At 68.6% G+C, this 101512-nt stretch carries 101 protein-coding genes and 1 tRNA gene (1 of these 102 cut by a window edge); 45 read left to right on the top strand and 57 right to left on the bottom strand.

The features are described 5' to 3' along the window. The 4 genes from C0481_RS11125 to C0481_RS11110 all read right to left on the bottom strand — a co-directional run. On the bottom strand, positions 1 to 1500 hold a 1500-nt coding region (locus C0481_RS11125), incomplete at its 3' end, for an AAA family ATPase (protein ID WP_293403638.1). A 6-nt stretch (positions 1501 to 1506) separates the two neighbouring features. Then, positions 1507 to 1836, bottom strand: a complete 330-nt coding sequence (gene clpS, locus C0481_RS11120; RefSeq protein WP_056734830.1) for an ATP-dependent Clp protease adapter ClpS — start codon at positions 1834 to 1836, stop codon at positions 1507 to 1509. A 151-nt stretch (positions 1837 to 1987) separates the two neighbouring features. Continuing rightward, complete coding sequence (locus tag C0481_RS11115; RefSeq protein ID WP_293403633.1) at positions 1988 to 3256, bottom strand: DNA polymerase IV; 1269 nt, start codon at positions 3254 to 3256, stop codon at positions 1988 to 1990. Beyond that, a complete protein-coding gene (locus C0481_RS11110) occupies positions 3253 to 4146 on the bottom strand; it encodes an ROK family protein (RefSeq protein ID WP_293403631.1) in 894 nt (297 codons plus the stop codon). Before C0481_RS11110 ends, C0481_RS11115 begins: the two co-directional genes overlap by 4 nt. A 125-nt stretch (positions 4147 to 4271) precedes the next feature. Between C0481_RS11110 and C0481_RS11105 the strand changes: the two genes are divergently transcribed. Continuing rightward, a complete protein-coding gene (locus C0481_RS11105) occupies positions 4272 to 4979 on the top strand; it encodes a YceI family protein (RefSeq protein ID WP_293403629.1) in 708 nt (235 codons plus the stop codon). Here the strand turns inward: C0481_RS11105 and C0481_RS11100 are convergent. Further along, positions 4976 to 5644, bottom strand: a complete 669-nt coding sequence (locus tag C0481_RS11100) for a hypothetical protein (RefSeq protein ID WP_293403627.1) — start codon at positions 5642 to 5644, stop codon at positions 4976 to 4978. The two genes, C0481_RS11105 and C0481_RS11100, sit on opposite strands and share 4 nt — an antisense overlap. Positions 5645 to 5754: 110 nt before the next feature. Here C0481_RS11100 and C0481_RS11095 point away from each other — a divergent pair, with 110 nt between their 5' ends. The 3 genes from C0481_RS11095 to C0481_RS11085 are packed head-to-tail and all read left to right on the top strand — an operon-like array spanning position 5755 to position 7914. After that, positions 5755 to 6120, top strand: coding sequence for a response regulator (locus tag C0481_RS11095; RefSeq protein WP_293403625.1), 366 nt, complete (start codon positions 5755 to 5757; stop codon positions 6118 to 6120). Between the two features lie 7 nt (positions 6121 to 6127). Continuing rightward, positions 6128 to 7492, top strand: a complete 1365-nt coding sequence (locus C0481_RS11090; protein WP_293403623.1) for a PleD family two-component system response regulator — start codon at positions 6128 to 6130, stop codon at positions 7490 to 7492. A 50-nt stretch (positions 7493 to 7542) separates the two neighbouring features. Then, complete coding sequence (locus tag C0481_RS11085; RefSeq protein WP_293403621.1) at positions 7543 to 7914, top strand: hypothetical protein; 372 nt, start codon at positions 7543 to 7545, stop codon at positions 7912 to 7914. Here C0481_RS11085 and C0481_RS11080 read toward each other — a convergent pair. From C0481_RS11080 to C0481_RS11035, 10 genes are all read right to left on the bottom strand, one after another. Beyond that, a complete protein-coding gene (locus C0481_RS11080) occupies positions 7911 to 8282 on the bottom strand; it encodes a tRNA-binding protein (protein ID WP_293403619.1) in 372 nt (123 codons plus the stop codon). The two genes, C0481_RS11085 and C0481_RS11080, sit on opposite strands and share 4 nt — an antisense overlap. Further along, positions 8260 to 9219 carry a DMT family transporter gene (locus tag C0481_RS11075; protein WP_293403617.1) on the bottom strand — a complete coding sequence of 320 codons (960 nt, stop codon included), beginning with the start codon at positions 9217 to 9219 and terminating at the stop codon, positions 8260 to 8262. Before C0481_RS11075 ends, C0481_RS11080 begins: the two co-directional genes overlap by 23 nt. A gap of 44 nt (positions 9220 to 9263) precedes the next feature. Continuing rightward, the gene (locus tag C0481_RS11070) at positions 9264 to 10013 is read right to left on the bottom strand and encodes an AraC family transcriptional regulator (protein WP_293403615.1); all 750 of its coding nucleotides are present in this window, start codon (positions 10011 to 10013) and stop codon (positions 9264 to 9266) included. A gap of 122 nt (positions 10014 to 10135) precedes the next feature. Beyond that, a complete protein-coding gene (gene rpmG, locus C0481_RS11065; protein WP_056018215.1) occupies positions 10136 to 10303 on the bottom strand; it encodes a 50S ribosomal protein L33 in 168 nt (55 codons plus the stop codon). Between the two features lie 113 nt (positions 10304 to 10416). After that, positions 10417 to 11409: an FAD:protein FMN transferase gene (locus C0481_RS11060; protein WP_293403611.1), complete on the bottom strand. Its 993-nt coding sequence runs from the start codon at positions 11407 to 11409 to the stop codon at positions 10417 to 10419. Then, complete coding sequence (locus C0481_RS11055; RefSeq protein ID WP_293403609.1) at positions 11409 to 12227, bottom strand: DUF4198 domain-containing protein; 819 nt, start codon at positions 12225 to 12227, stop codon at positions 11409 to 11411. Before C0481_RS11055 ends, C0481_RS11060 begins: the two co-directional genes overlap by 1 nt. An 11-nt stretch (positions 12228 to 12238) precedes the next feature. Beyond that, positions 12239 to 12754, bottom strand: a complete 516-nt coding sequence (locus C0481_RS11050; RefSeq protein ID WP_293403607.1) for a DUF2271 domain-containing protein — start codon at positions 12752 to 12754, stop codon at positions 12239 to 12241. An 11-nt stretch (positions 12755 to 12765) separates the two neighbouring features. After that, the gene (locus tag C0481_RS11045) at positions 12766 to 13443 is read right to left on the bottom strand and encodes a PepSY-associated TM helix domain-containing protein (protein ID WP_293403605.1); all 678 of its coding nucleotides are present in this window, start codon (positions 13441 to 13443) and stop codon (positions 12766 to 12768) included. 102 nt (positions 13444 to 13545) lie between these two features. Then, entirely contained in the window at positions 13546 to 14262 is a 717-nt protein-coding gene (locus C0481_RS11040) for an NUDIX domain-containing protein (protein WP_293403603.1), read from the bottom strand. Between the two features lie 48 nt (positions 14263 to 14310). Beyond that, the gene (locus C0481_RS11035) at positions 14311 to 14739 is read right to left on the bottom strand and encodes an EamA family transporter (protein WP_293403601.1); all 429 of its coding nucleotides are present in this window, start codon (positions 14737 to 14739) and stop codon (positions 14311 to 14313) included. A gap of 25 nt (positions 14740 to 14764) precedes the next feature. On the opposite strand from C0481_RS11035, the gene C0481_RS11030 reads away from it, so the two are divergent. Together C0481_RS11030 and ybaL are read left to right on the top strand one after the other, a co-directional pair. Next, entirely contained in the window at positions 14765 to 15451 is a 687-nt protein-coding gene (locus tag C0481_RS11030; protein WP_293403599.1) for a phosphatase PAP2 family protein, read from the top strand. A 118-nt stretch (positions 15452 to 15569) separates the two neighbouring features. Further along, on the top strand, positions 15570 to 17543 hold the full coding sequence (ybaL, locus tag C0481_RS11025) for a YbaL family putative K(+) efflux transporter (protein ID WP_293403597.1): 1974 nt from the start codon (positions 15570 to 15572) through the stop codon (positions 17541 to 17543). On the opposite strand, the gene C0481_RS11020 is transcribed toward ybaL, so the two are convergent. Beyond that, positions 17540 to 19228 (bottom strand): acyl-CoA dehydrogenase family protein, encoded by a 1689-nt coding sequence (locus C0481_RS11020; RefSeq protein ID WP_293403595.1) that lies wholly within the window; start codon positions 19226 to 19228, stop codon positions 17540 to 17542. The genes ybaL and C0481_RS11020 overlap by 4 nt on opposite strands. Before the next feature lie 144 nt (positions 19229 to 19372). Here C0481_RS11020 and C0481_RS11015 point away from each other — a divergent pair, with 144 nt between their 5' ends. Beyond that, positions 19373 to 20776, top strand: coding sequence for a PAS domain-containing protein (locus tag C0481_RS11015; RefSeq protein ID WP_293403593.1), 1404 nt, complete (start codon positions 19373 to 19375; stop codon positions 20774 to 20776). A gap of 201 nt (positions 20777 to 20977) precedes the next feature. Then, on the top strand, positions 20978 to 21889 hold the full coding sequence (locus C0481_RS11010) for a type II toxin-antitoxin system prevent-host-death family antitoxin (RefSeq protein WP_293403591.1): 912 nt from the start codon (positions 20978 to 20980) through the stop codon (positions 21887 to 21889). On the opposite strand, the gene rnr is transcribed toward C0481_RS11010, so the two are convergent. From rnr to C0481_RS10975, 7 genes are all read right to left on the bottom strand, one after another. Continuing rightward, positions 21886 to 24159 carry a ribonuclease R gene (gene rnr / locus C0481_RS11005; protein WP_293403589.1) on the bottom strand — a complete coding sequence of 758 codons (2274 nt, stop codon included), beginning with the start codon at positions 24157 to 24159 and terminating at the stop codon, positions 21886 to 21888. The genes C0481_RS11010 and rnr overlap by 4 nt on opposite strands. 54 nt (positions 24160 to 24213) lie before the next feature. Continuing rightward, on the bottom strand, positions 24214 to 26877 hold the full coding sequence (gene topA / locus C0481_RS11000) for a type I DNA topoisomerase (protein ID WP_293403587.1): 2664 nt from the start codon (positions 26875 to 26877) through the stop codon (positions 24214 to 24216). A gap of 89 nt (positions 26878 to 26966) precedes the next feature. After that, a complete protein-coding gene (gene dprA / locus C0481_RS10995; RefSeq protein ID WP_293403585.1) occupies positions 26967 to 28058 on the bottom strand; it encodes a DNA-processing protein DprA in 1092 nt (363 codons plus the stop codon). Then, complete coding sequence (gene plsY / locus C0481_RS10990) at positions 28055 to 28693, bottom strand: glycerol-3-phosphate 1-O-acyltransferase PlsY (protein WP_293403583.1); 639 nt, start codon at positions 28691 to 28693, stop codon at positions 28055 to 28057. The genes dprA and plsY overlap by 4 nt, the downstream gene beginning before the upstream one ends. A gap of 143 nt (positions 28694 to 28836) precedes the next feature. Next, positions 28837 to 30123 (bottom strand): dihydroorotase, encoded by a 1287-nt coding sequence (gene pyrC / locus C0481_RS10985; protein WP_293403581.1) that lies wholly within the window; start codon positions 30121 to 30123, stop codon positions 28837 to 28839. Beyond that, positions 30120 to 30710, bottom strand: coding sequence for a TIGR00730 family Rossman fold protein (locus C0481_RS10980; RefSeq protein WP_293403579.1), 591 nt, complete (start codon positions 30708 to 30710; stop codon positions 30120 to 30122). Before C0481_RS10980 ends, pyrC begins: the two co-directional genes overlap by 4 nt. Next, positions 30710 to 31687: an aspartate carbamoyltransferase catalytic subunit gene (locus C0481_RS10975; RefSeq protein WP_293403577.1), complete on the bottom strand. Its 978-nt coding sequence runs from the start codon at positions 31685 to 31687 to the stop codon at positions 30710 to 30712. The genes C0481_RS10980 and C0481_RS10975 overlap by 1 nt, the downstream gene beginning before the upstream one ends. 115 nt (positions 31688 to 31802) lie before the next feature. Here C0481_RS10975 and C0481_RS10970 point away from each other — a divergent pair, with 115 nt between their 5' ends. After that, positions 31803 to 32174 carry a PilZ domain-containing protein gene (locus tag C0481_RS10970; RefSeq protein ID WP_293403575.1) on the top strand — a complete coding sequence of 124 codons (372 nt, stop codon included), beginning with the start codon at positions 31803 to 31805 and terminating at the stop codon, positions 32172 to 32174. Here the strand turns inward: C0481_RS10970 and ruvX are convergent. Continuing rightward, positions 32171 to 32644: a Holliday junction resolvase RuvX gene (gene ruvX, locus C0481_RS10965; RefSeq protein WP_293403573.1), complete on the bottom strand. Its 474-nt coding sequence runs from the start codon at positions 32642 to 32644 to the stop codon at positions 32171 to 32173. The genes C0481_RS10970 and ruvX overlap by 4 nt on opposite strands. Positions 32645 to 32722: 78 nt before the next feature. Here ruvX and gatC point away from each other — a divergent pair, with 78 nt between their 5' ends. Then, positions 32723 to 33010 carry an Asp-tRNA(Asn)/Glu-tRNA(Gln) amidotransferase subunit GatC gene (gene gatC, locus C0481_RS10960; protein WP_267231873.1) on the top strand — a complete coding sequence of 96 codons (288 nt, stop codon included), beginning with the start codon at positions 32723 to 32725 and terminating at the stop codon, positions 33008 to 33010. Further along, the gene (gene gatA, locus C0481_RS10955; protein ID WP_293403569.1) at positions 33010 to 34482 is read left to right on the top strand and encodes an Asp-tRNA(Asn)/Glu-tRNA(Gln) amidotransferase subunit GatA; all 1473 of its coding nucleotides are present in this window, start codon (positions 33010 to 33012) and stop codon (positions 34480 to 34482) included. The genes gatC and gatA overlap by 1 nt, the downstream gene beginning before the upstream one ends. Before the next feature lie 15 nt (positions 34483 to 34497). Here gatA and C0481_RS10950 read toward each other — a convergent pair whose 3' ends face one another. Both C0481_RS10950 and C0481_RS10945 read right to left on the bottom strand, forming a co-directional pair. Next, a complete protein-coding gene (locus tag C0481_RS10950) occupies positions 34498 to 35430 on the bottom strand; it encodes a slipin family protein (protein WP_293403567.1) in 933 nt (310 codons plus the stop codon). 169 nt (positions 35431 to 35599) lie between these two features. Further along, complete coding sequence (locus C0481_RS10945) at positions 35600 to 35914, bottom strand: hypothetical protein (protein WP_293403565.1); 315 nt, start codon at positions 35912 to 35914, stop codon at positions 35600 to 35602. Positions 35915 to 36038: 124 nt separating this feature from the next. Here C0481_RS10945 and gatB point away from each other — a divergent pair, with 124 nt between their 5' ends. Next, positions 36039 to 37535: an Asp-tRNA(Asn)/Glu-tRNA(Gln) amidotransferase subunit GatB gene (gene gatB, locus C0481_RS10940; RefSeq protein WP_293403563.1), complete on the top strand. Its 1497-nt coding sequence runs from the start codon at positions 36039 to 36041 to the stop codon at positions 37533 to 37535. A gap of 46 nt (positions 37536 to 37581) precedes the next feature. Here the strand turns inward: gatB and C0481_RS10935 are convergent, their stop codons facing one another. Continuing rightward, positions 37582 to 38094, bottom strand: coding sequence for an RcnB family protein (locus tag C0481_RS10935; RefSeq protein WP_293403561.1), 513 nt, complete (start codon positions 38092 to 38094; stop codon positions 37582 to 37584). Between the two features lie 381 nt (positions 38095 to 38475). On the opposite strand from C0481_RS10935, the gene C0481_RS10930 reads away from it, so the two are divergent. Next, positions 38476 to 38742 (top strand): sel1 repeat family protein, encoded by a 267-nt coding sequence (locus tag C0481_RS10930; protein ID WP_293403559.1) that lies wholly within the window; start codon positions 38476 to 38478, stop codon positions 38740 to 38742. 48 nt (positions 38743 to 38790) lie between these two features. Here the strand turns inward: C0481_RS10930 and C0481_RS10925 are convergent, their stop codons facing one another. Next, complete coding sequence (locus C0481_RS10925; RefSeq protein ID WP_293403557.1) at positions 38791 to 39414, bottom strand: glutathione S-transferase family protein; 624 nt, start codon at positions 39412 to 39414, stop codon at positions 38791 to 38793. 310 nt (positions 39415 to 39724) lie between these two features. Here C0481_RS10925 and C0481_RS10920 point away from each other — a divergent pair, with 310 nt between their 5' ends. Both C0481_RS10920 and C0481_RS21885 read left to right on the top strand, forming a co-directional pair. Next, complete coding sequence (locus C0481_RS10920; protein ID WP_293403555.1) at positions 39725 to 41230, top strand: pentapeptide repeat-containing protein; 1506 nt, start codon at positions 39725 to 39727, stop codon at positions 41228 to 41230. Positions 41231 to 41347: 117 nt separating this feature from the next. Next, positions 41348 to 41803 carry a GFA family protein gene (locus tag C0481_RS21885; protein ID WP_363223436.1) on the top strand — a complete coding sequence of 152 codons (456 nt, stop codon included), beginning with the start codon at positions 41348 to 41350 and terminating at the stop codon, positions 41801 to 41803. A gap of 144 nt (positions 41804 to 41947) precedes the next feature. On the opposite strand, the gene C0481_RS10915 is transcribed toward C0481_RS21885, so the two are convergent. After that, complete coding sequence (locus tag C0481_RS10915) at positions 41948 to 42457, bottom strand: hypothetical protein (protein WP_293403553.1); 510 nt, start codon at positions 42455 to 42457, stop codon at positions 41948 to 41950. Between the two features lie 525 nt (positions 42458 to 42982). Between C0481_RS10915 and C0481_RS10910 the strand changes: the two genes are divergently transcribed. From C0481_RS10910 to C0481_RS10880, 7 genes are all read left to right on the top strand, one after another. Beyond that, positions 42983 to 43342, top strand: coding sequence for a metalloregulator ArsR/SmtB family transcription factor (locus C0481_RS10910; protein ID WP_293403551.1), 360 nt, complete (start codon positions 42983 to 42985; stop codon positions 43340 to 43342). Further along, positions 43339 to 43842: an SRPBCC domain-containing protein gene (locus C0481_RS10905; protein WP_293403549.1), complete on the top strand. Its 504-nt coding sequence runs from the start codon at positions 43339 to 43341 to the stop codon at positions 43840 to 43842. Before C0481_RS10910 ends, C0481_RS10905 begins: the two co-directional genes overlap by 4 nt. 230 nt (positions 43843 to 44072) lie before the next feature. Further along, a complete protein-coding gene (locus C0481_RS10900) occupies positions 44073 to 44738 on the top strand; it encodes a class I SAM-dependent methyltransferase (RefSeq protein WP_293403547.1) in 666 nt (221 codons plus the stop codon). Between the two features lie 21 nt (positions 44739 to 44759). After that, positions 44760 to 45437 carry an HAD family hydrolase gene (locus C0481_RS10895; protein ID WP_293403545.1) on the top strand — a complete coding sequence of 226 codons (678 nt, stop codon included), beginning with the start codon at positions 44760 to 44762 and terminating at the stop codon, positions 45435 to 45437. Between the two features lie 141 nt (positions 45438 to 45578). Beyond that, the gene (locus C0481_RS10890; protein ID WP_293403543.1) at positions 45579 to 46523 is read left to right on the top strand and encodes a homocysteine S-methyltransferase family protein; all 945 of its coding nucleotides are present in this window, start codon (positions 45579 to 45581) and stop codon (positions 46521 to 46523) included. A gap of 105 nt (positions 46524 to 46628) precedes the next feature. After that, positions 46629 to 47981, top strand: coding sequence for a lipopolysaccharide biosynthesis protein (locus tag C0481_RS10885; protein WP_293403541.1), 1353 nt, complete (start codon positions 46629 to 46631; stop codon positions 47979 to 47981). Between the two features lie 150 nt (positions 47982 to 48131). After that, the gene (locus C0481_RS10880) at positions 48132 to 48833 is read left to right on the top strand and encodes a sugar kinase (protein WP_293403539.1); all 702 of its coding nucleotides are present in this window, start codon (positions 48132 to 48134) and stop codon (positions 48831 to 48833) included. A 141-nt stretch (positions 48834 to 48974) separates the two neighbouring features. Here C0481_RS10880 and C0481_RS10875 read toward each other — a convergent pair whose 3' ends face one another. Further along, positions 48975 to 50504 (bottom strand): exopolysaccharide biosynthesis polyprenyl glycosylphosphotransferase, encoded by a 1530-nt coding sequence (locus C0481_RS10875; RefSeq protein WP_293403537.1) that lies wholly within the window; start codon positions 50502 to 50504, stop codon positions 48975 to 48977. 233 nt (positions 50505 to 50737) lie between these two features. Continuing rightward, a complete protein-coding gene (locus C0481_RS10870; RefSeq protein ID WP_293403535.1) occupies positions 50738 to 51736 on the bottom strand; it encodes an alpha/beta hydrolase in 999 nt (332 codons plus the stop codon). Between the two features lie 102 nt (positions 51737 to 51838). Between C0481_RS10870 and C0481_RS10865 the strand changes: the two genes are divergently transcribed. After that, complete coding sequence (locus tag C0481_RS10865; protein WP_293403533.1) at positions 51839 to 52075, top strand: hypothetical protein; 237 nt, start codon at positions 51839 to 51841, stop codon at positions 52073 to 52075. A 158-nt stretch (positions 52076 to 52233) separates the two neighbouring features. Here the strand turns inward: C0481_RS10865 and C0481_RS10860 are convergent, their stop codons facing one another. Further along, positions 52234 to 52494 carry a hypothetical protein gene (locus C0481_RS10860; protein WP_293403531.1) on the bottom strand — a complete coding sequence of 87 codons (261 nt, stop codon included), beginning with the start codon at positions 52492 to 52494 and terminating at the stop codon, positions 52234 to 52236. A gap of 192 nt (positions 52495 to 52686) precedes the next feature. Here C0481_RS10860 and C0481_RS10855 point away from each other — a divergent pair. Both C0481_RS10855 and C0481_RS10850 read left to right on the top strand, forming a co-directional pair. Next, positions 52687 to 52776, top strand: a tRNA-Ser gene (locus C0481_RS10855). Positions 52777 to 53036: 260 nt separating this feature from the next. Continuing rightward, positions 53037 to 54173, top strand: coding sequence for an acyltransferase (locus tag C0481_RS10850; protein ID WP_293403529.1), 1137 nt, complete (start codon positions 53037 to 53039; stop codon positions 54171 to 54173). A 16-nt stretch (positions 54174 to 54189) separates the two neighbouring features. Here C0481_RS10850 and C0481_RS10845 read toward each other — a convergent pair whose 3' ends face one another. Continuing rightward, positions 54190 to 54567 carry a VOC family protein gene (locus tag C0481_RS10845; protein WP_293403527.1) on the bottom strand — a complete coding sequence of 126 codons (378 nt, stop codon included), beginning with the start codon at positions 54565 to 54567 and terminating at the stop codon, positions 54190 to 54192. A gap of 336 nt (positions 54568 to 54903) precedes the next feature. Here C0481_RS10845 and C0481_RS10840 point away from each other — a divergent pair, with 336 nt between their 5' ends. Beyond that, complete coding sequence (locus tag C0481_RS10840; protein ID WP_293403525.1) at positions 54904 to 55569, top strand: HAD family phosphatase; 666 nt, start codon at positions 54904 to 54906, stop codon at positions 55567 to 55569. Positions 55570 to 55765: 196 nt separating this feature from the next. Here the strand turns inward: C0481_RS10840 and C0481_RS10835 are convergent, their stop codons facing one another. The 5 genes from C0481_RS10835 to C0481_RS10815 all read right to left on the bottom strand — a co-directional run bounded on the left by C0481_RS10835 (position 55766) and on the right by C0481_RS10815 (position 61730). Beyond that, the gene (locus C0481_RS10835; RefSeq protein WP_293403523.1) at positions 55766 to 56530 is read right to left on the bottom strand and encodes a CatB-related O-acetyltransferase; all 765 of its coding nucleotides are present in this window, start codon (positions 56528 to 56530) and stop codon (positions 55766 to 55768) included. A 63-nt stretch (positions 56531 to 56593) separates the two neighbouring features. Then, entirely contained in the window at positions 56594 to 58522 is a 1929-nt protein-coding gene (locus C0481_RS10830) for an ATP-binding protein (RefSeq protein WP_293403521.1), read from the bottom strand. Then, a complete protein-coding gene (locus C0481_RS10825) occupies positions 58515 to 60011 on the bottom strand; it encodes a globin-coupled sensor protein (protein ID WP_293403639.1) in 1497 nt (498 codons plus the stop codon). The genes C0481_RS10830 and C0481_RS10825 overlap by 8 nt, the downstream gene beginning before the upstream one ends. A gap of 196 nt (positions 60012 to 60207) precedes the next feature. Further along, positions 60208 to 60819, bottom strand: a complete 612-nt coding sequence (locus tag C0481_RS10820) for a response regulator transcription factor (protein ID WP_293403519.1) — start codon at positions 60817 to 60819, stop codon at positions 60208 to 60210. Between the two features lie 179 nt (positions 60820 to 60998). Continuing rightward, positions 60999 to 61730, bottom strand: coding sequence for a hypothetical protein (locus C0481_RS10815; protein WP_293403517.1), 732 nt, complete (start codon positions 61728 to 61730; stop codon positions 60999 to 61001). Between the two features lie 141 nt (positions 61731 to 61871). Between C0481_RS10815 and C0481_RS10810 the strand changes: the two genes are divergently transcribed. Further along, complete coding sequence (locus C0481_RS10810; protein ID WP_293403515.1) at positions 61872 to 62492, top strand: hypothetical protein; 621 nt, start codon at positions 61872 to 61874, stop codon at positions 62490 to 62492. Positions 62493 to 62529: 37 nt separating this feature from the next. Here the strand turns inward: C0481_RS10810 and C0481_RS10805 are convergent, their stop codons facing one another. Beyond that, positions 62530 to 63801 carry a M20/M25/M40 family metallo-hydrolase gene (locus C0481_RS10805; RefSeq protein WP_293403514.1) on the bottom strand — a complete coding sequence of 424 codons (1272 nt, stop codon included), beginning with the start codon at positions 63799 to 63801 and terminating at the stop codon, positions 62530 to 62532. Positions 63802 to 64025: 224 nt separating this feature from the next. Continuing rightward, positions 64026 to 64562 (bottom strand): sigma-70 family RNA polymerase sigma factor, encoded by a 537-nt coding sequence (locus C0481_RS10800; RefSeq protein WP_293403513.1) that lies wholly within the window; start codon positions 64560 to 64562, stop codon positions 64026 to 64028. Positions 64563 to 64773: 211 nt separating this feature from the next. Here C0481_RS10800 and egtB point away from each other — a divergent pair, with 211 nt between their 5' ends. After that, positions 64774 to 66999, top strand: coding sequence for an ergothioneine biosynthesis protein EgtB (gene egtB, locus C0481_RS10795; RefSeq protein ID WP_293403512.1), 2226 nt, complete (start codon positions 64774 to 64776; stop codon positions 66997 to 66999). Between the two features lie 32 nt (positions 67000 to 67031). On the opposite strand, the gene C0481_RS10790 is transcribed toward egtB, so the two are convergent. The 5 genes from C0481_RS10790 to C0481_RS10770 form a co-directional block, all read right to left on the bottom strand. Next, positions 67032 to 67250: a general stress protein gene (locus C0481_RS10790; protein WP_056018305.1), complete on the bottom strand. Its 219-nt coding sequence runs from the start codon at positions 67248 to 67250 to the stop codon at positions 67032 to 67034. 227 nt (positions 67251 to 67477) lie between these two features. Next, on the bottom strand, positions 67478 to 68827 hold the full coding sequence (locus tag C0481_RS10785) for an ATP-binding protein (RefSeq protein ID WP_293403508.1): 1350 nt from the start codon (positions 68825 to 68827) through the stop codon (positions 67478 to 67480). Next, entirely contained in the window at positions 68824 to 69564 is a 741-nt protein-coding gene (locus C0481_RS10780) for a response regulator (RefSeq protein ID WP_293403506.1), read from the bottom strand. The genes C0481_RS10785 and C0481_RS10780 overlap by 4 nt, the downstream gene beginning before the upstream one ends. A 52-nt stretch (positions 69565 to 69616) precedes the next feature. Next, entirely contained in the window at positions 69617 to 70285 is a 669-nt protein-coding gene (locus C0481_RS10775; RefSeq protein ID WP_293403504.1) for an MBL fold metallo-hydrolase, read from the bottom strand. Positions 70286 to 70350: 65 nt separating this feature from the next. Further along, positions 70351 to 71898, bottom strand: coding sequence for an amino acid permease (locus tag C0481_RS10770; protein WP_293403502.1), 1548 nt, complete (start codon positions 71896 to 71898; stop codon positions 70351 to 70353). Between the two features lie 174 nt (positions 71899 to 72072). Between C0481_RS10770 and hrpB the strand changes: the two genes are divergently transcribed. Next, entirely contained in the window at positions 72073 to 74508 is a 2436-nt protein-coding gene (hrpB, locus tag C0481_RS10765) for an ATP-dependent helicase HrpB (protein ID WP_293403500.1), read from the top strand. A 65-nt stretch (positions 74509 to 74573) separates the two neighbouring features. Here the strand turns inward: hrpB and C0481_RS10760 are convergent, their stop codons facing one another. From C0481_RS10760 to C0481_RS10745, 4 genes are all read right to left on the bottom strand, one after another. Then, entirely contained in the window at positions 74574 to 75524 is a 951-nt protein-coding gene (locus tag C0481_RS10760) for a bifunctional helix-turn-helix transcriptional regulator/GNAT family N-acetyltransferase (protein ID WP_293403498.1), read from the bottom strand. A gap of 96 nt (positions 75525 to 75620) precedes the next feature. Then, positions 75621 to 76406, bottom strand: coding sequence for an RNA methyltransferase (locus C0481_RS10755; RefSeq protein WP_293403496.1), 786 nt, complete (start codon positions 76404 to 76406; stop codon positions 75621 to 75623). Then, complete coding sequence (locus tag C0481_RS10750) at positions 76403 to 77305, bottom strand: class I SAM-dependent methyltransferase (protein ID WP_293403494.1); 903 nt, start codon at positions 77303 to 77305, stop codon at positions 76403 to 76405. The genes C0481_RS10755 and C0481_RS10750 overlap by 4 nt, the downstream gene beginning before the upstream one ends. Before the next feature lie 49 nt (positions 77306 to 77354). Next, positions 77355 to 77576, bottom strand: a complete 222-nt coding sequence (locus tag C0481_RS10745) for a hypothetical protein (RefSeq protein WP_293403492.1) — start codon at positions 77574 to 77576, stop codon at positions 77355 to 77357. Between the two features lie 197 nt (positions 77577 to 77773). Between C0481_RS10745 and C0481_RS10740 the strand changes: the two genes are divergently transcribed. Both C0481_RS10740 and C0481_RS10735 read left to right on the top strand, forming a co-directional pair. Further along, the gene (locus tag C0481_RS10740) at positions 77774 to 78409 is read left to right on the top strand and encodes a TetR/AcrR family transcriptional regulator (RefSeq protein ID WP_293403490.1); all 636 of its coding nucleotides are present in this window, start codon (positions 77774 to 77776) and stop codon (positions 78407 to 78409) included. Between the two features lie 112 nt (positions 78410 to 78521). Next, positions 78522 to 79979, top strand: coding sequence for a DUF1254 domain-containing protein (locus C0481_RS10735; RefSeq protein ID WP_293403488.1), 1458 nt, complete (start codon positions 78522 to 78524; stop codon positions 79977 to 79979). A gap of 4 nt (positions 79980 to 79983) precedes the next feature. Here C0481_RS10735 and C0481_RS10730 read toward each other — a convergent pair whose 3' ends face one another. Then, on the bottom strand, positions 79984 to 80616 hold the full coding sequence (locus C0481_RS10730; RefSeq protein ID WP_293403486.1) for a TetR/AcrR family transcriptional regulator: 633 nt from the start codon (positions 80614 to 80616) through the stop codon (positions 79984 to 79986). Positions 80617 to 80727: 111 nt separating this feature from the next. On the opposite strand from C0481_RS10730, the gene C0481_RS10725 reads away from it, so the two are divergent. From C0481_RS10725 to C0481_RS10715, 3 genes are read left to right on the top strand one after another with little or no spacing between them, the layout of a single operon-like run. Continuing rightward, positions 80728 to 82140, top strand: coding sequence for an efflux transporter outer membrane subunit (locus tag C0481_RS10725; protein ID WP_293403484.1), 1413 nt, complete (start codon positions 80728 to 80730; stop codon positions 82138 to 82140). A gap of 38 nt (positions 82141 to 82178) precedes the next feature. Beyond that, entirely contained in the window at positions 82179 to 83330 is a 1152-nt protein-coding gene (locus C0481_RS10720) for an HlyD family efflux transporter periplasmic adaptor subunit (RefSeq protein ID WP_293403482.1), read from the top strand. 12 nt (positions 83331 to 83342) lie between these two features. Next, positions 83343 to 84881, top strand: coding sequence for a DHA2 family efflux MFS transporter permease subunit (locus C0481_RS10715; RefSeq protein WP_293403480.1), 1539 nt, complete (start codon positions 83343 to 83345; stop codon positions 84879 to 84881). A gap of 3 nt (positions 84882 to 84884) precedes the next feature. On the opposite strand, the gene C0481_RS10710 is transcribed toward C0481_RS10715, so the two are convergent. Next, the gene (locus C0481_RS10710; protein ID WP_293403478.1) at positions 84885 to 87056 is read right to left on the bottom strand and encodes a lytic transglycosylase domain-containing protein; all 2172 of its coding nucleotides are present in this window, start codon (positions 87054 to 87056) and stop codon (positions 84885 to 84887) included. A gap of 125 nt (positions 87057 to 87181) precedes the next feature. On the opposite strand from C0481_RS10710, the gene dapA reads away from it, so the two are divergent. The 3 genes from dapA to C0481_RS10695 are packed head-to-tail and all read left to right on the top strand — an operon-like array spanning position 87182 to position 89254. Next, positions 87182 to 88066 (top strand): 4-hydroxy-tetrahydrodipicolinate synthase, encoded by an 885-nt coding sequence (dapA, locus tag C0481_RS10705; RefSeq protein ID WP_293403476.1) that lies wholly within the window; start codon positions 87182 to 87184, stop codon positions 88064 to 88066. After that, a complete protein-coding gene (gene smpB, locus C0481_RS10700; protein WP_293403474.1) occupies positions 88066 to 88521 on the top strand; it encodes an SsrA-binding protein SmpB in 456 nt (151 codons plus the stop codon). The genes dapA and smpB overlap by 1 nt, the downstream gene beginning before the upstream one ends. After that, entirely contained in the window at positions 88514 to 89254 is a 741-nt protein-coding gene (locus C0481_RS10695; RefSeq protein WP_293403472.1) for a GNAT family N-acetyltransferase, read from the top strand. The genes smpB and C0481_RS10695 overlap by 8 nt, the downstream gene beginning before the upstream one ends. A gap of 6 nt (positions 89255 to 89260) precedes the next feature. On the opposite strand, the gene C0481_RS10690 is transcribed toward C0481_RS10695, so the two are convergent. The 3 genes from C0481_RS10690 to C0481_RS10680 form a co-directional block, all read right to left on the bottom strand. Beyond that, on the bottom strand, positions 89261 to 89977 hold the full coding sequence (locus C0481_RS10690) for a PEPxxWA-CTERM sorting domain-containing protein (RefSeq protein ID WP_293403470.1): 717 nt from the start codon (positions 89975 to 89977) through the stop codon (positions 89261 to 89263). A gap of 137 nt (positions 89978 to 90114) precedes the next feature. After that, a complete protein-coding gene (locus C0481_RS10685) occupies positions 90115 to 90777 on the bottom strand; it encodes a uracil-DNA glycosylase (RefSeq protein WP_293403468.1) in 663 nt (220 codons plus the stop codon). Further along, the gene (locus tag C0481_RS10680; RefSeq protein ID WP_056018351.1) at positions 90777 to 91373 is read right to left on the bottom strand and encodes an NYN domain-containing protein; all 597 of its coding nucleotides are present in this window, start codon (positions 91371 to 91373) and stop codon (positions 90777 to 90779) included. The genes C0481_RS10685 and C0481_RS10680 overlap by 1 nt, the downstream gene beginning before the upstream one ends. On the opposite strand from C0481_RS10680, the gene folK reads away from it, so the two are divergent. The 4 genes from folK (at position 91372) to C0481_RS10660 (ending at position 95338) form a co-directional block, all read left to right on the top strand. Then, positions 91372 to 91908: a 2-amino-4-hydroxy-6-hydroxymethyldihydropteridine diphosphokinase gene (gene folK, locus C0481_RS10675; RefSeq protein ID WP_363223420.1), complete on the top strand. Its 537-nt coding sequence runs from the start codon at positions 91372 to 91374 to the stop codon at positions 91906 to 91908. The two genes, C0481_RS10680 and folK, sit on opposite strands and share 2 nt — an antisense overlap. 83 nt (positions 91909 to 91991) lie before the next feature. Further along, complete coding sequence (locus C0481_RS10670; protein ID WP_293403463.1) at positions 91992 to 92630, top strand: HAD hydrolase-like protein; 639 nt, start codon at positions 91992 to 91994, stop codon at positions 92628 to 92630. A gap of 84 nt (positions 92631 to 92714) precedes the next feature. Further along, a complete protein-coding gene (gene rpoZ / locus C0481_RS10665) occupies positions 92715 to 93074 on the top strand; it encodes a DNA-directed RNA polymerase subunit omega (RefSeq protein ID WP_293403461.1) in 360 nt (119 codons plus the stop codon). A gap of 95 nt (positions 93075 to 93169) precedes the next feature. Continuing rightward, on the top strand, positions 93170 to 95338 hold the full coding sequence (locus C0481_RS10660) for a bifunctional (p)ppGpp synthetase/guanosine-3',5'-bis(diphosphate) 3'-pyrophosphohydrolase (RefSeq protein WP_293403459.1): 2169 nt from the start codon (positions 93170 to 93172) through the stop codon (positions 95336 to 95338). 39 nt (positions 95339 to 95377) lie between these two features. Here C0481_RS10660 and C0481_RS10655 read toward each other — a convergent pair whose 3' ends face one another. Further along, entirely contained in the window at positions 95378 to 95815 is a 438-nt protein-coding gene (locus C0481_RS10655) for a CBS domain-containing protein (RefSeq protein WP_293403457.1), read from the bottom strand. A 485-nt stretch (positions 95816 to 96300) separates the two neighbouring features. On the opposite strand from C0481_RS10655, the gene C0481_RS10650 reads away from it, so the two are divergent. Both C0481_RS10650 and C0481_RS10645 read left to right on the top strand, forming a co-directional pair. Further along, positions 96301 to 98028, top strand: coding sequence for a D-aminoacylase (locus C0481_RS10650; protein ID WP_293403455.1), 1728 nt, complete (start codon positions 96301 to 96303; stop codon positions 98026 to 98028). After that, positions 98022 to 99287: an amidase gene (locus C0481_RS10645; protein WP_293403453.1), complete on the top strand. Its 1266-nt coding sequence runs from the start codon at positions 98022 to 98024 to the stop codon at positions 99285 to 99287. Before C0481_RS10650 ends, C0481_RS10645 begins: the two co-directional genes overlap by 7 nt. Here the strand turns inward: C0481_RS10645 and C0481_RS10640 are convergent. Continuing rightward, positions 99284 to 99652: a hypothetical protein gene (locus tag C0481_RS10640; RefSeq protein WP_293403451.1), complete on the bottom strand. Its 369-nt coding sequence runs from the start codon at positions 99650 to 99652 to the stop codon at positions 99284 to 99286. The two genes, C0481_RS10645 and C0481_RS10640, sit on opposite strands and share 4 nt — an antisense overlap. Before the next feature lie 121 nt (positions 99653 to 99773). Next, a complete protein-coding gene (locus C0481_RS10635; protein ID WP_293403449.1) occupies positions 99774 to 100505 on the bottom strand; it encodes a glutathione S-transferase family protein in 732 nt (243 codons plus the stop codon). Positions 100506 to 100544: 39 nt separating this feature from the next. Here C0481_RS10635 and pyrE point away from each other — a divergent pair, with 39 nt between their 5' ends. Further along, positions 100545 to 101129 carry an orotate phosphoribosyltransferase gene (gene pyrE, locus C0481_RS10630; RefSeq protein WP_293403447.1) on the top strand — a complete coding sequence of 195 codons (585 nt, stop codon included), beginning with the start codon at positions 100545 to 100547 and terminating at the stop codon, positions 101127 to 101129. After that, positions 101126 to 101512, top strand: the 5' portion of a protein-coding gene (locus tag C0481_RS10625) for a pyridoxine 5'-phosphate synthase (protein WP_293403445.1). The gene runs 372 nt beyond the window's last position; 387 of the gene's 759 nt are visible here — the first part of the coding sequence; its start codon is at positions 101126 to 101128; its stop codon lies off the right edge, out of view. The genes pyrE and C0481_RS10625 overlap by 4 nt, the downstream gene beginning before the upstream one ends.

Below are 101512 nucleotides of genomic sequence, written 5' to 3'. Positions count from 1 at the left end.
GGGGCCCGAGAACAGGTAGCAGCCGATCGGCTTGTTCGCGTCGCGCAGGCCGGCCCGCGCCATCTTCATGGCGGCGGAGAGCTGCTCGATCGCGTTGTCCTGGCCGTAGACCGCGCGCTTCAGGTCGACTTCGAGTTCCTTCAGCGCCACCGTGTCGGACTTGGAGACCGACTTCGGCGGGATGCGGGCGATCTTAGCGACGACCGTCTCGATCTCCTTCACGCCGATGGTCTTCTTCCGCTTGCCTTCAGGCAGAAGCATCTGGCTGGCGCCGGCCTCGTCGATGATGTCGATCGCCTTGTCCGGCAGCTTGCGGTCGGTGATGTACTTGGCCGACAGCTCCACGGCCGACTTGATGGCGTCGCCCGTGTAGCGGAGCTTGTGGAACTCCTCGTAGTAGGTCTTCAGACCCTTGAGGATCTTGATCGTGTCCTCGATGGTCGGCTCGTTCACGTCGATCTTCTGGAAGCGTCGGACCAGGGCCCGATCTTTCTCGAAGTGCTGACGGAACTCCTTGTAGGTCGTCGAGCCCATGCACCGCAAGGTGCCGGAGGCCAGGGCCGGCTTCAGCAGGTTCGAAGCGTCCATCGCCCCGCCGCTGGTCGCGCCGGCGCCGATCACCGTGTGGATCTCGTCGATGAACAGGATCGCGTCGGGATGGTTTTCCAGTTCCTTGACGACCTGCTTCACGCGCTCTTCGAAGTCGCCGCGATAGCGGGTGCCGGCCAACAGCGAGCCCATGTCGAGCGAGAAGATGGTCGCGCCGGCGAGGACTTCCGGCACCTGGTTGTTGATGATCTTGCGGGCCAGGCCTTCGGCGATGGCGGTCTTGCCGACGCCCGGATCACCGACCAGCAGCGGGTTGTTCTTGGTCCGGCGGCAGAGGATCTGGATGCAGCGCTCGACCTCGGCGTGGCGACCGATCAGCGGATCGACCTTACCCTGCTTGGCCTTTTCGTTGAGGTTGACGCAGTAGGCCTCGAGGGCTTCGCCGCCGGTCTTCACCGCGGGCTTGTCCTCGTCCTCGGCGCCCTTGACCGTCTTGGGCTGGTCGGCCCCGGCCTTCTTGGCGATGCCATGAGCGATGTAGTTCACCGCGTCGTACCGCGTCATGTCCTGCTCCTGCAGGAAGTAGGCGGCATGGCTCTCGCGCTCGGAGAAGATGGCCACGAGCACGTTGGCTCCGGTCACTTCCTCGCGACCCGAGGATTGGACGTGGATCACCGCGCGCTGGATCACGCGCTGGAACGACGAGGTCGGCTTGGCGTCCTCGCCGTCGTCGACGACCAGGGAGCGGAGCTCGTTGTCCACGTAATTGGTGAGAGTGGTGCGCAGGGCGGCCAGGTCCACGTCGCACGCGCGCATCACACCAGCCGAGTCCTCATCGTCGATGAGGGCGAGCAGCAGGTGCTCTAGCGTCGCGTACTCGTGCTTACGCTGGTTTGCGAAAGCCACCGCGCGGTGGAGAGATTCTTCAAGCTGGCGCGAGAATGACGGCACTGGGCCTCAATCCTTTTCCATTGTGCATTGTAGCGGGTGTTGGTGCCGACGAGCGGTATCAACGACCTGGGCCACTTTCGTTTCCGCCACTTCGTATGTGAACACGCCACACACGCCGACACCATGTTGGTGTACGTGCAGCATGATCCGCGTCGCGTCTTCGCGCGACTTATTAAAGTATTGCTCAAGCACGTAGACGACGAATTCCATCGGCGTGTAGTCATCGTTCAGGATGAGCACGCGATACATCGACGGCTTCTGCGTCTTCGGCTTGGTCTGAGTGATGACCGTCGACCGGACGCCCGTATCTTGATCACCTTGCTTGCGCTCGGCCATCGAACAGGTCTCCTGAGGGCAGCCGCCCTCTCTACAATGGATTAGATATGGAAAAGGCTGCCGTATGGAAGGGTCGAAATGTCGCCCAAAGGCTACAACCCGTCTAACCGCGCGTTTTTGTCACCCCGAATGCGGGGGAACACGGCAACCCTCAATCATGGGAGGTGCGTTTCGCCCCCAAAGCCCGTCCGGATGTGACCGCGCCGGGGCCGAATCGCGCCCGTAGCTTATCCACGGCGCGTTCTTCGACCAGCGCCTTCTGCTCGGCGCCGGCGAAAAAATCATGCTCCACGGCGTCGGCGTCGATCAGTTCGGCCATGCCGATGCCGATCAGCCGCCAGGGCCGTCCGTCGACTTCCTTGGCCAGCAATTCGCGCCCGACGGCGAACAGGGTCTTGGCCGTCTGGGTCGGCACCGGCAGGGCCCGGCGGCGGGTGATGATCTTGAAGTCGGTCCGGCGCAGCTTCAGCGTGACGACCCGGCCAGCCACGCCGCCGGCCCGGGCCTGACGCGCCACCCGCTCGCACAGCGGGGCCAGCTTGTCCTCCAGGTCGGATCGCGTCGACAGATCCTCGTTGAAGGTGGTCTCGGCGCTGATGCCCTTGCGTTCCTCGTTCGGGTTGACGCTGCGGTTGTCGCGGCCGTGCGCCAAGTCATGCAGCCGCAGGCCCTGGGCGCCGAAGCGCTGGGCCAGAACCTTCAGGTCGGCGCGCGCCAGGTCGCCGACCTTGCTGAAGCCCGCGCCTTCCAGCGACTTGATCATCGCCGGGCCGACGCCGGGGATGATGCCGACCGGCTTGGGGGCCAGGAAGCTCTGGGCCTCGGCCGCGCCGATCACTGAAAAGCCGCGCGGCTTGTCCAGGTCCGAGGCGATCTTGGCGAGGAACTTGTTGGCGGCGAGCCCAATGGAGACGGTGATGCCGATCTCGGTCTCGATCTTCGCCTGCAGCCGCGAGAGGGTCTCGGCCGGCGAGGCGCCGTGCAGGCGCTCGGTGCCGGACAGGTCCATCCAGGCCTCGTCGAGCGACAGCGGTTGCACGAGCGGGGTCAGGTCGCGGACCATCTCCATGATCCGCCGGCTCTCGGTGCGGTACTTGGCGAAGTCGGGCTTGATGATCACCGCCTGGGGGCAGAGCTGGCGAGCCTTGAACATCGGCATGGCCGAGCGGACGCCGCTGATGCGGGCGATGTAGCAGCAGGTGGTCACCACCCCGCGCTTGCCGCCGCCGACGATCACAGCCTGGTCGCGCAGCGAGGGATCGTCGCGCTTCTCGACCGAGGCGTAGAAGGCGTCGCAGTCCATGTGCGCGATGGAGAGCGTCTCGAGCTCACTGTGCTTCACGATGCGCGGCGAGCCGCAGGCTGGGCAGCGGCGTTCGAACTCGCCGCGCTTGAAGCAGTCGCGGCAGAGCGCGCTCATGGCTGTAGCGGCCACAGCCAGGCCGCGCCCCGCACGCCGGAGGAGTCTCCGTGCATGGCGGGGCGAACTTCGGTTTCGAAGAGGTCTGAAAACACCAGCGGCGCGATGGCGCCGGGCAGGCGGTCGTAGAGTTCGCCGACGTTCGACATCCCGCCGCCGAGGACAATGACGTCGGGATCGAGCACGTCGCAGACCACCGCCAGGCCGCGGGCCAGGCGGTCGACATAGCGCTCGAGCGCGGCGGCCGCGGCGTGCTCGCCGTTGCGCGCCGCCCCGACGATCTGCTCGCTGGACAGGCCGCCGCCGTGGTCCTTGGAAAAGCCGGGCCCTGACACCCAAAGCTCCATGCAGCCGCGCCGTCCGCACCAGCACGAGGGACCCGGATGCTCGGCGGCAGTCGGCCAGGGCAGGGGCATGTGACCCCACTCGCCGGCGAACGCGTTGCGGCCTTCCAGGATCGAGCGCTCGACGGCCACGCCCGCGCCGCAGCCCGTTCCCAGGATCGCGGCGAAGACCACCCGATGCTCGGCGCCGGCGCCGTCGGTGGCTTCCGACAGCGCCAGGCAGTTGGCGTCGTTGGCGTACCGGACCGGGCGCTCGAGGACGCGAGCCAGGTCGGCCGGGAAGGGGTGGCCATTGAGTTCGGTGGAGTTGGCATTGCGCATCAGGCCGCTGGCCGGCGAGGGCGAGCCAGGTCCGCCGACGCCTATGCTGGCGCCCTTCACGCCGGCCTGGCGCTCAGCCTCGGCGACCAGCTCGCGCACGGCCTCGAGGCCGGCGGCGTAATCGCGCGGCGAGGCGCCACGCACGCGGGCTTGGAAGCGGCCGTGCGCGTCCAGCGCTGCGGCTTCGATCTTGGTGCCGCCGAAATCCACGCCGATCCGGATCATGGGATCATGGTTTGTTCCGTTTCGCGCCCAGGCGCAATGGGGGCGGCGAGGTGATTTCCGTTGCCGTGCTCGCGCGGCTGGTGCGACGCTCAGTTGTGGCCAGACACACTCGAAGGACCGGACTCATGAAGCGTGCCGCCTGGGCGTTCGCCGCCCTCACTGTCGCCGCCTGCTCGCAGCCGCAGGCCGAGAAGAAGGCGGCCGAGCCGCCCGCCCCCGCACCGACGGCCGTCGCGCCTGCGGTCAAGAACACCGCGCCGCCTGGCGAGTACAAGTTGGACAACACCCATGCCAGCGTCACCTTCCGGGTCAATCACCTGGGGCTCTCGCGCTATACGGCGCGTTTCACCGACATCGCCGGCAAGCTGAACTTCGATCCCGCCAATCCCGCGGCGATGACCGTGGAGGCGACTGTCGACCCGAAGTCGCTCGAGACCGATTTCCCGCTCGACGAGCCTGATTTCGACGCTGAGCTGGCTGGGCCGCAATGGCTGGACGCCGCTAAGTTCCCGACCATCACGTTCAAGTCGACCAAGGTCGAGCCGACCGGCGCCAACACCGCCAAGGTCACGGGCGACTTCACCCTGCACGGGGTGACGCGGCCCTTGACGCTGGATGTCACCTTCAACGGCGGCTACGCGGCCGGCGGCATGGACCCGAGCGGGGCGCGGATCGGCTTTTCCGCCAAGGGCGAGATCAAGCGTTCGGAGTTTGGGATCGCCTACGGCGTGCCCGCGCCGGGCACCAACTTCGGCGTCAGCGACGAGGTCGAGATCGTCATTGAGACGGAGTTCACCCAGCCGGGCCCGGCCGCCGCCAAGCCGGCGACTTAGAACACCGCCGCTTCGATCGCCTCGCGCAGCGCCCGCCAGTCGTCGATCCTGGTGTGGCGCTCGGGGGCGGTTGGCGCCAGCGGCTGCAGGCGCGGGTCGGCGACCATCTGGAAGCGGTTCACGCCCGGGGCGCTCTCAGCGACCGAGTCGAGATTGGAGATCAGGTCGTCGATGAATGCGGCTCGGGAACGGACCTGCCGCGCCATCAGCGCGGCGACTGGACCCTTGGGGCCGGTGTTGAGCACCAGCGGATAGTCCATGCCGTGCCGGCCGAGCCAGCGGGCCCGGGCCATGCGGGCCGGGCCCGGCGCGTTGGTCAGGATCACGACATTGGCCCGCTGCGAGAGCGCGCGCAGCGCTTCGGGACCCCCGGGGGCGGGTTCCATGTCGCCGCAGCCGAGGCGGAAGAAGTCGTCGAAGTGTGTTCGCCCTTCCTCAATCGGCAGGTGCTGGGTCTCGCCGGGGCGGTAGATGTTCTGGAACAGTGCGAAGCGGTCGACGCGAAACTCCAGCCCGCGGCCCTCCAGGAACCGCCCGAACCCCTGCATGAACAGGCCCAGCACCTCGTCCACGTCGACCAGCAGCAGCGGGCGGCTGGGATCGACGCCCAGTTCCAGCAGGTTGGGCGCCCGGGGTGGCGGCAGTTGAGGTGAAACGCTGGCCAAAGAGCCCTCCGGTGCGACTAACGCGAGTTTAAGGATATCCGTGGGATTAACGATCCAAAGGTGGGGGCTGCGGTCGATTCGCGAGCTCTCGAAGGATCATCGAGACGAAAATGGCCAAGAAGGTCCTCATCGTCGAGGATAACGAGCTGAACATGAAGCTGTTTCATGATCTGCTCGATGCCCAAGGCTACGAAACTCTGCAGACCCGCGAAGGGCTGCAGGCGCTTGCGTTGGCGCGCGAGCATCGTCCCGACTTGATTCTAATGGATATCCAGCTTCCGGAGATCTCCGGCTTGGAGGTCACCAAGTGGCTGAAGGAGGACGACGACCTCGCGACGATTCCGGTCGTGGCGGTGACGGCGTTCGCGATGAAGGGTGACGAAGAGCGGATTCGCGAGGGCGGCTGCGAGGCCTACTTGTCGAAACCTATTTCGGTGTCGCACTTTCTCGAAACCGTCCGGCGATTGTTGAGTTAGTTCGCCTATGTCCGCCCGTATCCTCGTCGTCGACGACATTGAAGCCAACGTGCGTCTGCTGGAAGCCAAGCTGACGGCGGAATACTACGATGTCCTGACGGCCAGCGACGGGCCGACGGCGTTGGCCATCGCCGCCAAGGAAAAGCCCGACATCGTCCTGCTGGACGTGATGATGCCCGGCATGGACGGCTTCCAGGTCTGCCGCCGGCTGAAGGATGATCCGGAAACGCGCCACGTGCCGGTGGTGCTGGTCACCGCGCTGGACGGCCGCGCCGACCGCATCGCCGGGCTGGAGTCTGGCGCCGACGAATTCCTGACTAAACCCATCGACGATGTCCTGCTGTTCGCCCGTGTGCGCAGTCTGACCCGGCTGAAGATGGTGATCGACGAATTGCGCGACCGCGAGGCGTCGGGCCGCCGTATGGGCGTCATCGCCGGCGCCGCCTCGCGCTTGGGCGGGACGGGCGGCCGGATCCTCATCGTCGACGATCATGAACGCCAGGCGCAGCGGGTCGCCACCGAGCTGGCGATCGAGCATCGCCCGGTGATCGAGGCCGATCCCGAGAAGGCGCTGATGACCGCCAAGGGGCCGGTCGATCTGATCATCGTCAACGCCACCGCGCGCGCCTTCGACGGCCTGCGTTTCGCTGCTCAGCTGCGCTCGGACGAGGCGACCCGTCACCTGCCTGTGCTGGCTGTAGTCGATTTCGACGAGCGGCCGCGGCTGGTGAAGGCTCTGGAGATCGGCGTCAACGACATCCTGCCCAAGCCGATCGACCCACAGGAGCTGGCCGCTCGCGCTCGCACCCAGATCCGCCGCAAGCGCTACACCGACTATCTGCGCGACAACCTCGATCACTCCCTGGAGCTGGCGGTCACCGATCAGCTTACTGGCCTGCACAACCGCCGCTACATGACCGGCCAGCTCGAGGCGCTGGTGCGCCGTGCGACGCATGGCGGCGACGCTGTGGCCTGCCTGCTGATCGACATCGACCACTTCAAGAAGATCAACGACGGCTATGGCCATGATGTCGGCGACGAGGTGCTGCGCGAGTTCGCCGTGCGGCTGGCCTCCAACGTCCGGGCCATTGATCTACCGTGCCGCTACGGCGGCGAAGAGTTCGTTGTGGTGATGCCCGACACCAAACTGGAGGACGCTGAGCGCATCGCCGAGCGGATCCGCCTGCACGTCGCCGGCTCGCCGTTTCGGGTGATGGGCGGCCGCGAACTGCTGACGGTGACCATATCGGTCGGTGTCGCCGCCACCCTCGGCGAGGGCGACCGCCCTGAAGCCCTGCTCAAGCGTGCTGACGAGGCCGTCTACGAGGCCAAGGCCCACGGCCGCAACAAGGTCGTCGCCCGCGCGGCGTGACCAAGCCCCGCATCTCCCCTAGGTTGTCCGTATGGGGTGAGGGGGCAGCGATGCTGAAGATTTCGGCGTGGTTGGCGATCGTGTTCGGATCGTCGCTGGCGGTGCTTGAAGCCGTCCGCAACTGGGGCGATTGGCAGTGGTGGCCCTTTTGGGTCGTCGACTATGTCGCCGCCGCTCTCCTAGTCGTAGGCGGGGTTCTGGCCCTTCGCCGTGGCGTGGAGCGCTGGTTGAGCGCGGGCTGGGGGTTCGCCTGCGCGATGTTCTGGATGTCGTTCTTCGGACACTACGGCGACATGCTCGAAGCCGGCGCCGCCACCAGCGTCCGCGAGCAGCGCCTGACCTTGATCATCGGGGCGATGTTCGCACTGACTGCGGCGGGGCTGTTGCTGGCGCTGGCGGGACGCGTCGCCAGGCGCGGCTAGGCGAGCCGCGCGCCGGTCGGCACGGCGCCAAGCGGGGCGGCGAGGACGATCCGACCCTTATCGTCCGGAAATCCCAGGACAAGCACTTCCGAACGCACCGGCCCGATTTGGCGCGGTGGGAAATTGACGACAGCCATCACCGCGCGACCGACCAGCTCCTCCAGCGCGTAGTTCTCGGTGATCTGGGCCGAACTCTTCTTCACGCCGATCGCCGGGCCGAAGTCGATGGCCAGGCGGTAGGCCGGCTTGCGCGCCTCCGGGAAGGGCTCGGCCGAGACGATGACGCCCGCGCGGATGTCGACCTTGGCGAAGTCGTCGAAGACGATCTGCGCGGCCGCCGGCTCGTCAGGCTTGCTGGTCTTGTGCATGGGGAACTCCTTGGCGCGGACGGTGCGCCGAAACGCAGGTGACGACGCTGGCGACCATGAGGCCGATGGCGGCGAGTTCGGCCGCGGTCGGCCAGCGCTGCTCCCACAGGAAGCCGTAGAGCAGGGCGAACAGGGTCTCGAACAGGATCATCTGGCCGACCAGCGTCAGCGGCAGCAGCCGGCTGGCGCGGTTCCAGAAGGCGTTGCCGACGATGGAGGCGAAGATCGCCACTCCGCCAGACACGGCGAGGAAGCGCACCCACTCGGCCGAGGCGTGGGCGCTGGCTCCGATCAGCGCCGCGGGGATCGCCAGCGCGATGGCCTGGGCCCCGGTGGCCACCCCGGTCAGCAGGCTCCAGTCGTGGGCCGATACGTGCTGCATGCGCGCCAGCCAGCGCCCGTTCCCGACCGCGTAGGCGGTCCACGAGGCCAGGGCGCCGATCGCGCAGGCCAGGCCGACGAGAGCCTGCGCCTCCGAGCCCGGCGCGGCGGCGTCCAGCGACTGCCAGGCGATGCAGACGACGCCGGCGGCGCCCATCGCCAGCGACGGGATCAATCGCCGCAGGGGGACCGCGCCGTGGTCGCGGCTGCCGATCACCGTGACGGCGACGGGCAGAAAGCCGACGACGACGGAGGTCATGGCCACGCCGCCCATCTGCACGGCGCTCGCGAGAAGCACGTAGTAGAGGGTGTTGCCGAGCACGCTGAGCCACGACAGCGCGATCCACTCGCGCCGTCCGATGGCGGCGCTCACGGCCCGCCAGCGCGGCGCGAGCAGGGCGGCGGCGAGCGCTCCGTAGGCGAGGTAGCGCCCGGCCGCCAGTTGCAGCGGGGTGAACTCCGCGGTCAACTCCGGGGCCAGGAACACCAGTCCCCAGAGCGCGCCGGCGGCCAATCCGCATCCGACGCCCAGCAATGTCCGGCCTTGTCCTGTCATGAGGAGGCCATTGCCATGGAATGCGGCCGGGGTCTTGGCCGAGGCTACTGCGCTTTGGTCCGCGTCTCGCGTTCCTGGCGGCGATAGGCGGCCGGGGTCATGCCGGTCGCCCGGCGCATCGCCCGCGTCAGCGCGCTCTGGTCGGCGTAGCCGCAGCGATGGGCGACCTCGGCGATCGAGACCGGCGAGGTCGACAGCCAACCCCGGGCCTGGCGCAGGCGCACTTCGCTGAGCCAGGCCCGGGGGCTCGCGCCCAGTTCGGTTTGGAATAGGGCGTGCAGGCGGCTGACGCTGACCGCGGCGCGTTCGGCCATCATCGCGGCGGTCCAGGGCAGGGCCGGGTCCGCCTCGATCTCGGCGGCGAGTCTGGCCAGCCGAGAGGCGGCGCTGGCCGGCGTCTGCCCCAGCGCGTCGATCAGCAGCGGCGTCCAGAGCGCCACCGTGGCGGGCGTGGCGCGGCTCTCGCCGATCATCAGCCCCATGTAGTCGATCAGCTTGGTCGCGGCGGGGGTAAGGTTCACGAAGGGCGCCCTGGCCAGCCGCTCGGCCATTTGCGGGGCCAGGTGGGCTAGATGCAGGTCCAGGATCACTGAGCGATTGGCCGTGTCGCTCATGGTCGAGTGCGGCGTTCCCGCGACGACGAATGCGGCCCGTCCGGAGGCCAGGCGCTCGCCCTTGCCGTCAATGTCCAGCTCCAGCGCGCCGCTAAGCGGCAGCACCAACTGGTCGAAGCTGTGGCTGTCGGGGCCTCGGTCCTGGCCGTAGCTGCGGATGCTGAGATCCAGGGGTGTCATCGGCGCATACTAGCCGATGCGGTGGGGCGGCGACATGACGCGGGGAGGCCGCGCCGCGCGCAACGAAAAACGCCCGGCCAGACGGCCGGGCGTTTTCACAGACTGGAGAGTCTGGAGAAAGCTTATTTGATCTTGCCTTCTTTGAACTCGACATGCTTCCGCACGACCGGGTCGTACTTCATCATGACCAGCTTTTCGGTCTTGGTGCGGGCGTTCTTCTTGGTGACGTAGAAGTAGCCGGTGTCAGCCGACGAGTTCAGGCGGATCTTGATGGAGGCGGGCTTCGCCATGGTCGGTCCTCGCGGGGCCGGTCGGACCGGCAGGTGTTCTAAAGAGCCGCGGACAATACGAATCTCGAACCCAAAGTCAATGCGGCCTTGGGAAAATCCGCGGGTGTCCTGGCTCAGGCCAGCATCGCCTCGAAGGCGGGGGTGAGGATTTCGCTCAATCCGTCGCCATTGTCCACCAGCAGATAGGCGGCGATGTCATGCCGGACGGCGAACGCGCAGCCGTCGTGCGGGCCGAGGACTCCGATCGCAGTGCAAAGCGCGTCAGCGTCGATGCAGTCACGGGCGACGACGCTGACCGACCGCAGGCCGTTGGCGGTGGGGCGTCCGGTGCGCGGGTCGAGCGTGTGGCTATAACGCGTTCCGTCATGGTCGACGAAGCGCTGATAGTCGCCTGACGTGGCAAGTGAGAGACCGTGCAAGGCCACGCGGATCGGCCCGCCCGGCAGGCTCGCGCCCGGCGGCGCTGCGATGTCCGCCAGCCAGGGCTGGCCGTCCGGCTTGACGCCGGCGCCGCGCAGTTCGCCGCCGATCTCGACAAGGTGGTCGATCAATCCGAGGTGCGAGAGCGCGCGCGAGACTTTGTCGACCCCAAAGCCCTTGGCGATGCCGGAGAGATCGAGATGCAGGCCGCCCGGTTGGAACATGCGCGCGCCGTCGCGGGCCAGCCGGTCCCAGCCGCAATCGGCCCTGGCGGCCGCGAGATCGGCGTCGGTCGGGTGAGGCGTCGGGCCAGCCGGTCCGAATCCCCACAGCTCGACGAGTCGGCCTGCAGTCGGGTCGAAGGCCCCCTCGCTCAGTTCGGCCCAGTGCAGCGCCCGGTCCATCACGTGCCGGAAGGCTGGCGCGAGGTCGAGCCAGCCGCCTGCGGCCGCGCGGTTGAACCGCGAGATCTGGGACTCCGGCTCCCAGTTGCTCATCTGGGCGATGAGGCTGTTCAGCAGGCCCTGAATCTGGGCGGGAATGGCTGTGAGCTCGACGCCCAGCGGCGCGAACGCCTTGACGTTCCACGACACGCCCATGGTCGGGCCGCTGAAGCTGGCCGGTCGCTCGCCGCGGGCCTGCAGGGCGCGCGGCGAGAGATCCAGCGGGACGGCGACCCGGCTCATCAGTCGGGCAGGACTTCCAGGGTCGTCACGTAGGCGGCGCTGCGCTCGGCGCCCGGAATGCTGCTCTGGCCGCCGCGGACGGAGGCTTCCAGCCAGTACATGCCGGCCGCCGGCCAGTTCACGGTGAAGGCCCCGTCCGCCCCGGTCTTCAGCTTGAGCTCGGTAGTCTTGCCAGCGTAGCGATTGCCGCCGGCGACAACCTCGACCTCGACATTGGCTGCGGGCTTGCCGTCGAGCACCAGCTTGAAGGTGGCCGGTTCGCTGGCCACCAGGTCGTTCGGGTGCGTGACTGGCTCCAGCTCCAGGCCTTTGCCGGTCAGCTTCAGGGCTTCCTTGGTCGGCGAGCCGCGCGTGGCGAAGACTTCGAGCCGACGCGCGTTCTCCATGATCTTCACGTCTGTGGCGTCCTTGGGGATCGCCGTCGCCAGGTCGGCGGCCGAGCCGCGCCAGCGCTTCTGCTCTCCGCCCTGCTTGTACGAGGCGCCGACGCCGTCGCTGACATTGGTGATCTTATAGGTCCCGGGCTGGCTCAGCTGCACGTCGAAGGTGCTGCGGTACTTGCTGGTCGCGCCGTTCTTGATCTCGCCCTTCGAGCCGTCCGGCGTGATGACCGAAATGCCGTCGAGGCGCATCGGCATATGGTCGAAATAGAAGAGGTCGTTGGAGACGGCGGCGTCGACGGTGATCCAGGGATCGTTGCCCGACAGCACGGTGGCCGACGGGAGAAGCCACTGGCGGTGCGCGCTGGCGGCGGCCGGGATCGCCAGGATGGCGACGACGGAGACGGCGGCCAGGGCGCCGCGGCGGATCATGTGCATGCTTCTATCCTCTACGGCTTGACGGTGACGCTCACGGCGCCGAGTTCGCTGGTCCCCTTGGCGGAGGACGTCGTGCGGGCCTTGGGCGGCCACTGGAACGGGGCGCGCACCACCTCGACGCCGCCGACCTCACGCGCCGCCTCGACAACGATGTTGTATTGACCGGCCGGCAGGTTCCCGAGCGGAGCGGCTCCGCCCTTGAAGACCACCTGGTGCTTACCGGGCGCGCGGGTCGCGGCGCTGATCCCGTCGGCGGGCAGGCTCATGTCGCGGCCCGCGCGGCGCCACCACTGGCGCATGTCCTTCAGCCACTTCTGGCCTTCCTGGTTCTTCAGCTTGACGTCGTACCAGACGGCCAGCGTCTTCACCGCGGTCTTGTCCGGGTTCTCGATCCAGACGGCGACGTACGGGCGGTGGTACTCGGCGACCGTCAGCCGCGGAATCTCCAGGCTTAGCTCCAGGTCCGCCGCCAGGGCGGGACCCGCCATCAGGCCCGTGAAGGCGGCGGTGTAGATCGGCAGACGCATGGGCACTCCGGTCAGTGAATGAAGATCAGGACAAGGATCAGCGGCACGGCCAGGCCCAGGCCGACCAGCGGCCAGGTGATCTTGCGCGCCCGCGAATGCAGCTGCAGCAGCACCAGTCCGGTGATGCAGAAGACCACGCAGCCGATGGCGAAAATGTCGAGGAACAGACTCCAGACCGCGCCGGTGTTGCGGCCCTTGTGGAGATCGTTGAGGTAGGCGACCGGCCCGCGGGTGGTGCTCTCATGAACCACCGCGCCGCTGCCGGCGTCGAAAGTCACCCAGCCGTCGCCGCCCGGACGGGGCAGGGAGACATAGGCTTCCTCGTCGCTCCACTCGATGGCGGCGGCCTTGGGCGCCTGCACGCCCATGTCCTTGGCGAGCCAGGCGCGGATCGGTTCGGGCAGGGCGGCTTGTTCGGCCTGGGCGGTCTTGGCGATGCTCAGCAGGTCAGCCGGCAGCTGGCCCTCGGCCTCGACCGTGTTCGGCTTGGCCTCGATGGCGCCGGCGTGGTTGAGCGTGATGCCGGTGATCGCAAACAGCAGCATGCCGACCAAGCAGACCGCGGCGCTGATCCAGTGCCATTGGACCATCTGGCGCATCAGGGCGGCGCGACGCTGGGCCTTACGCTTGGCCTTGGCCTTTTCCTCGTCGATGGCCGCCTTGGCGTCCACGAGCTCCGAAGCCGACAAGATGCTAGTCCTCGCAAGTGCTGATAGTAGGTCGCACTAACAAGGGCCTGCTCTCAACGCAAGTTAGTTGAGAACAATTCGCATTTGAAATGTTCTTGGCGTCTAGAGATGGCTCAAGCGCGTCGCCCCGGCGCCGAAGCGCATGAACGGACGCGGGCGGTCGGGGTCTTCCAGCCGATGGATCGCCTCGCCGATGACCGTGCGGGTGACCGACGGCAGGGGCAGGGCGATGGCCTCGTCGAAGTCGACCCAGGCGATCTCCTCAAGCTCTCCGCAGTCGGGCTTGCGTTCCAGGCTGATCAAGCGCTCGGCGTCGGCCATCAGGAACCAGGTATCGAAGCGCTTGGCCAGCATCGGCGGGGTCACCGCCCGAGCCACGATCTCCAGCGCCTCCAAGTCGGCGGCCGCGCCTTCGGCGGCGAACTCGCGCCAGGGGCCAGCCACGGGCCGGGCCGGCGCCTGCTTGGCCAGCAGCAACCCGGCCTCCTCGTAAGTCTCGCGGATCGCAGTCAGGGCCAGCGCTCGGCCGCGGTTCATCGGGATATGCGCCTCGAACCGAGCGGCGACGTCGGGCCGCAGATCGGTCGCGAACGGCGCGCGGAAGTCGCTGCGGTCGATCCGCCCGCCCGGGAACACCCAGAGGTTCGGCATGAAGTCGTGGCCGCTGTGACGCTTGCCCATCAGCACCTGCGGCTTTTTGCGGTCGCGGCGCACGATGATCAGGGTCGCGGCGTTGCGCGGTTTGACGGCGCGGGCGCCTGCGGGGCGCATGCGTCCGCCTTCAGGGGCGCGGTTGGTCGGAACTACGGTCGTGGTCATGAAACAACTGTATGACTCGATCTGAGTCCTGGGAACGGCGACGTAGCGTCAACCTCCCCACGCGACCAGCGCAGCGCCGGCCGCAATCAGAGCCACGCCGGCCCAACCGGCCGCGGTCAACCGTTCGCCCAGAAAGATCGCGGCGAACACGGCGACCAGCACGACGCTCAGCTTGTCGATCGGCGCGACCCGCGCGGCGTCGCCTAGCTTCAAGGCCCGGAAGTAGCAAAGCCAGGACAGGCCGGTCGCCGCCCCCGACAGGATCAGGAACAGATAGGTTCGCGAACTGACCTCGCCGGCCGGCCGCCAGGCGCCGGTCGCAGCAACGACGCCGGCGGCGATCGCCAGAATGACCAGCGTGCGGATCAACGTCGCGTAGTCGGAGTTGATGTTCTCCACCCCGACCTTGGCGAACACCGCAGTCAGGGCCGCGAAGCCCGCCGACAGCAGCGCCCAAAGCTGCCATGTAGATGTCATCGAACTCACCCCTCACGAACACGGCATGATCGAACGCCTGAAATCCCTGATCGGCAAGCTGGAGACCCGCACCCTAGTGCTGCTGGTGGCGCTGGCTGGCGCTTCCTGGCTGTTCTTGATCGTGGCGGGCGAGGTGTCGGAGGGCGGGACCGACGCCCTCGACCACCGGCTGCTGCTGGCGCTCCGGACGCCTGGCCAGCCCTCCGATCCGCTCGGCCCGCGTTGGCTGGAAGAGGCGGTTCGCGACGTCACCGCGCTGGGCGGGTTCACCGTCCTGACCCTGCTGACCATCGTGGCCACGCTGCTGCTGATCTTTCACCAACGCTGGCGCGAGGCGCTGATCTTCGCCGGCACGGTGATCGCCGCCCAGGCGTCCAGCCAACTGCTCAAGGCGTTCTACGAGCGCGACCGGCCCGCCCTGGTCGCGCATGGCAGCTATGTCTACTCGCACAGCTTTCCTTCGGGCCACTCGGCCATGGCCGCGGCGGTGTTCCTGATCCTGGCGACCGTGACCGCCAGCGTCGAGCCGCGTCGGCGCACCAAGGCGCTGATCTACGGACTGGCGGTGACCGGGGTGCTCGCCGTTGGCGTCAGCCGGGTCTATCTGGGCGTGCATTGGCCCACGGACGTGCTGGGCGGCTGGGCGCTCGGCGCGGGCTGGGCGCTGGTCGCCTGGCTCCTGCTGGCGCTGACCGACCCCCGCCAGAACTGACGCCGGCGCCAGCGATGACGTCGATGTGTCCAGGGCTTGGGATCATTTCTGGTTGATCTGAAGCCTCGCGACCGCAATTTCCACGGTGGGAACCCCCTGAAACTCGCCACGGAGGCACATGCCCCATCATACCCCGCTGATCGCCACCATCGTCGCCGGCCTTGTCGCTGCTTTCGCCCTCGGAGCGATCGCCCAGCGCCTGAGGCTTTCCCCATTGGTGGGCTACCTGCTTGCGGGTGTGATCGTCGGGCCGTTTACGCCCGGCTATGTGGCCGATCAGAAGATCGCCAACGAACTGGCCGAGATCGGCGTCATCCTGCTGATGTTCGGGGTGGGGCTGCACTTCTCGGTCAAGGATCTGATGGCGGTGCGCAAAATCGCCGTGCCTGGAGCGCTGGCCCAGATGGGGGTGGCGACGGTCCTCGGCATCGGTCTCTCGACGCTGCTCGGCTGGCCGCTGATCTCGGGCCTGGTGTTCGGTCTGGCCCTGTCGGTGGCCTCGACGGTGGTGTTGCTGCGTGCGTTGCAGGAGCGGCGGCTGGTCCAGACCGAGCGCGGCAAGATCGCTGTCGGCTGGCTGATCGTCGAAGACCTCGCCATGGTCTTGGCCCTGGTGCTGTTGCCGGCGCTGGCCGGCGCGATGAAGGCCGGGGCCGGGGCGGCCGACCCGCTCACCGCCTGGGGCGTGCCGCTAGGGGTGACCCTGCTGAAGGTCGGCGGCTTCGTCGCCTTCATGCTGATCGTGGCGCGGCGTGCGGTGCCATGGCTTCTGCACTACGTCGCCCACACCGGCTCGCGCGAGCTGTTCAGGCTGGCGGTGTTCGCCATCGCGCTCGGCGTTGCGTTCGGCGCGGCGATGCTGTTCGGGGTTTCGTTCGCCCTCGGCGCCTTCTTCGCGGGCATGATCCTCGCCGACTCCGAACTGAGCCACCGGGCGGCCGAAGAGACCCTGCCGCTGCGCGACGCCTTCGCCGTGTTGTTCTTCGTATCGGTCGGGATGCTGTTCAACCCGTTCGTGGTGCTGGCCCATCCGCTCACCGTGCTGGCGGTGTTGGCGATCGTCATCATCGGCAAGTCGCTGGCCGCCTACGCGATCCTCAAGCTGTTCAAGCGGTCTGACACGACCGCGATCACCGTCGCCGCCAGCCTGGCCCAGATCGGCGAATTCTCTTTCATTCTCGCCGGCCTGGGCGTCGATCTCGAGATTCTCCCGCGGGAGGGCCGCGACTTGATCCTGGCCGGCGCCATCATCTCGATCATGCTGAACCCGTTGATCTTCGCGGTGGCGCTGCGCGCGCCCAAAGCCGCGCCCATGGAGCCGGCGATACCGACGCCCGCCGCTCCCGAGCCGGAGCCCGCCAACGATCTCGCGCCGACCGCGCTGAGCGGGCACATCGTCGTCGTCGGCTATGGCCGCGTCGGCCAGGCGGTCACCGCCGGTCTCAAGAGCCAGGCCAAGCCCTTCGTGCTGGTCGAGTCTGAGCCCGAGTTCGCGGCCAAGGCGGCTGAGCAGGGATACGAAGTCGTCGTCGGCTCCGCCGTCGAGACACGGGTGCTGGAAGCCGCCGGCGTGCCGCGCGCGGCGCGGATGTATGTGGCCGTGGCCGACGGCTTTGAATGCGGCGGCGTCGTCGACCACTCGCGCAAGGCCAACAGCGGCTTGGAGATCATCGCCCGGGCCCACTCCGACGAGGAGGCTGCACACCTGATCGCCCACGGGGCCGATCGCGTCGTCATGGGCGAGGTCGAAATCGCCCGGGGCATGCTCGAGGACGAATTCCCGGCGGGTGAGGCGGCCGAGCCGGCCGGCGAGGTGGTCGAGTTCGCGGCCGGCGCGCCGCGGCTGCTGATCCTCGACGACGCCGAGCGGGCCGTGCTGGCGGCGGTGCGCAGCTTCGACATCTGGCCCGGCGAGGCGATTTCCTGGGCGGCCGTGCACGAGGCGGCGGTGCTGCGCGGATACGATCCCGCGCGCCTCGATCATGCGTCCGAGACCCTGCGCACCAAGGACTGCGTGCGCGACCTCGACCGGGATCGCATCACCTTGACCAAGCAGGGCTTCCTGGCCGCCTTGCAGCCGGCGGCGGCCTAGGCCGGGCCGGGATCGGCCAGCAGCGGCGTCAGCTCGGGATCCTCGGCCGGCGCCGCCGAAAGCGGATCGCGCGGCAGGACCCGGTGGGTGAGCACGGCGCGCGCCAGGGCCAGGCGATGCGGCGCGCCCAGCCGCCGGGCCTCCCACGCCAAGGCGGCGGCCGAGGTGAGGTGGTAGAGCGCGCTGGCCGCCTGGCGGGTCTGGGCGACGTCCCCTTGCGCAGCCTCGGCCAGTGCGATGGCCCTGTCGAGCGCGGGAATCAGCTCGGCCGGCGCGTCGCTGTCGGCGCATAGTCCAGCGACGTGCGCCCGCAAGACCGGCAGCGAGCCCTCGCGTTGGGCGGCGCGGATTACGTCCAGGGCGACGATGTTGCTGGTGCCTTCCCAGATGCTGCCCAGGTGGGCGTCGCGCACCAGTCGCGCATCGGACCACTCTTCGATGTAGCCGCAGCCGCCGCGCACCTCCATGGCGTCGCCGGTCACCTTGCGCGCGTCACGGCAGGCGCGGAACTTGATCAGCGGCGTTAGGATGCGCAGCAGGGGGTAGGCTTCGGCCTCGCCGGCGTCGGAGCGGCGCAGCGCCTCGGCGGTCTGGAACATCATGCTGCGGGCCTGCTCGGCGGGCATGAGCATCTTCAACAGCTGGCGGCGCATCAGCGGCATCTCGATCAGCCGCTTGCCGAACGCCTCGCGGCGATGGGCGATGTAGAGCGCCTCGGTGCTGGCGCGCCGCATCAGGCCCGCCGCCCGCACCCCGTTGGAGAGGCGTGAGTTGTTGACCATGTCGGCCATCTGCTTGAAGCCGGCGCCCGGATCGCCGACCAGCCAGGCCGTGGCGCCCTCCAGCGAAATTTCGCCGCTGGCCATCGACCTGGTGCCCAGCTTGTCCTTCAGCCGCACGATCCGGTAGCGGTTGGGGCTTCCGTCCGGAAGGGTTCGCGGCAGCAGGAACAGCGACACGCCCTTGAGCCCAGGTTCGCCGTCCTTGCGCCGCGCCAGCACCATGGCCAGCTCGGCGTCGGCGTTGGAGCAGAACCACTTCTCGCCGTGCAGCGACCAGGTTCCGTCCGCCTGGGGCGAGGCGGTCACCACGGTCGCCCCGACATCCGACCCGGCGCCTTGCTCGGTCATGAACATCGCGCCCTGGTTCAGGACGTCGAGGTCCTGGCTGGTCAGGGCGGGCAGGTAGCGCGAGATCAGCTCCGCGGAGCCAAACTTGCGTAGGGTCCGGGTCAGGCTGTCGGTCATGCTGACCGGGCAGCAGAGGCCGAACTCGGCCTGCACGAACAGGTAGGTGATCACGTACTTGGCGGCGGCCGGCATCGGCGCGTTCCAGCCCAGCACGCCGGCCCGGTGCGACAGCGCCGCCAGCCCGTAGTCGCCGAACGCGACCTGCTCCAGCTGACGATAGGCGGGGTGGTAATCGATGCTCTGGGCGTCCTCGCCCCGGCGGGTGCGCGCCTTCAGCACCGGCGGGTGGTGGTCGGCGACGCTGGCCAGCTCGTCCAGTTCGCCGCCGGCCAGGGCGCCCAGCCGCTCCAGATGCGGTTCCAGGTGCGTGGCGAGTCCATCCTCAAGATAGAGCCGCGCCAGCCGCTTCAGATCTGGATCTGCGCGCCAGAGGTTGATCCCGCGGCTGTCAGGCACCGCCTGCGCGCCGGTCGGCGGGGAAGGGGCGTCGTACATGGGCGCTTCCTGTTGTTTCCTCAGCTGAAATCATAGCCCGGCCCGAGTCCCTAGGGGCGGAACAATTTCGCATCCGGGACGCTGAGTGCGCGACAGCGTTGGCGTGGGAGCCCAGGTTCGCGGGACTGCGCAAGGCCGGTCCAAATGAAACAGGACAAGGACGAGCAACACAGCGTTTGGCGCCATGAAAGCCAGGCGCGTCTTCGCGCCTTCATCGACTGTGCGCCTCGCAAGATGTGGATCTCGCGCACCGACGGCACGATCGAGTTCCTCAATCGCGAGTGGCGCGCCTACACCGGCGTGGACGACGTCGAGCGAGCGAGTTGGCGCGGCATCATCCATCCGCAAGACCTTCCCCAGGTCGAAGCTGTCCGCACCAGGGCCTTCGCCGTTGGCGAACCCTATGAGGTCGAAGCTCGACTGCGGCAGGCGAGCGACGGGATGTATCGCTGGCATCGGTCCAACGTCGCGCCGGTGGTCCTGGGCGGACGTATCGTCGCGTGGATCGGGACCTCGACTGATATCGACGACCAGATCCGGGCCGAAACCTCGTTGCGTGAGAGCGAGGCCATCTTCCGAACGATGGCGAACACCATGCCGCAGGTGGCGTGGAGCCTTGACCCTCGCAGCGGGCGCTACTGGTACAATCAGCGCTGGCTCGACCTCACCGGCAAAACCGCCGAGCAGATGGAGGCCGATGGGTGGTGGGCGGCGGTCCACCCCGAGGAAGCCGACCGCGTGCGCGAGGAAGTCATTAGGCTCAAGGCGCGGGGCGAGCCCTGGGAACAGACCTGTCAGTTGCGCAACTCAGACGGCGAGTACGCCTGGTTCCTGCTTCGTGGGGTGCCGGTCCGCGACGAGAAGTCGAACGCCATCACCCGGTGGTTCGCGACCGGCACCGACATCAACGAGGAACGCCGCCTGCAGGAGCGCCAGCAACTCCTGACGCAGGAGATCAGCCACAGGGTCAAGAACAGCCTGGCCATCGTGGCGAGCCTGTTGGCGCTGCAGGCGCGCGACGCCAAGGACGAAGAAACCAGCCGGGTTCTGCAGGACGCCTATCTCCGGGTCCAGACGGTGGCCGATGTCCACGATCACCTTTGGAGGGCGAGCGACGCCGAGGCGACCGACATCTGCGCCTTCCTTTCAGAGCTTTGCCAAAAGCTCGCCGAGCACACGCCGGGGCATGAGGTGATCTTCAACGGCGAACTGGTGCAGTTGCCGACTGATCAAGCGGTGCCGATCGGTCTGCTGGTCAACGAGCTTGTCACCAACGCGGTGAAGTACGCCTACCCGGAAGGCGAGGTCGGGCCGGTGGCCGTCTCGCTGTCGATCTCGAACGGCGACCTAAGGCTCGAGGTTGTCGATCACGGTGTCGGGTTGCCGGCGAATTTCGACCTCACCGCAAAGAGCGCCAGCCTCGGTATGCGGCTTGTCGCCAATACCGTCCGGCAGCTGGGCGGCACTGTCAGCACGGCCGATGCAGGGCCGGGGGCCTGCTTCAGAATTCAGATCCCGTGTCCGGCGACGCAAAGCCACGCAGCCTAGGGTCTCGGGCGCAGGCGATCGCCCCGCCGATCGGCAGGTACGAATCGGGCGTCGTTCATTGATCAAGTTCGACTGCGTGGTTTGGTCATAACATTATGAATTATAAAGATTATAGGGTGCGACCCTAGGGCGCAGTGTCAAGCATGATCGACTGAACAACCTTCACCGCACGGTTTGGGGTGAACCGGAGGGGGAAACTACGTGCTGACGCGCTTTGATAAGCCGGGGGCCAGAACGACTGCGGCCGAGATCAGTCGAAATTTCGGGCATTGGCAGGATCGGGCCATGCAGGGGCCGATCCTTGTCACCCATCACGGGAGGCCTCGGCTGGTCGTGCTGGCGGCCGAGGAGTTCGAACGGCTTAGCGAGGGTCTGGCTGCAGCTGCGCCAGCCGCCGCCAACGGCGAAGTCATCAGCGAACTGAGCCGTGACAACTTCATCGCCAATATGTTCGAAGGCTTCATGTTCTTCGACGCCGACCTGCGGGTCCGCTACGCCAACAGCGTGGCGGTCGCGAGCGCCGGCCTTGATCCGCGCGAACTGATAGGTAAGCGCGCGGATAGCCCCGAGTTCGGCGAGCTGGGCGCTATCCTGGCCGCCCGACTGCGTCGCGTGTCGCGCACGGGCGAGGCGGTCCAGTTCGAGTCCAAGGGCATCTTCAACCCGCACCGCTATTTCGAGAGCAAGGCGTTTCCGTTCCAAGGCGGGGTCGGCATCACATTCTCGCAGCTCACCGAGGTGCTCGACCTGCGACGCGACTCTGAAGTCAGTCGTGCTCGCAGCCAGGCGGTCGACGGGCTCGGGGTCGTCTCGCAGCTGGCGGTCAACGCTATGGGCTTCATCGAGGAGATCAACGGGGCCTTCCGCGACCTCGTCGGTTTCTCGGACGCTCACGTGCTCGGCGCACGACTCGTGGACCTCGTGGCGCCGCCGCACCGGCACGATTTTGGCCAGGCCATGAACCTGGTGATGCAGGGGCGCTCGGAGGCCTATGCCGGCAGGGTCGACTTCCTCGTCCGTGAACGGGGCCACGTCGAAGTAAAGCTGTCGGCGGTCCGGCAGACGCACAATGACGTCTGCACGGGCCTGGCGGTGGCCTGCGTGCCGGCCTAGCGGCGCTTTCCGCGCTTCGGCCCGGTGAATGGCGCCCGTCCGCGCACGCCCAGTCGCGGGCGTGGTGCGGTCGGATCGACCGGCATGGGATCGCTGATCATCTCGAAGAGCAGCCCGCCCGTGATGGGGGTGGCTTCCTTCAGCTCGACCTGGACCCGCATGCCCAGCGGCCAGCGCCGGCCGGTGCGCTCGCCGACCAGGGCGTGGGCCTTGTCGTCGTGCACGAAGAATTCGCCGCCCAGCGTGGAGACCGGCACGAGGCCGTCGGCGCCGGTTTCGTCCAGCCGAATGAACAGGCCAAAGCGCGTGACCCCGGTGATCCGCCCGGCGAACTCCGCCCCAACGCGGTCGGCCAGGAAGGCGGCGACATAGCGGTCGGTGGCGTCGCGCTCGGCGGCCATGGAGCGGCGTTCGGTGCCGGTGATGCGCTCGGCGGTGTCCTTCATCTGCGAGATGTCGCGGTCGGTCAGGCCGTCGTCGCCCAGGCCCAGCGCCCGGATCAACGCTCTGTGGACGACAAGGTCTGCATAGCGGCGGATCGGCGAGGTGAAGTGCGCGTAGCGGTCGAGGTTCAGACCGAAGTGGCCGATATTCTCGGTCGAGTAGATCGCCTGCATCTGGGTGCGCAGCACCACTTCGTTGACGATCTCGGCGTGCGGACCCTCGCGGGTTTCGCCCAGAAGCTTGTTGAAGCGATCGGTCCGCGGCGCCTCGCCCTTGTTCCAGGCGATGCCGATGGTCTGCAGGAACTCGGCCAGCGACTGCACCTTCTCCTGGCTCGGCGCGTCGTGGATCCGGTAGATCAACGGACTCTTCTTCTGCTCCAGGGTCTCGGCGGCGCAGACATTGGCCTGGACCATCATCTCCTCGATCAGCTTGTGTGCTTCCAGCGAGGCGCGCGGCGTGATCGAGGTGACCTCGCCCTCGGCGTTGAGGACGATCTTGCGCTCTTGGCTCTCGATGGCCAGCGGCGAGCGGGCCTTGCGGCCCTTCAACATGGTCTCGTAGGCGGCCCAGAGCGGCTTAAGGATCGGCGTCAGCAGCGGGTTGGTCTGATCGTCCGGGAAACCGTCGACGGCGCGCTGCGCCTGCTCGTAGGAGAGCTTGGCGGCCGAGCGCATCAGCCCGCGGACGAACTTGTGCGAGCGCTTGCGGCCATCGGCCCCGAACACCATGCGCACCGCCATGCAGGCGCGATTTTCGCCCTGGCGCAGCGAGCAGAGGCCCGCCGACAGCCGTTCGGGCAGCATCGGCTCGACGCGGTCGGGGAAGTAGGTCGAGTTGCCCTTGTCACGCGCCTCGCGGTCTAGGGCCGAGTTTGGCCGCACATAGGCGGCGACGTCGGCGATGGCGACCCAGACGATCCAGCCGCCCTCGTTCTTGGGATCTGTGTCCGGCTCGGCATAGACCGCGTCGTCGTGGTCGCGGGCGTCCGGCGGGTCGATGGTCACCAGCGGCACGGCGCGAAGGTCTTCGCGGCCCTTCAGGGTCGCTTCCTGCGCGGCTTCTGCTTCGGCCTCGGCGTCCTGGCTGAATCCGGTCGGGATGCCGTGGCTGTGAATGGCGATCAGCGAGGCGGCGCGCGGTTGGTCTTCGCGCCCGACCACCTCCAGCACCTTGCCGCGCTTGGGGCCATAGCGGGCCTCGACCGTCACCTGGGCCAGCACCAGGTCGCCGTCGTGCAGGTTGGCCGCCTCGGCGGGAACCAGGGTCAGGCTCTCCTTGGAACGGCGGTCGACAGGCTCGACCCGCACCTGCTTGTTGGCTTTGCGGACGACGCCGAGGATGCGGTGGGCGCTTTGGCCCAGGCGCTTGATGACGCGGGCCTCGATCTCGCCGTTCTCCAGCGTCTCGAACCGCACCAGCAGCCGGTCGCCGAGGCCCGGCGCGCCGCCGATCGCGCCCGCGCGATCAGGCGCCAGCCGCACCAGCGGCGCGTCCTCGCCCTTGGTGAGCTTGACCAGCAGGTCGCCGTCCGGGTCGCGCTCGACCACGTCGACAACGCCGACGGGGGGGAGGGCGCCGGCCTCCGAGAAGCCCTTGCGGCCGCGCTTGCCCAGCGCGCCCTCGGCCTCCAGCTGCTTGACCATGTCGCGAAGGGCGCGGCGATCACCGCCTTTGAGGCCAAAGGCCTTGGCCATGTCGGCCTTGTCCGTCTCGCCCGCCTCGCGGATGAACTTCAGCAAGGTCTCGCGGTCCGGCAGCCCCTGAGGCGGCCGGACGGACTTGGTGTTGAAACGGGCGGTCTTCGGAATGCGGGCTTTAGCCATTCCGCCTTGTAACGCAGGAATCAGCCAGCAGTGGCGGGGATTTGCTCCCCGCCGTCACTCGTCGTCCCAGGGTGCGGCGCCGTCGGCGGGCGCAGGCTCGGCTTCGGCCTTGGCCGCCTTCTTGGCCGCAGGCTTTTTAGCGGCGGGCTTCTTTGCCGCCGCGGCCTTCTTGGCCGGAGCCTTTTCAGCCTTGGGCTTGGCCGCGGCCTTACCCTTCTTCTTGCCGCCGCCCTTGGCTTCGCGCTCGGCCAGCAGCGCAACCGCTTCCTCCAGGGTGATTTCCTGGGGATCCTTGCCCTTGGGAACGTTGGCGTTGGTGGCCCCGTGCTTGATGTACGGGCCATAGCGGCCGGCCAGCACCTTCACCGCCGCGCCGTCGGCGGGGTGAGCGCCCAGATCCTTCAGCGCCGCGGATTCGCCGCGTCCAGGACGACCGCCGCCGGCCCGCTTCTCGGCGAGCAGGGCGACCGCGCGGTTGATCCCGACGTCGAACACTTCGTCCACGTTCGGCAGGTTCGCGTAGGTGCCGTTGTGCAGCACGAAGGGCCCGAACCGGCCGATGCCGGCCGTGATCATGCCGCCGTCTTCCGGGTGCGCGCCGACTTCGCGGGGCAGACGCAGCAGTCGCAGCGCCTTCTCCAGGTCGATCGCAGCGGCCGACCAGCCCTTGGGCAGGCTGGAACGCTTGGGCTTGTCGGCTTCGCCAAGCTGGACGTAGGGGCCGAACCGGCCCGACTTGAGGAACACGGTCTCGCCGGTCACCGGATCGACGCCCAGTTCGCGGTCGCCGCTCTCCTGCGCCGCCTCGTCGTCCGACTGGGCCAGCTGACGGGTGAAGCGGCACTCCGGATAGTTCGAGCAGCCGATGAAGGCGCCGAACTTGCCGGTCTTCAGCGACAGGCGGCCGGTGCCGCAGGTCGGGCAGCCGCGCGGGTCCGAGCCGTCTTCCTTGGCCGGGAAGATGTGCGGGCCCAAGGCCTCGTTCAGAGCGTCGAGGACGTTGGTGACGCGCAGCTCGGCGATCTCGCCGACCGCGGCGTGGAAGTCCTGCCAGAACTCGCGCAGCAGCGCCTTCCAGTCCATCTCGCCGGCCGAAACCAGGTCGAGCTTCTCCTCCAGCGCGGCGGTGAAGTCGTATTCGACATAGCGCGCGAAGAACTGCTCGAGGAACGCGGTGACCAGGCGGCCCTTGTCCTCGGGCACGAACCGGTTCTTGTCCATGCGCACGTATTCGCGGTCGCGCAGCACGGTCAGCACTGAGGCGTAGGTGGAGGGCCGGCCGATGCCGAGCTCTTCCATCTTCTTGACCAGGCTGGCTTCCGAGTAGCGCGGGGGCGGCTCGGTGAAGTGCTGGTCCGACCGCGCGGCGATCACGCGGGCCGAGGCGCCCTCGTTCACCTGCGGCAGGCGGCCGCCTTCTTCGTCGTCGGCGTCGTCGCGGCCTTCTTCGTAGACGGCCAGATAGCCGTCGAAGAGCACGACCTGGCCGGTGGCGCGCAGGCCGGTCTTGCCGTCGGCGCTCTCCAGCTCGATCGTCGTGCGTTCGATCCGCGCCGACTCCATCTGCGAGGCGATCATCCGCTTCCAGATCAGCTCGTAAAGCCGGCCAAGGTCGCTCTCCAGCCGCAGGGAACCGGGATTGCGGGCCAGGCTGGTCGGACGGATGGCTTCGTGCGCCTCCTGGGCGTTCTTGGCCTTGGTCTTGTAGATGCGGGCGGTCTCGGGAACGTATTCCTTGCCGTAGACGCCGCCGATCACGACGCGCGCCTCGTCCAGCGCTTCGGGCGCGGCCTGCACGCCGTCAGTTCGCATGTAGGTGATGAGACCGACGGTCTCGCCGCCGATGTCGATGCCCTCGTACAGCTTCTGGGCCGCCTGCATGGTGCGCTGGGCGGAGAATCCGAGCTTGCGGGAGGCCTCCTGCTGCAGGGTCGAAGTCGTGAAGGGCGGGGGCGGCGAGCGGCGGCCCGGCTTCTTCTCGACGCCGGCCACCGTGAAGGTCGCGGCCTCGACCGCCGCCTTGGCGGCAAGAGCGCTGGTCTCGTTGCCGAGGTCGAACTTCGAAAGTCGCTTGCCCTCGTGCTTGACCATGCGGGCCAGGAACGGCTCGGCCCCGGCCGAGACGTCGGCCTCGACGGTCCAGTACTCCTGAGTCTTGAAGCGCTCGATCTCGAGCTCGCGGTCGACGACCAGGCGCAGCGCCACCGATTGCACGCGGCCGGCCGAGCGTGAGCCCGGCAGCTTGCGCCAGAGCACTGGCGAAAGGGTGAAGCCGACCAGGTAGTCCAGCGCCCGGCGGGCCAGATAGGCCTCGACCAGCTCCATATCGATGGCGCGGGGCGACTTCATCGCCTCGGTCACCGCCGACTTGGTGATGGCGTTGAACACCACCCGCTCGACCTTCTTGTCCTTCAGCACCTTCTTCTTCTGGAGGACCTCCAGGACGTGCCACGAGATCGCCTCGCCCTCACGGTCGGGGTCGGTGGCCAGGATGATGCGGTCGGACTTCTTGGCGGCCTCGGCGATGTCGCTTAGGCGCTTGGCGGCCTTGGCGTCGACATCCCAGGACATGGCGAAGTCCTCGTCGGGCTTCACCGATCCATCCTTGGCGGGAAGGTCGCGGACGTGACCGTACGAGGCCAGGACCGTATAGTCCGAACCCAGGTACTTGTTGATGGTCTTGGCCTTGGCCGGGCTCTCGACGACGAGGAGGTTCATGGTCGCTCTATATGGGGCGTCTTGGGCGGATCGCCCGAAAATCAAGGGCGCGAAAGGTGGGGGCGGCGCCTAGGCGCTGTCAATGGCCCTCATCCGAGACCGGCGACAAGGCCGCCTGAAAGCAACTCGGCGCGGCCGGCCAGCGCCAGCTCGGTCAGTGCGGCCAGCACCACGGGTGTCGGTGCGCCGGCGGCGCGGATCAGTTCGTCGCGTGACACCGGAGTTGGCGAGAGTAGGGCGGCCACCCTTTCGCGGATGGCCTCGACGGCTGCGTCCTCGATCGGGGCGGGCACGAACCCGCGGTCCGGCTCGCGGAACCCGCCAATTCCTTCGAGCGCCCGCAGCACGTCCTCGGCGCCTTCGCAGAGCGCCGCGCCTTGGCGGATCAGGTCGTTGGTCCCGCGCGCCCGTGGATCCAGCGGCGAGCCCGGCACGGCCAGCACCTCGCGGCCCTGCTCTGCGGCCAACCGCGCGGTGATCAGCGAGCCGGAGCGAAGTTCGGCCTCCACGACCACGACCGCGCGCGACAGGCCAGAGATGATGCGGTTGCGGCGCGGGAAGTCGCGGGCGGTCGCCGTGCGGCCCGGCGCGTTCTCCGAGACCACGCAGCCCTCGGCGACGATGCGCTCGTAGAGGCCGCGGTGCTCGTGCGGATAGATGTCGTCGATTCCGCCGCCGAGCACGGCCACGGTTCCCGTCGGTAGCGAGCCTTCGTGCGCCGCGCCGTCGATGCCACGCGCCAGGCCGGACACGATGACCTGATCGGCTGCGCCCAATTCGGACGCCAAGCCGCGCGCGAACCGCTGTCCGCCTGCCGAAGCGACCCGCGCCCCGACGACGGCGATACTGGAGCGATGCAGCAGGGCGGCGTCTCCGCGCGCCCAGATCACTGGCGGCGGCGGATCGAGCGCGGCCAGGGCGGCCGGGAAGTCGGGCTCACAGGCCGCGATCAGCCGCGCGTCCAGCGCCTCACCGGCCTCGAGTTCGCGCATCACCTCCTCGACCGGCGGCACGCCTAGCGGCGAGACCCGCCCGCCGCGGCGGGCCAGATCGGGCAGGGCGGCCAGCACCAGCGAGGCCTCGCAATAGCGGGCGATCAACTGCGCAAAGGCGACCGGGCCGACGTTCTCGGTGCGCGCCAGCCGCAGCCAGTCGCGACGGGCCGCGGCGGTGAGCGTCATGCAGCGTCTTTTTTCTTGCCGATCTTGGGCTCCTCGCCCTTCAGCAGCCGGGCGATGTTGTCCTTGTGGCGGATGTAGATGAGCACGCCCATGAACAGCGCCATCACGGCGATCGGGTAGGGGCGGTCCAGCAGGAAGACATAGATCGGGGCCAGGGCCACGGCCGTCAGCGCCGCCAACGACGAGATCCGGAACAGGAAGGCCATCGCGATCCAGGTCGCGCCGGCCGCCAGGCCGACCGGCCAGGCCGCCGCCAACAGGGTGCCGAAGAAGGTGGCCACGCCCTTGCCGCCCTTGAACTTCAGCCAGACCGGGAACAGGTGGCCGAGGAAAGCCGACCCGCCGGCCAGCGCGGTCAGCGTCGCCTGGGCCTGGGCTCCGGAATTGCGGGTCAGCAGCCAGGCGATGAACACCGCCACCGCGCCCTTGCCGCCGTCGCCCAGCAGGGTGATCGCCGCCAGGTCCTTGCGGCCTGTCCGCAGCACGTTGGTCGCGCCGATGTTGCCCGAACCGATGTTGCGCACGTCGCCGGCGCCGCCGAGCCGGGTGGCGATGACCCCGAACGGGATCGAGCCCAGCAGATATCCGCCGACGATGGCGGCGGCGATCAGCACGGGGCTGAGTTGGTCAAGCATCGGCGTTCCCCCAGTTTGACCTTGTCGTAGCCCTGAGCGGCGCGTCGGCCAAGCGAGCTTGTGCGGCAGCGCCCCGGCGCAGAGCCGAAGTTCAGCGCGCCACCACTACGCGAGTTTTGCGAACAATAGGAGAACTTTTTGGGCTAGGCCTCGTAGACGACCCGGCCGTCGACGAGCGTCATCAGCACCTCGCCGAATAGCCGGCGGCCGTCGAAGGGCGAGTTGCGCGACTTCGACTTCAGCTTGTCGAGGTCGACGACGATCGGCGCGTTCAGGTCGCAGAGCACCAGGTCGGCCGGCGCGCCCTTCGCCAGCTTGCCGGCCGGCAGGCCTAGCAGGTCGGCCGGGCGGCTGGTGACGGTGCGCATCAGGTCGATGAGCGGAATGCGGTCCTGGAACGAGAGCAGGGCGGGCAGCAGCGTCTGCAGGCCCACCGCCCCGGGCGCGGCTTCGTCGAACGGCAGGCGCTTGTCTTCCGCCGGAGCCGGAGCGTGGGCCGAGACGACGATGTCGATCAGGCCGCTGGCCAGCGCCTCGATCGTCGCCTGGCGGTCGTCCTCGCTGCGCACCGGCGGGTCGAACTTCAGGAAGGTGCGGTAGTCGCCGATGTCCACCTCGTTGAACGACAGGTGGTTGATCGAGGTGGTGGCGGTCACCGGCAGGCCCTTGGCCTTGCCGCGGGCCAGGGTCTCGAGCGCCGCGGCGGTGGTCACCTGGTCGACCAGGAACGGCGCGCGGGTCAGCTCGACCAGCGCCAGGTCGCGCTCCAGCATGATCTTCTCGGCGATGGCCGGCACGCTGGGCAGGCCCATGCGCCCGGCGAACTCGCCGGAGGTGGCCGCAGCGCCGGCCGACAGCCAGGGATCGGCCGGCCGGTGGGCGACCAGGGTGTTGAAGCTCTTGGCGTAGGCGAGGACGCGCTGCAGCACTTTGGAGTTGACGATCGGGCGGTCGGCGTCGGTGACGTAGACGCAGCCCGCTTCGCGCATCAGCCCGATTTCGGCCATCCGTTCGCCCTTGGCGCCCTTGGTGGCGGCGCCGGCCGGATAGACATGGACCAGTTCGATGTCGCGCGTGCGGCGCAGGATGAAGTCGACGACCGAAGCCTCGTCCACCACCGGATTGGTGTCGGGCTGCAGTACGATCGAGGTCACGCCGCCGGCGGCGGCGGCCAGCCCCGCGGACTTGAGCGTTTCCTTGGTTTCGGCCCCGGGCTCGCCGGTCTTGACCCGCAGGTCGACCAGGCCGGGCGCCAGCATCGCACCGCGCGCGTCGATGACCTCGATGTCGGCCGAGAGCGATCCGAGATCGCCGCCCTGCGCGACGTCGGCGATCTTGCCGTCCTGCACCAGCAGGGCGCCGGGGCCGTCCCAGCCGCTGGCGGGATCGACGAGGCGAGCATTGACGAAGGCGGTCGGGCGTTGGGTCATAGTTCGGGGCGTCCGATCCATTTCTCGACGACGGGCGGTTTGTAGGCGGCGAGCGCGTCCAGCATCTCGTCGCAGTCCTCCCGGAAAATCAGCATGTCGCGGTGGGGCGCCTTGAGGAACGCCTCGCCCACCGCATGGTCCACAAAGCCGCGCAGGCCGTCGTAATAGCCGCGCACGTTCAGGAACCCGGCCGGTTTGGCATGGAAACCGAGCTGGCCCCAGGTCCAGATCTCGAAGATCTCCTCCAGAGTGCCGGCCCCGCCCGGAAGGGCGACGAAGGCGTCCGACAGCTCGGTCATCCGCGCCTTGCGCTCGTGCATCGAGGCGACGACCTCCAGCCGGGTCAGGCCGGTGTGGGCGATCTCCTTGTCGGTCAGGGCGTGCGGCAGCACGCCAATCACCTCGCCGCCGGCGGCCAGCGCCGCATCGGCCACAGCCCCCATCAGCCCGACCTTGGCGCCGCCATAGACCAGCCGCAGCCCGCGTCCGACGATCGCCCGGCCCATGGCCTCAGCCGCCGCCCGATAGGCGACGTCTCCGCCGGGACTGGCCCCGCAGAAGATGCAGACCGAGGCGAGCGCGCTCATCAGTCGTTGTCCAACCGTGCGGCCAGCGAGGCGAGCACCGCCATGCGGGCGGCCACGCCCATCTCCACCTGGTCCTGGATCAGCGAAACGTTGAGGTCGTCGGCGACGTCGGAGTCGATCTCGACGCCGCGGTTCATCGGGCCTGGATGCATGACCCGCACATGGTCGGAGGCGAAGGCCAGCTTCTCGCGGTCGAGGCCGAAGAAGCGGAAGTACTCGCGCTGCGAGGGGGCCATGACCCCGTCCATCCGCTCGAGCTGCAGGCGCAGCATCATCACCACGTCGCATCCGGCGATGCCCTTGCGCATGTCGTGGAAGACCTGGACGTTCCAGCGGTCGACGTCGGTCGGCATCAGGGTCGGCGGACCGACGAGCCGCACCTCGGCGCCCATCATCTGCAGCAGGCCGACGTTCGAGCGGGCGACCCGGCTATGCAGCACGTCGCCGCAGATGGCGATGCGCAGGCCGGCGACGCGGCCGAACGCGCGGCGCATCGACAGCATGTCGAGCAGCGCCTGGGTCGGGTGTTCGTGTTGGCCGTCGCCGGCGTTGATCACCGAGCAGGTGACCTTCTGCGACAGCAGCGAGGCCGCGCCCGAGGAGGAGTGGCGAACCACCAGCAGGTCAGGCTGCATGGCGTTCAGCGTCACCGCTGTATCGATCAGGGTCTCGCCCTTGGAGATCGACGAGGACCGCGGGCTCATATTGACCACGTCGGCGCCCAGCCGCTTGCCGGCCAGCTCGAACGAACTCTGGGTCCGGGTCGAGTTCTCGAAGAACAGGTTCATCAGCGTCCTGCCCTTGAGCAGGTCGAGTTTCTTCGATGTCTGGCGGTTCAGCGCGACGAAACTGTCGGCCAGATCGAGCAACCCGGTGACTTCCACGGGGTTGAGATCGACCACGGACAGGAAGTGGCGCTTGGGAAAAGGGAATGTCCTGCCAAGGACTTCGTTCAGGCCGGTCGGTGCTGCGGTCATTAAAGCGCCCTCTTAGGGGAGGCGGAGACGGGCGCCAAGTGGAGAGGCGCAGGGGGCGGCGCAGCCCTGTGGATTGGACGCTGACTCAGGATAGGCTCGTTCCCCGGAGTTCCCAATGACACCACCTGATACGACGTCGCCCACTGAACGCTGGTCTCGGGCCAATGGCGGCATCGAACGGCGCGCGACGCCGCGCGAGCCGGTGCTTCTGCCCGCCTTGCTGATCGAGGAGGGCGGGCGAAAGCGTCCCTGCGTGATCCTCGATCGGTCGGAGGGCGGGCTACGGATCAATCTGCCCGGCGACGAGCCTGCGCCCGACACCTTCTGCATCCTCGATCTGGTCACCGGCATGGGACGCGAGGTCGAGGTGGCCTGGCGCCGTCCGCCTGAAGTGGGCGTCAGGACGCTGCGCGCCTACGATCTCGACCAGCCCCAGGACGGCCTGGGCGAAACGCTGCGCCAGATCCGGATTTCGGTGCTGGGCTAACGCTCCAGCTCGCCCAGTCGATCGACCGCGCCCTGGAGGATCCAAGCCGCCGCCAGCTTGTCGACGAGGTCGGCGCGCCTGGAGCGGGAGACGTCGGCCTCTTCGATCAGCACCCGGTTCACCGCCATGGTCGACATCCGCTCGTCCCAGAATGCGATCGGGATGTCGCGGAGCCGCAGAAGATTGCGTGCGAAGGCGCGGTTGGACTGGCAGCGCGTTCCCTCCGTGCCGTCCATATTGACCGGCAGTCCGATGACGATCGCGCCCACCTCGCGCTCGTCGATCAGGGCGAACAGGCGGTTCGCCTCGGCCGTGAACTTGGTCTTGCGGATCAGCTCCAGGGGACTGGCGACCATGCGGGTGACGTCCGACACGGCGACGCCGATGGTCTTCTCGCCCAGATCGAGCCCCATGAGGGCGCTATAGCGCGGCAAAAGGGCGGGAAGTTCGGTCAGATCTACGACAGCCATGCCGCTTCTTAGCGGTCATCGCTTGTCAAAGGGAGGCCCGCGCGGCTAACCCCTGCCTCGAACCATTAGGAGGGCCCCATGGCCATCGACGCCGCGACCGTTCGTAAGGTCGCGAGGCTCGCGCGGATCGCCGAGCCCGAGGACAAGCTGGAAGCGCTCGCCAAGGAGCTGACCGGGATCATGACCTGGATCGAGCAACTGGGCGAAGTCGACACCGACGGGGTCGAGCCGATGACCTCGGCCGTGGCCGTGACGCTGCCGATGCGCGAGGACGTGGTCACCGACGGCGGCGATCCGGCCAAGGTGCTGTCGAACGCGCCGAAAACCGTGGATGGCTTCTTCGTCGTGCCGAAGGTGGTGGAATAATGAGCGCGCTCACCTCCCTGACCCTGAAGGCCGCCCTCGACGGCCTGGCCGACAAGTCGTTCTCCTCGGAAGAGCTGACCAAGGCGCACGTCGACGTCGTCGCCGCGGCCAAGCCGCTGAACGCCTACATCCTCGAAACCCCGGAAAAGGCCATCGAGATGGCCAAGGCCTCCGACGCCCGCCGGGCGAAAGGCGAGGCCGGCGCGCTCGACGGCGCGCCTCTGGGCATCAAGGACCTGTTCTGCACCGAGGGCGTCCGCTCCACCGCCTGCTCGAACATCCTTGGCAACTTCGTCCCGACCTACGAATCCACCGTCACCGCCAACCTGTGGCGCGACGGGGCGGTGATGCTCGGCAAGCTGAACCTCGACGAGTTCGCCATGGGCTCGTCGAACGAGACCTCGGCGTTCGGACCGGTGGTGAACCCGTGGCGGTCGGAAGGCTCCAACGCCAAGCTGACCCCCGGCGGCTCGTCCGGCGGTTCGGCCGCTGCGGTCGCCGCCGACCTATGCCTGGGCGCGACCGCGACCGACACCGGCGGTTCGATCCGCCAGCCGGCCGCTTTCACCGGCACCGTCGGGATCAAGCCGACCTACGGCCGTTGCTCGCGCTGGGGCGTGGTCGCCTTCGCCTCGTCGCTCGATCAGGCCGGCCCGATCGCCAAGACCGTCGAGGACGCCGCGATCCTGCTGAAGTCGATGTCGGGCCACGACCCGAAGGACTCCACCAGCCTGGATATCGAAACTCCCGACTACCCGAGCTTCGTTGGCAAGTCGGTGAAGGGCCTGCGGGTCGGCATTCCGAAGGAATACCGCGTCGACGGCATGCCGCCCGAGATCGAGAAGCTCTGGGAGCAGGGCATCGCCTGGCTCAAGGAAGCCGGCTGCGAGATCGTCGAGGTCTCCCTGCCGCACACCAAGTACGCCCTGCCGGCCTATTACATTGTCGCCCCGGCCGAGGCCTCGTCGAACCTCGCGCGCTATGACGGCATGCGCTTCGGCCTGCGCGAGAACGGCGGCAACCTGACCGAAACCTACGAGAACACCCGCGCCGCCGGCTTCGGGGCCGAGGTGAAGCGCCGTATCCTGATCGGCACCTATGTGCTGTCGGCTGGCTACTATGACGCCTATTACGTCAAGGCGCTGAAGGTCCGTCGCCGGATCGCCGACGACTTCGACCAGGCCTTCCAGAAAGTTGACGCTCTGCTGACCCCGACCGCGCCCTCGGCGGCGTTCGGGCTGGGCGAGAACGCCGACGATCCGGTGGCGATGTACCTGAACGACATCTTCACCGTGACGGTGAACCTGGCCGGCCTGCCGGGCATGAGCATTCCGGCCGGCGTCGACGCCAATGGCCTGCCGCTCGGTCTGCAGCTGATCGGCAAGGCGCTGGACGAGGGCACGCTGTTCTCGCTTGGCGGCGCGATCGAGAAGGCCGCCGACTTCAAGACCAAGCCCGCCAAGTGGTGGTAGGCCGCGCCGCGGCGGTCAGGCTGCAGGCCTGACCGCCGTCGGCCGGTGCTCGCGGACCTTGCGTTCGCGCCGGCGTTCCAGTTCCAGACCAAGGGCGGTGGTTCCCATCATGCCGCCCAGGTTCATGGTCTCGACCGCGGTCGAGGGCACGACGACGATGGTCGAGTTCTGTTTGAGCCCTTCGTAGAGCATGTTCATCGCCCGCAGGTGGAACGCGGTCGGATCGTCGGCGTAGGTTCGCGCCGCCTCCTGGAACTTCTCGGCGACCTGGCGTTCGGAGTCCCCGAGGATGATCCGGGCCTGACGCTCGCGCTCGGCCTGGGCCTGCATCGACATGGCGTCCTCGAGGCCGGCGGGGATCAGCACGTCCTTCAGTTCGACCGAGATGACCTTGACGCCCCAGGGCTGGCTGCGGTCGTCGATGATCCGGCCCAGCTCGCGGCTGATCTTCTCGCGGCCTTCGAGCATGTCAGCGAGCATGGTCTTGCCGATCACGTCGCGCAGCGCGGTCTGCGAGGCCCAGGCGATGGCGGCGCCGTAGTCTTCGACCTCCAAGGCCGCCCGCTGCGGATCGACGACCTTCCAGAACAGCACGGCGTCGACGTCCACCGGCACGGTGTCCTTGGTCAAGGTCTTCTCAGCCTTGAACGACGAGGTGATGACCCGGATGTCGATGCAGTAGGCGACGGTGTCGACGATCGGGACGATGAAGAACAGTCCCGGCCCGCGTAGGGCCTGGAAGCGCCCGAGGCGCAGCACGATGGCCCGTTCCCATTGGCTGGCGATCCGGGTGGCGGCCCCCGCCAGCGCGGCGGCGATCAGCGACAGCGCGCTGATCGTGACCCCGGCCGCGAGGCCCATGGAGTTGTAGGCCGCATAGGCCAAGCCAAGGCCGGCGGCGGCGATGAGGAAGAAGAGGGTTGTGGGAATTGCGCTGGCCTGTCGCATCGGACATGCCTTCCTGGATTGGGGCGCGGACGCCCCGGCGGCCACTCGCGTCGGGACCGGCCTCACAGATGAAAACGCTTGGCCAGCGGCCCAGGTTGCCCGGCGAGCGCGCATGAAAAAGGCCCCCGTCCTGCGAAGGGCGGAGGCCTTGGTCGTTCGGCGCGGGGCCTTACTTCTTCAGCTTGTCGAGGTCGGCCTGCAGGGCCTTCAGGGCGTCGTCGCTGATGGCGCCGCCGCTCATCGGCTGAACCTGCTTCAGGCTCATGCCCTTGAACTGGTCGTAGGCCTCATGGGTGGTCAGGCCCGGGAGGTTCTTGTCCAGGGCGGCCTTGCCTTCCGGGGTCGCGGCGATGGTTTCGATCGGGGTGTCGGCGGCCGACAGAGCCGCGGCGTGGCCGGCGTGGGCGTCCTGAGCGAGGGCCGGGGCGGCCATGGCGCCGAGCGAGAGCGACAGGCCGACGAGGCCGGCAGTAAACGTTTTCATCATTTCGGGTGTTTCCTCATCCCCAGGTTTTGCGGCGCGGATTTCAGCGCCAGTTCCGCCTTTCGCGCAAGGGATTTCGAGGGCCCCGCTTTCGCTCGCGCGCGAGGGGCGCTAGGAAGCGGCCATGACTGATACGTCGAAGCAGATCGCCGGCCGCACCGGCCAATGGGAAATGGTTCTGGGCCTGGAGGTTCATGCTCAGGTCGCCTCGAACGCCAAGCTGTTCTCCGGCGCGGCGGTGGGATTCGGCGCGGGTCCGAACCAGCAGGTTTCGCTGGTCGACGCTGCGATGCCCGGCATGCTGCCGGTCATCAACAAGCACTGCGTCGAGCAGGCGGTGAAGACCGGTCTTGGCCTGAAGGCCCAGATCAATCTGAAGAGCCACTTCGACCGGAAGAACTATTTCTATCCGGACCTGCCGCAAGGCTATCAGATCAGCCAGTTCAAGGACCCGATCGTCGGTGAGGGCGAAGTCATCGTCGAGCATGACGACGGCACGACCTTCACGGTCGGCATCGAGCGCCTGCACCTGGAGCAGGACGCCGGCAAGAGCCTGCACGACCAGGATCCGAACTCGACCTATGTCGACCTGAACCGGGCCGGCACGGCGCTGATGGAAATCGTCTCGCGTCCGCACATGCGCACGTCGGCCGAGGCCGCGGCCTATGTGAAGAAGCTGCGCACCATCCTGGTCTATCTGGGCACCTGCGACGGCGACATGGAGAAGGGCAACCTGCGCGCCGACGTGAACGTCTCGGTCTGCCGTCCCGGCGCCTACGAGAAGTTCCGCGAGACCGGCGATTTTAGCCATCTGGGCACGCGCTGCGAGATCAAGAACGTCAACTCGTACCGCTTCATTCAGCAGGCGATCGAGTACGAGGCGCGCCGCCAGATCGAGATCCTCGAAGACGGCGGCAAGATCGACCAGGAGACCCGGCTGTTCGACCCGAACAAGGGCGAGACGCGGTCGATGCGCTCCAAGGAAGAGGCGCACGACTATCGCTACTTCCCCGATCCGGACCTGCTGCCGCTGGAACTGGACGCGGCCTGGGTGAAGGCGATCGAAGCCGACCTGCCTGAACTGCCGGACGCCAAGAAGGCGCGGCTGCAGTCGCAGTACGGCCTGTCGGCCTACGACGCCGGCGTGCTGATCACCGAGCAGGCCCGCGCCGACTTTTTCGAAGAAGCCGCCAAGGGGCGCGACGCCAAGCTGACCTCCAACTGGGTGACCAACGAACTGGCCGCCAAGCTGACGGCCGGAAGCCTGGACATCGAGGACAGCCCGCTGAAGCCGGACGCCATCGCCGAGCTGGTGGCGTTGATCGAAGAGGGGGTGATCTCCTCGAAGATCGCCAAGGACGTCTTCGAGCGCATGTGGGCCGGCGAAGGTCGAGCGCGGGACATCGTCGAGAAACAGGGGCTGCAGCAGGTGTCCGACACCGGCGCGCTCGAGAAGATCATCGAGGAGCTGATCGCCGCCAATCCGGGTCAGGCGCAGGCGGTGAAGGAAAAGCCCCAGGCGATCGGATGGTTCGTCGGCCAGGTCATGAAGGCCACCGGCGGCAAGGCCAACCCGGGCGCGGTCAACGGCCTGCTCAAGGCCAAGCTGGGCATCGAATAGCAAAACGCCCCGGAGTGATCCGGGGCGTTTTTCTTTGTCGGTTCAACTAGTTGTTGATGATATCGAAGATGATGCCGGTGGCGATCGCCGCCAGCAGATAGTCATCCCCGACCCGGTACCAGGCGTAGCCGCGCGGCGGCTGGCGCAGGTGGTAGTGGTGATAGTCGTTGACCACATAGCCTCGGTAATACGGCGGCAGGTGCGCCCCGCGGCGCCAGGCGGCGTAGCCCGGGCGGTAGTACGGATTGCCGTAATAGGCCTGCGGCGGCGGGCCGTAGTACCAGCGGCTGTTGTAGTAGTAGCCGTTGTGGCGGCCGCGATCCCAGCCCTTGTGGTGGCCGTTGTCGTGACGACCCCAGCGCTCGCCGCGGCGATCCCAATCGCGGCGGTCGTAGCCCCCGCGATGATCCCAATCACGACGGTCGTGCTTGTCCCAGCGCTGTTCGTGACGGTCGCGGCCGCGGCCGCGATGGTCGTCGTCGGCCAGGGCCGAGGTGGCGAACGCCATCGGGCCGGCGACAGCAGCAGCCGCAGCAAGGCTCAAGATCAGGCGTTTCATGGCGGGCCTCCTGGCTCCAAATCTTTCGTACTCGATATCGGCAAACCTGACGGTAGGCGCCTGAACTTGACCTGAACGGGCCTGTCAGCTTCGCATTGGGCGCCGATAGGCTTCCATTTGGGGGCGGATCGGCAGGTTTTCCCTCCTGCCTGCCAGAAAGGCGCCGCTGGCGACGGCGGGCCAGAAATGGTCGGCTTTAAGATTCTGGATACGGAGCTTTCCGTTCAGTAAAAAACGCGAATAGTCAAAAGGATCACCTGAAAATCACGGCGATTTTCGAGTTAACCCTATCTTCAGTGCGCGTCGACTTACTTAGCTTCAGGATCGTCGGGATCGGAACCCAGAACGGGGACGGACCGATGGGGCTAGGGAAACGAAGTCATGCTTGCGAGCGTGGAAAACGACGGAATGCCGCTGCCGACCGCCGAGTCGACGGGGGACGAGCTGTTCAAAATGGGTCTGCTCTATTCGACCGGGCAGGGCGGGGCGCCGCTGGACTATGTCTCGGCGCACATGCTGTTCAACCTGGCCGCCATGCGCGGTTCGGTCGAGGCCAAGGTCTACCGCAAGGAACTGAGCCAGGAGATGGCCTCGGACGAGGTCGCCGAAGCCCAGCGCCAGGCCCGCGAGTGGCTGGCCCACGGCTGAGTCCGAACTTGAGCTGTCACCTCGCCTGTCTCGATTGGAGTGATGGGCTCAGGTCACCCCTTCGTGCGAGCGGTCCATCGCGCGCTTGTAGGCGTCGCGGCCGGTCGTGCTGGCGAGGTAGGCCTGTTCGGCGTCGCCGAGGGTGACGCCGCAGTTCCGTTGACCGAGATTTAGCGCGTAGGTCACCGAGATGTCGGCGGCTGTGAACGCCTCGCCGGCGAGGTAGGGCGACCTGGCAAGCCGCTGGCTGACCAGCTTCAGCCGCTTCTGGAACGACCGCAGACACCAGGCAGCCCCCCAGTTCTCGCGCTCCGCTTCGGGCGCGATGAAGCGGCTGACGACGACAGGCATCATCAGGGTCGCCAGGCCAGCTTCGCCCAGGTGCAGAAACTGCTGATAGGCGGGGAAGGTCGGATCGTGCGGCGCAGGCGCTAGCGGCGTCGGCCCATAGCGGGCCATTAGGTACTCCATGATCGCGATCGACTCGACCATGGCGACGTCGCCGTCCTGGATCGCCGGAATGTAGTCGGCGGGATTGACCGCCAGGAACTCGGGGTCCTGCTCGGCGGCCAACATGTCCACCTGCCGTACGCGATAGGGAAGGCCCATTTCCTCCAGGACCCAGACGACCCGGATCGATCGCGAGGTCTGTCCGCCCCAAACGGTGATCATGCGCCGGCCCTTTCTTGGTGCGACCCACCATAGCGGATCTGGATGAGCCTGGCGCTCCACGCGGAAGCTGTGCTTCGGCGTGCTTCGCACGTAGCCACCGGCCGGTGATCGCGGCCGCGAGGCGGTCATTTCGCCGACGACCCGGTCCCACGACGAAAACGCGAACCCCTGGAGTTGTGGAAACTCTGGCGCGCTCAAAGGTTGAGAAATTCAGCGCTCGTTAAGGTACGCCGTACAACCTGGCATTAGGTGATCTTGCAAAATGCAAGGTCCGAGAGTGTTGAGCCCTAAGAACGGCGGGTAGCCCCTCATGACGACGATCTCCAGCGCCGCCGGCGTTGCGCCTCACCTGGCTCCCGCGGTCCGCAGCGCGCCTCCCGCGACTGAGGCCGCCCAACTCGCGCCCTCGGCCCCCGCCGTCGTCCCGCCGCCGGCGTCCTTCCCCCTGGTCGACGGCGCCATGGCCGCGCTTGTCGCCGAGCAGAGCGCGGCCGCCGGTGTCGCCGACTTGCGAGGCCAGGATCTGCGGCAGCTCGATCTGAGGAGCCTGGATCTGCGCGGCGCGGACCTCAGCGGCGCGAACCTCTCGGGCCTCGATCTGTCCGGCATCGATTTCACCGGAGCGAAGCTAGACGGCGCAGCTCTGGTGGGGGCGACCCTCAAAGGCGCAAAGCTGGATGGGGCTTCGGCGATCGGTGCGGACTTCTCTGATGCGACGCTGGTGAACACGACGATCGACGGCGCGGACTTCTCCCAGGCCAATTTCGACCGCGTCTTCATCGGCAAGGACGGCAAGCAGGACATCGCGGTCTGGGACGTCGATCGGTACCTGATCGCCAACAGCGTCAAGCTGGACGGGGCAAGCTTCCGAGGCGCCCATCTCCAAGGCGTTGCGTTTGTCGGGGCCTCGGCGATCGACGCCGACTTCTCAAGTCTGCACGCCGACGTGTCCGGCTTTCGCGCCTCGATCCTTCAGGGCGCCAATTTTGATGGCGTGTCTGGCCGTAGGCTCAGTTTTGCGGAAAGCGATCTGAGCGGTGCCGCGCTCACCAACTCGATTTTGAAACATCTGAGCATCAGCTCGACGACGCTGGCGGGTACGCGGTTCGCGGGCAGTTCGCTGAACGGCGTCGGCCTCTCCTTCACCAATCTAAGCGTGGCCGATTTGACCGGCGTGGCGCGCGAGGCGAAGGCGGCCAGCTTCAACAACGTCAATCTCGACGGGATCGACTTCAGCGGCTTTGACTTCACCGGCGCCCACTTCAACGGCGACCCCCCGAGGTGGACCAATCCCGACCATCGGGATGTTCAAGGCGCCGGGCCCTCGATGAATGGGACCAGGTTCGACGGGGCCAAGTTCGAGTTCGCCTGGTTCCAGGGCATCGACACCAGCGCCGGATCCTTTGCCGGGGCGACGTTCAACGCCACGGCCCAGGGAAAGAGCGCGAAGTCGCTGAGCGGCGTGGCGGGGGTGGGCGACTGGTCGCTTGAACGGTACGTCCAGTACCAGGCCCAGCGCGGCGTGAGCATTCCCGCGCCCGGGGCTGGCCAGGGCGGAGGCCTCGCTTCCCAGCGATCATTTGCGGGCGCTGCTGTCGACCAGGATGGCATGGCCCTCGCTATTGGCGCGGACGAGCCGGAGCTGGCTCATGTCGTCGATCAGGCGGCTGCCCTCGCGCTCGACGCGCTAACGTCCATCAACGCGCAGATGCGCGAGGCCCGCATGCAGGCCCGCGTCAACGAGGGCCCGTGGGAGCGTCTGATGGCGGCGGAAACCGACCAAGGGATCGAGAACCGGTTACGCGTCGTCGTCTAGGCTTTTGCCGACCCCCATGCCGGACAAGGTGACGTATTGCCCGCTGCGGACGACAGGGCGGTCTGGAAGGGGGAGGCGGACGCAGGATGACGCCAGGCTTCCGCTGTCGCCCTCGTGATGTCGATGGCTGCCGGAAACATCTGGGGGAATGCCATGACGGCTCGAACTGCGCGATGTGCGTGTCAGGCGTGCGAAGTCGAGGTTGAGGGCGAGCCGGTCAGCAGCGGGCTCTGTAGCTGTGACTATTGCAAGCGGCGTACGGGCGCGCCGTTCGGATGGTCAGTCTACTTCCACGATGAACAGGTCAGTCGGGTGGAAGGTCCGTTGGCGGTCCTCGACGGCCTCGGCAAACGCTGGTTTTGCTCGAGGTGCGGCTCGACCATCTATTGGCGGTCCTTCGGGGCGTGGAGGCCCGGCCAGACAGGATTTGCTGGAGGCTGCTTCGCCGATCCGACGCTGCCGGTCCCCACCATTGCAGTACGCTGCGCGCAAGGCATGCCGTGGATTGCCTACCCCGACGGCTGCGCAGTGTTTGATGACATGCCTCCGGTCCTTCCGTCTTCGGCTCCGTGAGTGTCCGCAACGGGTCAGCCAAAGGCCCTGGCCCTGGCAAGGGACATTGGCCGTCACACCCAGGAGCGGACGTCCCAAACGTCGGCTAGGGGTGGTTAGCGGACGTTTGATATGAACCGCGCCAAGGACTGCGTCGCGCCGACGCTAGTGACCGTACGCCTCCAGCTTGAGCTGTGGCGCCGCCACTTTGTTTCGGTACGCCAGAGATCGCTTGAACTGGATGACCTTCCTGTCCGAACGGACATCAACAACGTCCGTCACCACATACGGAAAGCACTCGATGCGGTTAGGACGGCAGTCCGAAATCTCCGAGAGCACCAAGTAGCGTTGGACGACAAGGTCGGCGCTCTTCGGGACGCCGGTCTCGTAGGCGGCCAGGACGCGTGTCTGTCGGCCCGGGTTGGAGAACTCAGCATCGACGCTTTTCCATCCCGACGTGGCAGCACCATCCCACTTCCCAATGGAGAGTTCGGCCCCGCTGTCGAACAATCGCTTGAAGCCCGGCAAGTCGTTTGCCGCGACCGTCTTCAAGAGCTCCGCCATTACCTCCAGTGTCGCCGCAGAGGGGGGCACGGGCGGGACGGCCTTCGCTGGGAATGCGACGGCCGCCATTGCGGCGATCACCCAAGCCTTCATGCGCATCTGCTGCCTCATCTTGGACCACCTCAAGCGCGACCGTCCGGCTCGACTCATGGAACGGACGCCAGAGCAACTAATGACGCCCTAAGCGCTACCGTGCCCTGCCACGGCTGGCTCGTCAGCCCCGCGCCAGGGACGGTCTTGGGGATGGATCGAGAAGGCGCCAATAGCCGGCGCATTTGAGGCAGCTGATGGAGCGTCCGCAATGGGTCGAAAGCGGTCGAACCCACCATTCCTGCTAACGGACCGGAGTCCGCTTCTAGCCCCGCCGCCAACGTCGCCTTCTGGCGGCTGAGCGGAACTCGCTTGGCCTGCGCCCGCTTTCGGACCCCATGGTCTCCGCTTCAACCGGACATTCGGGCCGGCGCGCCGGGAAGCGGACGCCCGCTAGGTCCGCTCGGGGCGGAGGCGGGCGTTGGTGCAGGCTCGAGACGTGACGTCAGAGCGTTCCTGGCCCGCCGAACTCGGCTTGGCTGCTTCTTTTCATCGCCAGGAGGACATTGACGCCCAGTGTGTGCGCGTATATGCATATACACCATCATGCATATAGATCCTTTCGAGACCCTCGCCGACGCCACCCGCCGCAGCATCGTGGCCGCGCTGATCAGCGGCGAGCGAGCGGTTGGTGACATCGTACGCGACGCGGGCGTCCACCAGTCCGGCGTCTCCCGTCACCTGCGGATCCTGCACGAGGCCGGCTTCGTCTCGGTGCGGCCGGACGGCCAGCGCCGGCTCTACGCGCTTCGCCCCGAGCCATTCCGCGAATTGGAGGCCTGGCTCGCCCAATATCGCCGCATCTGGGATGCCCGCCTCGACCGCTTCGGCGCAGCGCTCGAAGAGGCCCAGCGGAACCCCAACCAGTCCCCCGAAAACACCGATTTCAAGGACCCAACCCCATGACCGATACCGCTGTGCAAGCCGCGATCATTATAGAGCGCACGTACCGCGCCACTCCCGAGGAGCTCTGGGCGCTGTGGACGACCAAGGCGGGCTTCGAGTCCTGGTGGGGACCTGAGGGCTTTCGCGTGGAGGTCTACGCCCTAGAGCCGAGAGAAGGCGGCGTCTTGGAGTACGATATGATCGCCGACGCTCCCGAAGCCATCGCGGCCATGAAGGAGATGGGCCAGCCGATCTCCCACGGCACCCGCGGAATCTACAGCGAATTTCGCCCGCACCAGCGCCTGATGCTGGTGCACACCATCGACTTCGTCCCCAACTCCCCGGTCTACGACAGCGTCATCGAGGTGGGCTTCGCCCCCGCCGCCGACGGCCATGCCCGCATGATCGTCACCCTTCACCCCCACCTCGACCCGCACTGGACCAAGATGTCCGTCGAAGGCTTCACCAGCCAACTTGCCAAGCTCGACCGGCGCTTCGGCTGGACGGAGAAGCGCGACTGACGTTCGCGCGACAAGACTGCGGCCGAGTCTTCGATGCGCGTCGCAATGTCCGCCATGGGTCGGTAACAGTCGATCGCTCCAAGCCAGGAAGCGGGCGCCCCCGTATGCATCTCGCTCAATGTCCATGACGGCGGGTTGCTTGCGGTCGATCTGGGCGTGTCCGAACGCCGTTGCGTCGCGCCTCGCCGCCACCTAGCGTCGAGGCTCCGGCGGGCATCCGAGCGAACTCCATGGACTGGAAAGTCTGGCATGAGAAGTACGATGATCCCGCCTCGCCAATGACGAGACGACTGAGGATCGTCCAAGGGTTGGTGCGAGAGGCTCTGGACCGGAGCCCGGCCGGCCAGCTCCGGGTGATCAGCCTGTGCGCAGGCCAGGGCCGGGACCTGCTCGAAGTGCTCGCCGACCATCCGCGCCGCGAGGATGTTCAAATCCGTCTGGTGGAGCTCGACGAGCGCAACTGCGAGCTTGCCAGGGCGGCGGCGGAGGGGCGCGGGCTATCCCAGGTGGAGGTCGTCACCGCGGACGCCTCGCGCAGCGAGAACTACGTCGGCATGGCGCCCGCCGACCTGGTGCTGATCTGCGGGCTGTTCGGCAATATCAGCGACGCCGACATCGAGCGGGTCGTGGCGACTTGTCCTCAGCTTTGCAGGACCGGAGGCCGGGTCATCTGGACGCGCAATCGTCGGGCGCCGGACCGAGTGGGGCGGATTTGCGCGTGGTTCGAGGGCCGAGGCTTCGAGCGGGAATGGCTGTCCGACGAGGTCTTCGAATTCGGCATCGGGATGCATCGCTTCGCCGGTACGCCCGAACCTTTGGTCCCGGGGCGAAGCCTGTTCGCATTCGTCGGATACGATCGACTTCCGGACGAGGCCGATGCGTCGGGAGCTTCCTAGCAGGGCGTTCGGGGGAGGCGGATGGCAGACGCAGTGCTCTTCGATCTGGATGAGACGCTCCTTGATCGGGCGACGTCCTTGCGATCGTTCTTGCAGGACCAGTTCAGCCGGTTTGGCGGCGATCTTGGCTCGGTCGACTACTCCACGTGGGAACGGCGCTTCGTGGAACTCGATGCGCGCGGGAGCGTGCACAAGTCGGTGGTCTATCCGGCTCTGTTGCACGAGTACGGTGGTCGGCCGAGCGCGGCGGCGCACCTGTTGGCGGACTATGACGCGGGCTGTCGCCAGCATGCTCGGCCCTTCAGCGGCATGGCCGACGTGCTTGGCGCCCTGAGGCGAGCGGGCAAGCGGCTGGGCATCGTGACGAACGGCGAAAGCGCATTCCAAAGACGGCACATTGACGCTCTGGGCCTGTCGGCTCTGGTGGACGAGGTGCTGGTTTCCGAAGAGGAAGGTCTTCGCAAGCCCGACCCGCGGCTGTTCGCTCGCGCGGCCGAGCGGCTTGGCGTCAGTCCAGGCCAGTGCCTGTTCGTCGGCGACAACCCGTCCGCCGATGTGTTGGGCGCCGCGGCCGCTGGGATGAAGACGGCATGGTTTCGCTGCGGTCAGGAGTGGCCCGAACATCTCCCCAGCAACCCCGGCCCAAGCATCGAGAGCCTTGCCGAGGTGATCGTGCTGGCCGCCGCGCCGACGCCCTGACGTACGCAAAAGGGGCGGCGCTGGGCCTTGTTGAGAAGGGCGCTGTGGATTGCCGCCCCAGGTCCGGGTTTCGGGAGTAGACTGGCGCGGCCTCGGCGAGCCTGCGGCGGCGGGCTCCCGTACTCGGAAGGGAATGCGCCCATGCCCCCTGGAGCCGATCTGCCGCAACTGAATGGCGGTCTTGTGCTGACCGACGGCGGACTGGAGACCTGTCTGATCTTCCATGACGGAGTCGACTTGCCGCACTTCGCGGCCTTCATGCTGCTGCGAAGCGAAGAGGGGCGAGCGACCCTGCGGCGATACTACGAGCCCTATTTGCAGATCGCCCAGAAGGACAGGCGGGGGTTCATCCTGGAGAGCCCGACGTGGCGGGCGAGCGCGGACTGGGCGGACCGGCTGGGCGTCTCACGCTCCGAGTTGGCGGAACTCAACGGCGCGGCCATCCGCCTGATGCGGGCGCTGAAGGACGAGTACAGCGGGCGGGTGGCGCCGCTGGTGGTGTCCGGCTGCGTCGGTCCGCGTGGCGACGGCTATGTCGCCGGGGAGCTCATGACCGCGGAGGCGGCCGAGGCCTATCACGCCGACCAGATCTCGACGTTCGCGGCGGCCGGCGCCGACATGATCGCCGCGATCACCATGACCAACGTTCCGGAGGCGATCGGCATCGCTCGCGCCGCCCGCGCGCAGGACGCGCCCGTGGCGATCTCCTTTACGGTGGAGACCGACGGCAAGCTGCCCACTGGCCAGGCGCTAGGCGAGGCTGTGGACGCGGTGGACGCCGCCACCGGCGCCTGGCCGGCCTACTACATGGTCAACTGCGCCCACCCGTCCCACTTCGCCCAGGCCTTCGAGGTCGGCGCGCCGTGGCTCGAGCGCGTGCAGGGGCTGCGCGCCAACGCATCGCGGCTCAGCCATCAAGAGCTCAATGACGCCGCCGATCTGGACGACGGCGATCCCGCCGAACTGGGCGCCGAACACGCCGACATCCTGCGACGACTGCCCCAGATCAAGGTGTTGGGCGGGTGCTGCGGCACCGACCACCGCCATGTCGCAGCCATGAGCCGGGCCTGCGAGCCCGTCGGCTGAGAGCTGAACGGCGCGTTCGAAGCGCGGCCCAGAGCTTGGGCGAATGGGTAACGGAGTGTTAAACGCGGCCTCGCACGGTCGGTGCGGGATCCGGGATTCGCTTAAGTGGCGCAGGGCACGTGGACAACGGCGAGGCGTGACACTGGACCGGGCCAGGCTTGGGCGGTCCGGCGGCGCTATGCGCTGAGCGACTTGCCAGTGCTGCTGTGGCGCGAGCGCCGCCTGATGCTGGCGATCTTCCTGACCCTGTTCATCCTGGGCGTGGCCGCCGCCCTGACCATGAAGACCAGCTACCAGGCCCATGCGAGCGTGCTGGCGCGGCTGGGCCCGGAGTACGTCTATGCGCCGCGGGTCGGGGACGCCGGCCGCGGGGCCGTGCTCGGCTCCGACGCGATGATTCAGTCTGAAGCCGAGATCCTGGGCTCAGAGGCGCTGAAGCTGCGGGTGATCGAGCGTCTGGGCCTGGCGCGGACCTATCCGCACCTGGCCGAGAAGTACGCCAAGGCGACGCCGGCCGAGAAGAAGATCATCGTGGGCACGGCCATCCGCGCCATCGAGCAGAACCTGAAGATCGAGACCGCGCCGGACACGCCGATCGTGCGGGTCGGGTTCAGCCACAACGACCCACAGGCCGCCGCGCTGATCCTCAACACCCTGCTCGAGGAGTACCTGATCTATCGCCGCGTGGTGCTGGTCGACACGCCGGCGCTGGAGCAGCAGCGCCAATTGTTCGAGACCCGGCTGGCCGACGCCGACGCCGCCTATCAGGAGTTCCTGTCCAGCAACGGGATCGGGGACTTCGTCGCGGAGAAGGCCTCGCTGTCGCAGCTGCAGGCGCAGATCGAGCAGCAGAAGCAGCAGACCGCCGTCCAGCTGCAGGACCGCATCGGGCGGCTGGCCAGCCTGAACGCCCAACTCGGCCAGGTGTCGCGCGAGGTCGGGAACTACCGCGACCGCGCACCGGGCGAGGGCGCCAAGCGGGGCGGGGGCAATCTGGTCTACCAGACCCTGCAGACCGAGAAGATCCAGCTGACCGCCGAGGTCGGGGCGCTGCGCCGCGCACAGGTCGAGCTGGCCGGCCAGCGCGACCGGCTGACCGAGCGGCGCTTGAAGCTGAATGCATTGGAGCTGCGCTTCCAGGAGCTGTCGCTGAACCGCGACGTGCTGCAGGCCAGCGTCCGCGACTTTGCGGTCAAGGAAGAGCAGAGCCGTGCGGCCCAGGAGATCGCCGCCCGCGGAAGCGAAAACATCCGCATCGTCCAGCGGGCGAACGCGCCGATCACGGGCAAGAGCCTGCGCAAGCCGGTGGTGGCGTCGGCCTTCCTGATCGCCAGCCTTGCGGCCTTGCTCGCCGGCCTGCTGGCGATGTTCCTGCGCCCCGGCCTGCCGACGGCGCAGTCGGCGGCGCGGACCTTGGACCTGCCGGTGCTGGGCGCCGCGCCCTTGAAGGCGCGGTGATGTTCGGTTTGCGCCCCGAGGCTGGCCCGATCCAATCGGATCGGAACAGCCTCAGGACCCCTTGAATTCAGAGCATTTTCTGCGCCGAACCGGCAACCACTTCGGCGGAAAATGCTCTAGTTTCCCCCTATTGGGCGGCGCGATTCGAACATGATCGATCTGAGTTCCGAGATGGCCGATCTGTGGGCGTCCCTGGGATCGCCCGCGGCCGGCCGCTCGCGCATCATCCAGATCACCGCCGCGCGGACCGGGGAGGGCGCTTCCACGGTGGCCCGCGAGCTGGCTCACTATGCGGCGCGCAAGGCCGGGCGATCGGTGTGGCTGGTCGACCTGGACCTGGTGACCGCGGCCCAGCACGCGGCGTTGTCGGCTCAGGCCAGGCGCTACGGCGAACTCTCCGGCCCGGTGCAGGCCAGCCCGGACGGCTCGGCCTTTTTCACCGTCGAGCCGCCGGCCCAGACCGCCGACGGGACGACGTGGCCGGACGGCGGTTACCTAGCGGCGCACCGTGTCGGCTCGGCCCGCTGGTGGGTGACGCGGTTTCAACGCGAGCGGCTGGTCGGCCGCCAGAGCGTGCGGCTGGTTCCGACCGCCGACTACTGGAACGCGCTGCGCCGCTTCGCCGAGGTGATCATTGTCGACGGACCGGCGCCCGATCGCTCGCGCGCCGCGCTGGCGCTGGCCCCGTTCATGGATCAGACGGTGCTGGTGGTGTCGGCCGACCAGGCCGACGTGCGCGCCCCGGCCCAGCTGCGCGACGCCATCGTCGGGGCCGGCGGCCAGGTGACGGGCCTGTTCTTCAATCGCGCCGTCGTCGAGACCCCAAGGTTCATGAAGGCGCTGCTGCCGTAGGCCAGGCGCTGGCCGGGGTGATTTCGGGCCCAGCGCCAGGACCCCTCGCTTCAGCCTCACGCGCGACCTCTACAGCCCGGTCGCCCGGCGCGCGTTCGTTCGCAACGACGAGGATGGAGACGGCTACCTCGAAGGCGGCCGCTAGCGGACCGTCTCGGAGTCGCCCAGCAGGCAGGGCACGGTCATGAACATGATGTAGAGGTCGAGCCAGAAGGACTGGCGCTCGATGTACTCCACGTCCAGCGCCACGCGGCGGCGGACCAGGTCCGGGGTGTCGACCGCGCCGCGGGAGCCGTTGATGGCGGCCCAGCCGGTCATGCCAGGCTTCATGCGATGGCGGTGAGCGTACTCGGCGACCAGGCGTGAGCTTTCGACAGGGCCGGTCTTCATGCCGATGGCGTGCGGACGCGGGCCGACCAGGGACATTTCGCCGGTCAGCACGTTGAACAGCTGCGGCAGCTCGTCGAGGCTGGTCTTGCGGATGAACTTGCCGACCTTGGTGACGCGGTCGTCGTCGGCGCTGATCTGGCGCGTGGCCTTGGCGTCGGCGGCCTCGACGCGCATCGAGCGGAACTTCCAGACCACGATCTCTTCGTTGTTGAAGCCGTGGCGGCGCTGACGGAAGAACACCGGGCCCGGGCTGTCCAGCTTGATGGCCAGGGCGACGAGCAACATGATCGGCGTGGCGACGAGCAGCGCGATGGCCCCGACAATCACGTCCTGGGCGCGCTTGGCCAGCGCCTTGCCCTGGTCGATCTCGGCGCCCGAGACGCGGGCCAGCGGGATGCTGGCGATCCGGTCGATGGCGTCGGCTTCCTCGGCCTGGCCCTCGCGGTCCAGCAGTAGGGTGATCTCGTTGGGCAGCACCTTCAGCCGCTCGAGCAGAGCGTGCACGCGTTCGCGCGCGCCGGCCGGCACGGTGATGACGATGCGGTCGACGAACGGCATGATCCGGTGCGCCAGCAGCGCGTCGGTGCCGCCCAGCAGCGGCACGCCGTGCAGGCCCTCGGGCGTGCGTGCGGCGCGGTCGTCGAAGACGCCGAGGACGTGGGCCTCGCGGGTTTCGAGGATGGCGGCGATCAGACGGTCGGCCGCGCCGGTGGCCCCGACGATGACCAGGTTGGGCGTCAGCCGGCCGTTGGTGCGCCAGCGCTTGACGTTGGCCCACCAGAGCCCGTGCGCAGCGGCCACGCAGAGGAACGCCATCGGCGTCCAGACCCCGAGCGAGGCGGTCAGCATGATCGCGCCGACGAAATGGGTGAGGATGGCGAAACACATGGCCACGGCGACGGCGAACGCCACGGTGACCCGCATCAGATGTATGGCCAAGTCTTCGCGGCGGCCGAACTTGTAGCAGTCGAACAGGCGCAGGCTGGCGAAGGTGGCGACGGTGGCCGCGCCGTAGATCAGCAGCACGCTGGCGCCGTGGGTCAGGGCCACGGCGATCAGGCTGCCAAGGATCAGCGCCAGGGCGTCGCCGGCCTGGAAAAAACGGGTGAGCAGCCGGCCCGACATCCGCAGCCGGGTCGGGGTCAGTTTGTCAGGGCGCAGCGGGCCGCGGCGGTTGCGGCCAGGGTCAGCCCACGCTGCGGCGGCGGCGTCAGTCTCGGCCTGACGCCGTGCGCGGCGGTCAGCCAAAGAGCTGGGCTTGAACGGGGCAGCGAGAGACATCTGGGACCGGTTTATCGCGATGACGGAGAAACACACTGCCACACGGCCTCTGTGTGAGCAGTTAACGTACACGCGTTCTGTAACGGCTTCTGTAAACTATTCGCACCCGGTGCGCACCCCAGTTGCGAACAGTCGGATGACTGAATCAATCTCGGGGCTTCGACTGCGTATCGACAACTGTGGTTCACACTGCAGGATGCTTAGAAAGTTCGAACAACCTGTGAGCGAATTGTTCACTTTCGCTTAATCATATTCGCCTGAGAGGCGACCTCGTTGACGGCCGCGATGATGGCGTCTGGCCGGTCGGTCATCATCATGTGTGAGCTGCCCGCGACCTGTCGGCTGACCCCGCGGCTGGAGCGGCGGGCCAGTTCGCGATGCAGGCCCCACCAAAGGTTGGCCAACGGCTCGCGGAGGGCTTCGGGCGCGGCGGCGTAGGTTCCGTCGGCGGTGAGCACGACCAGCGGCAGGTCGCCGTAGGACTGGCGCCCGGCGTCGAGCTGGTCGGAGGTCGCGTTCCAGATAGTGTCGATCTCGGAGATCCGCGCCCGCCAGGTGGAGGGGCGCAGCGCCTCGGCCCGGCGGGCGGCGGCGGCGGTCGGGCTCTGGGTGGACCGGGCGGGCGGCACGCACCTGTCGAGCGGCGGCTCGGACGAGGGCAGTGTCCCGGCCTCGGCGGCGGCCAGGCACTGGACGGCGCGGGCCCGCAGCGGCCCGGTCCCGCCCGCGCCCTCGCCGAACATCGCGGCGAAGCGGCGGTCCTGGTGCTCGACGGACGGATCGACGAGCACCATGCCGACCACGTCCTGCGGCCGGCGGTTGGAGAACAGCCGTACGTACAGCGCGCCGGCGGAATGGCCGACGACGATGAAGGGCCCGTCGATGCCGGCCGCGGTCAGGCCGCGGTCGAGGTCGCGGGCGATAGCCGCGCCGTCACGCGGCAAGGGCCCGGGATCGGAGAAGCCGGCCCCCGCGCGATCGTAGGTGCAGACCCGGTAGGACTTGGCGAGCCCGACCTTGACCCGGCCCCAGCCCAGGGAGTCCGCGCCGTAGCCGCCCTCGAGCAGCACCGTCGGCGCGCCGGCGCCGGTGCAGCGGAAGTTCAGCTTGCGGCCATCGGGCAGCGGCGCCAGCAGCTGCGGCCCCGCGCTCGGATCGGCGGCGGCGGGCGGCGGGGCAAGGCCGGCGAGCGCCAGCGTCAGCGCGGCGGACAAGAACGGGCGTCTGATCATCTGGCCCCTGCCGGGGTCTCTCCATGGGTCATGGGCGAGTAATGCAACAGTACCGCGCCCGGCGCGTTGAGCGGACAACAAGCGTGACTGAGGGGGCGTTCAATGTCCGTCAGGAAGTCCGAATACGCCATGGTCGATCTACCGGGTTCGCGGGCGGTGGAGAACACGCCGGAGTACGTCGCCTATCAATTGCTGGAGCGGGTCGCGGACCTCGAGGGCGTGGCCCTGACGCGCGGCGGCAAGGACAAGCTGGCCAGCCGCAAGTGGCTGCTCGACACCTATGCCGAGTGCCTGGACGCGGCGCGCGGCGCGCGGCGCTACGCAAAAACCCCGTCCTGACCTGGAAAGGCTAGGGGAGCGCGCCGGCGATGGCGCGCTCCCCCGCCTAGCCGGCGCTGGGCGCCGGCGCGCGCACTGGGACGATGGGCTCGTTTTGGTGCGCGAGTGTTCCACTTGGGGACCGCGCAGCAAACTCCGTGCCGTCAGATCTCGATGTTCTAGATCTCGATGTTTTGGGGACCGTCGGCGCCGACCACAAGCAGCCGGGCGCCGGGCTCGGCGCAGGCCTGCAGCTCGACGTCGCCGTACCAGGCGGTATCGCGGGCCGGATCGGCGTCGAACAGGATGGCGCCTTCTCCCTTGCCGACGAACAGCTGCTCGATGGCCTGAGGGCTGGCGTCGATTCGCGTGATCGCCACGCCGGCGGCCCGCAGCTCGCCGATCTTGGCGTCCAGTCGCTCGTGCAGATGGCCGTTCACGCTCGTCGTCCCGCTCCCGTCGCTTAACCTTAAGCGATGAAAGCGGCGGCGCGCCGCACATTTTGGCGAGCGGCGCGCGATCATCGCCGCAGCGGCGTTTTTCTTTTCCGCGCCCCCGTTGCTCCCGGCGCCCGGTTTCGCTATGGAATGCGACCCGATTTGGAGCGCGCCCCGTGCGCGCCTGGTCGGAATGGTGACGTGGCCGAGTGGCTGAAGGCAACGGTTTGCTAAATCGTCATACGTGAAAGCGTATCCAGGGTTCGAATCCCTGCGTCACCGCCACTTCTCTCCTGAGCACGATCATTCCCGGACAATGTCGCGCCCAGTTGCGCCGCCCTTGTCGGCGCCCTCGATCCGGCGCGTGCTCGGTCAAGATGATGCTGATTTCGGCGGCTCCCAGGATTTGGGCCCCAATGCAGCTGCCGGGCGCAGGTCTCGACACAGACGTCCGAAAATCAAGTTGGACCGGTCTTCTGCTTGCCCGAGAACAATGATCGCTCTGGTGTGGACAAGGCATGATCCGCCAGTCATACGATTCGCATATGGAAAAGACCAAGGTCCCTGCGCGTGTTGCTGCATTCGATGGATTGCGTGCAATAGCGATCTCGGCGGTTCTGATCACGCATGTAGACCCGGATAATCTTCCCGGCGGTCAGCTCGGCGTAGATTTGTTCTTTGCCCTTTCAGGATATCTCATCACGAGCCTCCTGCTAAAGGAGTACGACCATTTCGGCCGGGTATCGCTGAAGGATTTCTACATCCGGCGCATCTTGCGCTTGGCGCCAGCGCTGATGGTTTTCGCCGTCGTGGTGACCGGCATCGCCCTGGCGCGCAACGAGCCCCATGCCTGGGGAGAGTTCTTCGCCGTCATTACTTACACGATGAACTTCGTAGCGGCGTTCAAGCTGCTCGGCGACTCCATGAGCATGGGGCATACGTGGTCGCTGGCGGTAGAAGAGCAGTTCTACCTGCTTTGGCCCCTACTGTTGATCCTTCTGCTGGGCCGCGCGCGCGGTTGGCTCATGGGTGCAACCCTCGCGTTGGTGGGGGCAGGGTTGCTGTCGACCTTCGCCCTGCAGGTGATGGGCGTAGATACCTGGATTATCTACTTTCTTCCGACGACGCGGGTCGCTCCGCTCTTGGTAGGCGCCGCGGGGGCCATCGCCCATTGGCGCGGCCTGCCTTCCTGGTCCGCCCGGCTTGTGGCCTCGCCGTGGATCGCCGTCACGGCCTTGGGCCTGATCACTGCCTGGTTCTTTCGCAACACCTGGGCAGATGCTTGGACCTGGCGTGCGGGTGTCGCAGTCTTCGCCGCGCTGACGGTGCTGCTCATCGTCCACGCCATTGAAGCGCCACGCAGCCTTGTCACACGCATCCTTTCTCTCCCCCCGGTAACCTGGCTAGGCCGGCGCTCGTATGCCTTCTATCTCTGGCATGCGCCGGTGTTGTGGATGACTGCTGGGCCTACCAAGAGCCCGTGGATGCATTTCATGGCTACGTTTGCGATGACGGCGGCGATCGCGGAGTTGTCGTGGCGCTTGGTCGAAGCGCCGGCTCTCAAACTCAAGACACGCTTTGAGCGAGCGGGCCTGCCTTTGAGGGCCGAGCCATCGGAACCACACGCAGGCGCTCTGGACTGGCCGTCGGCCAAGCAAGGCAGCGCAGCGCAAGTCCGCTGACCACCTGTGGACGCTGTCAGACGTCCTGGACGACGCAGAACGGGTTCCCCTCAGGATCGTGCAGCACGGTGTAGCCCTCGCCGCGCCGCGAGAAGCCGGCGCCGAGCGCGACGAGCCGGGCGATCTCCGCCTCGGGATCCGCTATGGCGATGTCGAGGTGGATCCGGTTCCGCTCCGGGCGTGGGCCGGCCATCAGATGGAAGCACAGCCGGGGGCCAGGACCCTCGACCATGACTGAGATGTCGGTCTCCGGCGTCAGGCCGAGGCTGGCCAAGCGCGCGATCTCCGCGTCGTCGTAGGGCGCGACCGCATAGCCATCCAGCGCCGCCGCCCAGAAGCGGGCGAGGGCGGCCGGATGATCGGCGTCGATGACGATGTCCTTCAGCCGGGCCATGGGCGGAGGATGCTGGGCGTCCGGCCGGCTACGCAAGGCCCGCGCAGAAGCTCGTTGTTCGCGTCGGAGCTACAGAGCCCAACCCACCTCTAGCGCAAGGCCGATGGCGAGGAACGCAATCAGGGCGACAACAACGAGGAAACGTTTCGTCGCGCTGTCTCGGCGCGAACTGATGCGCGCGTTCAAACGCTCTTTACCAGACATCCGCACCCCCCGATGCGTAAGCGGCTCGCTTTTCTACTAGATTGAGCGATGCCGCACCGACTCTCTCATTAGCTGTAGATCGTGAGCGACCTGCACGCAATGATAGATCAATCTCGATGAAAGGCGTGCGGCATGACCTTGCCTTTTCGGCCGAGCGCCGTGGTTTTCGACATGGACGGGCTGCTGTTCGACACCGAGGCGCTTTGGCAGCAGGGGCTGCTGGCCGCCGCCGCGGAGGCAGGGTTCGAGGTTCCGGCCGCGGTTTACGACGGGTCGATCGGGGTGCGGCGCTCGCAGTGCGGGGACCTGTTCCGCGTGCACCTCGGCGAGGCTTTCGGGTTCGAGGCGTTTCACGCGCAGTGGCGGCGGCACTTCTGGCTGATCGCCGAGGGGCGGCCAGCCTTGAAGCCCGGTGTGCGCGAACTGTTGGCGTTGCTGGACCAGGTCCGACTGCCCCGGGCGATCGCTACGTCGTCGTCCCGCGCGAGCGTTGATCGTCACCTGGCCTCGAACGGCCTGACAGGATGCTTCGACACCATCGTCTGCCGCGGGGACTATGCGGCGGGCAAGCCGGCGCCCGATCCATTCCTGACGGCCGCCGGGCGGCTGGGCGTCGAGCCCCGGTTGTGCCTGGCGCTGGAGGACTCCCACGTCGGGGTCCGCTCGGCGGCGGCGGCGGGGATGATGACGGTGATGGCGCCCGACCTGATGGAGCCGACCGAGGAGATCCGCGCGCTCTGCGTCCGGGTGGTCCGCGATCTGCACGAGGTCCGCGAGCTGATGACGGCTTGGGGGTGAGGTCGGCGGGCGCACAGCTCGGGACGCGTCAACCAGCTTGACCTTACGGCAGCGGCCCTAGAGCCTGGGTCCGCGCGACATCCCCCCGAGTCGCGCGCCGGCCCTCTGTCCCCCTCATCCACACCTGGAAGAGGGTCGGGGTCCGCTCCCTCCGCGTCAGGGAGCGGGCCGATGTGGGGTTCCAGTCAAAATGCGATCAGGGCTGCGCAGCGGCCGCGACGATTTCCGTGAAGGTGAGCGGCCGAAGGTCCAGCGGCTGGGCCTCGGCGTCGGCCTCGGCGGCGCCCAGGAAGCGGTCGACGTCGCGCGAGTCGAAGCGCTGAATGACGTCGGGCCCGAAGCGCCACCATTCCAGGGCGAGCAGCCGTTCGATGTTGCGGTCGGAAAAGCGCAGGCGAACGACGCGAGCTGGGGCGCCGACGACGATGGCGTAGGGCGGGACGTGCTTGGTCACTACGCTGCGCGCGCCGACGATCGCCCCGTGGCCGATGTTGACGCCGCCGGCGATCATTACCTGGGCGCCGATCCAAACCCCGTGGCCGATGGTGACCGGGCGGGGAACCGGATTGAACGGGTGGAGCGGATAGTCGGTGATCCCGTAGTCGTCGAGGTAATCGCCGACGAAGCGCAGGGCGCCGCGCGGCTGATCGTAGGTGATGGGCGAACTGGTGATGCGGTCCACCGGGTGGGCCGCGCCCATGAAGTTCAGGCCCTCGGCGATCGAGCAGTAGCGGCCGAAGGAGGCCTCCGAGTGCAGGATCGAGTGAGTGTAGGTGAAGGCGCCGACCGCCCGCGGGAGAAAGTCGCCGGTGGGGAGGTTCACATACGGCTCGATCTCGCAGTGCTGATTGACGCCGATGTGCTGCCCGATCCGCCAGCGTTCGCCGGAATGGACGCGGTGGTACACCCGTCGAGCGGCGAAGAGGTCCAGCAGCGGTCGGTTTACTTTGACGGCTCTCACGGCCCACCCGATCGGTTGTCTCAGGCGAGATCTGACACAGTACGCGCTAGGCGGGAAGCGTCGTCAGGCGCCAGGCGGCGCGTCGCGGGCCTCCATGACTTCGGCGATCAGTTCGGCGGCGTCGAGCGGCTTGACCAGGAAGGCGTCGGCGCCGGCGCGGTGCGAGGCCTCGCGGTGCTCGGGCATGGCGTTGGCGGTCAGCATGCAGATGCGTGGACCCATGCGCAGCGGGCGGGCGGCGCGGATGCGGCTGACGGCCGTGACGCCGTCCATGACCGGCATCTGCATGTCCATGAGGATCAGGTCGTAGGCGTCCTCGGCGGCGGCCTCGACCGCCTGCTGGCCGTTCTCGACGCAGGTCAGGTCGACCGGCAGGCCGCCCAGGATCAGCTCGACCACCCGGCGGTTGGTCGGATGGTCCTCGGCCAGCAGCACGCGGACGGGGCGGTCGCTGGACGCCGGCGCCTGGGCCGGCGCGGGCGGCTGCGGGGCGGCGTCGCGGGCGACGCGGCGCAGGGGCAGCTCGAAGGCGAAGGTCGCGCCCTCGCCAGGGCTGGAGGAGGCGACGATCTCGCCGTCCATCAGCTCGACCAGCGAGCGGGAGATGGCCAAGCCCAGGCCCGTGCCGCCGAACTGGCGGGTGATCGAGGAGTCGGCCTGCTCGAAACGGTCGAATAGGGCCTCGGCCACCTCTGTCGGGAAGCCGACGCCGGTGTCCTCGACCACGAAGCGCACGCGGCGCGCGTCGCCGGCGAGGCCGCGCGACAGCACCTTGAGGCGCACCTCGCCGCGGGCGGTGAACTTCACGGCGTTGGAGAGCAGGTTCGACAACACCTGGCGGATGCGCAGGTCATCACCGTGGAAGCGGTCGCAGACCTCGCGGTCCATCTCCAGCCGGAAGCCGATGCCCTTTTCGGCGGCGCTGGCCTGGAATAGGGCGAAGACCGCGCGGACCATCTCCTCCAGGCCGAAGGGATCGTCGCGGATGCAGAGCCGGCCTGCGTCGACCTTGGCCAGGTCGAGGATGTCGCTGAGCAGGTCCTGCAGGGCGCGGCCCGAGGTCTCGATCAACTGGACCATCTCGCGCTGGGGTTCGGTCAGGTCGGTACGGGCCAGGGCGCCGGCGACCCCGAGCACGCCGTTCAACGGGGTGCGGATCTCGTGGCTCATATTGGCCAGGAAGGTCGATTTGGCGCGGCTGGCGTTCTCGGCCTCCTCGCGGGCCTGGACCAGCCGGGCCTCGGCCGCCTTTCGCTCGGAGAGGTCGCGGACGATAGTGGTGAAGGCCGTGCCAGATGGGGTCTCCAGGCGGGCGAGGGAGGCTTCGGCCGGGAACTCCTCGCCGTTGCGCCGCAGCCCGAGGATCTCCGCGCGCTCGTGCATGCGCAGGCTGGGCCGCGAGCTGGAGGCGAAGCGGTAGACCGCCTGCTGGTGGCGCTCGCGGAAGCGGGGCGGCATCAGGTCCTCGACGCTGCGGCCGAGCGCCTCCTCGGCGCTGTAGCCGAACATCGCCTCGGCCCCGGCGCTGAACAGGATGATGCGGGCGTCGGAGTCGGTGACGACGATCGCCTCGGGCGAGATCTTGAGCATGCCGGCCAGCATCTGCTGGCTGCGGTGGGAGGCGGCCTCGGCGGCGCGCAGGGGGGTGACGTCCTGCAGCGCGCCGGCCAGGCCGATGGCCGCGCCGTCGGGGGCCAGGCGCGGGGCGCCCTGGTGGCGCAAGATCCGGACCGCGCCGTCGGGCAGCCGGACCCGGTGGTCGAGGGCGTAGGCGCAGCCGGTGTCGAGCGCCCGCTGCACCGCTTCCTCCACCCGCCGGCGGTCCTCGGCCGGGATCCTGGCCAAAGCTTCGTCCGTGGTGCACGGCCCGGGCGGCAGGCCGAGCAGGCGCAGGGCCGGCTCGCTGCAGGAGAGGGCACCGCTGGCGGCGGTCCACTCCCAGGCGCCGGCGTTGGCCAGCCGCTGCACGCGCGCGAGACGGTCCTCAACCATGGGCGAGCCGGCCGCCGGAGACCGCCGAGGCCAGGGCCCGGGTCAGCGCCCCGACCGGCCCGGCGTCGCCGCGCGGCGCCTGGCCCGACAGCCGGAAGCGGGCCACCAGGCCGGTGAGCTCTGCGGCCTCGCCGCGTAGGGCGCGGGTGGCGGCGGCGGCCTGTTCGACCATGGCCGCGTTCTGCTGCAGGCCCTGGTCCATCTGGTTCACCGCGGTGTTGATCTGGGCCAGGCCCGAGGCCTGTTCCTGGGTGGAGGCGGCGATGCCGGCGACCACCTCGTCGATTTCGCCGACCTTGGCGGCGATGGCCTGCAGCGCCGCGCCGGTCTCGCGCACCAGACCCACGCCCTCGTCGACATGGCCAGCCGAGGCGCCGATCAGGTCCTTGATCTCGCGCGCGGCGTCGGCCGAGCGCTGGGCCAAGGCGCGGACTTCGGAGGCGACGACGGCGAAGCCGCGGCCGGCCTCGCCGGCGCGGGCCGCCTCGACCCCGGCGTTGAGCGCCAGCAGGTTGGTCTGGAAGGCGATCTCGTCGATCACGCCGATGATGCGGCCGATCTGACCGGACGAGTGCTCGATCTGGCCCATGGCCCCGACCGCGCGCTCGACGACGGTAGTGGAAAGTTCGGCCTGAGCCTTGGCGGCGGCGACGACTTCGCCAGCCTGGCGGGCGCCGTCGGCGGTGGCCTTGACCGTGGCGGTGATCTCATCGAGCGCGGCGGCGGTCTCCTCCAGGGCGGCGGCCTGGCGCTCGGTGCGCCGCGAAAGGTCGTCGGAGGCGCGGGCCAGCTCGTCGGCGCCGGCCTCGACGCCGGAGGCGTTGCCGGCCACCGAGGTGATCGCTTCCTCCAGCCTGGCGAGGGCGGCGTTGAAGTCCTGGCGGATCTGGGCGTACTCGGCCGCCAGCCCGGTCTCGATCCGGTAGCCGAGGTCGCCGTCGGCCAGGGCGGTCATGCCAGCGCCGATGGTCTGGACGATGGCCGCGCGCTCGGCGGCCAGAACCTGAGCCTCGGCCTGTCGGCGCGCGGCCTCGGCGGCGGCCAGATAGACCGAGATCGCATAGTCCATATCGAGCAAGGTGGCCTTGGTGAGCGCCCCCAGCTCGGCGGCGACCTGCTCGTGAGTGGGGCCGCGGCGCAGGAGCCCGCCGCGCGGCCAGCGGGCGGCGGTGACGGCGGCGATCAGATTCTCCAGCACCAGGGCGTAGCCGCCGATGTACCAGCGCGGCTCCAGACCGATGCGGGCGTGGGTCTCGCCGACGGTGGTGACGGCGCCGACATAGGATTCATCGAACTGGCCGCTGGAGATGGTCTCCCAATGGTCGATCTGGCGCCCCTTGGCGCTGGCGATGTGCCGAGAGCTGGAGAAGAAGGCCCGTGTCTCTTCGCGCTGGGCGACCTGGCCGTAGAAGGCGTCGAGCGCGCCGGGCAGGGCGCTCATGACGATGGGCTTGATATCCCGGAGACTCTCGCAAGCGAGGTCGTCCATACGCATGAAACTTAGTCGTTCGCCGAGTTCTGCAGATATGGACATATTCGACCCCCGTTATATTGGAGGTGACGCTGGACGATTCGTTGTTAACGATGTCCTAAAATGACAAATATCAAAAGTAATAGAAAAGTATAGTGATGTGCGTAATCTGAATAGTGCCTTGGATCTATATTGATTGGCCGGCTGGCTAGTCCTAAAGCCTCGACTGTCCGGAGGCCATGCGGCTGACCACCTCGGTGCGGTTGCGCGCCCCGGTGGCGCTGAGGATCGCCTGGACGTGCAGCTTCACGGTGGCGATGGCGATGCCGAGCTGCTCGGCGATCTCCTTGTTGGTCCGGCCCCGTTCGAGTTCGCGCAGCACCTCGATCTGGCGCGGCGACAGGCGCGGACCGTGGCCCGGAGCCGGGTCGGGGATCGCGCCCAGCTCCTCGAAGCACGGAAAGTACTCGCCGCCGACGATGACCAGCCGCAGCACCGCGACCATCAGGTCAGAGGCGGTGTCCTTGGGCACCAGCGCCCGGAAGCCGCGGGCATAGGCGATCTTGGCCCAGCGAACGTTCTTGTGCGGCGGCAGCAGGACCAGGCGCCCGACCGTGAGAAGCTCGGCGTGGCGCTCGATCCAGTCGCCCGGGTCGCTCTGCGCCGGCGGGTCGAGCAAGATCAGGTCGTCGGCGTGCGGAGCGAGGGCCGCGAGCTGGGCGACGTCGTCGAGCGTCACCACCGGATCGGCGGGGAGCTGGGCCGCCACGAGGACGCTCAGCGCGTCCCGCCAAAGCGGCTGTCTGCTCACCACGACCACACGCATCACTCACCCCCTGGCGGCCGCCTCGCGCCGCCCGATCAAATTTCCGTAGCGCTAGTATGGGTTTCGGGCGGGCGAGTCATCTGGCCGATAGGACTATTTGGGCCGTTTCGGCAGCTCGCAGTGCATGTTCACCGAACATTGTTTCCCGCTGGGCGGGAACTGATCGCGTGTGAGGCGAATCACATCCGATCGTCAGGGGGCGGATCGTCGTCGCCGCGGGACGGGCTCAGCGAGTCGTCGCGTCGACTGCGCCACTCGGCGAAACCGCGGTCGAAGCGCTCCTGCCACTCGCCGCGGAAGGCGCGGTACTCGGTGTCGTATTTGCGCTGCTGCTCGGCGCGCCAGGCGGCGTAGTCGCGGTCGTGGGCCGAGAGCTTGGCTTCGCGCCAGTCGAGGTACTCAAGCTCGAATTCGGCCTCGGCGCCCGGGTGATAGGCGTAGTCGGCCGGCGGGCCGAATTCGCGCACTCCCAAATCGCGCGGGTCCAGCGGCTGGTCGCCGTAGGGCGCACACTCGGCCTCGGTAGGGGCGGCGCCGGGCGGGCGGGCGCGGCGGCGGACGATGGATTGGCGATAGCCGTGCTGCTCAATTCCGTACTCTTGGCCGCCATGGGGCGCATCGAGGCTGTAGTAGCCGCGGGCCAGGGCGTCGGCCTCGTCGAAGGGTACGTCCGGGGCGCTGTCACGGCCGGATTCGTAACGGCCGCGCCGCCAGTCGGGGCGCATCTCGCTGGGCCGGTGGGCGCCGAAGGCGTCGTACGAGCGGGTGTCGGCGCCGTGGTAGCGGGCCTGGTCGGAGGAGTAGCGGCCTTCCTCGCCGAAGCTGCGCGGCTCGGGTGCGCCCTGTTGCGGCTCATCGCGTCGGCGGCGTCGGCGGCGCGGTTCGTCGGGCGGGGTCGGGCGGTTGGGCATGGACCTGATCCTCCAGAGCTCCTCCATTCGGAAACGGCGGGGCGAGGGGCGTGTTCCGTCGCCGCGGACATCGACTCGGGGGCGGCCGACGCGCGAAACGTCGCAGCGCGCGCAGGCGTGCAAAGGCTAGGGTGGGGGATGATGACGAGATTGATCTGGCTAACGGCGGCGGCGCTGCTGGCGGCGAGTTCTGCGGCGGCGACGGACCGCGGCACGACCCAGGTCGACGAGGGATTTCGTGGGGCGGTGACCGCGCCGCTGGAAGACCTGAACCTCAAGCAGGCGCAGATCCCGGACGTGCTGATCCGGGCGGTCGCCAATCCGTACGAGGCGCTCGAACTGACCCGCTGCGAGGCGATCGCCGGCGAGATCGGGCGGCTGGATGCGGTGCTGGGGCCGGACCTGGACGAGGCGCCGGCGCCGGACGAACGCACGCGGATGCAGAAGCTGGGGGCCCAGGCCAAGGCCGCGGCGGTGGCCGAGGTGCGCGGCGAGGCCCAGGACCTGCTGCCGTTCCGCGGCTGGGTGCGCAAGCTGAGCGGGGCCGACCGTCACCGCAAGGCGGTGGAGGCGGCGATCAAGGCCGGCGGCGTGCGGCGCGGCTATCTGAAGGGCGTGGGCATGAACATGAACTGCGCCCCGCCGGCCGCGCCGAGTTGGTTCGTTCCCGAAAGGCCGGCCACGCCGACGTCGTGGCTGGCCGGCCTCTGGGACGGGCTGGTGAGCTGGCTTAAGGGCCTGCTGTCGCTGCTCGCCCGCTAAGGCCCCGGCCGCTTCAGGGGGCGACCGGGCGGGCCCGCTAGTTCACGCCGGCGGCGACGAGGACGGCGGCGAGGCCGACGCTCATGCCGCGGACGCTGGCCGCCTTCTCGACGTCGATCCATTCGTCCAGCGAGTGGGCGCGGCCGCCCGAGCCGCCGCCGCCGATGGTGATGGCCGGAATGCCGAGCGCCATCGGTGCGTTGGCGTCGGTGGAGGAAGCGTCGTACTGCGGCGTGTAGCCCAGCGCGGTGATCGCCGCGGCGGTTCCGGCGACCAGGGTTGTGTCCTTGGCGGTCTGGCCGGCGGGGCGGTCGCCGATCGGCTTGATCTCGACGCTGACCGCGCCGACGCGGGTGGAGCGGGCCTTGTTCTCGTGTTCGACGGCGGCCTGCATGATCTCCTTGAAGCGCGTGTCGAGCTTGGCGAGCTCGCCGGCGTCGGCCGAGCGCATGTCGAACTCGGTGAAGACCTTGTTGGGAATGGCGTTGACCGAGGTGCCGCCGCCGGTGACCGAGGCCGAGTAGGTGACCTTGGGCGAAGTCGGGACCTGGACCTCGTAGAAGTCGGCGATCGCCTTGCCCATGGCCGCCATCGGGTTGACGATGCCGAACGAGCCGTAGCTGTGGCCGCCGGGGCCGTTGAAGGTCACGCGGTAGCGCTTGGACCCGACGCCGACGTGGGTGATGCCGCTGGGATCGAGGCCGTCGACCGAGAAGAAGGCCTTGGTCCGGTCCTTGTACTTGCCGTGGTTGAAGAAGTAGCGGACGCCGCGCAGGTCGCCGGCGCCTTCTTCGCCGACCGTGCCGACGAAGAGGATGTCGCTCTTGGTCTTGATCTTGGCCGCATCGAGGGCGCGGATCCAGGCGAGCAGGACGGCGAGGTTGTGAGTGTCGTCGGCGACGCCCGGCGCGAACAGCTTGGTCCCCTCGCGGCGGACCTTCACGTCGGTGCCTTCCGGGAAGACCGTGTCGAGGTGGGCGGAGACCACGACCAGCGGGCCGGGCTTAGTTCCCTTGCGCAGACCCATGACGTTGCCCTCGGAGTCGATCTCGACGTCGGTCAGGCCGTGGGCTTCCAGCATCGCCTTGTAGGCCTTGCCGCGGGCCTCTTCCTTGAAGGGCGGGGCGGGAATCTCGGTCAGGGTGATGATGTCCTGCACGGTGCGCTCGTGCTCGCGATCGAGCACCGCCGTTGCGGCCTTGAAGGCCGGGCTGGCGACGATCTTGGCCGCATCGTCCTTGGGCGCGGCGAGCGCCGGCGCGGTGATCAGGACGGACAGCGCGAGCGCGGCGGGCAGGGTACGGGACATGGATACTCCAGGCGAAACGAGTCGCCCGGCATAGTAGCGGTGGGGCTTGTGTCCGCCAGTCGCTGAGCTTTGGAAACAGGTGTCATCCCGGTTTGCGAAGCAAGACCGGGACCCATTCACGACGCGCTTGCAGGTGCGACGCCCGCCCTGCCGAGGCTTGCGAGATCTGGTGGTTATGGGGCCCGGTCTTCGGCTTCGCCGAAACCGGGATGACATTTTGGGGGTTAGGCCCGGCTGGCTTCGGCGTGGTCGAGGGCCATGACGTCGGCGGCTTCCTCGGCGTCCATGATCTTGAGCAGGCGAGCGCGGGCGCGGTTGACCCGGCTCTTGATGGTGCCGAGCGCGCAACCGCAGATCTCGGCCGCTTCCTCGTAGGAGAGGCCGGCGGCGCCGACCAGGATCAACGCCTCGCGGTGTTCGTCGGGCAGTTGGGCGAGGCCGGCCTGGAGGGCGCGCATGGCGATGCTCCAGTCCTGGGTCGGCGGGGTGCGCATGTTGTTGGCGTACTCGCCGGTCTCGTCGCGGACCTCGCGCCGGCGGCGGATCACCTGGGTGTAGTAGGTGTTGCGCAGGATGGTGAAGAGCCAGGCCCGCAGGTTGGTGCCGGGTTCGAACTTGTCGCGATTGGACCAGGCCTTGATCAGGGTGTCCTGCACCAGATCGTCGGCGTCGGACCCGTTATGGCTGAGCGACCATGCGAAGGCGCGCAGAGCGGGGATCATCGCCACCACCTCGTTGCGCCACTCGGTGTCACCGCCCATGCTGTCCTCGAAACGCCTAGTCCCCTTGGCGGGCCACGTACTTTTCGTGGCACCTCAACGCGCCCTTGGGGCAACCGTTCCGGGTTGCGGGAACGCGCCGAGCCCCCAAATGCAAGGAACTGCGTTCCAAGTCCGACGTTTGCCGGGGCAGCACCGTCCCGCCGGGCATCGGTGATTTCCGGCACAATCTGAAGCAGAATGGAGCGGGACCATGGCGTCATTCGACAAGGCTAGGTTCGCGCCCGCGCCGGCCCGGGCCGCGCGGGCCCGCGGCGCGCCAGACCCCTTTCGCAAGGTTCGCGACGCGAGCATCGCGCTGACGGCGCACCTGTCGGCCGAGGACCAGGCCGCGCAGTCGATGCCCGACGCCAGCCCGGTGAAGTGGCACCTGGCGCATACGACCTGGTTCTTCGAGACCTTCCTGCTGGTCCCGCATCTGCCGGGCTACCGGGTGTTCGATCCGGCGTTCGGCTACCTGTTCAATTCGTACTACGAGGCGCTGGGGCCGCGGCAGCCGCGCCCGCAGCGCGGGCTGCTGACCCGCCCGTCTCTGGGCCAGGTGCTGGCCTATCGGGCGCATGTCGACGAGGCGATGAGCCGTCTGCTGGCCGGGCCGGTCGAGGGGTTGGCCGAGCTGGTCGAACTGGGTCTGGCGCACGAGGAGCAGCATCAGGAGCTGATCCTGATGGACGTGCTGCACCTGTTCGCGCAGTCGCCGCTGAAGCCCGCCTATGCGCCGGCGCCGGCGCTGCCGGTCGGGCGCGATCCTGGTCCGGCAGGCGAGGTCGCCTTCGACGGCGGCGTGGTCGAGATCGGCCATGCCGGCGAGGGCTTCGCGTTCGACAACGAAGGGCCGCGGCACAAAGTCTATCTGGAGCCGTACCGGCTGGCCGACCGGCTGGTGACCAACGGCGAGTGGCTGGCCTTCATGGCCGACGGCGGCTATCGGCGGCCCGAGCTGTGGCTGTCGGAGGGCTGGGCGCGCGTCCAGGCCGAGGGCTGGGAGGCGCCGCTCTACTGGGAGCAGGGCGAGCGCGGCTGGCTGGCCATGACCCTGCAGGGCCGGCGGGCGATCGCGCCGCACGCGCCGGTCACCCATGTCAGCTTCTACGAGGCCGACGCCTATGCGAGCTGGGCTGGGGCGCGGCTGCCGACCGAGGCGGAGTGGGAGCACGCCGCGCAAGGGTTGGCGCTGGCCGGCAATCTGCGCGAGCAACGGCAGTTCGGGCCCGCGGCGGCGAAGTCGGCGCCGGGCCTGCGCCAGATGTTCGGCGATGTCTGGGAATGGACCCGCAGCGCCTACTCGCCCTATCCCGGCTTCCATCCAGCGGGCGGGGCGGTCGGCGAGTACAATGGCAAGTTCATGATCGGCCAGATGGTGCTGCGCGGCGGCTGCTGCGCGACGCCGTCGGGGCATGTGCGGGCCAGCTACCGCAACTTCTTCTATCCGCAGCAGCGGTGGATGTTCTCGGGCGTGCGGCTGGCCTGGGACGGGCCGGCGCGGCCGGCCGAGTCGGCGCCGGACAGCGAGTTTGCGCGCGACGTGGTCGCTGGGCTGTCGCGGCCGCAGAAGGCGCTGCCGGCCAAGTACTTCTACGACGCCGAGGGTTCGGCGCTGTTCGAGGCGATCACCGAGCTGCCTGAGTACTATCCGACCCGCACCGAGCTGGCGCTGATGCGCGAGACCGCGGGCGAGATGGCCGCGGCGATTCCGGCCGGCGCGACGCTGGTGGAGTTCGGCAGCGGGGCGAGCACCAAGACCCGGCTGTTGCTCGACGCCGCCCCGCAGCTGGCCGTCTATGCGCCCATCGACATCAGCGCCTCGGCGCTGGACGCGGCGGCCGCGGCGATCGGGCGGGACTATCCGAACCTGAAGGTCGCGCCGCTGGTGGAGGACTTCACCAAGGCCCTGGCGCTGCCGGATGCGGCGGGCCATCCGCGGGTCGGCTACTTCCCCGGCTCGACCATCGGCAACTTCACGCCCAACGAGGTGGTCGCGTTCCTGTCAGGGGCGCGGCGGCTGCTGGGTGAGGACGCGCGGTTCCTGGTCGGCATCGACCTGGCCAAGGACGCGGAGACGCTGACGGCGGCCTATGACGACGCCCAGGGCGTGACGGCGGCCTTCAACCTGAACCTGCTGGCGCGGATCAACCGCGAACTGGCGGGGGACTTCGATCTTGCGGCGTTCAAGCACCAGGCGGTGTGGAACGCCGATCAGAGCCGGATCGAGATGCATCTGGTGAGCCAGCGCGACCAACTGGTCAGCGTGGCGGGGCGCACGTTCCGCTTCGCGGCGGGCGAAACCATCCACACGGAGAACTCCTACAAGTTCACGATGGAGGGGTTTGCGGACCTGGCGTCGGAAGCCGGCTGGAAGTTGGAGCGGAGCTGGAAAAGCCCCGCCCCAAGCTTCGCAGTGGTGTTGCTGAGGGCCTGACCGACCTTGGCGTCGGCAGGCGCCTCGGCGTCTCAGCTTTCGAGACGGTCGCCGCGACTGCGACCGCCGCCGCGCGAGGACTCACCGCCCTTGCGCCCGGCGGAGGCGGCCAGGTCGCGGTCCTTGGCGAAGCTGCGTTTCTCGCCCGGCACGCTGGCGCCGCCCTTGCGCGCGATCTCGCGGCGGCGTTCCGGATTCATTGCTGCAAATCCGCGGCGGGATTTCGGCTTGGCGGTGGGTTCAAGATCCATGAGCGGCTCCTCTATGCATCGACCGTCGGGGGGAGGGCGGCCGACGCCTCGCTGTCCTTACGGTCAAGCAAACTCGCCAAGGGCAAAGGAGGTTGCGCGCAAAATGCGATTGAAGCCTGCGACGTTTCGTACCGCAAAGCTTTGTCCGGACACGGTGTCCGTGGGTGGGCAGGGGATAGCGGCGAGGACGCACGCCGCGCAGGGGCTGTTAAATTTTTCCGGAGCGGTCAGATCGGCAGCTGGACGCGGGCGGTAAGGCCGCCGCCGAGGCGATTTTCCAGCACGACGTCGCCGCCATGGCCGCGGGCCACCGAGCGCACCACGGCCAGTCCCAGGCCGATGCCGCCGGTCTGACGGCTGCGCGAGGGCTCGCGCCGATAGAAGGGCTCGAACACCCGCTCCATCTCCTCGGGCGGGATGCCGGGGCCGTCGTCCTCGATCTCGACGATGGCGCTGGCGCCGTCGCGATAGACGCGGGCGCGGGCGCGGCCGCCGAACTTGACCGCGTTCTCCAGCAGGTTGGCGAACAGCCGGCGCAGGGCCAGGGGGTCGCCCTCCAGCACCACCTTCTCGCCGAGCTCGACCTGGGTGTCGGCCCCAGTGTCGGCCATCTCGTCGCAGACGCTTTCGAGCAGCGAGGAGAGCTCCAGCAAAGTCCGCTCACCCGGCCGGCTGGTGTCGCGCACGAAGGTCAGGGCCGCGGAGATCATCGCCTCCATCTGGTCGATGTCGGCGGCCATCTTCACGCGCACGTCCTCGGGCACGTTTTCGATGCGGAAGCGCAGACGGGTCAGGGGCGTGCGCAGGTCGTGAGCGATGGCCCCGACCATGGCGGTGCGGTCCTCGACGTAGCGGCGCAGACGCTCCTGCATGTCGTTGAAGGCCTTCACCGCGACGCTGATTTCGGCCGAGCCCTTGAGCGACAGCGGCGGGGCGCGTGGGTCGCGGCCGAGCCGCTCGGCCGCATCGGTGAAAAGCCTGATGGGCGCGGAGAGCCGGCGGGCGAAGACGAAGGCCACCGGGGTCATGGCCAGGGCCGAGAGCAGGAACAGCAGCACGATCCGCTGCTGCCAGGCGTCGAGGCCGATGCCGCGCTCGGGCGACAGCACCTTCCAGCGGCCGTCCGGCTGCTGCACGGCGACCTTGAAGGGCGCGATCATGAAATGGTCTTCGACCTCGCCGCCCTCGCGCGCCATGCGGTCGCGGATGACCCGGAAGACGCGGCGGTCGGAGAACGGGAACCGCGAGGTCGAGGCGACCTGCACCCGCTCGACCGGCACGCCGAGCCCCGCGGCGATCTGGGCGCGGATCTTCGGCGTCATCCGCCCCTCCATCACCAGGTGGGGCGGGGTCTTGGCGATGGTGACCGTCAGCGGGTGACGCTCGGTGAAGGTCGGCGGCGAGCCGCGCAGGGTCTGGACGATCTCGCCGATCCGGTAGAAGTCCGGGGCCGGCGGCGGCAGGTTGAACAGCAGAAACAGGCTGATCGCCTGGGCGGCGACGAGGCTGAGCCCGATCAGGGCGAGCAGTTGACCGAACAGGGATGCGGTCGGCCGCCCGGCCCAGGGCGCGGTCACAGGCGCTTCACCTTGGCGGTGAACATGTAGCCTTCGTTGCGGATGGTGCGGATCAGGTCCTGGCCGCCGCCGCCGTCATCGAGCTTGCGGCGCAGGCGGCTGATCTGGACGTCGATGGCGCGGTCGAAGGCGTCGGAATCAGGACCGCGGGCGAACTCCAGCAGCTGGTCGCGGGTCAGCACCCGCTGCGGCCGCTCGACGAAGGTGCGCAGCAGCGAGAACTCGCCGGACGAGAGATTGACCACCACGCCCTGCGGGGAGCGCAGTTCGCGGCGCACGAGGTCGAAGCGCCAGCCGGCGAATTCGCAGCCGGCGGCGGCCGCCGCGCTCTGGCCGCGCTGTTCGGCGCGGCGCAGCACGGCGCGGACGCGAGCCAGCAGCTCACGCGGATTGCACGGCTTGGAGAGATAGTCGTCGGCGCCGAGCTCCAGCCCGACGATGCGATCGGTGTCCTCGCCCATCGCCGAAAGCATGATGATCGGCGGGCCTTCGCCGACGGCGAGGCGGCGGCAGATGGCTAGGCCGTCCTCGCCAGGCAGCATGACGTCGAGCACGATGAGGTCGACCGAGCCGCGCTCCAGCGCCTGCTCCATCTCTCGCGCGTCGCCGGCAGTCTCGACCTGGTAGCCGTGCTTGCCCAGGAAGTCGGACACCACATCGCGGATGCCCGGATCGTCGTCGACCATCAGAATGCGGGCGCTGGCGGCCGCCCCGGACTGTTCGTTACGTGTATCCATCCGGGCCATTTTCACGCGCCCGCGTAACGCGCAGATTTCACGACTGAAAGCATTAGGCGCCGGCCAGGACCTCGTCGGCGACGAAGGGGTTGGTGCGGCGCTCCTGTCCGAAGGTCGACATCGGGCCGTGACCGGGCACGAAGGCGACGTCGTCGCCGAGCGGCCAGAGCTTGCCGGTGATCGAGTCGATCAGTTGCTGGTGATTGCCGCGCGGGAAGTCCGTGCGCCCGACCGATCCCTGGAACAGCACGTCGCCGACCTGGGCGAAGCGGGCCTGCCGGTGGAAGAACACCACGTGGCCGGGGGTGTGGCCCGGGCAGTGGAAGACCTCGAACTGGGTCTCGCCCAGCGACACCGTGTCGCCGTCAGCCAGCCAGCGGTCGGGGGTGAAGGAGCGGGCGTCGGGCATGCCCCACTTGGCGCCCGAGGCGGTGATCTCGTCGATCCAGAAGGCGTCGTCGGGGTGGGGGCCCTCGACCACGGCGCCGGTCGCCTCCTGCAGGGCGGCGGTTCCACCCGCGTGGTCGAGGTGGCCGTGGGTGATCCAGATCTTCTCGAGCGTCAGGCAGTGCGCCTTCAGGGCTTCGAGTAGGCGCGGGACTTCACCGCCGGGATCGATGATGGCGGCCTTCAGCGTCTTGGCGCACCAGACGATGGTGCAGTTCTGCTGCAGCGGGGTGACCGGCGCGATCAGGGCGCGGATGGTGGGCTCGGCGTTCATGGTTCCTAACATCGGGCCTGTCGCGCCATAAGAAAAGGCCCGGGACGAACCCGGGCCTCTCCAAATCAGTGCTGGCGATCGCCGGGCGCCGGCGCGCCGGGCATCGGCGCGACGGGGCCAGGAGGCGCGTCGGGCGACAGTTCGGGGACATCGACGATGCCCCGGCCGACGTGGCTCTTGCGGTAGCCGTAGAGGAAGTAGACCACCAGGCCGACCAGGGCCCAGCCCAGGAACAGCAGCTTGGTCTCGGTCGACAGGCTGAAGAACAGGTAGACGCAGCCGACCGCGGCGAGCGGCGCGACGATCATGATCGCCGGCGCGCGGAACGGACGCTTGCGGTCCGGATCGGTCTTGCGCAGCACCAGCACCGCGATCGCCACCATCGCGAACGCGAACAGCGTGCCCGAGTTGGAGATGTCGGCCAGCACCCCGACCGGGAAGAAGGCCGCGAACAGCGACACGAACACGCCGGTGATCACGGTGATCACGTGCGGGGTGTGGTACTTCGGGTGGACCTTGGACAGCACGGCCGGCAGCAGGCCGTCGCGGCTCATGACGAAGAAGATCCGGGTCTGGCCGAACATCATCATCAGGATGACCGAGGGCAGGGCCAGACCGGCGGCGAGGCCGATCAGGTTGCCGACCTGCGGCCAGCCGATGGAGCGCAGGGTCCAGGCCAGGGCTTCCTTCGAGCAGACCACGGCGGCGTCGCCGGCGGCCTTACAGGCGGCGGTGAGTTCAGGGCTGCCGGGGCGCAGGCCCGCGCCGTTGGCGTCGGTGAGCGGTTGGGCGCCGACCGTGCCGATGACGCCGGAGGCGACCAGGATGTAGAAGATGGTGCAGATGCCGAGCGAGCCGATCAGGCCGATGGGCATGTTGCGCTGGGGGTTCTTGGTCTCTTCGGCCGCAGTCGAGACCGCGTCGAAGCCGACATAGGCGAAGAAGATAGAGGCCGCCGCCGCCGAGATCCCGGCCATGCCGAGCGGGGCGAACGGATGGAAGTTCTCCATGTTCATCACCGGAACGGCGAGGAAGATGAAGAGGGTCAGCGCCGCGACCTTCACCGCCACCAGGATGGCGTTCACGGTCGCCGATTCCTTGGTGCCGACGACCAGCAGGCCGGTGACCGCCAGGGCGATCAGCGCGGCCGGCAGGTTGACGATGCCGCCGTCCATCGGGCCGAGCACGAGCGCGTTCGGAATGTCGATGTGGAAGGCGTGCTCGATCAGGCCGACTACGTAGCCGGACCAGCCGACCGACACCGCGCCCGCGGCGACGGCGTATTCCAGGATTAGCGCCCAGCCGACCATCCAGGCCAGAAGTTCGCCCATGACGGCGTAGCTATAGGTGTAGGCGGACCCGGAAACCGGGACCATCGACGACATTTCGGCGTAGCAGAGCGCGGCGACCGCGCAGACGAAGCCAGCAATGATGAAGGCGGCGATCATGCCAGGGCCCGCCTTCTGCGCCGCTTCGGCGGTCAGAACGAAGATCCCCGTGCCGATAATGGCCCCGATGCCAAGCATGGTAAGCTGAAACGCGCCCAGCGACCGGTGCAGAGACTTTTTCTCCGCGGTCGCGAGAATCGCGTCGAGCGATTTAACTCGCCACATATTTCCTCCAGGAAAACCCGTGCGGCCCCCGCCGCGCGGTTTGATTGGCGTTACGTGGCCTCTTCGTAACCTTGTGGTCAAGCGCCAAGCCGTCGCTGTGCTTTGCGCGAAAGCGGGCGCCCGCAGGATGAGCGTCCGTCTTGGCCCGGCGCGCAGGCGCGGCTAGACCACGGCATGCTTCCGGTAGAGGAAATTTTGCCCGCCCTGCTGACGGCGCTCGATGCGCGGACGTCGGCGGTGCTGGTGGCGCCGCCCGGCGCGGGCAAGACGACGCTGGTCCCGCTGCGCCTGCTGGACGCAGCGTGGCTGGAGCGCCGCAAGATCGTGATGCTGGAGCCGCGGCGGCTGGCGGCGCGCGCAGCGGCCGAGCGCATGGCCAAGACCTTAGGCGAAAAGGTAGGCGAAACAGTCGGTTATCGAGTTCGGATGCAGTCGAAGGTGTCGGCCCGCACCCGCATCGAAGTGGTCACCGAGGGCGTCTTCAGCCGCATGATCCTCGCCGATCCGAGCCTGGACGGCGTGGGCGCGGTGATCTTCGACGAGTTTCATGAGCGCAGCCTGGACGCGGACCTGGGCCTGGCCCTGGCGCGCGACGCGCAGGGGGTGCTGCGCGACGACCTGCGGATCCTGGTGATGTCGGCGACCCTGGACGGGGCGGCGGTGGGGCGGCTGCTCGACCAGGCGCCGGTGATCGAGAGCCAGGGGCGCAGCTTTCCTGTGGATACTCGCTATCTGGGCCGCGACGAGCGCTTGCGGCTGGAGGACCGGGTGGTTCGCGCCGTGGAGCGGGCGTTGGCCGAGGAAAGCGGCAGCATCCTGGTGTTCCTGCCGGGGCAGGGCGAGATCCGGCGCACGGCCGAACTGCTGGCCGAGCGCGTGCGCCGGCCCGACGTGCGCATCGCCCCGCTCTATGGCGCGTTGGACCCGGCCGAGCAGGACGCGGCGATCAGCCCGGCGCCGGCCGGGGTGCGCAAGGTGGTGCTGGCGACCTCGATCGCCGAGACCAGCCTGACCATCGAGGGCGTGCGGGTGGTGATCGACTGCGGGCTGGCGCGCGTGCCGCGCTTCGATCCGGCCAGCGGCCTGACCCGGTTGGCGACGGTGCGGGTGAGCCGCGCCGCCGCCGACCAGCGGCGCGGCCGGGCGGGGCGCACCGAACCGGGCGTCGGCTACCGGCTGTGGGACGAGGCGGAGACCCGGGCGCTGCCGGCCTTCGCCGATCCGGAGATCCTCGACGCCGAGCTGTCGGGGCTGGCGCTGGACCTGGCGCGCTGGGGCGCGCGCGATCCGAGCGAGCTGGCGTTCCTGGATCCGCCGCCGGCCGCAGCGTTCAACGAGGCGCGGGCGCTGCTGCGGCGCCTGGAGGCGCTGAGCGAGGACGGGGTGCTGACCGCCCACGGCGAGGCGCTGAGCGAGTTCCCGCTCGCTCCGCGGCTGGCGCATATGGTTCTGAAGGCCGGCGAGACCGGCCAGGCCGAACGGGCGGCGCAGATCGCCGCCCTGGTGACCGAGCGCGGCCTAGGCGGACGCGACGCCGATCTGCGCCACCGGATGGAGGGCTTGGGTCGGGATCGTTCGCCGCGGGCGCGCGACGCCCGGGCCCTGGCTGACCGCTGGGCCAGGCTGGCCGGCAAGCCGGGCAAGGGCGAGCCGCTGGACGACGGCCTGCTGCTGGCCTTCGCCTATCCGGAGCGGGTGGCCAAGGCGCGCGGCGGGACCGGCGAATTCCAGCTGGTCAGCGGCCGCGGGGCGTTCGTCGAGCCGACCGACGCCCTGGCGCGGGAGAAGTGGCTGGCCATCGCCGAGATGGGCGGCGGCGAACGGCGCGATCGCATCCTGTTGGCGGCGCCGGTCGATGAGGCCGAACTGGTCCGGGCCTTCAGGGACCAACTGGAGATCGAAGACCGGCTCGACGAGAGCGGCGGAGGCCGGCTGCGGGCCAAGCGGCTGACGCGGCTGGGCCGCATCACCGTGCGCGAGGAGATCGACGAGAACCCCGACCCGGCGCTGGTCGCCCAGGCCCTGGCGAATCGCGCGCGGGCCGAAGGGCTTGCGAAGCTGCCGTGGGGCGAGGCGATCAGGTCGTTCCGTGAGCGCGGCGCCTTCCTCTGGGCCCAGGGCCAGGACTGGCCCGACCTGAGCGACGAGGCGCTGCTGGCGAAGATCGACGACTGGCTGACGCCGCTGTTGTCGGGGGTGCGCTCGCTGGCGGCGCTGAAGCCCGATGCGCTGGATGGAGCGGTGCGGGCGCTGGTGCCCTGGGAGTTGCAGCGCAAGCTGGAAGCCAGCGCGCCGGCGCGCTGGACGGCGCCGACCGGCAACAGCTTCGCCATCGACTACGCCGCCGAGGGCGGGCCTAGGGTCGACGTGCGGGTGCAGGAGGTGTTCGGGCTGAAGGAGCATCCGCGCGTCGCCGGCGTGCCGCTGACCCTGTCGTTGCTGTCGCCCGGACATCGGCCGATCCAGACGACCAAGGACCTGCCGGGGTTCTGGGGCGGGTCCTGGCGGGACGTGCGCTCCGACATGCGCGGGCGCTATCCCAAGCACGTCTGGCCCGAGGACCCCGCCAACACCGCCCCGACCGCGCGGGCCAAGCCGCGCGGGACCTGATCGGGTTTCCAAATGTTGGAGCGTGACGGTCGCTTCAACCGGCTTCCACTTGAAGCTGTCACGCTCTAGCCGCGGAAGCGCATGGCGACGTCGCAGCGCTCATAGCGGGCGCCGAACAGGGCCATCACCTCGGCGTCGTGCTGGAACCCCAGCTTTTCGTAGAGGTGGATGGCCGGTCCGCACTTGGTGTTGGTCAGCAGGTAGAGTTGGTCGGCCGCGCCCATGGCGCGGGCGCGCTCGATCGCCTTCGCCAGCAGGAACTCGCCGACCTTGCGGCCGCGCGCGGACTCCGAGACGCCCATCTTGGTCAGTTCGTACCAGCCGTCCTTGGCCTTCATGATCGCGCAGGTTCCGACCACGCCCAGGCCCTCGGCCTGCGCGAACAGGATCGCGCCGCCGGGGTCGATGATCCGCGCCCGGGGATTGGACATCAGGTCGATGTCGTTGGCCTCCAGCGTGAACATCGCCTCGATCCACTCGGCGTTGATCCGATAGAAGGCCTCGGCCAGATCGTCGGTGAAGTCGCGAACGGCCATGTCGGGGGCCAAGGTCCGTTCGGTCAGCGAGCGTCGGTCGAGGGCGGCCTCGACCGTGGCGAGGGCGTTCATGAGCTCCCGATGGCGGCCGTCGCAGAGCGAGATCGCGGCGGCCTCGACCCGCGGCCAGAGGTCAGCTTCGAGCCGGTCCATGAGCGCTTCGCCCGCGGCGGTGAGCGAGAGCACCTTCTGACGCTGGTCGCGGCCGTCCTTGCCGGCCTCGATCAGGCCTTGCTCGACCAGGGCCTGCAAGGCGCGGGTGGTGGTCGGCTGGCTGACGCGCAGGTGCTGGGCGATGGCGCCGACGGTGAGCGGGCCTTCGCGGCGCAGCACCGCCAGCAGCGGCTGCTGAGCCGGCTGCACCGGCAGGTCCATGGCCTGGAGGATGGCGCCGGCTTCGGTTTGCAGTCGGTCGCCGAGCCGCTTCAGCCGGCTGCCCAGGAACATCACGCCGAGGTCGGAAAGGGTGTCGGGGGTCATCTTGCCGCTCCGCGAGCATGAATATAGCGTGATATATGCATAGCTATATAAATCGGCGTCAAGGCGATTGGCGGGGCTTCGCGGGCGGAGGAGGGGTCAGGTGGCGGCGTAGATCATGATGCCGGTGGCGACCGACAGGTTGAGGCTGTCGGCGCGGCCGCGCATCGGGATCTTGACGTTGACGTCGCAGAGCGCGGCCATTTCCGGCGTCAGGCCCTGCTGCTCGTTGCCCATCAGGATCATGGCCGGCTTGGTGTAGGTCGCCTGGCGATGGTCGACTTCGGCGCTGAGCAGGGTGCCGACCACCGAGCCTGGCCAGGACGCGCGCCAGGCGGCGAACTCGGCCTCGGTCGCCTTGACGATCGGGACGGCGAAGATCGAGCCCATGGTGGCGCGGACCGCCTCGACCGAGAACGGATCGCAGCAGTCGCCGACCAGGATCACGGCGCCGCAGCCGGCGGCGTCGGCGGTGCGCACGATGGTGCCGAGATTGCCGGGATCGCGCACCCGGTGCAGGGCGACGAAGCAGGTCGCGGCGGCCGGATCGAGCGAGGCCAGCGGCGCGAACACCTGGGCGAACACCGCGACGACGGCTTGCGGGTTATCGCGGCGCGAGACCTTGGCGAGGATGTCCTGGGTGACCTCGATCACCTCGCCGCGGGCCGCCAGCGTCGCCTGGATCGCGCGCTTGAGCAGAGGATGGCCCTCGGCGTCCTTGCCGTACATCAGGATGCGCGGCGCGTGGCCGAGTTCGACCGCCTCGGTGACGATCTTCAGGCCCTCGGCCACGAACAGTCCCGACTGCTCGCGCTCCTTGCGCAGGTGCAGGCCGCGGACCGACTTGACCGTCGGGTTGGTCAGCGAGGTGACGAGGCGGCTCATGCCGACCACCGCCCGTAGAAGGACATGCCGATCTGGCGGTCGGCGGCGTCCTCGACCAGGGTCAGTTCGCCCCAGTCGATGGTCCCGGCGCGGCCGCCCAGCTTGGCGGCGCACAGCGACGACAGCGCCGCTCCGGAGATGCGCTCGGCATAGGCGTTGAGCAGCAGGAAAGACGCATTTTCTCCGAGAAGTTCGGCGCATAGGGCCGAAAGCTCAGGCAGGTTTTCGAACAGGCGCCAGACCTCGCCGTCCGGGCCGCGGCCGTACTTCGGCGGGTCGAGGATGATGCCGTCATAGCGTGAGCCGCGGCGCACCTCGCGCTGGACGTAGCGGCGGGCGTCCTCGCAGATCCAGCGGATCGGGCGGTCTTCCAGCCCCGACAGGGCGGCGTTCTCGCGCGCCCAGGCGATGGCCTTCTTGGAGGCGTCGACGTGGGTGACGTGGGCGCCGGCGGCGGCGCAAACCAGGCTGGCGACGCCGGTGTAGCCGAACAGGTTCAGGATGCGCGGCTGATCGGGCAGGGCGCGGACCCGCTGGTCCAGCCAGGCCCAGTTGGCGGCTTGCTCGGGGAAGAAGGCCAGGTGGCGGAAGGCGGTGAAGCGGGCGTGGAAGCGCACGTCGCCCCAGGCCATCGGCCAGCTTTCCTTGGGCTTGCCGCGGAAGCGCCACTTGCCCGCGTCCTCCTCGTCGGACGGATCGAAGACGGCGTCGGCCTTGTCCCAGGTCGCGGCCGGCAGGCGCGGGTCCCACATAGCCTGGGGCTCGGGGCGCACGACGGTATAGGGGCCGTAGCGTTCCAGCTTGCGGCCGCCGCCGCTGTCCAGCAGGGCGTAGTCGGCCCAGCCGGTGGTGCGCATGGCGCCGGGCAGGTCGGCGACGACGGGGGCGGTCTTGGTCATGGCCGCCCACTAGCCGGTTCGCAGCCCGCAGGTCCAGTCCTGCGAGGGCTCAGCGCCCTTGCAGGGCCGCCTCGGTGCCTTCGATCTCTTCCCGGATCCAGTCGTGGCCGGTGGCCGACAGCACGCCGTCGAGGGCGGCCATATGGACCGAAAGCCGCTCACGAATTTCCGGATCGACGTCGGTGCGGGTCGCCATCCATTTGGCGACGAGGTGGAGTCCGAAGGCGCTGTGCAGCGCCAGGCGTTGCAGTTGGTCGTCGGGCAGTCTCATGGCCGCTCCCTCATCCATTCGCCGAGGTAGAACGCCCGAGCGGTCGAAACGCTGCTGTTCGGACGCGAGCCGTTGCGTGAGAGCTTACGTGGCGGCGCCCTTAGTCTCGGATTTGGCTGGCCTTTTCTTTAGTACAGGCTTGCAACCGCGGAGGTTTTGGTTTCCGTTTGTTACAGGACGGACTCGGAAGGATAGCTGTGACCATCGCAGTGACGACACGGCGCTCAGCCCGGAAGCCCAAGGGCGACGGCCACCTTCGCAGGCAGGAGATCCTGGAGGCCGCCGAGCGCATTTTCGTGGCCGAAGGCTACGAGGGTGCGACGATCCGCAAGATCGCCGACGAGGTGGGGGTGTCGTCGACGGCGCTCTACATGCACTTCCCGGACAAGAGCTGCATCCTGCTGGAGATCTGCCAGGGGACGATCCGCAATCTGCTGGAGCGGAACGCCGAGATCGCCGCCAAGCCGATGGACGCGGCCAACCGCGTCAAGCTGATGCTGGACGCCTACATGCGCTGGGGCCTGGAGCATCCGAACGCCTACGAACTGGTGTTCTGCAACGTCGCGCGGCTGGCGGCGGTGATCGGCGAGGAGGAGATGACCGCCGACCTCGGCGACCAGTGCTACCAGGTGTTCTCCGGCGTGGTCCGCGAGATCGCCGCCGAAGGCCGGTTGCGCACCGGCAACGCCGATAGCGCCGCCCAGGCGCTGTGGGCCGCCTGTCATGGCCTGGTCAGCATGATGATCGCCCGTCCGAACTTCGACTGGGCCCCGACCGATGAGCTGATCCACGTCACGCTGGACGGGCTGATGCACGGGCTGGTCGCCGACTAGGGCTTTACGCAACTCAAGCGTTACAAGGCGTCGTCCAAGGGTTTGCACCGATACGCGGCGCGTGCCTGCGAGGCGAGGGTGGCGGTCTGTCCGACAGACCAAGGCCCCGATCATGCTGCAATCTGACATGTCCCAAGCCGCGCCGACCCGCCGGTGGCTGTTCGGCTCAGCCGCCGCCTTCGGTGGCGTGGCGCTGCTGGCCGGCTGCGGACGACAGTCAGGCGAGGCGGACAAGGCGAAGGCGCCGACCACCCTGCCCACGGGGGCGGTGGCCGACGATCCGCGGGCCATCGCCAAGGAGGCGTGGATCTACGCCTATCCGGGACTGATGAACTTCCAGACCCTGGTCACCCAGACGCAGGACCCGAAGAACCCGGCGTATGTCGGGTTCGGCAAGTTCCGCAACTACAGCCAGTTCTTCACGCCGGCCAACCGGGACATCGTCACCCCCAACAACGACACGCCGTACTCGTGGGCGTGGCTGGACCTGCGGGCCGAGCCCTGGGTGCTGAGCGTGCCGGCCGCGCCGGAGGGCCGCTACTACGTCCACCAGTTCATGGACCTGTTCACCCAGATCTTCGGATACGTCGGCGTGCGCGCGACCGGGAGCGAAGCAGGCAGCTATCTGATCGCCGGGCCGCGCTGGACGGGGGCGACGCCGCCCGGGATCAAGGGCGTGCTGAAATCCGAGAGCGACCTGGTCGTCGACCTGGGCCGCACCAGTATGTCCGGTCCGCAGGACCAAGCTGCGCTGAAGGCGTTCCAGGCGCAGTACAAGCTCCAGCCGCTGTCGGCCTTCGCAAAGACCGCGCCGCCGCCGCCGGCCCCGCCGATCAGCTTCCCGCCCTGGAACAAGGAGCGGGCGCTGGGGCCGGATTTCATCAGCTATCTGAACTTCCTGCTGCAGTTCACGCAACCGACGCCGGCCGCCGAGACTGCGCTGATGGCGCGGTTCGCCAAGATCGGGATCGGGCCGGGCAAACCCTTCGACCTGGCTGCGCAGACGCCGGAAATGCGTGAGGCGATCGTCGCCGGCGCCAAGGACGGCGCGGCGGCGCTGGAAGCGCAGGTCGCCAAGACCACCAGCTCGCTCGGCCTGTTCGGCAGCCGCGAGCAGCTTGGCCCCGACTACATGATGAAGCGTGCGGTCGCCGCAGCCACCGGCATCTATGGCAACGCGGCTGAGGAGGCGGTCTATGTCGGGGCCCATAGTGACGCCAGCGGCCAGCCGTTGGACGGGGCAAACCGCTACGAAGTGCATCTGACCAAGGACCAGCTGCCGCCAGCGTCCTATTTCTGGTCGGCGACCATGTACAACCTGCCGGATCGGTTGCTGGTCGAGAATCCGATCAAGCGCTACTCGCTGGGCGATCGCAGCAAGCTGAAGTACGGGCCGGACGGATCGCTGACGCTCTACATCCAGGCGACGTCGCCTGGGCCGAACAAGGAATCCAACTGGCTGCCGAGCCCGGCCAAGGGGCCGTTCAACGTGGTGTTCCGGCTCTATGGCCCCTCGGTCGCGGCGCAACAGGGCAAGTGGCCGACGCCCGCGCTGACCAAGGTGGGGTAGGGCGCTAGTCCGGCCGATAGGCGCGGAGGAAGGTGTCGACGGCGGTCGTCACCTGGTCTTCGACCTCGGTGTCGGTGAGTTCGCCGGTAAGGACGCCCCAGGTGCGCGGCTGGAGCACGCCGGAGATGGTCAGGTCCTTGAACTGCTGGGCGGCGACGAACGGGTCGGCGCGGCGCAGGGATCCCTGGTCCATCAGGTCCGACACGTAGGCCGCCATCTTGGTCAGGATCACCTTGGGGCCCATGTCGTAGAACATGCGGCCGACTTCCGGGAAGCGGCCGCTCTCGCCGACGACGACGCGGTGGATGCCGATCGATTCCGGGGTCAGCAGCAGCTTCAGGAACGCCGCGCCGAAATGCTCGAGGCGCTCGCGGGCGTCGTCGCCCTCGTGTTCGACGTCGAACAGAGTCTCGGCAAGGGCGCCGCACTGGCGCTGCATGACCGCCTCGAACAGCTCTTCCTTGGATTTGAAGTAGTTGTAGAGCGTGCCCTTCGACCCGCCCAGGCGTGCGGCGATGGTCGACATCGACGTCGCCGCGTAGCCGTCGGCCAGGAAGCAGTCGCGCGCGACGTCGAGAATGCCGTCGCGGCGTTCATCGCGGCGTTCTTCGCGCCGGCTCATGGGGGCGGCTGTCATCTGACCATCCTGTACGGTTTGTCCTTGACGAGGTCCAGTGCGAGGAACATATGACCGTACCGTACGGTTTTCTAGACCGCACGTCACTCCAGTCGATTCTCGAGACGCGGCATGGCACGCCTGATCCTTCCCCCCGTGACGGCGGCCCTCCTTTTGGCGGGCTGCGCGGCCGTTCCCGACCTTGGTCCAGCCCCCCAGGTCCGGCCGGCGCAGGCCTATGCCGCAACTTCGAGTTTCGAGGCTCCTCCCGTGGAGTGGCCAGCCGACCAGTGGTGGAAGAGCTATGGCGACGCCCAGCTCGACACCCTGGTCGACGAGGCGCTGGCCGGGGCTCCGAACCTCGTGCAGGCGCAGGCCCGGGTGCGGGCGGCGCAGGCGAGGGCGCAGCAAAGCCGGGCGGCGCTGCTGCCCAGCGTGGCGCTGAACGCCCAGGCCGCGCAGGCCAAGCAGAGCTACAACAACGGCATTCCGCCCGACTTCGTGCCGGAAGGCTATAACGACACCGGCCGCGCGGCGCTGGATCTGACCTTCGATCTCGACCTCTGGGGCAAGAATCGCGCGGCGCTGGCCGCCGCGACGTCGGAAGCCACCGCCGCCGAGATGGATGCCGCCCAGGCGCGGTTGATGCTGACGACCTCGGTGGTCGGGGCCTATGCCGAACTGCAGCGCGCCTTCGCCGTCGAGGACGCGGCGGTGCAGGCCCAGGCCAACCGCGAAGCCACCCGCAAGCTGGTCGCCCAGCAGGTCGAGAATGGCGCGGCCAACAAGGGCGAACTGCGGCAGGCCGAATCCGGACTGGCGAGCGCCAACCAGGAACTGGCCGCCGCGAAGGAGCAGGTCGGCCTGGCCCGCGATGCGATCGCCGCCCTGCTGGGCGCCGGTCCCGACCGCGGCCTGGCGATCGCCAAGCCTCAGGCGCCGGCGGTGCGCGAGTTCGGGCTGCCCTCGAACCTGGCGGCCGACCTGATCGGACGTCGCCCCGACATCGTCGCGGCGCGGCTGCGCGCCGAGGCGGCTGGCAAGCGCATCGATGTCGCCCGCAAGTCCTTCTATCCGAACGTAAATCTCGCAGCCTTCATCGGCGCCCAGTCGCTGGGCCTGGACATGCTGACCGAGAGCGGGTCGGACATCGGCCAAGCCGGTCTGGCGGTCAGCCTGCCGATCTTCCAGGGCGGACGACTGTCAGGCGCCTATCGCGGCGCGCGGGCCGAGTACGACGCCGCGGTCGGCGCCTATGACGCCACCCTCACTCAGGCGCTGAAGGAGGTGGCCGACGCCGCCGTCAGCGAACGGGCGCTGGCCGTCCGGCTGGAAGCCGCGCGCGAGGCCTTGGCCAAGGGCGAGGAAGCTTATCGCATCGCCCGCCTGCGCTACGAAGGCGGCCTGAACTCCTACACCTCGGTGCTGACCGCCGAGAACGCCGTGATCCTGCAGCGGCGGGCCGCCGCCGACTTGGAATCGCGCGCGCTCACCCTTGATGCAGCCCTGGTCCGCGCCCTTGGCGGCGGCTTCCGGGCCGCCTGACCCCAACCGTTTTCCGTCCTCCCCCGGAAAGGTCTCCCATGCCCGACGACATCGGATCGCATCTCCAGCCCGCGGCCGCCGTTGCGACCGCGCCGCCCGCCAATGGCGCGCGGCGCAAGCGCCTGTTCATGATCCTCGGCGGCGTCGTCCTTGCCGGTGCGGTGATCTGGGGGGGCTACTACGTCCTGGTCGGTTCGCGCCATGTGGCGACCGACAACGCCTATGTGAACGCCGACACCGCCCAGGTGACGGCGCTGGTCGCCGGTCCGATCGTGCAGGCTCCGGTCGGTGAGACCACGGTGGTCAAGGCCGGCCAGGTGATCACGGTGATCGATCCGGCCGACTTCCAGCTGGCCGTCGACCGCGCCCGCGCCGAGCTCGGCCAGGCGCAGCGCCGGGTGGGGCAGTACTTCGCCAACGACGAGGCGCTGGGCGCCCAGACCGCAGCGCGGGGCGCCGACATCGCCCGCGCCGAGGCGATGCTGGCCAGCGCCCGGTCCGACTATTCGCGGGCCGAGGTCGAGTACGGCCGTCGCCGCAACCTGGCCGAATCCGGCGCGGTGTCGGGCGACGAGCTGACCCAGGCCGAGAACCGCTATCAGGCCGCCAAGGCCGCGCTGGCCGCTGCGCAGGCGGGCCTGGCCCAGGCCAAGGCCGCAGCCGCGCAGTCGGCTGGCCAGCAGAAGGCCGCCAACGCCCTGGTCGCCGGGACCAATGTCGAGGACAACCCCGAGGTCGCCGCCGCCCGCGCCAAGCTGGCCCAGGCCGAGCTCGACCTGGTCCGCACCACGATCCGCTCGCCGGTCGACGGGGTGGTGGCGCGCAAGAGCGTGGTGGTCGGCCAGAAGGTCGCCAACGGCGCGCCGGTGATGAGCATCGTGCCGATCCAGACCGCCTATGTGGACGCCAACTTCAAGGAAGTGCAGCTGCGCAAGGTGCGCCCCGGCCAGCCGGTCGAACTGACCAGCGATCTCTACGGCAAGGGCGTGAAGTTCCACGGCAAGGTCGCCGGCCTCGGCGGCGGCACCGGCTCGGCGTTCGCGCTGATCCCGGCCCAGAACGCCACCGGCAACTGGATCAAGGTGGTCCAGCGCGTGCCCGTCCGCATCGCCCTAGATCCCAAGGAATTGGCCGAGCATCCGCTGCGCGTCGGTCTGTCCATGGACGCTGTGATCGACATCTCGAAGTAAGGGGCGAGGCCCGTGAGCCAGAGCCAATCGACGCCGGCGCCGGCGCCCCTGACCGGGATGGCGCTGCTGGTCACCGGGCTGCTGCTCGGCCTGGCCAACTTCATGGTGGTGCTGGACATCACCATCGCCAACGTGGCGGTGCCGCACATCGCCGGCGGCCTGGCCGTGTCGCCCAGCCAGGGCACCTGGGTCATCACCTCCTATTCGGTGGCCGAGGCCATCACCGTGCCGCTGTCCGGCTGGCTGGCCCAGCGGTTCGGGGCGGTGAAGGTGTTCGTGTTCGGCCTGGTCGGATTCGGGGTCTGTTCGATCCTCTGCGGTCTGGCCCCGACCTTCGGCTTCCTGGTGTTCGCCCGCGTGCTGCAGGGCCTGTGCGGCGGGCCGATCATGCCGATGTCGCAGACCCTGCTGCTGCAGATCTTCCCCAAGGAGAAAGCGCCCCAGGCGCTGGGCCTGTGGAGCATGACTACGGTGGTCGGCCCGATCGCCGGGCCGATCCTGGGCGGCACGATCTCCGACACCATCGGCTGGCACTGGATCTTTTTCATCAACATCCCCGTCGCCTTCGGGGTGGCGTTCCTGGCCTATCGCGCGCTGATCGCGCGCCAGGGCGCGACGCGCCGCGTGCCGGTCGACTACATGGGCCTGACGCTGCTGATCGTCTGGGTCGGCGCGCTGCAGATCATGCTCGACACCGGCAAGGAGCACGACTGGTTCGCCTCGTCGTTCATCGTCGGTCTGGCGATCGTGGCGGCGGTGGGCTTCGTGTCCTTCCTGATCTGGGAGCTGACCGCCGAGAACCCGATCGTGAACCTGCGGGTGTTCCGCCATCGCGGCTTTTCGATAGGCGTGACGACGCTGAGTCTCACCTTCGGGGCGTTCTTCGCCAGCGTGGTGATCCTGCCGCTCTGGCTACAGACCAACATGGGCTACACCGCCACCTGGGCCGGCTATGCGGCGGCGTTCCAGGGCGTGCTGGCTGTGGTCATGTCGCCGATCGTCGCCAGCCAGGTCGCCAAGCGCGATCCACGGGCGCTGGTCTCATTCGGAGTGTTCTGGATGGCCGGCGTCGCCATCTGGCGCAGCCACTTCGCCACCAACGCCGACTTTATGGCGATCGCCCTGCCGCAGCTGGCGCTGGGCTTCGCCATGCCGTTCTTCTTCATCCCGACCCAGAGCATCGCGCTGGGGGCCGTCGACGAAGAGGAGACGGCCGCGGCGGCCGGGATCGCCAACTTCCTGCGCGTGGTGGCCGGGGCGTTCGCGACCTCGCTGATGACCACGTCATGGGAGAACCAGGCCAGCGCCAAGCGCGCCGAGCTGGTCGGGGCGCTGAACCAGCCGCAGTCAGCGCTGGACGGCATGGTCGCGCAGGGCTTCTCGGCCGACCAGGCGCTGCGGCAGTTGGAAGGGCTGGTGCAGAGCCAGGCGGTGATGCTGTCGACCAACCTGATGTTCCTGACGACCGCGGTGGTCTTCGCCATCGCCGCGACGACCATTTGGCTGGCCCCGCGACCCAAGCGGGCGGCCGGGCCAGGCGGCGGGCACTAGGTCCTAGGGGTTGGGGACCGGCGTGCTGGCCCCGCCGACCGGCAACGGCGGCTGCGGTCCGACCGGGCCGGCATAGCCGCCGTAGGAGCCGCGCTTGAGGTCGGCGCTGAGGGTGATCGGGGCTGAGCCGCCGGCAAGCCGAGCGCGGTAGACCTGCATGCCTTCCATGACCCGCATCACGTAGTTGCGGGTCTCCGAGAACGGGATGCACTCGACGAAGTCGACGGGATCGGTGGCGCCGCCGCGGGGATCGCCGCAGAACTGGACCCACTGCGGCGGGCGGCCGGGGCCGGCGTTGTAGGCGGCGATCGCCATCGGATACGAGCCCGAGAAGTTATTGATCTGCCGGCCGAGGAAGGCCTGGCCCAGCTGCATGTTGTAGTCGGGCTGCCAGAGCATCGAAACGTCGTAGCTCATGCCCAGGCCTCGGGCGGTGCTGGCCGCCGTGGCCGGCAGCAGCTGCATCATGCCGCGGGCGTCGGCGCCCGAGCGGGCCATCGGGTCGAAGCCGCTCTCCTGGCGGGTGATGCCCAGGGTCAGGGCCGGCTCCGGCGCGCCGGCCACCGGTGGCGGATTGCGCAGCGGGTAGCCGCGTTCGGGCAGGATGAAGCCACGCTGGGCGGCGGTGCGCACCACCTTCATCGAGGTGTCCTGGTCGCCGTAGCCGCGCGCCAGGTCGACCAGCAGAGCCTGTTCCTCGACCGTCGGCAGGATGTCGTCGAGGGCCAGGACAAAGGTCTTGAAGAGGTCGCGGGCGCCGATCTCGTACAGCAGGCGGGCGGCGCGGACGGTGTCGCGGCTTTCGAAGCGGGCGCGGTCGGCCTGGGTCACCTGCGGATCGGAGCCGAGCACCAGCGGCTGGCCGAGTTTTTCGGTGGAGAGTTGGCCGTAGAAGGTCGTGTTGAACTTGGCGCCGGACGCATAGAACGCCCTGGCCGCGGCCTGGTCGCCGCGCGCCTCGGCGGTGCGGCCCTGCCAGTAGAAGGCGCGGCCGCGGGTGATCGGCGACTGACCGATCCGTTCCAGGTTGGCGAAGTGGACGGCGGCCTGGTCGGGCCGCTTCAGCCGGGTGAGCGCGATCCAACCCGCGTAGAACTCGGCGTCGGCGGCGGGGGCTCCGGTGGTCAGGCCGCTGCCTGCGGCGGCGGCGTAGGCCCCGGCGTAATCGCTGTTGCGCAGCGCGTAGAGGATCAGGCGGTAGCGCTCGGCCCAGATGCGGTCGGCCATGTCGCCGTGTGCAAGGTCGGTCGGGAAGTAGCGGATATTGGCCAGGGCCAGGGTCTCGAGGTTGCGCTGGCGGTAGAAGCTGGCGCGCTCGAAGGCGACGCCCGGGTCGTTGGAAAGGCTGCCGGGCAGGGCGTTCGCCTGGTCGTTGGCGGCCGAGGATCCCGCGCGATAGGCCATCCGCACCTGGGCGACCTGGAGCTGGTCGGGCGGCAACAGCGGCAGGATCTCGCGCGCGGCGGGCCCCTGGGGCCCATAGAGCAGGATGTCGGCGCGGCGGACGTGGTCTTCGGGCGTCAGCATCGACCCGAACCGGGCCAGCATGGTGCGTTGGGGCGTCGCCTCGAACAGCTTGTCGCGCCAGAAGCGGCGGATCAGGTCCTCGGCCTCCTTCTGGCGGCCCGTGGCCTGGTAGGCGCTGGCCAGGGCCATGGCGCCCTCGGCGGTCTGCGGCTCGGAGCCGCCGAACCAGGCGATGACCTGTTGCGGGGTCTGGCCGGAGATCTCCAGCAGCTTCTCGGCGCCGAGTTGGCGGCGGTTGGCGCGCGGCCAGCCGGCGAGGTCGCGACGAGCCTGGTCGACTTCGAAGAACGACATCGATTCCACGGCGGAATCGACCAGCGCCCAGGTGGCGAGCTTCTTGGCGATCGGATCGGAGAGGGCGGCGATCCCGGCCCGGGCGGTGGTGACGTCGCCGCGCCTGGCTGCGGCCAGGGCCGAGCTGAGCGTCGCGGAATCGGTCATCGACAGCGACTGGCGGTAGGCGGTCGGCGGGGTCTGGGTCAGCTCGATCGGGCGCGGCCCTTCGGCCGGCGGCCGCTCGGGTCCGGAGAACGGCCGGTAAGCCCCCTGAGCCGGCGCGCCCTGAGTCGGCGCCTGGGCGTTGGCCATGGTGGCCAGCAGGGCGATCGAGGCGGTGGTCAGAAAAGCTTTACGGGCCTTGGACGGCAAGGTGACGTACTCCGGTCTCGCGGAAGAATGAAACTATGTTGCGGCGCGGGGGCGCCCCGCCATATTGTCCGGCCAAATCATGAGGCCGCAACAACTGGCCTCGCTTTCACGGCTTTTTGCAGACCATGTCAGATACCTTGTTCAAGGGCGTGATGCCGGCCCTGGTGACTCCGTTCCGCGATGGCGCGGTGGACGAGAAGGCGTTTGTCGCCCTCGTCGAGCGTCAGATCGCGGGCGGCGTCCACGGCATCGTGCCCGTGGGCACCACCGGCGAGACCGCGACCCTTTCCCATGACGAGCACCGCCGGGTGGTCGAACTGGCGGTCAAGACCGCCGCCGGCCGCGTGCCGGTGGTCGCCGGCGCCGGCTCCAACTCGACGGCCGAGGCGATCGAGCTGGTCCGTCACGCCAAGACCATCGGCGCCGACGCCGCCCTGGTGGTGACGCCGTACTACAACCGCCCGAACCAAGAGGGCCTCTACGCCCACTATGCGGCGATCAACGAAGCCGTGCAGCTGCCGGTGCTGGTCTACAACGTGCCTGGCCGCACGGCGGTCGACATCAGCAACGAGACCCTGGGGCGCCTGTCCAAGCTGCCGAACATCGTCGGCATCAAGGACGCCACCGCCGACATGACCCGCGCCACCGTGCAGCGCCAGCTGTGCGGCGAGGACTGGGTGCTGCTGACGGGCGACGACCTGACGGCGCTCGGCTACATGGCCCACGGCGGCCACGGCTGCATCTCGGTCACCGCCAATGTGGCGCCCGACCTCTGCGCCACCTTCTACAACGCCGCCATGGGCGACGATTGGAAGACCGCCCTTTACTGGCAGGACCGCCTGTTCCGGCTGCACCGTTCGCTGTTCTCGGACGCTTCGCCGGCCCCGACCAAGTTCGCGCTCTCGCACCTGGGCCTCTGCGCCGAGGACGCGCGCCTGCCGATCGTGCCGGCGTCGGAGGCTTCGCGCGCCGAAGTGCTGGCCGGGATGAGGGAAGCCGGCGTCATCTGATGTCCGGTAAGCTGATCGCAGAAAACCGCCGTGCGCGGTTCGACTACTTCCTCGAAGAGACCTTCGAGGCAGGGCTGATGCTGACCGGATCGGAGGTCAAGTCGCTGCGCACTGGCCGGGCCAACATCGCTGAGTCCTACGCCTCGGTAGAGGGCGACGAGGTCGTGCTGATCAACGCCGACATCCCGCCCTTCGCTCAGGCCAACCGCTTCAATCACGAGCCGCGGCGGCACCGGAAGCTGCTGCTGCACCGCAAGCAGTTGGACAAGCTGATCGGGGCGGTGACGCGCGAAGGCCGCACGATCATCCCGACCAAGCTCTATTGGAACGAAAAAGGGCTGGCCAAGCTGGAGATCGCCTTGGCCAAGGGCAAGAAGCTGCACGACAAGCGCGAGGCCACCGCCGAGCGCGATTGGCAGCGCGACAAGGCCCGGCTGCTGCGCGACCGTGGCTGACGTCGAAGCCATCGAGCGGGCGACCGTCGCGGCGGTGGCGCCGCGAGAGGTGCTGGAGATCGGCGGTTGGCTGGTCGCCCTGAACGACGGCACCATTCGCCGGGCGGCCAGCGCGGTTCCGCTGAGCCACGAGCTGGCGGCCGATCCCCGTGTGATCGGCCAGATCGAAGCGGCCTATGCTGAGCGCGGTCTAACGCCGGCGTTCCGGATCGCCGACGAGCCGGGTCTGGAGGCTGTGCGGGCCGAGCTGGCGCGGCGCGGCTATGGCTTCGAACAACCGACCCTGGTGAAGGTTGGCGGCGCGGCAGGAATGATCGCGGCGGCGCGCGGCGAGGCGGCTAGCGTCGCCAGCGCGCCCGACGCGGGCTGGGCGCGGGTGTTCACGAGCGAGGGCTTCGACGAGGCCGACGGCCGCAACCGGGTGGCGGCGCTGACGCGCTCGCCCGACGCCGTCTATGGCGGGATCGCCGAGGGCGACCTGACCCTGGCGGTCGGCGTGGCCGCTTTCGGCCATGGCTGGGCCAGCGTGCATGGAATGCGCACCGACGCCTCGCGGCGCGGAGAGGGGCTGGCTGGACGGGTGCTGGCGGGTCTGGCCGGCGCGGCCCAGGCGCGGGGCCTGGAGCGCGTGTTCCTGCAGGTCGAGGAAGCGAACGCCGGCGCGCGCAGCCTGTACCGGCGCGCCGGGTTCGCGAAAGCCTGGCGATACTTCTACTGGAGCCGCCAAGCCTGAGCCGTCTTAGGCGGCGAGCGCCAGGCTGCGGCGGCGGCGCAGGGCCGTGCCGGCGAGACCGAAGCCGGTGATCATCATCGCCCAGGTGGCCGGTTCCGGAACCGCCGAGCCGACGCCATAGGTGACGTTGTCGACGCCCCAGGCGTCGCTGCCGGGCCGGCTGATGGTGATGCTGTTGAAGCCTTGGGCGTCGGTGAAGCCGAAGTAGCTGGCGCCGCCGTTCGCGTTCGCCGCGAGGTCAAAGGTCTGGCTCGAGCCGTTGTTGTAGTTGACCTGGATCGTCGCGCCGAAGGCGCTTTGGACGCCGGTGGCGTAGAAGCCGAAGGCGTGGCTGATCTGGTCGAAGTTGAAGGTCAGCGTGCCGTTCGGGAAGCCCAGCCACTGCGAGCCGCCGGCGGTCACGTTGAAGCCGTACAGGTCGCCGGCGGTCGTATTGCTGACGCCGCTGAACCCAGCGCCGAAGTTCGGACCGGTCAGGGTCAGCGACGCGCCGGGCGCGGCGTAGTTGGTCGAGTAGCCGGCTGCGAAATTCTCAAAGTCGAGCGAGGTCAGCGCGCCATAGCTGGCGGCGTCGGCCAGGAAGCTGGCCTCGGCGGCGGCCGAGTTGGTGAACGGACCGGCGGTCGAAGCGCCGTCGTCGCTGCCGGCGTAGGTGGTCGCCTGAGCCGCGATGGGCAGGATGGAAAGCGCTGTCGTCAGGACAGCCGCGGAAAGTGTGCGCACGAGATTACCCCCCCAGTTGGCCATCGGCTCGAAGGCGAGCGCGAGGGGGACATCTTGTCCCGCGTGGGGTTTCGCCGGATTCCGCAAGCGGCGAAACAACATTCAACTAACGCGGGTATGTGGGCGCGCGTTTCGGTTCAGGCGGCGTCGATCAGCTCGCGCGCGCGGCGGAACACGGCCTCGAACATCTCGGCGGTGAGGCGGCCGGTGTTCGTGTTGAGCCGCGAACAATGATAGCTGTTCAGCACGACGTAGGGGCCGGCCTGGAATTCCGAGCCGTGGCCGGGGATGCCGGCCGACGCCTTCAGGCCCAGCGCCTTCAGGACATTGCGCCGTGCGACGTCGCCCAGGGTGACGATCACCTTCAGGTTGGGCAGGTCCTTGAACCGCTGGGTCAGGAACGGGCGGCAGGTGTTCTCTTCGCTGGTCTCGGGCTTGTTGCCCGGCGGGGCGCAGCGGACCGCATTGGTGATCATGCACTCGTAGAGTTCGAGCCCGTCATCGGTGCGGGCGTCAAACTTGTCGTTGGCGAACCCGGTCTTGAAGAGGGTGTCGTAGAGCATCCAGCCCGCATGGTCGCCGGTGAACGGGCGACCGGTGCGGTTGGCGCCGGTGCGACCGGGCGCCAATCCCGCGACCAGCAGGCGCACGCTCTGCGGCCCGCCGACCGGGACGAAGGATGGGGCAGGGCCGTTCCACCAGTCGGGGTTCTGGGCGGCGTTGGCCTGGCGATAGGCGACCAGGCGCGGGCATAGCGGGCAATCACGGGGCGGCTCGGCGCCCCAGAGCTCAACCGACATCAGAGCTCGGCGTCGACGTCGTGCTCGTCGCGGGCGGCGCGGCTTTCCTGGATGAAGCGCGGGAGGCGCGAGGGCCGGCCGATGATGTCGGCCAGGTCGGCGAGGTCCACGAAGTTGTCGGCCTGGCGGCGCAGGTCGTCGGAGGCCATCGGCGGCTGCGACTTGACGGTCGAGACCACGGTGACGCGGGCGCCCCGGCGCTGAACCGCCTCGACCAGGACCCGGAAGTCGCCGTCGCCGGAGAACAGCACCAGATGGTCGGCGTGGGCGGCCATCTCCATCATGTCGACGGCGATCTCGACGTCCATGTCGCCGCGCCAGCGCTTGCGCCCCTGAGCGTCGGTGTACTCGCGGGCCGGCTTCGTCACCAGGCGGAAGCCGTTGTAGTCGAGCCAGTCGACCAGCGGGCGGATCGGCGAATACTCCTGATCCTCGACCAGGGCGGTGTAGTAGTAGGCGCGCACCAGCACGCCGCGCTTGCGGAACTCTTCCAGCAGCTTGCGATAGTCGATATCGAAGCCCAGCCCCTTGGCGGCGGAGTACAGGTTCGCTCCGTCAATGAAGAGCGCCAGCCTGTCCGTGGGGTAGAAAGTCATGAGTGCGAATAATCCTGCGAAAATGTCTCTGGGCGTAGATCCGGACGATGCTGCGGTTGTCGCCTTGGGCGGGAATGTCGCCGGCGACTATGGTTCGTCCGAAGCCCTTCTCGAGGCGGCGCTCGCTCGTTTCGCGGAGGCGGGATTGCCCATCCTGCGTCGGTCGTCCTGGTGGCGCTCCGCCGCCTGGCCCGACCCGAGCGATCAGGAGTATCGCAACGGCGTTGTGCTTGTCGAGGCTCGGCTTTCGCCCCAGGCGCTTATCCGAACATTGTTCATGCTGGAGAACGAATTCGGGCGCATGCGCAGCGCCCGGAACGCCCCGCGGACCCTCGATCTCGATCTCATCGCCCATGGCCGAATCGTCTCCAACGACCCCGAGCTGACCTTGCCGCATCCGCGGGCGCATGAGCGGCTGTTCGTCATGGGGCCGCTGGCGCAGATCGCGCCAGAGTGGCGCCATCCGGTGCTGGGCCGGACGGCGGCGGAACTGGCCGCCAGCGCCACCGTCGGCCTCGACGCGGCGCCGCTTTAACGTCGCAGGGCGCTCTGCAAAGTTGACGCGCCCGTCATGCAGGTATACGGCGCGGCCCCTTCTCGAGGCGGCAGGATCGTCCCGTGGGCTATCGGCTCATCATCTTCGACTTTGACGGGACACTGGCCGACAGCGCGGCCTGGTTCGCCGGCGCGCTGAACGGCGTGGCGCGCCGTTACGGCTTCCGCGAGATCGGCCTGGCCGAGATGGCGAGGCTGCGCGGGCGGCCCAGTCGCGAGATCATGCAGACCCTGAAGGTCAATCCGTGGAAGCTGCCGTTCATCGCCGCGCACATGCGCCGGCTGGCCGCGGAGGCCGCGCCGTCGATCAATCTGTTTCCCGGGGTCGCCGACATGCTGCGGCGCCTGGCTGCGCGGGGGGTGAAGGTGGCCATCGTCAGCTCGAACAGCGAGGCGGTGGTGCGCCAGGTGCTGGGCCCTGAGCTGGCCGGGCTGGTCGCGCATTACGGCTGCGGCGCGTCCATTTTCGGCAAGGCGACCAAGTTCCGCCAGGTGATCCGGGCGGCCGGCGTGGGCGAGGCCGACGTGCTCAGTGTGGGCGACGAGGTGCGCGATATCGAGGCGGCGCGGCGCATGCGCCTGGCGGCGGGGGCGGTGACCTGGGGCTACGCTACGCCGGAGATTCTGCAGGCGCAGCGGCCCAGCGCGATGTTCGAAACCACGGACGACGTGCTGCGTGAGGCCGGGCTCTGCGGCATCTAACCCGTCGCTCGCCGGGCTTGCGGCGTTGCACAATCGCCGCGAAGCCTCTATTTTGTTCGGTTCTACCGCCCCTCTGAGGATTCCATGGCCCGCGTCACCGTCGAAGATTGCGTCGAGAAGGTCCCCAACCGCTTCAGCCTCGTGCTGCTGGCGGCGCATCGCGCCCGCGCCATTTCGGCCGGCGCCCCGCTGTTGGTCGACCGCGACAACGACAAGAACCCGGTCGTGTCGCTGCGTGAGATCGCCGACGACGTGGTGGACGCCGAGGAGCTGCGCGAAAACCTGATCGGCACGCTGCAGCGGGTCGATGAGCGTTCGGAAGCCGAGGAAGAGGCCGAAACCCTGGCCCTGCTGGCGGATCCGACCCACATGCAGATGAGCGAGCTGGAACTGGTTCGCGCGCTTCAGAGCGACCGTGACGGCGGCCAGGAGGAGCGGTACTGAGCCCAGAAGGCGCAGAACCCCTCACTGTCACGGCGGCGCCTCAACAACCGCCCGCCGACAAAACTGATGCGCCGGTCGCCAAGCAGCGGCCGAAGATGCTTCGGCAGTACGAGCTGATCGACAAGGTCCGCTCGTACGATCCGACCGCCGACGAGTCGGTGCTGAACCGCGCCTATGTCTACGCCATGCGCATGCATGGGTCGCAGAAGCGTGCGTCCGGCGATCCCTATTTCGCCCACCCGATCGAGGTGGCGGGGATCCTGACCGACTATCGGCTCGACACCGCCACCATAGTCACCGCCCTGCTGCACGACGTGATCGAGGACACCCCGGTCACGCCCGACGACATCCGCGGCCTGTTCGGGCCCGAGATCACCGAGTTGGTCGAGGGGGTGACCAAGCTCACCAAGCTGGAACTCAACAGCGAGCGGACCAAGCAGGCCGAGAACCTGCGCAAGTTCATCCTGGCCATTTCCAAGGACGTGCGCGTCCTGATGGTCAAGCTGGCCGACCGCCTGCACAACATGCGGACGCTGCACTACATCTCCAGCCCGGCCAAACGTGAGCGGATCGCCCGCGAGACCCTGGACATCTACGCGCCGCTGGCCCGCTCGATCGGCTGTCATCGCATCTGCACCGAGCTCGAAGAGCTGTGCTTCGAACATCTGAACCCGGTGGCGCGCGACGCGATCGGCCGGCGGCTCGAAGCGCTGCGCATCGAGCAGGGCGCGGCGGTGTCGATCGTCTCGGGCGAAATCGCCGCCAAGCTGGAGGCCGCCGGCATTCCGGCGCGGGTCTTTGGCCGCGAGAAGAACGCCTATTCGATCTGGCGTAAGCTGCAGCGCAAATCGATTGGTTTTTCTCAGCTTTCCGACATCTACGCCTTCCGGGTGATCGTCGATACCGAGGCCGATTGTTATGCGGCCCTGGGGGTGATCCACCGCGCCTGGCCGAGCGTGCCCGAGCGTTTCAAGGACTTCATCTCGACCCCCAAGCGCAACAACTACCGCTCGCTGCATACGACGGTCGTGGGGCCCAAGGGCATGCGGATCGAGATGCAGATCCGCACCGAGACCATGGATCGGATCGCCGAGGATGGCGTCGCGGCCCACTGGCGCTACAAGAATTCGTCCTATGGCTTTGATCCTGAGGACCAGGCCGCCGGCGGCGGGCGCGACCCGCTGGTCAACCTGCGCCATCTGGTCCAGGTGCTGGAGCACGGCGGCGACGTCGAGGAACTGGTCGAGCACGCCAAGCTCGAGATGTATCTCGACCAGGTCTTCGTGTTCACGCCGAAGGGCCGGTTGGTCAGCCTGCCGCGCGGGGCCATGCCGCTGGACTTCGCCTATGCGGTCCACACCGACGTCGGCGACACCTGCATCGGGGTGAAGATCAACGGCGAGCTCAAGCCGCTGCGCACGACGCTGCAGAACGGCGACGTGGTCGAGGTGATCCGCGGGCCCAAGCCTGTGGTGCCGCCGGACTGGCGCTCGCTGACCGTGACGGGGCGTGCGCGCTCGGCGATCCGCCGCCATATCCGCCAGACCGAGCGCGAGGAGTTCGTGCGGTTGGGCCGGGCGAGCCTGGACCAGACCTTCGAGCGGGCCGGCAAGTCGCGCAAGGACGTGCTGCTCAAGCCGTCGCTGGAGCGGTTCGCGGTGCCGGCCGAGGAGGACCTGTTCGAGCTGGTCGGGCGCGGACGGATCTCGCCGACCCAGGTGCTCGACGTCATCTTCCCCGGTCTGAAGGCGGCGGACCGCGAGGCCGCCGTGGCCACGCGCCGGATCGAGGGCGGCAAGGGCGCGCGGCTCTATGTGCGCGGCGGGGGACTGACGCCCGGGGTGTCGCTGAACTTCGGCCAGTGCTGCACGCCGGTGCCGGGCGACCGCATCGTCGGGATCCTGGAGCCGGACGGCACGGGCCTGACGGTTCACACCATCGACTGCGCGCGGCTGGCCGAGTTCGAGGACCGCGAAGAGCTGTGGCGTGACCTGCAGTGGACGGCGGAGGCCGAGCGCAACACCGTGACGCTGTCCAAGCTGACGGCGACGATCCGCAATGCGCCAGGGGTGCTGGGCCAGGCCTGTACGGCGATCGGCGAGGCGGGCGGCAACATCGTCAACCTACGCATGCACCGGCGACAGTCGGACTTCTTCGACGTCGACTTCGATGTCGAGGTCAAGGACGCCCGGCACCTGACCCATATCGCCGCGGCGCTGCGCGCCTATCCCAGCATCGAGACGGTCGACCGCGCCAAGGGGTGAGGGAACGGCGCTCCCGCTCGGAGAGCGCCGCGCTCGCGATCAGTGAATAGACTGCGAGTGTTCGCCGCCGGGCCGCACGATGCCGCCGAGCGCCTCGCCGGTGCGGGAGGTCTGGCCGATGGAGGCGAGGTCGGCCAGTGAGACGATGCCGATCAGCCGCTTGTCGCGGTTGAGCACCGGCAGGCGGCGCACCTGGATATCGCCCATGTTGCGCAGGACGGCGTCGCTGTCGTCGTCCTCGAAGCAGTATTTAACCTCGCGGCTCATGACCTCGGCGACCTTGGCGTCCGGGCCCTTGCCATGTGCGATGCCGCGTACGCAGATGTCGCGGTCAGTGATCATGCCGACCAGCCGGTCGCCGTCGGCGACGGGGAGGATGCCGGCGTCGAGCTCGGCCATTATCCGCGCGGCGTCGCGAAGGGTCTCCTGCGGGCTGGCCATCTTGACGTTGCGGGTCATGCAATCGGCGACTTTCATGTCGGGACTCCGTACTTTGGGGGAGCCGGCGACGCGGGCCGGCCTCTGCGGCAAACGGCCGGGAACGGCGGGCGTTCCGATGGGCGCGACGGTGGAACCGGGCCCAAAAACAGCGAAGCCCGGGGGTCTAGGACCCACCGGGCTTCAAGTCCGACTATCGTTTTCCATCGCTGGCTGATTTGTCGGGCTGGTTTTCGATTTTCATCTCCAACCGTCTGATCAACGGGTGACCGCGCCGGTGGGTTCCTGGCCAGACGAGAAAAATCCGCGGACGGACGAAGGGCGACAAAAAAGCCCAGAAGGCCGGCGAGGCGCTCCTGGGCTTTCGGCCGATCTCGAGTTTGCGTTTCGGGGATCGGGCTGTCCGTAGACATGCCTTTCAACCGCGCAGGCGCGGATCGGTTCCCGGCCAGGTGGAAATTTCCTCGCGGCGCCCGTTCTGCGGGGGCCTGACACGACGCGGATTCTCCCGTCACATGCGCGGCATGCACAAGCCGCTCGCGCTCGCCGCCTTCCTGCTCGCCACCACCGCCGCCCAGGCGACATCGCCGCCCGCCTATGACGTCCTGATCCGCAACGCGCAGATCTATGACGGCTCGGGCCAGCCGCCGTTCAGGGGCGAGGTGGCGATCGCCGAGGACCGCATCGCCTATGTCGGTCCCAAGGCGCCCGAGAGCGCGCGCACGGTGATCGACGCCGGCGGCAAGGCGGTGTCGCCCGGCTTCATCAACATGCTGTCGTGGGCGACCGAGAGCCTGATCGCCGACCCCCGCGGGCTGTCGGACCTCAAGCAGGGCGTGACGCTGGAGGTGATGGGCGAGGGGACGTCGATGGGACCGCTGAGCCCGGAGATGAAGCGGCTGGAAACCCAGCGCATGGGCGACATCAAGTACGACATCGGCTGGACCAGCCTGGACGAGTATCTGACCTGGCTCACCCGGCGCGGATCGGCGCTGAACGTGGCCTCGTTCGTCGGGGCCGCGACGGTGCGCGAGCACGTGTTGGGCGAGGGCGACGTCGATCCGACCCCCGAGCAACTGGCGGCGATGCGCCAGCTGGTGGTGGACGCGATGCAGGACGGGGCGTTGGGGGTCGGCTCGTCGCTGATCTATGCGCCTGCGAGCTATGCCGAGACGCCGGAGCTGGCGGCGCTGGCGAGCGAGGCGGGGCGCTGCGGCGGGATCTACATCAGCCACATGCGTTCGGAGGCCGATCGGCTGCTGGAGGCGATCGACGAGCTGATCGAGATCTCCAAGCAGTCCGGGGCGCCGGCCGAGATCTATCACCTGAAGCAGGCCGGCAAGACCAACTGGGACAAGCTGGACCCGGCCATCGCCCGTATCGAGGCGGCGCGGGCGGCGGGCCACCGGATCACGGCGGACATGTACACCTACACCGCCGGCTCGACCGGGCTGGATGCGGCCATGCCGCCATGGGTGCAGGCCGGCGGTGTCGAGAGCTGGATCGGGCGGATGAAGGACCCGACCACCCGCGCCAAGGTCATCGCCGAAATGCGGCGGGAAAAGCCGGACTTCGAGAACCTCTACCGCCATGCCGGTGCGGAGGGCACGCTGCTGGTCGGTTTCAAGAACCCGGCGATGAAGGGGCTGACCGGCAAGACCCTGGCGCAGGTCGCCAAGGAACGTGGCGTCTCGCCCGAGGACGCGGCCATCGACCTGGTGATCGAGGACGGCAGCCGGGTGCAGGTCGTCTACTTCCTGATGTCCGAGCAGAACGTGGCGCGCCAGACGGCGCTGCCCTGGATGAGCTTCGGGTCGGACGCCTCGGCCCAGGCGCCGGAGGGGGTGTTCCTGAAGTCGAGCACCCATCCGCGCGCCTATGGCAACTTTGCGCGGCTGCTGGGCAAGTACGTGCGCGAAGAGAAGACCACCAGCCTGGCTGACGCGGTCCGGCGACTGTCGGCGTTTCCCGCCCAGAACCTGGGTTTGAAGGACCGCGGAATGTTGAAGGCCGGCTACTATGCCGACGTAGTGGTGTTCGATCCGGCGACGATCGGCGACGTCGGCACCTATGAGCAGCCCAAGCAGTTCGCGGTCGGGGTCAGCGACGTGTTCGTCAACGGCAAGCAGGCCTTGAAGGACGGGGAGCCGACCGGACAGCTGGCCGGCCAGGTGGTGCGCGGGCGCGGCTGGACCGGCTGGAGCGACGGCGGTTGCCGGGTGAGCGCCAAGGACTGGAGCTGGACATGGTGAGCCCCGACGCGCGTCGCCGGTTGGGCGGGCGGCTGCACGCCTTCACCCAGGTGTTCGACCCGCCGCTGGGCTCCGGCGACGGACCGACCTTCGCCATCAAGGACCTGATCGACGTGGCGGGCGTCCCCACGGGGGGCGGCGGGGTGGTTCCGCTGGACGTCGCGCCGGCGCTGAATGCCGTGGCCGTGCAGCGGCTGCTGGACGCCGGCTACGTGGCCGTGGGCAAGACCCACACGGTGGAACTGGCCTTCGGCGGCTGGGGCACCAACCGCTCGGTCGGCGCGCCGTGGAACCCCTGGGACGCGGCGGCGCACCGGGCGCCGGGCGGCTCGTCCAGCGGCTCGGCGGTGGCGGTGGCGAGTGGACTCTGCGACGTCGCGCTGGGCACCGACACCGGCGGCTCGATCCGCATTCCGGCCGCCGCGTGCGGCGTGGTGGGCCTAAAGCCGGGACGCGGGCTGGTGTCGACGCGCGGCGTGCACGACCTGGCGCCCAGCCTGGACACGCTGGGGCCGCTGGCGCGCTCAGTGGCCGACGCCGCCCGGGTGCTGGAGATCATCTCCGGTCCGGACGGAGCTGGCGCGACGCGCCCGCAGTTCGACGCACAGGCGGCGCTGGCCGCCGACGTGCGCGGCTGGAAGGTGGCGGTGCTGCCGATGGAGGCGATGTCGCCGATCGATCCGCAGGTCGCCGAGCTCTATCGCGCCGCCATCGGACGGCTGGCGGACTTGGGCGTGCAGATCGAGACCGCGCGGACGCCGCGGCCGTTCGCCGACTACTTCATCCCCAACGGCTGGCTGATGGCGGCCGAAGGCTGGCGGGTGCGCGGCGCGCATATCGAGGCCAATGGCGAGCTCATGGACCGCTGGGTGGTCAAGCGCTTCGAGGGCGGACGCGACGTGACCGACGCCCAGTTGGCCCAGGCGCTGGCGCGCCGCGCGGCCGACCAGCGGGAGTTTCAGGACTGGATGTCGCCCTACGACGCGCTGCTCTCGCCGACGCTGCCGATCCCGGCTCCGCCGATCGAGGACGTCGACGAGACCGCCTCGCCGTTTTCGGCGATGACCCGGGCCGGCAACTACCTGGACCTGCCGGCCGCGAGCGTGCCGATGGGGCTGACCAGCTCGGGATTGCCGGCCGGCCTGCAGATCATGGGGCGGATGGCGGACGAGGTCTCGGTCGTCGCCCTGGCGGCGGCGTTCGAGGCGGTGTCAGGCTGGAACGGCCGGCGGCCTGATCTGGCGGGTTTCGGGGGCTAGGGCGCGCCGTAGTGGATGCGGGCGGGGAGGCCCGGCGCGATGGGGCCGGCGGCCTTGGGTTTGGGCTGGGCGGCTTCGGCAGTCTTGAGCTCTTCAGCTGGCTTGGACCGGCAGAAGATCTTGATGCTGCAGATGTCGATCCTCTGGTGGCGCAGGGACAGGGTCCAGCGCGCTAGCCTCGTCACCTCGGTCAGGCGGCCCGGCTTGATGCGCTGAAGGCCCCAGCGGCCCCAGGCCTCGGCGCCGTAGACGAAGCGGTCAAGCACGACGGGGTGGCGGGGCGCGGCGGCGGCTTCTGCGGCTAGGGATGCGGTGGAGATGACGACCACGCCGAGCGCCCCTGCGAGAAGGACCTTGCTACGCATCACCACCACCCAACCCTGTTTTGAACGCCGAAGCGAATCCGCACGACGCTGTTATCTGCGGGCGCTTCGTGGCGCTCATGTGGCGAGGCCGGTGGTGGAGTTCAACTCCTGGCGGCGCCGGTCAGACCGCCTTGGCGGCTCGGTCGCGGGCCGTCTGTTGCTGAACCACGATGCCCTGACGGGTTTCGTCCAGGATGCGGGCGACGATCGGGTCGGTCTGGATGGCCTTCCAGTAAGCGGCCAAGCGGGGAAGGGCGAACAGCGGATCGGGCGTGCCGAACACGCTGGGGATCCACTCGCTGGCCAGCACCAGCTGCGGGGCGATGGCGCCGTCCGCCTGGGTCAGGCCCTGGCCGACAGCATAGCCCTCGGTTCCGATGAAGGTCTCCAGGTAGGCTAGGGCCTCGGCCAGCTTGCCGGCGGCCGCCTCGACGACGGCCGGCTCCCAGTGGCGGCGCGAGCGGCCGGCGAGGGTGAAGAGCGGAACCATCGCCATGACCACGTAGAAGTCGCAGATCCGCGCCAGCAACCGCATCTGCGCCCGCGCCCAGGGATCGGCGGGCCGCAGCGCGGGCTCGGGATAGGCGTCCTCGAGGTATTCGCAGATCACTTCGGACTCGGGCAGGGCGCGGCCGTCGTCGAGCACAAGGGTCGGAACCCGGCCGATCGGATTGACCTTCAGATACTCGGCCTTGGTTTCCTCCGACGCGCCGAAGCCGGGCGGGTGGATGATCTCGACCTCGATCCCCTTGGCGTAGAGCAGCAAGCGCACTCGGCTGGGGAATGGCGAGTCATAGGTCTGGAACAGCTTCACCGGTCCGTCCTCCCGACGCGAATTGGTCGATGACAGCATGCCGGGCGTTCGGTAATCCGCAAGGTCAGGAGACCCCACATGAACACTGACGACGTCCTGGAAGAGTTCCGCGCCTCGGGCGCGCTGCGCGAAGGCCATTTCGTGCTGTCGAGCGGCCTGCACTCAGGGACGTTCCTGCAGAAGAACCTGGTGTTCCAGTATCCCGAGCGCACCGCGCGGCTGTGCAAGGCGCTGGCCGAGAAGATCAAGGAAGCGGTGGGCGAGGTCGACCTCTGCATCTCGCCGGCCGTGGGCGGGATCATTCCCGGCTACGAGACCGCGCGACAGCTGGGCGTGCCGTCGATGTACGTCGAGCGCGAGGGCGGCGAGTTCAAGCTGCGCCGGGCGTTCGAGATCCCGCCAGGCGCGCGGATCGCCATGGTCGAGGACATCGTCTCGACCGGCCTGTCGTCGCGGGAGTGCGTGGAAGCCATCAAGAAGGCCGGCGGCAACGTCGTGGTCGCGGCCTGCATCGTCGATCGGTCCGGCGGCCGCGCCGATCCGGGGGCGCCGTTCGTGGCCCTGGCGCGGCTGGACGTGCCGGCCTATCCGGCCGACCAACTGCCGCCCGAGCTGGCGGCGATCCCGGTCGAGGACCCTGGCAGCCGGAGACTGAGCAAGTGAGCAAGCTGCGGCTGGGCGTGAACATCGACCATGTGGCGACCATCCGGAACGCCCGTGGCAGCAGCTATCCCGATCCGGTGCGCGCGGCCGAACTGGCCATCGCCGCCGGGGCCGACGGCATCACCGCCCACCTGCGCGAGGACCGGCGCCACATCTCCGACGCCGACATCGAGGCGCTGGCGGCGATCACCCGCAAGCGCGGCCGGCCGCTCAATTTCGAGATGGCGGTGACGCAGGAGATGGAGGCCATCGCCCTGGCCCACCTGCCGCATGCGGCGTGCCTGGTGCCTGAACGGCGCGAGGAACGCACGACCGAGGGCGGCCTCGACGTGGTCGGCGGTCACAACCACATCGCTCCGGTGGTCAGCAAACTGGTCGCCGCC

The sequence above is a fragment of the Phenylobacterium sp. genome (assembly GCF_013822795.1).
In the GTDB taxonomy this organism is placed as follows: Bacteria; Pseudomonadota; Alphaproteobacteria; order Caulobacterales; family Caulobacteraceae; genus Phenylobacterium.
The sequence above is the reverse complement of the archived record's forward strand: the minus strand, read 5'-3'. Positions and strand labels throughout refer to the sequence as shown.

Bases quoted from the DNA above. Each gene is read 5' to 3' on its own strand.
- clpS (WP_056734830.1), bottom strand. From the start codon at position 1,836: ATGGCCGAGCGCAAGCAAGGTGATCAAGATACGGGCGTCCGGTCGACG.
- C0481_RS11115 (WP_293403633.1), bottom strand. From the start codon at position 3,256: ATGAGCGCGCTCTGCCGCGACTGCTTCAAGCGCGGCGAGTTCGAACGC.
- C0481_RS11110 (WP_293403631.1), bottom strand. From the start codon at position 4,146: ATGATCCGGATCGGCGTGGATTTCGGCGGCACCAAGATCGAAGCCGCA.
- C0481_RS11105 (WP_293403629.1), top strand. From the start codon at position 4,272: ATGAAGCGTGCCGCCTGGGCGTTCGCCGCCCTCACTGTCGCCGCCTGC.
- C0481_RS11095 (WP_293403625.1), top strand. From the start codon at position 5,755: ATGGCCAAGAAGGTCCTCATCGTCGAGGATAACGAGCTGAACATGAAG.
- C0481_RS11090 (WP_293403623.1), top strand. From the start codon at position 6,128: ATGTCCGCCCGTATCCTCGTCGTCGACGACATTGAAGCCAACGTGCGT.
- C0481_RS11085 (WP_293403621.1), top strand. From the start codon at position 7,543: ATGCTGAAGATTTCGGCGTGGTTGGCGATCGTGTTCGGATCGTCGCTG.
- C0481_RS11080 (WP_293403619.1), bottom strand. From the start codon at position 8,282: ATGCACAAGACCAGCAAGCCTGACGAGCCGGCGGCCGCGCAGATCGTC.
- C0481_RS11075 (WP_293403617.1), bottom strand. From the start codon at position 9,219: ATGACAGGACAAGGCCGGACATTGCTGGGCGTCGGATGCGGATTGGCC.
- C0481_RS11070 (WP_293403615.1), bottom strand. From the start codon at position 10,013: ATGACACCCCTGGATCTCAGCATCCGCAGCTACGGCCAGGACCGAGGC.
- rpmG (WP_056018215.1), bottom strand. From the start codon at position 10,303: ATGGCGAAGCCCGCCTCCATCAAGATCCGCCTGAACTCGTCGGCTGAC.
- C0481_RS11060 (WP_293403611.1), bottom strand. From the start codon at position 11,409: ATGAGCCGGGTCGCCGTCCCGCTGGATCTCTCGCCGCGCGCCCTGCAG.
- C0481_RS11055 (WP_293403609.1), bottom strand. From the start codon at position 12,227: ATGCACATGATCCGCCGCGGCGCCCTGGCCGCCGTCTCCGTCGTCGCC.
- C0481_RS11050 (WP_293403607.1), bottom strand. From the start codon at position 12,754: ATGCGTCTGCCGATCTACACCGCCGCCTTCACGGGCCTGATGGCGGGT.
- C0481_RS11040 (WP_293403603.1), bottom strand. From the start codon at position 14,262: ATGACCACGACCGTAGTTCCGACCAACCGCGCCCCTGAAGGCGGACGC.
- C0481_RS11035 (WP_293403601.1), bottom strand. From the start codon at position 14,739: ATGACATCTACATGGCAGCTTTGGGCGCTGCTGTCGGCGGGCTTCGCG.
- C0481_RS11030 (WP_293403599.1), top strand. From the start codon at position 14,765: ATGATCGAACGCCTGAAATCCCTGATCGGCAAGCTGGAGACCCGCACC.
- ybaL (WP_293403597.1), top strand. From the start codon at position 15,570: ATGCCCCATCATACCCCGCTGATCGCCACCATCGTCGCCGGCCTTGTC.
- C0481_RS11020 (WP_293403595.1), bottom strand. From the start codon at position 19,228: ATGTACGACGCCCCTTCCCCGCCGACCGGCGCGCAGGCGGTGCCTGAC.
- C0481_RS11015 (WP_293403593.1), top strand. From the start codon at position 19,373: ATGAAACAGGACAAGGACGAGCAACACAGCGTTTGGCGCCATGAAAGC.
- rnr (WP_293403589.1), bottom strand. From the start codon at position 24,159: ATGGCTAAAGCCCGCATTCCGAAGACCGCCCGTTTCAACACCAAGTCC.
- topA (WP_293403587.1), bottom strand. From the start codon at position 26,877: ATGAACCTCCTCGTCGTCGAGAGCCCGGCCAAGGCCAAGACCATCAAC.
- dprA (WP_293403585.1), bottom strand. From the start codon at position 28,058: ATGACGCTCACCGCCGCGGCCCGTCGCGACTGGCTGCGGCTGGCGCGC.
- plsY (WP_293403583.1), bottom strand. From the start codon at position 28,693: ATGCTTGACCAACTCAGCCCCGTGCTGATCGCCGCCGCCATCGTCGGC.
- pyrC (WP_293403581.1), bottom strand. From the start codon at position 30,123: ATGACCCAACGCCCGACCGCCTTCGTCAATGCTCGCCTCGTCGATCCC.
- C0481_RS10980 (WP_293403579.1), bottom strand. From the start codon at position 30,710: ATGAGCGCGCTCGCCTCGGTCTGCATCTTCTGCGGGGCCAGTCCCGGC.
- C0481_RS10975 (WP_293403577.1), bottom strand. From the start codon at position 31,687: ATGACCGCAGCACCGACCGGCCTGAACGAAGTCCTTGGCAGGACATTC.
- C0481_RS10970 (WP_293403575.1), top strand. From the start codon at position 31,803: ATGACACCACCTGATACGACGTCGCCCACTGAACGCTGGTCTCGGGCC.
- ruvX (WP_293403573.1), bottom strand. From the start codon at position 32,644: ATGGCTGTCGTAGATCTGACCGAACTTCCCGCCCTTTTGCCGCGCTAT.
- gatC (WP_267231873.1), top strand. From the start codon at position 32,723: ATGGCCATCGACGCCGCGACCGTTCGTAAGGTCGCGAGGCTCGCGCGG.
- gatA (WP_293403569.1), top strand. From the start codon at position 33,010: ATGAGCGCGCTCACCTCCCTGACCCTGAAGGCCGCCCTCGACGGCCTG.
- C0481_RS10950 (WP_293403567.1), bottom strand. From the start codon at position 35,430: ATGCGACAGGCCAGCGCAATTCCCACAACCCTCTTCTTCCTCATCGCC.
- C0481_RS10945 (WP_293403565.1), bottom strand. From the start codon at position 35,914: ATGAAAACGTTTACTGCCGGCCTCGTCGGCCTGTCGCTCTCGCTCGGC.
- gatB (WP_293403563.1), top strand. From the start codon at position 36,039: ATGACTGATACGTCGAAGCAGATCGCCGGCCGCACCGGCCAATGGGAA.
- C0481_RS10935 (WP_293403561.1), bottom strand. From the start codon at position 38,094: ATGAAACGCCTGATCTTGAGCCTTGCTGCGGCTGCTGCTGTCGCCGGC.
- C0481_RS10930 (WP_293403559.1), top strand. From the start codon at position 38,476: ATGCTTGCGAGCGTGGAAAACGACGGAATGCCGCTGCCGACCGCCGAG.
- C0481_RS10925 (WP_293403557.1), bottom strand. From the start codon at position 39,414: ATGATCACCGTTTGGGGCGGACAGACCTCGCGATCGATCCGGGTCGTC.
- C0481_RS10920 (WP_293403555.1), top strand. From the start codon at position 39,725: ATGACGACGATCTCCAGCGCCGCCGGCGTTGCGCCTCACCTGGCTCCC.
- C0481_RS21885 (WP_363223436.1), top strand. From the start codon at position 41,348: ATGTCGATGGCTGCCGGAAACATCTGGGGGAATGCCATGACGGCTCGA.
- C0481_RS10915 (WP_293403553.1), bottom strand. From the start codon at position 42,457: ATGAGGCAGCAGATGCGCATGAAGGCTTGGGTGATCGCCGCAATGGCG.
- C0481_RS10910 (WP_293403551.1), top strand. From the start codon at position 42,983: ATGCATATAGATCCTTTCGAGACCCTCGCCGACGCCACCCGCCGCAGC.
- C0481_RS10905 (WP_293403549.1), top strand. From the start codon at position 43,339: ATGACCGATACCGCTGTGCAAGCCGCGATCATTATAGAGCGCACGTAC.
- C0481_RS10900 (WP_293403547.1), top strand. From the start codon at position 44,073: ATGGACTGGAAAGTCTGGCATGAGAAGTACGATGATCCCGCCTCGCCA.
- C0481_RS10895 (WP_293403545.1), top strand. From the start codon at position 44,760: ATGGCAGACGCAGTGCTCTTCGATCTGGATGAGACGCTCCTTGATCGG.
- C0481_RS10890 (WP_293403543.1), top strand. From the start codon at position 45,579: ATGCCCCCTGGAGCCGATCTGCCGCAACTGAATGGCGGTCTTGTGCTG.
- C0481_RS10880 (WP_293403539.1), top strand. From the start codon at position 48,132: ATGATCGATCTGAGTTCCGAGATGGCCGATCTGTGGGCGTCCCTGGGA.
- C0481_RS10875 (WP_293403537.1), bottom strand. From the start codon at position 50,504: ATGTCTCTCGCTGCCCCGTTCAAGCCCAGCTCTTTGGCTGACCGCCGC.
- C0481_RS10870 (WP_293403535.1), bottom strand. From the start codon at position 51,736: ATGATCAGACGCCCGTTCTTGTCCGCCGCGCTGACGCTGGCGCTCGCC.
- C0481_RS10865 (WP_293403533.1), top strand. From the start codon at position 51,839: ATGTCCGTCAGGAAGTCCGAATACGCCATGGTCGATCTACCGGGTTCG.
- C0481_RS10850 (WP_293403529.1), top strand. From the start codon at position 53,037: ATGGAAAAGACCAAGGTCCCTGCGCGTGTTGCTGCATTCGATGGATTG.
- C0481_RS10845 (WP_293403527.1), bottom strand. From the start codon at position 54,567: ATGGCCCGGCTGAAGGACATCGTCATCGACGCCGATCATCCGGCCGCC.
- C0481_RS10840 (WP_293403525.1), top strand. From the start codon at position 54,904: ATGACCTTGCCTTTTCGGCCGAGCGCCGTGGTTTTCGACATGGACGGG.
- C0481_RS10830 (WP_293403521.1), bottom strand. From the start codon at position 58,522: ATGGTTGAGGACCGTCTCGCGCGCGTGCAGCGGCTGGCCAACGCCGGC.
- C0481_RS10825 (WP_293403639.1), bottom strand. From the start codon at position 60,011: ATGGACGACCTCGCTTGCGAGAGTCTCCGGGATATCAAGCCCATCGTC.
- C0481_RS10820 (WP_293403519.1), bottom strand. From the start codon at position 60,819: ATGCGTGTGGTCGTGGTGAGCAGACAGCCGCTTTGGCGGGACGCGCTG.
- C0481_RS10815 (WP_293403517.1), bottom strand. From the start codon at position 61,730: ATGCCCAACCGCCCGACCCCGCCCGACGAACCGCGCCGCCGACGCCGC.
- C0481_RS10810 (WP_293403515.1), top strand. From the start codon at position 61,872: ATGACGAGATTGATCTGGCTAACGGCGGCGGCGCTGCTGGCGGCGAGT.
- C0481_RS10805 (WP_293403514.1), bottom strand. From the start codon at position 63,801: ATGTCCCGTACCCTGCCCGCCGCGCTCGCGCTGTCCGTCCTGATCACC.
- C0481_RS10800 (WP_293403513.1), bottom strand. From the start codon at position 64,562: ATGGGCGGTGACACCGAGTGGCGCAACGAGGTGGTGGCGATGATCCCC.
- egtB (WP_293403512.1), top strand. From the start codon at position 64,774: ATGGCGTCATTCGACAAGGCTAGGTTCGCGCCCGCGCCGGCCCGGGCC.
- C0481_RS10790 (WP_056018305.1), bottom strand. From the start codon at position 67,250: ATGGATCTTGAACCCACCGCCAAGCCGAAATCCCGCCGCGGATTTGCA.
- C0481_RS10780 (WP_293403506.1), bottom strand. From the start codon at position 69,564: ATGGATACACGTAACGAACAGTCCGGGGCGGCCGCCAGCGCCCGCATT.
- C0481_RS10775 (WP_293403504.1), bottom strand. From the start codon at position 70,285: ATGAACGCCGAGCCCACCATCCGCGCCCTGATCGCGCCGGTCACCCCG.
- C0481_RS10770 (WP_293403502.1), bottom strand. From the start codon at position 71,898: ATGTGGCGAGTTAAATCGCTCGACGCGATTCTCGCGACCGCGGAGAAA.
- hrpB (WP_293403500.1), top strand. From the start codon at position 72,073: ATGCTTCCGGTAGAGGAAATTTTGCCCGCCCTGCTGACGGCGCTCGAT.
- C0481_RS10760 (WP_293403498.1), bottom strand. From the start codon at position 75,524: ATGACCCCCGACACCCTTTCCGACCTCGGCGTGATGTTCCTGGGCAGC.
- C0481_RS10755 (WP_293403496.1), bottom strand. From the start codon at position 76,406: ATGAGCCGCCTCGTCACCTCGCTGACCAACCCGACGGTCAAGTCGGTC.
- C0481_RS10750 (WP_293403494.1), bottom strand. From the start codon at position 77,305: ATGACCAAGACCGCCCCCGTCGTCGCCGACCTGCCCGGCGCCATGCGC.
- C0481_RS10745 (WP_293403492.1), bottom strand. From the start codon at position 77,576: ATGAGACTGCCCGACGACCAACTGCAACGCCTGGCGCTGCACAGCGCC.
- C0481_RS10735 (WP_293403488.1), top strand. From the start codon at position 78,522: ATGCTGCAATCTGACATGTCCCAAGCCGCGCCGACCCGCCGGTGGCTG.
- C0481_RS10730 (WP_293403486.1), bottom strand. From the start codon at position 80,616: ATGACAGCCGCCCCCATGAGCCGGCGCGAAGAACGCCGCGATGAACGC.
- C0481_RS10725 (WP_293403484.1), top strand. From the start codon at position 80,728: ATGGCACGCCTGATCCTTCCCCCCGTGACGGCGGCCCTCCTTTTGGCG.
- C0481_RS10720 (WP_293403482.1), top strand. From the start codon at position 82,179: ATGCCCGACGACATCGGATCGCATCTCCAGCCCGCGGCCGCCGTTGCG.
- dapA (WP_293403476.1), top strand. From the start codon at position 87,182: ATGTCAGATACCTTGTTCAAGGGCGTGATGCCGGCCCTGGTGACTCCG.
- smpB (WP_293403474.1), top strand. From the start codon at position 88,066: ATGTCCGGTAAGCTGATCGCAGAAAACCGCCGTGCGCGGTTCGACTAC.
- C0481_RS10685 (WP_293403468.1), bottom strand. From the start codon at position 90,777: ATGTCGGTTGAGCTCTGGGGCGCCGAGCCGCCCCGTGATTGCCCGCTA.
- folK (WP_363223420.1), top strand. From the start codon at position 91,372: ATGAGTGCGAATAATCCTGCGAAAATGTCTCTGGGCGTAGATCCGGAC.
- C0481_RS10680 (WP_056018351.1), bottom strand. From the start codon at position 91,373: ATGACTTTCTACCCCACGGACAGGCTGGCGCTCTTCATTGACGGAGCG.
- rpoZ (WP_293403461.1), top strand. From the start codon at position 92,715: ATGGCCCGCGTCACCGTCGAAGATTGCGTCGAGAAGGTCCCCAACCGC.
- C0481_RS10660 (WP_293403459.1), top strand. From the start codon at position 93,170: ATGCTTCGGCAGTACGAGCTGATCGACAAGGTCCGCTCGTACGATCCG.
- C0481_RS10655 (WP_293403457.1), bottom strand. From the start codon at position 95,815: ATGAAAGTCGCCGATTGCATGACCCGCAACGTCAAGATGGCCAGCCCG.
- C0481_RS10650 (WP_293403455.1), top strand. From the start codon at position 96,301: ATGCACAAGCCGCTCGCGCTCGCCGCCTTCCTGCTCGCCACCACCGCC.
- C0481_RS10645 (WP_293403453.1), top strand. From the start codon at position 98,022: ATGGTGAGCCCCGACGCGCGTCGCCGGTTGGGCGGGCGGCTGCACGCC.
- C0481_RS10640 (WP_293403451.1), bottom strand. From the start codon at position 99,652: ATGCGTAGCAAGGTCCTTCTCGCAGGGGCGCTCGGCGTGGTCGTCATC.
- C0481_RS10635 (WP_293403449.1), bottom strand. From the start codon at position 100,505: ATGCTGTCATCGACCAATTCGCGTCGGGAGGACGGACCGGTGAAGCTG.
- pyrE (WP_293403447.1), top strand. From the start codon at position 100,545: ATGAACACTGACGACGTCCTGGAAGAGTTCCGCGCCTCGGGCGCGCTG.